This window comes from Rhodanobacter denitrificans, assembly GCF_000230695.2.
GTDB lineage: Bacteria > Pseudomonadota > Gammaproteobacteria > Xanthomonadales > Rhodanobacteraceae > Rhodanobacter > Rhodanobacter denitrificans.
Map to the genome: position 1 here is coordinate 2,869,613 of NC_020541.1, position 104,283 is coordinate 2,973,895.

Annotated in this window: 130 protein-coding genes, 1 tRNA gene and 1 riboswitch (2 of these 132 only partly in view); of the genes, 96 read left to right on the forward strand and 35 right to left on the reverse strand. The window is 69.0% G+C overall.

The features are described from left to right. From R2APBS1_RS13160 to R2APBS1_RS13170, 3 genes are all read right to left on the reverse strand, one after another. Nucleotides 1–62 carry the 5' portion of a hypothetical protein gene (locus R2APBS1_RS13160; protein WP_007507858.1) on the reverse strand. It extends 364 nt beyond the left edge of the window, so the window shows 62 of its 426 coding nt (coding positions 1–62); its start codon is at nucleotides 60–62; its stop codon lies off the left edge, out of view. A gap of 62 nt (nucleotides 63–124) precedes the next feature. Next, nucleotides 125–2,311 carry a bifunctional 23S rRNA (guanine(2069)-N(7))-methyltransferase RlmK/23S rRNA (guanine(2445)-N(2))-methyltransferase RlmL gene (rlmKL, locus tag R2APBS1_RS13165; protein ID WP_015448287.1) on the reverse strand — a complete coding sequence of 729 codons (2,187 nt, stop codon included), beginning with the start codon at nucleotides 2,309–2,311 and terminating at the stop codon, nucleotides 125–127. Continuing rightward, complete coding sequence (locus R2APBS1_RS13170) at nucleotides 2,308–2,835, reverse strand: alpha/beta family hydrolase (RefSeq protein WP_007507799.1); 528 nt, start codon at nucleotides 2,833–2,835, stop codon at nucleotides 2,308–2,310. Before R2APBS1_RS13170 ends, rlmKL begins: the two co-directional genes overlap by 4 nt. A 90-nt stretch (nucleotides 2,836–2,925) precedes the next feature. On the opposite strand from R2APBS1_RS13170, the gene R2APBS1_RS13175 reads away from it, so the two are divergent. From R2APBS1_RS13175 to R2APBS1_RS13205, 8 genes are all read left to right on the forward strand, one after another. After that, the gene (locus R2APBS1_RS13175) at nucleotides 2,926–3,480 is read left to right on the forward strand and encodes an N-acetylmuramoyl-L-alanine amidase (RefSeq protein ID WP_015448288.1); all 555 of its coding nucleotides are present in this window, start codon (nucleotides 2,926–2,928) and stop codon (nucleotides 3,478–3,480) included. A 30-nt stretch (nucleotides 3,481–3,510) separates the two neighbouring features. Next, nucleotides 3,511–4,347: a helix-turn-helix transcriptional regulator gene (locus R2APBS1_RS13180; protein WP_007507794.1), complete on the forward strand. Its 837-nt coding sequence runs from the start codon at nucleotides 3,511–3,513 to the stop codon at nucleotides 4,345–4,347. A 236-nt stretch (nucleotides 4,348–4,583) separates the two neighbouring features. Then, nucleotides 4,584–4,721 (forward strand): hypothetical protein, encoded by a 138-nt coding sequence (locus R2APBS1_RS20400; protein WP_007507792.1) that lies wholly within the window; start codon nucleotides 4,584–4,586, stop codon nucleotides 4,719–4,721. A 44-nt stretch (nucleotides 4,722–4,765) separates the two neighbouring features. Further along, nucleotides 4,766–5,758, forward strand: coding sequence for an alpha/beta fold hydrolase (locus tag R2APBS1_RS13185; protein ID WP_015448289.1), 993 nt, complete (start codon nucleotides 4,766–4,768; stop codon nucleotides 5,756–5,758). Continuing rightward, nucleotides 5,755–6,798 carry a saccharopine dehydrogenase family protein gene (locus R2APBS1_RS13190; protein ID WP_015448290.1) on the forward strand — a complete coding sequence of 348 codons (1,044 nt, stop codon included), beginning with the start codon at nucleotides 5,755–5,757 and terminating at the stop codon, nucleotides 6,796–6,798. Before R2APBS1_RS13185 ends, R2APBS1_RS13190 begins: the two co-directional genes overlap by 4 nt. A 56-nt stretch (nucleotides 6,799–6,854) precedes the next feature. Then, a complete protein-coding gene (locus tag R2APBS1_RS13195; RefSeq protein WP_015448291.1) occupies nucleotides 6,855–7,721 on the forward strand; it encodes an acyl-CoA thioesterase in 867 nt (288 codons plus the stop codon). A 35-nt stretch (nucleotides 7,722–7,756) separates the two neighbouring features. After that, nucleotides 7,757–8,149 (forward strand): hypothetical protein, encoded by a 393-nt coding sequence (locus R2APBS1_RS13200; RefSeq protein WP_015448292.1) that lies wholly within the window; start codon nucleotides 7,757–7,759, stop codon nucleotides 8,147–8,149. Nucleotides 8,150–8,193: 44 nt separating this feature from the next. Beyond that, entirely contained in the window at nucleotides 8,194–8,901 is a 708-nt protein-coding gene (locus R2APBS1_RS13205; RefSeq protein ID WP_007507780.1) for an arginyltransferase, read from the forward strand. A 64-nt stretch (nucleotides 8,902–8,965) separates the two neighbouring features. Here R2APBS1_RS13205 and R2APBS1_RS13210 read toward each other — a convergent pair whose 3' ends face one another. Continuing rightward, on the reverse strand, nucleotides 8,966–10,486 hold the full coding sequence (locus R2APBS1_RS13210) for an FMN-binding glutamate synthase family protein (protein ID WP_015448293.1): 1,521 nt from the start codon (nucleotides 10,484–10,486) through the stop codon (nucleotides 8,966–8,968). An 81-nt stretch (nucleotides 10,487–10,567) separates the two neighbouring features. After that, complete coding sequence (gene purT / locus R2APBS1_RS13215) at nucleotides 10,568–11,749, reverse strand: formate-dependent phosphoribosylglycinamide formyltransferase (protein WP_015448294.1); 1,182 nt, start codon at nucleotides 11,747–11,749, stop codon at nucleotides 10,568–10,570. Nucleotides 11,750–11,875: 126 nt separating this feature from the next. Here purT and R2APBS1_RS13220 point away from each other — a divergent pair, with 126 nt between their 5' ends. Genes R2APBS1_RS13220 through R2APBS1_RS13230 form a run of 3 tightly spaced genes read left to right on the forward strand, consistent with a single transcriptional unit; the run spans nucleotide 11,876 to nucleotide 13,752 of the window. Next, a complete protein-coding gene (locus tag R2APBS1_RS13220) occupies nucleotides 11,876–12,751 on the forward strand; it encodes an SPFH domain-containing protein (RefSeq protein WP_015448295.1) in 876 nt (291 codons plus the stop codon). A 9-nt stretch (nucleotides 12,752–12,760) separates the two neighbouring features. Beyond that, complete coding sequence (locus R2APBS1_RS13225) at nucleotides 12,761–12,955, forward strand: type II toxin-antitoxin system antitoxin (protein WP_007507770.1); 195 nt, start codon at nucleotides 12,761–12,763, stop codon at nucleotides 12,953–12,955. A gap of 26 nt (nucleotides 12,956–12,981) precedes the next feature. Next, nucleotides 12,982–13,752, forward strand: coding sequence for a CPBP family glutamic-type intramembrane protease (locus R2APBS1_RS13230; protein WP_015448296.1), 771 nt, complete (start codon nucleotides 12,982–12,984; stop codon nucleotides 13,750–13,752). Here the strand turns inward: R2APBS1_RS13230 and R2APBS1_RS13235 are convergent. Together R2APBS1_RS13235 and R2APBS1_RS13240 are read right to left on the reverse strand one after the other, a co-directional pair. Next, a complete protein-coding gene (locus R2APBS1_RS13235; protein ID WP_007507765.1) occupies nucleotides 13,749–14,105 on the reverse strand; it encodes a hypothetical protein in 357 nt (118 codons plus the stop codon). The two genes, R2APBS1_RS13230 and R2APBS1_RS13235, sit on opposite strands and share 4 nt — an antisense overlap. Before the next feature lie 106 nt (nucleotides 14,106–14,211). Then, nucleotides 14,212–14,589 carry a DUF423 domain-containing protein gene (locus R2APBS1_RS13240; protein ID WP_015448297.1) on the reverse strand — a complete coding sequence of 126 codons (378 nt, stop codon included), beginning with the start codon at nucleotides 14,587–14,589 and terminating at the stop codon, nucleotides 14,212–14,214. Between the two features lie 83 nt (nucleotides 14,590–14,672). Between R2APBS1_RS13240 and R2APBS1_RS13245 the strand changes: the two genes are divergently transcribed. Then, on the forward strand, nucleotides 14,673–15,290 hold the full coding sequence (locus R2APBS1_RS13245) for an SCO family protein (protein WP_007507760.1): 618 nt from the start codon (nucleotides 14,673–14,675) through the stop codon (nucleotides 15,288–15,290). A 26-nt stretch (nucleotides 15,291–15,316) separates the two neighbouring features. Then, on the forward strand, nucleotides 15,317–15,811 hold the full coding sequence (locus tag R2APBS1_RS13250) for a copper chaperone PCu(A)C (RefSeq protein WP_041676782.1): 495 nt from the start codon (nucleotides 15,317–15,319) through the stop codon (nucleotides 15,809–15,811). A gap of 15 nt (nucleotides 15,812–15,826) precedes the next feature. Here the strand turns inward: R2APBS1_RS13250 and R2APBS1_RS13255 are convergent, their stop codons facing one another. The 7 genes from R2APBS1_RS13255 to R2APBS1_RS13285 form a co-directional block, all read right to left on the reverse strand. Continuing rightward, nucleotides 15,827–16,708 (reverse strand): cytochrome c oxidase assembly protein, encoded by an 882-nt coding sequence (locus tag R2APBS1_RS13255; protein WP_015448299.1) that lies wholly within the window; start codon nucleotides 16,706–16,708, stop codon nucleotides 15,827–15,829. 154 nt (nucleotides 16,709–16,862) lie between these two features. Next, the gene (locus tag R2APBS1_RS13260) at nucleotides 16,863–18,779 is read right to left on the reverse strand and encodes a GldG family protein (RefSeq protein WP_015448300.1); all 1,917 of its coding nucleotides are present in this window, start codon (nucleotides 18,777–18,779) and stop codon (nucleotides 16,863–16,865) included. A gap of 4 nt (nucleotides 18,780–18,783) precedes the next feature. After that, nucleotides 18,784–19,518 (reverse strand): ABC transporter permease subunit, encoded by a 735-nt coding sequence (locus R2APBS1_RS13265; RefSeq protein WP_007507751.1) that lies wholly within the window; start codon nucleotides 19,516–19,518, stop codon nucleotides 18,784–18,786. Next, nucleotides 19,515–20,459, reverse strand: coding sequence for an ABC transporter ATP-binding protein (locus tag R2APBS1_RS13270; RefSeq protein ID WP_015448301.1), 945 nt, complete (start codon nucleotides 20,457–20,459; stop codon nucleotides 19,515–19,517). The genes R2APBS1_RS13265 and R2APBS1_RS13270 overlap by 4 nt, the downstream gene beginning before the upstream one ends. Before the next feature lie 162 nt (nucleotides 20,460–20,621). Continuing rightward, nucleotides 20,622–21,989: an SRPBCC family protein gene (locus R2APBS1_RS13275; RefSeq protein WP_007507747.1), complete on the reverse strand. Its 1,368-nt coding sequence runs from the start codon at nucleotides 21,987–21,989 to the stop codon at nucleotides 20,622–20,624. A gap of 225 nt (nucleotides 21,990–22,214) precedes the next feature. Beyond that, complete coding sequence (locus tag R2APBS1_RS13280) at nucleotides 22,215–22,856, reverse strand: response regulator (RefSeq protein ID WP_015448302.1); 642 nt, start codon at nucleotides 22,854–22,856, stop codon at nucleotides 22,215–22,217. Nucleotides 22,857–22,964: 108 nt separating this feature from the next. After that, nucleotides 22,965–24,188: a sensor histidine kinase gene (locus R2APBS1_RS13285; RefSeq protein ID WP_007507739.1), complete on the reverse strand. Its 1,224-nt coding sequence runs from the start codon at nucleotides 24,186–24,188 to the stop codon at nucleotides 22,965–22,967. A gap of 197 nt (nucleotides 24,189–24,385) precedes the next feature. Here R2APBS1_RS13285 and R2APBS1_RS13290 point away from each other — a divergent pair, with 197 nt between their 5' ends. The 5 genes from R2APBS1_RS13290 to R2APBS1_RS13310 all read left to right on the forward strand — a co-directional run bounded on the left by R2APBS1_RS13290 (nucleotide 24,386) and on the right by R2APBS1_RS13310 (nucleotide 27,528). Continuing rightward, on the forward strand, nucleotides 24,386–25,006 hold the full coding sequence (locus R2APBS1_RS13290) for a GNAT family N-acetyltransferase (protein WP_015448303.1): 621 nt from the start codon (nucleotides 24,386–24,388) through the stop codon (nucleotides 25,004–25,006). After that, nucleotides 25,003–25,773, forward strand: coding sequence for a septum site-determining protein MinC (gene minC / locus R2APBS1_RS13295; RefSeq protein WP_007507737.1), 771 nt, complete (start codon nucleotides 25,003–25,005; stop codon nucleotides 25,771–25,773). Before R2APBS1_RS13290 ends, minC begins: the two co-directional genes overlap by 4 nt. A 37-nt stretch (nucleotides 25,774–25,810) precedes the next feature. Continuing rightward, nucleotides 25,811–26,626, forward strand: a complete 816-nt coding sequence (gene minD / locus R2APBS1_RS13300; RefSeq protein WP_015448304.1) for a septum site-determining protein MinD — start codon at nucleotides 25,811–25,813, stop codon at nucleotides 26,624–26,626. A gap of 5 nt (nucleotides 26,627–26,631) precedes the next feature. Continuing rightward, on the forward strand, nucleotides 26,632–26,928 hold the full coding sequence (gene minE, locus R2APBS1_RS13305; protein WP_007507735.1) for a cell division topological specificity factor MinE: 297 nt from the start codon (nucleotides 26,632–26,634) through the stop codon (nucleotides 26,926–26,928). Between the two features lie 99 nt (nucleotides 26,929–27,027). Beyond that, complete coding sequence (locus R2APBS1_RS13310; RefSeq protein WP_007507734.1) at nucleotides 27,028–27,528, forward strand: hypothetical protein; 501 nt, start codon at nucleotides 27,028–27,030, stop codon at nucleotides 27,526–27,528. Between the two features lie 41 nt (nucleotides 27,529–27,569). Here R2APBS1_RS13310 and chaB read toward each other — a convergent pair whose 3' ends face one another. The 4 genes from chaB to R2APBS1_RS13330 form a co-directional block, all read right to left on the reverse strand. Further along, the gene (gene chaB, locus R2APBS1_RS13315) at nucleotides 27,570–27,797 is read right to left on the reverse strand and encodes a putative cation transport regulator ChaB (protein ID WP_015448305.1); all 228 of its coding nucleotides are present in this window, start codon (nucleotides 27,795–27,797) and stop codon (nucleotides 27,570–27,572) included. Between the two features lie 106 nt (nucleotides 27,798–27,903). After that, on the reverse strand, nucleotides 27,904–28,494 hold the full coding sequence (locus R2APBS1_RS13320; RefSeq protein ID WP_236100482.1) for a DNA-3-methyladenine glycosylase: 591 nt from the start codon (nucleotides 28,492–28,494) through the stop codon (nucleotides 27,904–27,906). A gap of 63 nt (nucleotides 28,495–28,557) precedes the next feature. Next, a complete protein-coding gene (locus R2APBS1_RS13325) occupies nucleotides 28,558–29,019 on the reverse strand; it encodes a carboxymuconolactone decarboxylase family protein (RefSeq protein WP_007507729.1) in 462 nt (153 codons plus the stop codon). Between the two features lie 38 nt (nucleotides 29,020–29,057). Beyond that, nucleotides 29,058–29,894 carry an isocitrate lyase/PEP mutase family protein gene (locus tag R2APBS1_RS13330; protein ID WP_007507727.1) on the reverse strand — a complete coding sequence of 279 codons (837 nt, stop codon included), beginning with the start codon at nucleotides 29,892–29,894 and terminating at the stop codon, nucleotides 29,058–29,060. Nucleotides 29,895–30,027: 133 nt separating this feature from the next. Here R2APBS1_RS13330 and R2APBS1_RS13335 point away from each other — a divergent pair, with 133 nt between their 5' ends. Continuing rightward, complete coding sequence (locus R2APBS1_RS13335; RefSeq protein ID WP_007507725.1) at nucleotides 30,028–31,170, forward strand: DUF2235 domain-containing protein; 1,143 nt, start codon at nucleotides 30,028–30,030, stop codon at nucleotides 31,168–31,170. Between the two features lie 35 nt (nucleotides 31,171–31,205). Here R2APBS1_RS13335 and R2APBS1_RS13340 read toward each other — a convergent pair whose 3' ends face one another. Next, nucleotides 31,206–32,471, reverse strand: a complete 1,266-nt coding sequence (locus R2APBS1_RS13340; protein ID WP_015448306.1) for a multidrug effflux MFS transporter — start codon at nucleotides 32,469–32,471, stop codon at nucleotides 31,206–31,208. 75 nt (nucleotides 32,472–32,546) lie between these two features. Then, nucleotides 32,547–32,650, forward strand: a riboswitch (Fluoride riboswitch). A 68-nt stretch (nucleotides 32,651–32,718) separates the two neighbouring features. Between R2APBS1_RS13340 and crcB the strand changes: the two genes are divergently transcribed. The 8 genes from crcB (at nucleotide 32,719) to R2APBS1_RS13380 (ending at nucleotide 38,541) form a co-directional block, all read left to right on the forward strand. Continuing rightward, on the forward strand, nucleotides 32,719–33,105 hold the full coding sequence (crcB, locus tag R2APBS1_RS13345; protein WP_007507721.1) for a fluoride efflux transporter CrcB: 387 nt from the start codon (nucleotides 32,719–32,721) through the stop codon (nucleotides 33,103–33,105). A 14-nt stretch (nucleotides 33,106–33,119) separates the two neighbouring features. Next, nucleotides 33,120–33,458, forward strand: coding sequence for a DUF190 domain-containing protein (locus tag R2APBS1_RS13350; RefSeq protein WP_015448307.1), 339 nt, complete (start codon nucleotides 33,120–33,122; stop codon nucleotides 33,456–33,458). A gap of 32 nt (nucleotides 33,459–33,490) precedes the next feature. Next, nucleotides 33,491–34,609 carry a cyclopropane fatty acyl phospholipid synthase gene (gene cfa / locus R2APBS1_RS13355; RefSeq protein WP_015448308.1) on the forward strand — a complete coding sequence of 373 codons (1,119 nt, stop codon included), beginning with the start codon at nucleotides 33,491–33,493 and terminating at the stop codon, nucleotides 34,607–34,609. A gap of 144 nt (nucleotides 34,610–34,753) precedes the next feature. Then, nucleotides 34,754–35,110, forward strand: a complete 357-nt coding sequence (locus R2APBS1_RS13360) for a transposase (RefSeq protein ID WP_007514494.1) — start codon at nucleotides 34,754–34,756, stop codon at nucleotides 35,108–35,110. Then, nucleotides 35,080–35,916, forward strand: coding sequence for an IS3 family transposase (locus R2APBS1_RS13365; RefSeq protein WP_231381838.1), 837 nt, complete (start codon nucleotides 35,080–35,082; stop codon nucleotides 35,914–35,916). The genes R2APBS1_RS13360 and R2APBS1_RS13365 overlap by 31 nt, the downstream gene beginning before the upstream one ends. A gap of 436 nt (nucleotides 35,917–36,352) precedes the next feature. After that, a complete protein-coding gene (locus R2APBS1_RS13370) occupies nucleotides 36,353–36,763 on the forward strand; it encodes an MAPEG family protein (protein WP_015448311.1) in 411 nt (136 codons plus the stop codon). 90 nt (nucleotides 36,764–36,853) lie between these two features. Further along, complete coding sequence (locus tag R2APBS1_RS13375; RefSeq protein ID WP_015448312.1) at nucleotides 36,854–37,240, forward strand: YciI family protein; 387 nt, start codon at nucleotides 36,854–36,856, stop codon at nucleotides 37,238–37,240. A gap of 263 nt (nucleotides 37,241–37,503) precedes the next feature. Continuing rightward, entirely contained in the window at nucleotides 37,504–38,541 is a 1,038-nt protein-coding gene (locus tag R2APBS1_RS13380) for a TraB/GumN family protein (RefSeq protein ID WP_015448313.1), read from the forward strand. Here the strand turns inward: R2APBS1_RS13380 and R2APBS1_RS13385 are convergent, their stop codons facing one another. Together R2APBS1_RS13385 and R2APBS1_RS13390 are read right to left on the reverse strand one after the other, a co-directional pair. Next, nucleotides 38,542–39,528: an aldo/keto reductase gene (locus R2APBS1_RS13385; protein WP_015448314.1), complete on the reverse strand. Its 987-nt coding sequence runs from the start codon at nucleotides 39,526–39,528 to the stop codon at nucleotides 38,542–38,544. A gap of 37 nt (nucleotides 39,529–39,565) precedes the next feature. Further along, complete coding sequence (locus R2APBS1_RS13390) at nucleotides 39,566–40,462, reverse strand: EamA family transporter (RefSeq protein ID WP_015448315.1); 897 nt, start codon at nucleotides 40,460–40,462, stop codon at nucleotides 39,566–39,568. A 93-nt stretch (nucleotides 40,463–40,555) separates the two neighbouring features. On the opposite strand from R2APBS1_RS13390, the gene R2APBS1_RS13395 reads away from it, so the two are divergent. The 3 genes from R2APBS1_RS13395 (at nucleotide 40,556) to R2APBS1_RS13405 (ending at nucleotide 43,918) form a co-directional block, all read left to right on the forward strand. Next, on the forward strand, nucleotides 40,556–41,026 hold the full coding sequence (locus R2APBS1_RS13395) for an Lrp/AsnC family transcriptional regulator (protein ID WP_015448316.1): 471 nt from the start codon (nucleotides 40,556–40,558) through the stop codon (nucleotides 41,024–41,026). A 99-nt stretch (nucleotides 41,027–41,125) separates the two neighbouring features. Next, nucleotides 41,126–43,363, forward strand: a complete 2,238-nt coding sequence (gene parC / locus R2APBS1_RS13400) for a DNA topoisomerase IV subunit A (protein WP_015448317.1) — start codon at nucleotides 41,126–41,128, stop codon at nucleotides 43,361–43,363. Between the two features lie 120 nt (nucleotides 43,364–43,483). Then, the gene (locus tag R2APBS1_RS13405) at nucleotides 43,484–43,918 is read left to right on the forward strand and encodes a hypothetical protein (protein ID WP_015448318.1); all 435 of its coding nucleotides are present in this window, start codon (nucleotides 43,484–43,486) and stop codon (nucleotides 43,916–43,918) included. Between the two features lie 270 nt (nucleotides 43,919–44,188). Here R2APBS1_RS13405 and R2APBS1_RS13410 read toward each other — a convergent pair whose 3' ends face one another. Next, nucleotides 44,189–45,079, reverse strand: a complete 891-nt coding sequence (locus R2APBS1_RS13410) for a LysR family transcriptional regulator (RefSeq protein WP_007507696.1) — start codon at nucleotides 45,077–45,079, stop codon at nucleotides 44,189–44,191. 135 nt (nucleotides 45,080–45,214) lie between these two features. Here R2APBS1_RS13410 and R2APBS1_RS13415 point away from each other — a divergent pair, with 135 nt between their 5' ends. The 4 genes from R2APBS1_RS13415 (at nucleotide 45,215) to R2APBS1_RS13430 (ending at nucleotide 47,889) form a co-directional block, all read left to right on the forward strand. Further along, entirely contained in the window at nucleotides 45,215–45,823 is a 609-nt protein-coding gene (locus tag R2APBS1_RS13415) for an NADPH-dependent F420 reductase (protein WP_007507694.1), read from the forward strand. 37 nt (nucleotides 45,824–45,860) lie between these two features. Then, complete coding sequence (locus R2APBS1_RS13420) at nucleotides 45,861–46,595, forward strand: SDR family NAD(P)-dependent oxidoreductase (protein ID WP_007507692.1); 735 nt, start codon at nucleotides 45,861–45,863, stop codon at nucleotides 46,593–46,595. Between the two features lie 230 nt (nucleotides 46,596–46,825). Further along, the gene (lplB, locus tag R2APBS1_RS13425) at nucleotides 46,826–47,116 is read left to right on the forward strand and encodes a lipoate-protein ligase small subunit (protein WP_007507689.1); all 291 of its coding nucleotides are present in this window, start codon (nucleotides 46,826–46,828) and stop codon (nucleotides 47,114–47,116) included. Continuing rightward, nucleotides 47,113–47,889 carry a lipoate--protein ligase family protein gene (locus R2APBS1_RS13430; RefSeq protein ID WP_007507687.1) on the forward strand — a complete coding sequence of 259 codons (777 nt, stop codon included), beginning with the start codon at nucleotides 47,113–47,115 and terminating at the stop codon, nucleotides 47,887–47,889. Before lplB ends, R2APBS1_RS13430 begins: the two co-directional genes overlap by 4 nt. 40 nt (nucleotides 47,890–47,929) lie before the next feature. Here the strand turns inward: R2APBS1_RS13430 and R2APBS1_RS13435 are convergent, their stop codons facing one another. Further along, complete coding sequence (locus R2APBS1_RS13435) at nucleotides 47,930–48,418, reverse strand: NUDIX hydrolase (protein ID WP_015448319.1); 489 nt, start codon at nucleotides 48,416–48,418, stop codon at nucleotides 47,930–47,932. A gap of 150 nt (nucleotides 48,419–48,568) precedes the next feature. Here R2APBS1_RS13435 and R2APBS1_RS13440 point away from each other — a divergent pair, with 150 nt between their 5' ends. The 11 genes from R2APBS1_RS13440 to tatA all read left to right on the forward strand — a co-directional run bounded on the left by R2APBS1_RS13440 (nucleotide 48,569) and on the right by tatA (nucleotide 62,214). After that, nucleotides 48,569–49,339, forward strand: coding sequence for a phosphodiester glycosidase family protein (locus tag R2APBS1_RS13440; RefSeq protein WP_015448320.1), 771 nt, complete (start codon nucleotides 48,569–48,571; stop codon nucleotides 49,337–49,339). Next, the gene (locus tag R2APBS1_RS13445; RefSeq protein ID WP_015448321.1) at nucleotides 49,336–51,750 is read left to right on the forward strand and encodes a penicillin acylase family protein; all 2,415 of its coding nucleotides are present in this window, start codon (nucleotides 49,336–49,338) and stop codon (nucleotides 51,748–51,750) included. Before R2APBS1_RS13440 ends, R2APBS1_RS13445 begins: the two co-directional genes overlap by 4 nt. Nucleotides 51,751–51,868: 118 nt before the next feature. Then, nucleotides 51,869–52,948, forward strand: coding sequence for an NAD(P)/FAD-dependent oxidoreductase (locus R2APBS1_RS13450; RefSeq protein ID WP_015448322.1), 1,080 nt, complete (start codon nucleotides 51,869–51,871; stop codon nucleotides 52,946–52,948). A gap of 52 nt (nucleotides 52,949–53,000) precedes the next feature. After that, complete coding sequence (locus R2APBS1_RS13455; RefSeq protein WP_015448323.1) at nucleotides 53,001–54,068, forward strand: FAD:protein FMN transferase; 1,068 nt, start codon at nucleotides 53,001–53,003, stop codon at nucleotides 54,066–54,068. Then, nucleotides 54,068–56,260: a NosR/NirI family protein gene (locus tag R2APBS1_RS13460; protein WP_015448324.1), complete on the forward strand. Its 2,193-nt coding sequence runs from the start codon at nucleotides 54,068–54,070 to the stop codon at nucleotides 56,258–56,260. The genes R2APBS1_RS13455 and R2APBS1_RS13460 overlap by 1 nt, the downstream gene beginning before the upstream one ends. A gap of 31 nt (nucleotides 56,261–56,291) precedes the next feature. After that, entirely contained in the window at nucleotides 56,292–58,241 is a 1,950-nt protein-coding gene (gene nosZ / locus R2APBS1_RS13465; protein ID WP_015448325.1) for a TAT-dependent nitrous-oxide reductase, read from the forward strand. A gap of 52 nt (nucleotides 58,242–58,293) precedes the next feature. Further along, on the forward strand, nucleotides 58,294–59,559 hold the full coding sequence (locus tag R2APBS1_RS13470; RefSeq protein WP_015448326.1) for a nitrous oxide reductase family maturation protein NosD: 1,266 nt from the start codon (nucleotides 58,294–58,296) through the stop codon (nucleotides 59,557–59,559). Then, on the forward strand, nucleotides 59,556–60,497 hold the full coding sequence (locus R2APBS1_RS13475; protein WP_015448327.1) for an ABC transporter ATP-binding protein: 942 nt from the start codon (nucleotides 59,556–59,558) through the stop codon (nucleotides 60,495–60,497). The genes R2APBS1_RS13470 and R2APBS1_RS13475 overlap by 4 nt, the downstream gene beginning before the upstream one ends. Continuing rightward, nucleotides 60,494–61,327 carry an ABC transporter permease gene (locus tag R2APBS1_RS13480; RefSeq protein ID WP_015448328.1) on the forward strand — a complete coding sequence of 278 codons (834 nt, stop codon included), beginning with the start codon at nucleotides 60,494–60,496 and terminating at the stop codon, nucleotides 61,325–61,327. The genes R2APBS1_RS13475 and R2APBS1_RS13480 overlap by 4 nt, the downstream gene beginning before the upstream one ends. A 12-nt stretch (nucleotides 61,328–61,339) precedes the next feature. Continuing rightward, the gene (locus R2APBS1_RS13485) at nucleotides 61,340–61,999 is read left to right on the forward strand and encodes a nitrous oxide reductase accessory protein NosL (RefSeq protein WP_015448329.1); all 660 of its coding nucleotides are present in this window, start codon (nucleotides 61,340–61,342) and stop codon (nucleotides 61,997–61,999) included. A 14-nt stretch (nucleotides 62,000–62,013) separates the two neighbouring features. Continuing rightward, nucleotides 62,014–62,214, forward strand: coding sequence for a twin-arginine translocase TatA/TatE family subunit (tatA, locus tag R2APBS1_RS13490; protein ID WP_015448330.1), 201 nt, complete (start codon nucleotides 62,014–62,016; stop codon nucleotides 62,212–62,214). 37 nt (nucleotides 62,215–62,251) lie between these two features. Here the strand turns inward: tatA and dapE are convergent, their stop codons facing one another. The 4 genes from dapE to dapD all read right to left on the reverse strand — a co-directional run bounded on the left by dapE (nucleotide 62,252) and on the right by dapD (nucleotide 65,150). Further along, the gene (gene dapE, locus R2APBS1_RS13495) at nucleotides 62,252–63,400 is read right to left on the reverse strand and encodes a succinyl-diaminopimelate desuccinylase (protein ID WP_015448331.1); all 1,149 of its coding nucleotides are present in this window, start codon (nucleotides 63,398–63,400) and stop codon (nucleotides 62,252–62,254) included. 70 nt (nucleotides 63,401–63,470) lie between these two features. After that, complete coding sequence (locus R2APBS1_RS13500) at nucleotides 63,471–63,968, reverse strand: DUF2165 family protein (protein WP_007507655.1); 498 nt, start codon at nucleotides 63,966–63,968, stop codon at nucleotides 63,471–63,473. A 1-nt stretch (nucleotide 63,969) separates the two neighbouring features. After that, entirely contained in the window at nucleotides 63,970–64,326 is a 357-nt protein-coding gene (locus R2APBS1_RS13505) for a Spx/MgsR family RNA polymerase-binding regulatory protein (RefSeq protein ID WP_015448332.1), read from the reverse strand. Then, complete coding sequence (gene dapD, locus R2APBS1_RS13510; protein ID WP_007507650.1) at nucleotides 64,323–65,150, reverse strand: 2,3,4,5-tetrahydropyridine-2,6-dicarboxylate N-succinyltransferase; 828 nt, start codon at nucleotides 65,148–65,150, stop codon at nucleotides 64,323–64,325. Before dapD ends, R2APBS1_RS13505 begins: the two co-directional genes overlap by 4 nt. 234 nt (nucleotides 65,151–65,384) lie before the next feature. Here dapD and R2APBS1_RS13515 point away from each other — a divergent pair, with 234 nt between their 5' ends. Both R2APBS1_RS13515 and R2APBS1_RS13520 read left to right on the forward strand, forming a co-directional pair. After that, the gene (locus R2APBS1_RS13515) at nucleotides 65,385–65,663 is read left to right on the forward strand and encodes a hypothetical protein (RefSeq protein ID WP_015448333.1); all 279 of its coding nucleotides are present in this window, start codon (nucleotides 65,385–65,387) and stop codon (nucleotides 65,661–65,663) included. An 86-nt stretch (nucleotides 65,664–65,749) separates the two neighbouring features. Next, nucleotides 65,750–66,073 (forward strand): hypothetical protein, encoded by a 324-nt coding sequence (locus tag R2APBS1_RS13520; RefSeq protein WP_015448334.1) that lies wholly within the window; start codon nucleotides 65,750–65,752, stop codon nucleotides 66,071–66,073. Nucleotides 66,074–66,172: 99 nt separating this feature from the next. Here R2APBS1_RS13520 and R2APBS1_RS13525 read toward each other — a convergent pair. Both R2APBS1_RS13525 and uvrB read right to left on the reverse strand, forming a co-directional pair. Then, nucleotides 66,173–66,247, reverse strand: a tRNA-Val gene (locus R2APBS1_RS13525). Between the two features lie 88 nt (nucleotides 66,248–66,335). Further along, nucleotides 66,336–68,360, reverse strand: a complete 2,025-nt coding sequence (gene uvrB, locus R2APBS1_RS13530) for an excinuclease ABC subunit UvrB (protein WP_015448335.1) — start codon at nucleotides 68,358–68,360, stop codon at nucleotides 66,336–66,338. A 198-nt stretch (nucleotides 68,361–68,558) separates the two neighbouring features. Here uvrB and R2APBS1_RS13535 point away from each other — a divergent pair, with 198 nt between their 5' ends. The 15 genes from R2APBS1_RS13535 (at nucleotide 68,559) to R2APBS1_RS13605 (ending at nucleotide 84,364) form a co-directional block, all read left to right on the forward strand. Next, a complete protein-coding gene (locus R2APBS1_RS13535) occupies nucleotides 68,559–69,074 on the forward strand; it encodes a GspH/FimT family pseudopilin (RefSeq protein WP_027484405.1) in 516 nt (171 codons plus the stop codon). Between the two features lie 110 nt (nucleotides 69,075–69,184). Continuing rightward, entirely contained in the window at nucleotides 69,185–69,946 is a 762-nt protein-coding gene (locus R2APBS1_RS13540; RefSeq protein ID WP_007507639.1) for a glucose 1-dehydrogenase, read from the forward strand. A 25-nt stretch (nucleotides 69,947–69,971) separates the two neighbouring features. Then, nucleotides 69,972–70,409: a universal stress protein gene (locus R2APBS1_RS13545; protein ID WP_007507635.1), complete on the forward strand. Its 438-nt coding sequence runs from the start codon at nucleotides 69,972–69,974 to the stop codon at nucleotides 70,407–70,409. 37 nt (nucleotides 70,410–70,446) lie between these two features. Further along, nucleotides 70,447–72,975, forward strand: a complete 2,529-nt coding sequence (locus R2APBS1_RS13550; protein WP_015448337.1) for a cation-translocating P-type ATPase — start codon at nucleotides 70,447–70,449, stop codon at nucleotides 72,973–72,975. A 207-nt stretch (nucleotides 72,976–73,182) separates the two neighbouring features. Then, nucleotides 73,183–73,812, forward strand: a complete 630-nt coding sequence (locus R2APBS1_RS13555) for a TetR/AcrR family transcriptional regulator (RefSeq protein ID WP_015448338.1) — start codon at nucleotides 73,183–73,185, stop codon at nucleotides 73,810–73,812. 41 nt (nucleotides 73,813–73,853) lie between these two features. Further along, nucleotides 73,854–74,234: a hypothetical protein gene (locus R2APBS1_RS13560; protein ID WP_425476979.1), complete on the forward strand. Its 381-nt coding sequence runs from the start codon at nucleotides 73,854–73,856 to the stop codon at nucleotides 74,232–74,234. Between the two features lie 31 nt (nucleotides 74,235–74,265). Further along, nucleotides 74,266–75,300, forward strand: coding sequence for a secretion protein HlyD (gene hlyD / locus R2APBS1_RS13565; protein ID WP_015448340.1), 1,035 nt, complete (start codon nucleotides 74,266–74,268; stop codon nucleotides 75,298–75,300). Between the two features lies 1 nt (nucleotide 75,301). Next, nucleotides 75,302–77,068: an ATP-binding cassette domain-containing protein gene (locus R2APBS1_RS13570; RefSeq protein ID WP_015448341.1), complete on the forward strand. Its 1,767-nt coding sequence runs from the start codon at nucleotides 75,302–75,304 to the stop codon at nucleotides 77,066–77,068. Further along, nucleotides 77,065–78,231, forward strand: coding sequence for an ABC transporter permease (locus tag R2APBS1_RS13575; protein WP_015448342.1), 1,167 nt, complete (start codon nucleotides 77,065–77,067; stop codon nucleotides 78,229–78,231). Before R2APBS1_RS13570 ends, R2APBS1_RS13575 begins: the two co-directional genes overlap by 4 nt. Nucleotides 78,232–78,235: 4 nt before the next feature. After that, entirely contained in the window at nucleotides 78,236–79,354 is a 1,119-nt protein-coding gene (locus tag R2APBS1_RS13580; RefSeq protein WP_015448343.1) for an ABC transporter permease, read from the forward strand. 32 nt (nucleotides 79,355–79,386) lie between these two features. Continuing rightward, nucleotides 79,387–80,904, forward strand: a complete 1,518-nt coding sequence (locus tag R2APBS1_RS13585) for an efflux transporter outer membrane subunit (RefSeq protein ID WP_015448344.1) — start codon at nucleotides 79,387–79,389, stop codon at nucleotides 80,902–80,904. Between the two features lie 85 nt (nucleotides 80,905–80,989). Then, nucleotides 80,990–81,472: a hypothetical protein gene (locus R2APBS1_RS13590; RefSeq protein WP_231378399.1), complete on the forward strand. Its 483-nt coding sequence runs from the start codon at nucleotides 80,990–80,992 to the stop codon at nucleotides 81,470–81,472. A gap of 72 nt (nucleotides 81,473–81,544) precedes the next feature. After that, nucleotides 81,545–82,960 (forward strand): MBL fold metallo-hydrolase RNA specificity domain-containing protein, encoded by a 1,416-nt coding sequence (locus R2APBS1_RS13595; protein ID WP_015448345.1) that lies wholly within the window; start codon nucleotides 81,545–81,547, stop codon nucleotides 82,958–82,960. Continuing rightward, nucleotides 82,957–83,811 (forward strand): LOG family protein, encoded by an 855-nt coding sequence (locus R2APBS1_RS13600; protein WP_015448346.1) that lies wholly within the window; start codon nucleotides 82,957–82,959, stop codon nucleotides 83,809–83,811. The genes R2APBS1_RS13595 and R2APBS1_RS13600 overlap by 4 nt, the downstream gene beginning before the upstream one ends. 82 nt (nucleotides 83,812–83,893) lie before the next feature. Continuing rightward, a complete protein-coding gene (locus tag R2APBS1_RS13605; RefSeq protein ID WP_015448347.1) occupies nucleotides 83,894–84,364 on the forward strand; it encodes a cytochrome c in 471 nt (156 codons plus the stop codon). 120 nt (nucleotides 84,365–84,484) lie between these two features. Here the strand turns inward: R2APBS1_RS13605 and R2APBS1_RS13610 are convergent, their stop codons facing one another. The 4 genes from R2APBS1_RS13610 to R2APBS1_RS13625 are packed head-to-tail and all read right to left on the reverse strand — an operon-like array spanning nucleotide 84,485 to nucleotide 87,423. Next, entirely contained in the window at nucleotides 84,485–84,907 is a 423-nt protein-coding gene (locus R2APBS1_RS13610; protein ID WP_015448348.1) for an OsmC family protein, read from the reverse strand. 38 nt (nucleotides 84,908–84,945) lie between these two features. After that, a complete protein-coding gene (locus tag R2APBS1_RS13615; RefSeq protein WP_015448349.1) occupies nucleotides 84,946–86,325 on the reverse strand; it encodes an ATP-binding protein in 1,380 nt (459 codons plus the stop codon). Beyond that, nucleotides 86,322–86,996, reverse strand: a complete 675-nt coding sequence (locus tag R2APBS1_RS13620; RefSeq protein WP_015448350.1) for a response regulator transcription factor — start codon at nucleotides 86,994–86,996, stop codon at nucleotides 86,322–86,324. The genes R2APBS1_RS13615 and R2APBS1_RS13620 overlap by 4 nt, the downstream gene beginning before the upstream one ends. A gap of 4 nt (nucleotides 86,997–87,000) precedes the next feature. Next, nucleotides 87,001–87,423 carry a cytochrome b/b6 domain-containing protein gene (locus tag R2APBS1_RS13625; protein ID WP_015448351.1) on the reverse strand — a complete coding sequence of 141 codons (423 nt, stop codon included), beginning with the start codon at nucleotides 87,421–87,423 and terminating at the stop codon, nucleotides 87,001–87,003. Nucleotides 87,424–87,571: 148 nt separating this feature from the next. Here R2APBS1_RS13625 and R2APBS1_RS13630 point away from each other — a divergent pair, with 148 nt between their 5' ends. After that, a complete protein-coding gene (locus R2APBS1_RS13630) occupies nucleotides 87,572–87,919 on the forward strand; it encodes a phage protein Gp27 family protein (protein WP_041676783.1) in 348 nt (115 codons plus the stop codon). A 105-nt stretch (nucleotides 87,920–88,024) separates the two neighbouring features. Here R2APBS1_RS13630 and R2APBS1_RS13635 read toward each other — a convergent pair whose 3' ends face one another. Together R2APBS1_RS13635 and R2APBS1_RS13640 are read right to left on the reverse strand one after the other, a co-directional pair. Next, nucleotides 88,025–88,333: a hypothetical protein gene (locus R2APBS1_RS13635; RefSeq protein ID WP_015448353.1), complete on the reverse strand. Its 309-nt coding sequence runs from the start codon at nucleotides 88,331–88,333 to the stop codon at nucleotides 88,025–88,027. An 18-nt stretch (nucleotides 88,334–88,351) separates the two neighbouring features. Continuing rightward, nucleotides 88,352–88,852 carry a hypothetical protein gene (locus R2APBS1_RS13640; protein ID WP_015448354.1) on the reverse strand — a complete coding sequence of 167 codons (501 nt, stop codon included), beginning with the start codon at nucleotides 88,850–88,852 and terminating at the stop codon, nucleotides 88,352–88,354. Between the two features lie 112 nt (nucleotides 88,853–88,964). On the opposite strand from R2APBS1_RS13640, the gene R2APBS1_RS13645 reads away from it, so the two are divergent. From R2APBS1_RS13645 to R2APBS1_RS13795, 33 genes are all read left to right on the forward strand, one after another. Next, a complete protein-coding gene (locus tag R2APBS1_RS13645; protein WP_015448355.1) occupies nucleotides 88,965–89,321 on the forward strand; it encodes a helix-turn-helix domain-containing protein in 357 nt (118 codons plus the stop codon). A 92-nt stretch (nucleotides 89,322–89,413) separates the two neighbouring features. After that, nucleotides 89,414–89,698, forward strand: coding sequence for a hypothetical protein (locus R2APBS1_RS20200; protein WP_157769751.1), 285 nt, complete (start codon nucleotides 89,414–89,416; stop codon nucleotides 89,696–89,698). A gap of 35 nt (nucleotides 89,699–89,733) precedes the next feature. Beyond that, nucleotides 89,734–90,147: a hypothetical protein gene (locus R2APBS1_RS13650; RefSeq protein ID WP_041676786.1), complete on the forward strand. Its 414-nt coding sequence runs from the start codon at nucleotides 89,734–89,736 to the stop codon at nucleotides 90,145–90,147. After that, complete coding sequence (locus tag R2APBS1_RS13655) at nucleotides 90,147–92,099, forward strand: transposase domain-containing protein (protein WP_015448358.1); 1,953 nt, start codon at nucleotides 90,147–90,149, stop codon at nucleotides 92,097–92,099. The genes R2APBS1_RS13650 and R2APBS1_RS13655 overlap by 1 nt, the downstream gene beginning before the upstream one ends. A gap of 73 nt (nucleotides 92,100–92,172) precedes the next feature. Continuing rightward, a complete protein-coding gene (locus tag R2APBS1_RS13660) occupies nucleotides 92,173–93,138 on the forward strand; it encodes an AAA family ATPase (RefSeq protein WP_015448359.1) in 966 nt (321 codons plus the stop codon). Next, nucleotides 93,135–93,431: a hypothetical protein gene (locus R2APBS1_RS13665; protein ID WP_157769752.1), complete on the forward strand. Its 297-nt coding sequence runs from the start codon at nucleotides 93,135–93,137 to the stop codon at nucleotides 93,429–93,431. Before R2APBS1_RS13660 ends, R2APBS1_RS13665 begins: the two co-directional genes overlap by 4 nt. 10 nt (nucleotides 93,432–93,441) lie before the next feature. After that, nucleotides 93,442–93,825, forward strand: coding sequence for a hypothetical protein (locus R2APBS1_RS13670; RefSeq protein ID WP_015448361.1), 384 nt, complete (start codon nucleotides 93,442–93,444; stop codon nucleotides 93,823–93,825). Beyond that, complete coding sequence (locus R2APBS1_RS13675; RefSeq protein ID WP_041676788.1) at nucleotides 93,818–94,096, forward strand: hypothetical protein; 279 nt, start codon at nucleotides 93,818–93,820, stop codon at nucleotides 94,094–94,096. Before R2APBS1_RS13670 ends, R2APBS1_RS13675 begins: the two co-directional genes overlap by 8 nt. Further along, nucleotides 94,096–94,806, forward strand: a complete 711-nt coding sequence (locus R2APBS1_RS13680; protein ID WP_015448363.1) for a hypothetical protein — start codon at nucleotides 94,096–94,098, stop codon at nucleotides 94,804–94,806. Before R2APBS1_RS13675 ends, R2APBS1_RS13680 begins: the two co-directional genes overlap by 1 nt. Then, nucleotides 94,803–95,420: a DUF3164 family protein gene (locus R2APBS1_RS13685; RefSeq protein ID WP_015448364.1), complete on the forward strand. Its 618-nt coding sequence runs from the start codon at nucleotides 94,803–94,805 to the stop codon at nucleotides 95,418–95,420. The genes R2APBS1_RS13680 and R2APBS1_RS13685 overlap by 4 nt, the downstream gene beginning before the upstream one ends. A 1-nt stretch (nucleotide 95,421) precedes the next feature. Then, nucleotides 95,422–95,865 carry a hypothetical protein gene (locus tag R2APBS1_RS13690; RefSeq protein WP_041676789.1) on the forward strand — a complete coding sequence of 148 codons (444 nt, stop codon included), beginning with the start codon at nucleotides 95,422–95,424 and terminating at the stop codon, nucleotides 95,863–95,865. After that, nucleotides 95,862–96,284, forward strand: a complete 423-nt coding sequence (locus R2APBS1_RS13695; protein WP_015448365.1) for a hypothetical protein — start codon at nucleotides 95,862–95,864, stop codon at nucleotides 96,282–96,284. The genes R2APBS1_RS13690 and R2APBS1_RS13695 overlap by 4 nt, the downstream gene beginning before the upstream one ends. A 25-nt stretch (nucleotides 96,285–96,309) precedes the next feature. Next, nucleotides 96,310–96,600 (forward strand): hypothetical protein, encoded by a 291-nt coding sequence (locus R2APBS1_RS20205; RefSeq protein WP_157769753.1) that lies wholly within the window; start codon nucleotides 96,310–96,312, stop codon nucleotides 96,598–96,600. Beyond that, nucleotides 96,597–96,806, forward strand: a complete 210-nt coding sequence (locus R2APBS1_RS13700; protein WP_015448368.1) for a hypothetical protein — start codon at nucleotides 96,597–96,599, stop codon at nucleotides 96,804–96,806. Before R2APBS1_RS20205 ends, R2APBS1_RS13700 begins: the two co-directional genes overlap by 4 nt. Beyond that, nucleotides 96,803–97,195 (forward strand): hypothetical protein, encoded by a 393-nt coding sequence (locus tag R2APBS1_RS13705; protein ID WP_015448369.1) that lies wholly within the window; start codon nucleotides 96,803–96,805, stop codon nucleotides 97,193–97,195. Before R2APBS1_RS13700 ends, R2APBS1_RS13705 begins: the two co-directional genes overlap by 4 nt. Beyond that, nucleotides 97,195–97,401, forward strand: coding sequence for a hypothetical protein (locus R2APBS1_RS13710; RefSeq protein ID WP_015448370.1), 207 nt, complete (start codon nucleotides 97,195–97,197; stop codon nucleotides 97,399–97,401). Before R2APBS1_RS13705 ends, R2APBS1_RS13710 begins: the two co-directional genes overlap by 1 nt. Continuing rightward, a complete protein-coding gene (locus tag R2APBS1_RS13715; RefSeq protein WP_015448371.1) occupies nucleotides 97,385–97,840 on the forward strand; it encodes a gp16 family protein in 456 nt (151 codons plus the stop codon). Before R2APBS1_RS13710 ends, R2APBS1_RS13715 begins: the two co-directional genes overlap by 17 nt. Nucleotide 97,841: 1 nt before the next feature. Then, nucleotides 97,842–98,084: a C2H2-type zinc finger protein gene (locus R2APBS1_RS13720; protein WP_015448372.1), complete on the forward strand. Its 243-nt coding sequence runs from the start codon at nucleotides 97,842–97,844 to the stop codon at nucleotides 98,082–98,084. Continuing rightward, entirely contained in the window at nucleotides 98,084–98,344 is a 261-nt protein-coding gene (locus R2APBS1_RS13725; RefSeq protein ID WP_015448373.1) for a hypothetical protein, read from the forward strand. Before R2APBS1_RS13720 ends, R2APBS1_RS13725 begins: the two co-directional genes overlap by 1 nt. Next, the gene (locus R2APBS1_RS13730; protein ID WP_015448374.1) at nucleotides 98,337–98,606 is read left to right on the forward strand and encodes a hypothetical protein; all 270 of its coding nucleotides are present in this window, start codon (nucleotides 98,337–98,339) and stop codon (nucleotides 98,604–98,606) included. Before R2APBS1_RS13725 ends, R2APBS1_RS13730 begins: the two co-directional genes overlap by 8 nt. Continuing rightward, complete coding sequence (locus tag R2APBS1_RS13735; RefSeq protein ID WP_015448375.1) at nucleotides 98,606–99,196, forward strand: hypothetical protein; 591 nt, start codon at nucleotides 98,606–98,608, stop codon at nucleotides 99,194–99,196. The genes R2APBS1_RS13730 and R2APBS1_RS13735 overlap by 1 nt, the downstream gene beginning before the upstream one ends. Then, nucleotides 99,193–99,606 (forward strand): hypothetical protein, encoded by a 414-nt coding sequence (locus R2APBS1_RS19385; protein ID WP_015448376.1) that lies wholly within the window; start codon nucleotides 99,193–99,195, stop codon nucleotides 99,604–99,606. Before R2APBS1_RS13735 ends, R2APBS1_RS19385 begins: the two co-directional genes overlap by 4 nt. Before the next feature lie 131 nt (nucleotides 99,607–99,737). After that, a complete protein-coding gene (locus R2APBS1_RS13745; RefSeq protein WP_015448377.1) occupies nucleotides 99,738–100,061 on the forward strand; it encodes a putative holin in 324 nt (107 codons plus the stop codon). Then, nucleotides 100,058–100,252 (forward strand): hypothetical protein, encoded by a 195-nt coding sequence (locus R2APBS1_RS13750; RefSeq protein ID WP_015448378.1) that lies wholly within the window; start codon nucleotides 100,058–100,060, stop codon nucleotides 100,250–100,252. The genes R2APBS1_RS13745 and R2APBS1_RS13750 overlap by 4 nt, the downstream gene beginning before the upstream one ends. Continuing rightward, entirely contained in the window at nucleotides 100,249–101,001 is a 753-nt protein-coding gene (locus R2APBS1_RS13755; RefSeq protein WP_015448379.1) for a transglycosylase SLT domain-containing protein, read from the forward strand. The genes R2APBS1_RS13750 and R2APBS1_RS13755 overlap by 4 nt, the downstream gene beginning before the upstream one ends. Further along, on the forward strand, nucleotides 100,998–101,441 hold the full coding sequence (locus tag R2APBS1_RS13760) for a hypothetical protein (RefSeq protein WP_015448380.1): 444 nt from the start codon (nucleotides 100,998–101,000) through the stop codon (nucleotides 101,439–101,441). Before R2APBS1_RS13755 ends, R2APBS1_RS13760 begins: the two co-directional genes overlap by 4 nt. A gap of 7 nt (nucleotides 101,442–101,448) precedes the next feature. Then, nucleotides 101,449–101,655, forward strand: a complete 207-nt coding sequence (locus tag R2APBS1_RS19390; protein WP_051061184.1) for a hypothetical protein — start codon at nucleotides 101,449–101,451, stop codon at nucleotides 101,653–101,655. After that, nucleotides 101,652–101,867, forward strand: coding sequence for a hypothetical protein (locus tag R2APBS1_RS20210; protein ID WP_015448381.1), 216 nt, complete (start codon nucleotides 101,652–101,654; stop codon nucleotides 101,865–101,867). Before R2APBS1_RS19390 ends, R2APBS1_RS20210 begins: the two co-directional genes overlap by 4 nt. Further along, nucleotides 101,864–102,106 (forward strand): TraR/DksA family transcriptional regulator, encoded by a 243-nt coding sequence (locus R2APBS1_RS20215; protein WP_015448382.1) that lies wholly within the window; start codon nucleotides 101,864–101,866, stop codon nucleotides 102,104–102,106. Before R2APBS1_RS20210 ends, R2APBS1_RS20215 begins: the two co-directional genes overlap by 4 nt. After that, nucleotides 102,103–102,396, forward strand: coding sequence for a DUF2730 domain-containing protein (locus R2APBS1_RS13780; protein ID WP_015448383.1), 294 nt, complete (start codon nucleotides 102,103–102,105; stop codon nucleotides 102,394–102,396). Before R2APBS1_RS20215 ends, R2APBS1_RS13780 begins: the two co-directional genes overlap by 4 nt. Next, entirely contained in the window at nucleotides 102,393–102,701 is a 309-nt protein-coding gene (locus tag R2APBS1_RS13785) for a VpaChn25_0724 family phage protein (protein ID WP_015448384.1), read from the forward strand. The genes R2APBS1_RS13780 and R2APBS1_RS13785 overlap by 4 nt, the downstream gene beginning before the upstream one ends. 2 nt (nucleotides 102,702–102,703) lie before the next feature. Beyond that, entirely contained in the window at nucleotides 102,704–103,255 is a 552-nt protein-coding gene (locus R2APBS1_RS13790) for a phage protein Gp27 family protein (protein WP_015448385.1), read from the forward strand. After that, nucleotides 103,252–104,283 carry the 5' portion of a hypothetical protein gene (locus R2APBS1_RS13795; RefSeq protein ID WP_015448386.1) on the forward strand. It continues 573 nt past the right edge of the window, so 1,032 of the gene's 1,605 nt are visible here — the first part of the coding sequence; the start codon lies at nucleotides 103,252–103,254; the stop codon falls past the right edge of the window. The genes R2APBS1_RS13790 and R2APBS1_RS13795 overlap by 4 nt, the downstream gene beginning before the upstream one ends.

Consider the following 104,283-nt stretch of genomic DNA (forward strand, 5'->3'; position numbering starts at 1 on the left):
GCTGCCGCGACCGCCAAACCGATGACTGCCAGCTTGCCTGCATTACCGAAGCGTTTGGTCATGATCGTTCTCCGTTGTACGGGATGGATGCTCGTCCGATCACGCTTAATATGCACTGAAGGGTTCATTTTTTAATGTGCGCCGTATCCCAGGGATTGACCCCCGTCACAGCCTGGCGCCTGCGCAGCAGCCAGCAGCCATGGATGTCGGCGCGGCGGGCGAAGTCGAACGGGATGCTGGGGGCGCTCCAGTCCTCGATGTCGAAGTGCGCTTCCAGCGCTTCGCGATCCAGCTTGAAGCGGCGGAAATTGTTGGAAAACACGATCACGCCGTCGCGGGTCAGCCGCCCGTTGCAGGCTTCCAGCAGCGCCACGTGGTCGCGCTGCACGTCGAAATCGTCGGCGCGCTTGGAGTTGGAGAACGTCGGCGGGTCGACGAAGATCAGGCCGTAGTGGCCGCGGTCGCGCTGCAGGAACTCCAGCGCGTCGAACTGCATCAGCCGGTGGCGCACGCCGCTGAAGCCGTTCAGCGCGAGATTGCGCGAGGCCCATTCCAGATAAGTCGCCGACAAGTCCACGCTGGTGGTTTCCAGCGCGCCGCCGGCGGCGGCGTACACGCTGGCGGTGGCGGTGTAGGAGAACAGATTGAGGAAGCAGCGGCCCTCGGCCAGCTCGCGCACTTTCGCGCGCACCAACCGATGGTCGAGGAACAGGCCAGTGTCGAGATAGTCGGTAAGGTTGACCAGGAACTTCAGGCCGCCCTCCTCCACCTCGATGAACTCGCCGCGCTGGTCGAGCTGGCCGTACTTGGAGCCGCCCTTGCCGCGCTCGCGGGTCTTGATCGCGATGCGCTCGCGCGGCACGCCGAGCACCTCGCCGGCGACCCGGGCGATCTCGCGCAGGCGCAGCCGCGCCACGTCGGCGGGAATGTCGGCCGGTGCGCGGTATTCCTGGATGTGCAGGTGGTCGTCGCCGTGCACATCGCCATAGACGTCGATCGCGGCAGCGTACTCGGGCAGGTCCTGGTCGTAGGCGCGCCAGCAGTGGATATCCTCGCGCAGCAGCCGCTTGCGCAGGTGCCTGACGTTCTTTTCCAGCCGGTTCTTCAGCATCTGCGCGCCGGCCGACAGCGGCTTCAGCTCGCGTGGTATCTCGTCGCGCGGCTTCAGGTCGAAGGTCAGCAGCACCGTTTCCAGCGCGCCGTTGTACAGCGCGTAGCGCTTGTCCGCATGCAGCTGCATCGCGCGGCCCAGTTCCACGTCACCGGCCAGCACGGCGGCGCGCCAGCCGATGAAGTGCTGGCGCAGGGTGTCGCCCAAGGCGCGGTACAGCTTCGGCATCTCGGCACGATCGCCGAGCCGCTCGCCGTACGGCGGGTTGGTGATGACCAGGCCGTGGTCGACGCCGGGCGGCGGCACGGCGTGCACCACGTCCTGCCGATCCAGCGTGAAGAAGCCGGCCACGCCCGCCGCCTGCGCGTTGCGTTTGGCCGTCTGCACCATGCGCGGGTCGGCGTCGCTGCCGAAGAACACGCTGCGCAGGCCGCGCAGGCCGGTTTCGGCGCGCTGCTTCGCTTCGTCCAGCAGACCGCGCCACAGTGCAATGTCGTGCTGCTGCCAGCCGAGGAAACCGAAATATTCGCGGCGCAGGCCAGGGGCGACGTCGGCCGCCATCAGCGCGCCTTCGATCAGCAGCGTGCCCGAACCGCACATCGGGTCGAGCAAGGCACCGCCGGCGGCGTATACCTCCGGCCAGCGCGCGCGCAGCAGCATCGCGCACGCGAGGTTTTCCTTCAGCGGCGCCTCGCCCTGCTCCTCGCGCCAGCCGCGCCGGTGCAGCGGCGAGCCGGCCAGATCCAGCGACACGGTGGCGCGGTCGCGACGCACGCGGACGTTGATGCGGATGTCCGGCTCGTCGGTGTCGATGCCAGGACGCGAGCCGTCGCGCTGACGGAACTGGTCGACCACCGCGTCCTTGGTGCGCAGGCCGATGAACTGGCTGTGGGTCAGCTTGCTCAGCGCGGTGCCGGCGTCCACGGCGAAGGTGGCGTGTGCGGCCAGGTGCTCGCTCCAGTCGATCGTCTGCACGCCGCGATACAACGCATCGTCGTCGGCCGCGTCGAACTCGGCCAGCGGCAGCAGGATGCGGCTGGCCAGGCGCGACCACAGGCAGGCCTTGTAGGCCGTCTCCAGCGTGCCGGAAAAATGCGCGCCGGCCAGCGCCTCCCGCACGTCGGGCGCGCCGAGCGCGACCAGCTCGTCACGCAGCAGGTATTCCATGCCCTTCGGGCAGGTAGCGAAATAGTGGCTCATGCGGCAACGGCCAGCTGGTCGAGCAGGTGGCGGAACTGTGCGTCGATCATGGCCATGCTGGAACCCAGCCGATGGTCGTCATCCAGCACCAGCAACGGCAGCCGGCGCTTCGCGGCGAACGCGTGCACGCCCGCCAGCGGGCAGACCTCGTCGCGCCAGCCGTGGATCAGCAGCGTGGGCACCTCCGGGCGCAAGTCGAACTTGCGCGCATAACCGGGAATCTCGCTGGGCGTGGCCAGCAACAGCAGGCCGGCCACCGGCACGTCCAGCGAGACCAGGCCGGAGACGAACGCGCCCATGCTGGAACCGACCAGCAACGGCGGCGCCTCCAGCGCCTCGATGGTGGCGCGCAGGCGGGCAACCCGCGGCGCCACCGAGCCTGCGTGACCGCGTGCATCGTCGGTGCGGTAATCCGGCCGCTGCGTACGCCAGCCCAGCGATTCGGCCAGCGCGGCCAGCGCGCTGACCTTGGTGGCCTGCGGACTGGAGTCCGAGCCGTGCGAAAGAATGATCTGGCCGCGCATGGCGCGTCTCCGTGAGACTGCTGGAAGCAAGGCGCGCATGGTAACAGGCGGCGTTTCCGCGGGCCCTTGCCGCATGCGAAACTGCGGCGCATGAGCCTGAGCATCCACGAGCAGCCGCTGCCTTATGTCGACCTCCTGCCCGAACGCCCGGCCGACGCGGTCGAGCTGGTGGTGATCCATTGCACCGAACTGCCGGACCTGGCCATGGCGCGCGAGTACGGCGAACGCGTGCTGCACGCCAGCGGCACCGGCAACAGCGGCCATTACTACGTCGACCGCGATGGCGCGGTGTATCGCTACGTGCCCGGCACCCGCGTGGCCAACCACGTGCGCGGGCACAACCCGAACTCGATCGGCATCGAGCTGGTCAACCGGGGCCGTTATCCGCACTGGTGGGATTCGCGCCATCAGCAGATGGATGAGCCCTATCCCGACGCACAGATCGCCGCGCTGAGCGCCCTGCTGGCGCAGTTGCGCGCGGCGTTCCCCACGCTGCGCCAGATCGCCGGGCATGAGGACCTGGACACCGACCTGATGCCGGCCAGCGACGATCCCACGCGGCAGGTCCGTCGCAAGCTGGACCCCGGCGTGTGCTTCCCGTGGGATGTCGTCGTGCCGGCCTGCGGCCTGCAACGACTGCGTTAGACTCCGGCCCTGCCTCCCCCGGCCTGCGCCATGTCGGAGTTCACTGTCCAGCCGCTGCTGCAAACGCCGCTCGTCGCGGCGCACGACGTGCACTGCCGTGGCGCCTGCCGTCATCGCAGCACGGAGGAATGCGCGGTCGCCACTCACCTGGTCTTTCCGTACCGCGGCCTGTTCCTGCGCCACGTGGGCAGCACGCAGTCGGTGGCCGATGCCAACCACGTGCTGCTGTTCAACGCCGACCAGGGCTATCAGGTGAGCCATCCGGCGGCGGGTGGCGATGCCTGTTTGTCGCTGTCGATCGCGCAACCGCTGCTGCGCGAGCTGGCGCCGGCCGGACTGCTGCAGGATCGCCACAAACCCGTGTTCCGCGGCCAATCGCTGCGCATCGACGAGCGCACCCAGGTACTGGTGGCCTTGCTGCGGCACAGCCTGCACCACGGCAGCATCGAGCCGCTGGAAGCCGAGAGCCTGGCGCTGACCCTGGTCTGTCGCAGCCTCGGCCCGCGCACCGCCCACGCGCCCGGCGCCAGCCATGCGCGGCAGCGGCTGGTGGACCGGGCCAAGCTGCTGCTGGCCAGCGACCTCACCCGGCGCTGGACGCTGGCGGAGATCGCGGCGGACATCGGCGGCTCGCCGGTCTACCTCACCCAGGCCTTCCAGCAGGTCGAAGGCATGCCGTTGTATCGCTATCACCTGCGCCTGCGCCTGGCCCATGCGCTGGATCGGATCGCCGATTGCGCGGACGTCGCCGCGCTGGCGCAGGATCTGGGCTTCTCCAGCCACAGCCATTTCAGCGCAGCATTCCGCCGGGCCTACGGCCACACGCCCACGGCGTTCCGCCAGGCCGCGCTGGCACAGAAGCTGTAAAGAAAACCACATCCTGTGGTTTTCTTTTATCGCGAGTCCGGTACATGCCCGGACTCGCTCACGCGAATCAGGCACTGGCGTGCCCGATCCGCAGCCGGCCATCCATGGCCGGCCTGAGAGGTTGATAGTCTCAACCTCTCAGGTCGTCGTGAATCGCTAAAGATCCTGACAGCCGCCGGCGGCGGCCGGTGGTCTCCTGTGCCTGCCCGATCGCGGGCATCACCCGGAGACCCAGCATGAACGAAACCACCTGCGCCGCCTGCGACTATCCGCTCGACGGCAACGCCATCAAGGTCACCATCGGCGGCCGCACCGTCGAGGTCTGCTGCGAGGAATGCGCACAGAAGCTGCGCGAGGCGGCAGCGAAGTCGTGAGCGACCAAGCTTCCTCGCTTGCCGCTCGACGGGCGGCGCCGGGCATGCCCCGGCGCCGCTTCCTCGCCCTGTCCGCCGGCACGCTGGCCGGTGTGTGCGTGGGTAGCCTCGCCGGCTGTGTTCGCTGGCCGCGCACCGGCGCCGTGTCGGCACCGATGGACGCGGCGGGCTTCCACGCCGCGCGCCGCCATACCCGCACCATGTTCGGTCGCATCGCCTACGTCGAGCGCGGCAGCGGGCCGGCGGCGCTGTTCCTGCACGGCTTCCCGCTCAACGGCTTCCAGTGGCGCGGTGCGCTCGACCGGCTGGCAGCGTACCGGCGCTGCATCGCGCCCGACTTTCTCGGCATGGGCTACACCGAGGTCGCCGATGGGCAATCCTGCGCACCCGAGGCGCAGGTCGCCATGCTGGTCGCCCTGCTCGACACCCTTCAGGTCGAGCGCGCCGACGTGGTCGCCAACGACAGCGGTGGCGCCGTGGCGCAGCTGCTGGTCGCACGCCGCCCCGACCGCGTGCGCAGCCTGCTGCTGACCAATGGCGACACCGAGGAGAACTGCCCGCCGCCGGCGCTCCTTCCGGTGATCGACTTGGCGCAGCAGGGCCGCTTCGTCGACGAATGGCTGGGCACATGGCGCGACAACCACGCCCTCGCGCGTTCGACTGACGGCATCGGCGGCATGTGCTACACCGATCCCGCGCACCCCACCGACGAAGCCATCGAAACCTATTTCACGCCGTTGCTGGCCTCACGGCGCAGCCGCGACTTCGCGCACGCTTATGCCATCGCGCTGGAGCGCAACGCGCTGGCCGGCATCGGCCCCTCGCTCGCGCGATCGCGTGTGCCGGTGCGCATCGTCTGGGGCAGCGCCGATACGATCTTTTCCGCCGCCAACCCGGGCTTCCTCGACCGCGCCTTCGGCCGCTCGCTCGGCGTGCGCCGGCTCGCAGGCAGCAAGCTGTTCTGGCCGGAGGAGCGCCCCGACGTGATCGCCGACGAAGCACGGCGGCTGTGGGCCGCGCAGGGGGACCAGGCATGACGGCGCATTCCTCCCACCGCATCGCGGTGTATGGCGCCTACGGCCATACCGGCCGCTTCGTCGTGGCCGAACTGCGCCGCCGTGGCTTCGTGCCGGTGGCCTGCGGCCGCGACGCGGCCAGGCTGCATGACCTGGCCACGGTCGCCGGCGTCGAGGTCCGCGTCGCCTCCACCGATGACCCCGCTGCGCTGGATGCCGCCTTCGCCGGCACCGCCGCCGTGCTGCATTGCGCCGGACCTTTTCTCGACACCGCCGCGCCGGTGCTGGACGCGGCGCTGCGCGCACGCATCCACTATCTCGACGTGGCGGCGGAACAGCATGCCGTGACCGACACCCTGGCGCGCGATGCCGAGGCGAAAGCCGCGGGCGTGACGGTGGTGCCGGCGATGGCTTTCTACGGCGGCCTCGCCGATCTGCTGGCCAGCGCCGCGCTCGACGGCGCCACCGACGCGGACACGGTGGACATCGCCGTCGCGCTCGACGGCTGGCATCCGACGCGCGGCACCCGCCTCACCGGCGAGCGCAACCATTACCCGCGCACGTACGTCGAGCAGGGCCGCACCTGCACCGTGCCCGACCCCGCGCCCGTGCGCGAGACCGACTTCCCGGCACCGTTCGGGCGGCTGGAAACGGTGCTGCTGCCGCTGTCCGAGGCCATCGTGGTGCCGCACCACATCGCCTGCCGCAACCTGCACTCGTGGATGAACCTGGCACCGCTGCGCGACTTGCGCGATCCGGCCACGCCAGCGCCGCTCGCCGCCGACGCCAGCGGCCGCTCCGCACAGCGTTTCGTCGTCGACGTGCATGTGCGGCGCGGCAACCGCGCGTGCCGCGCGATCGCCCGCGGACGCGACATCTACGCCGTCACCGCGCCACTGCTGGTCGAGGCGCTGCAACGCATCCTCGACGGCCGTGCCCGCAGGCACGGTGCGCTCGCCGCGGGCCAGGCGTTCGACGCGCGCGACTTCCTGGCCGCGCTCGCACCCACGGCGCTCGCGGTCACGTTCGAGGCTGCCCCGGGGCTGGCCGTCGCCCGCTGAGTGCGGATTCGGGCGACCGCCACCGCTATACTGGCGAACCCCCGCAAGGACCCGCCATGAGCGAAGACCACGTCGCCGAACTCGTCGAACTGCTGCAGCTGGAACGGTTGGAGGACAACCTGTTCCGCGGCCAGAGCCGCGACATCGGCACCCGTTTCGTGTTCGGCGGCCAGGTACTGGGGCAGGCGCTGGCGGCGGCGCAGCAAACGGTCGACCCGTCGCGCGAGGCGCATTCGCTGCACGCCTATTTCCTGCGCGCCGGCGACATCGAGGCGCCGATCGTGTACAGCGTGGAGCGCACCCGCGACGGCGGCACGTTTTCCTCGCGGCGGGTGGTGGCGATCCAGCACGGTCAGCCGATCCTGAACGGATCGATCTCGTTCCAGGCGCCCGAGCCCGGCGTGGAGCACCAGACCAGCATGCCGGAAGTGCCGGCGCCGGAAGACATCGAGCCGCTGCACCCGCTGCCCGCCGGCGAGCTGGAGCGGCTGCCGGTGAAGCTGCAGCGCTGGCTCGGCATCGACGGCCCGTTCGAGTTCCGCCAGGTGTGGCCGCGCGACGAACTGCACCCGGTCAAGCGCCCGCCGATCCAGCACATCTGGTTCCGGCTGACTTCGCCGATCGACGACTCGGCGATCCTGCACCGCGCGCTGCTGGCCTACGCCTCCGATTTCCACCTGATCGGCACCGCCACCCTGCCGCACGGCATCTCGTACATGACCCACAACGTGCAGATGGCCAGCCTCGACCACGCGCTGTGGTTCCACCGGCCGTTCCGTGTCGACGAATGGCTGCTGTACTCGTTCGACAGCCCCACCGCGCAGGGTGGACGGGGCCTGGCGCGGGGGCAGATCTTCAGCCGCGACGGCCGCCTGGTGGCGTCCACCGCGCAGGAAGGGTTGATCCGCGTGCGCGGCGACTGAGCGCCGACGCCGGGTCGTTCGCGTAAACTCCCTGCATGCGCCAGATCTACACCTCGCCCCGCCAGGAAAACATCGATACCGTGGTCGCCCTGATGGCCGAACACGGCATCGAGGCGACCGTGGCCAACCGTTCCAACTACAACCGCCCGACCTGGCAGCGCTTCAGCTACGCGCAGCGGCAGAACGATCGCGGCAGCTGGGCGCAGGTGTGGATCACTCGCGCCGACGACTACACCCGGGCGCGCAAACTGCTGCTCGACCTGGGCATCGAGCCGACGATCCGCTACGGCGAGGAACTGGCCGCCGCGCGCAACCCCACCCCGGCCGACCGGCGCGCCCGCACGGTGATCCGCGTGCGCCGCATCGTGCTGCTGGCGGTGCTGACGGTACTCGCCGTGGCGATGCTGCGCTTCCTGCGCGTGGCCTGAGCCGGCAGGGTGCACCGCCGCCATGGGCGGCATAGAATCGGCGAATGCGCCGTTCCGACCAAGTCCGCCTGTTCCAGACGCTGCCCCACGCATGCGGCTACTACGCCGACCGCACGGCGCAGAACCTGGTGCTGGATCCGGCCGCGCCGAACCTCGACAAGCTGTACGGGCCAGCGCTCGAACGCGGCTTCCGCCGCGCCGGCGGCCACCTGTATTTCCCGCACTGCGCGCAATGCCACGCCTGCACGCCGTGCCGCATCGACGTGGCGAACTTCCGGCCCGACCGCGCCCAGCGCCGCTGCCTGAAGCGCAACGCCGATCTCGTGGTCAGCGAGTCGATCCCCGGCTACAACCGCGAGCGCCACGCGCTGTACGAACGCTACCTGCAGAGCCGCCACGCCGGCGGCGGCATGGACGACGCGGAAGCCAGCGATTTCCGCCGCTTCCTCACCGCGCCATGGAGCCCCACGCTGTTCATGGAACTGCGCCTGGGCGAGCGCCTGCTCGCGGTGGCGGTCACCGACGTCTGCCCCAACGGCGCCTCGGCCGTGTACACCTTCTACGACCCCGACGAGACCGCACGCAGCCTCGGCACCTGCGCCATCCTGCAACAGGTCGCGCTGTGCCGCCGCCGCAGCCTGTCGTGGCTGTACCTGGGCTTCTGGATCGACGGCCACCCGAAGATGGATTACAAGCGGCACTTCAAGCCGCTGCAGATCCGCACCGTCGAAGGCTGGCAGGCGATGCCGTAGGAGGCCGCTGGCGAGCAATGCCTTTCTTGCGGGAATCGGAAGAGCACCGCCCGCGAGCAGGCTCTTACGGGTGTTCAGCCGGGGGAGCTGCCTGCGGGTACGGAAACAGCTTCTCCAACGGGATCGACAAGCCGTCGTCGCCGACCACGCGGCAGTGGCTGCGCTTGAGCTGGCGCGGTTCGCTGACCCCGCAGCTGTGCGCGATGATGCCGACCTCGTGCATCAGGTTCTTCGCGTAGTGGTACACCCGCTCGCTCTTGTCGCTGACCACCAGGCCGCGCTGCAGTTTCGGGTTCTGCGTGGTGATGCCGGTGGGACAGGTGTTGCGGTTGCACTGCAATGACTGGATGCAGCCCAGCGCCAGCATGAAGCCGCGCGCGGAGTTGACGAAGTCCGCGCCGATCGACAGCGCCCACGCCACGTCGTAGGCGGTGATGCACTTGCCCGAGCAGACCACCTTGATGCGCTGGCGCAGGCCCTTGACGATCAGCATGTCGAGCAGCGCCGGCAGCGCCTCGTGCAGTGGCAGGCCGACGCCTTCCATCAGGGTCTGCGGCGCCGCGCCGGTACCGCCCTCGGAACCGTCGACGATGATGAAGTCCGGCGCGCTCTCGATGCCGCGCCGGTACACTTCATCGCACAGCTCGCCGATCCACTCGACGCCGCCAAGCACCGCCTTGAAGCCGACCGGTTTGCCGGTGAGCTCGCGAATGTGCCCGATGCTGTCCATCAGCTGCGACACGTTGCCGATGTCGAGATGGCGGTTCGGGCTCTGCGAATCCTGGCCGACCGGGATGCCGCGGATCGCGGCGATCTCGGCGGTGACCTTGGCGCCGGGCAGCAGGCCGCCCATGCCGGGCTTGGCGCCCTGGCCGAGCTTGATGCTGACCATCTTCACCTGCGGGTGTGCGCAGATCGCCAGCAGCTTGTCGTCGTCGAGCCTGCCCTCGGGCGTGCGCACGCCGTACTTGGCGGTGCCGATCTCGAAGACGATGTCGCAGCCGCCTTCCAGGTGGTACGGCGCCAGCCCGCCTTCGCCGGTATCCATCCAGATGCCCGCCTTGGCCGCGCCGCGCGACAGCGCGCGCACCGCCGGTGCCGACAAGGCGCCGAAGCTCATCGCCGAGATGTTGAAGAACGCCGCGTGGCTGTACGGCTCGCGCGCGTACGGGCCGATCGTCACCGGCACCGGCTCGACGTGGTCCATGCCCAGGTCCGGGAACGGCGCGTTGACGAAGAACGGCACGCCCTCCGCGCGCAGGTCGCGACTGGAGCCGAACGCGTTGGTGTTGTCCACGTTCTTCGCCGCGCGGTAGACCCAGGTGCGCTGGGCGCGGTTGAACGGCATCTCCTCGCGGTCGCTGGAATACAGGTACTGGCGGAAGAACTCGCCCAGGTGCAGGAACCAGTAGCGGAAGTGGCCGACCACCGGAAAGTTGCGCAGCACCGCATTGCCGGTCTGGTTGCGGTCGACCACCCAGGTCACCGCCAGCACCACCGCCGCCAATGCCAGCAGCAGCAGGGCGAACGTCGTGACCAGTTCGACCAGCACAACCAGCCAGTGCGCAAAGCCGGTGGATTCCATCCTGCCTCTCCTTCGGTCAATCAAATGCCGGTGACGGCCACCGCCGTCACCGCCAAGCCTAGCGCATCAGGTCGTGCGCGCTCACAGCTCCACGCGCAGGTGGCCCGCCGCGCGCACCGCCTTGCCCACTGCCGCTTCCAGCGTGCCGGCGCGCGCCAGCGTCACCGCCATGCGGCGGCGGCCCTTCACTTCGGGCTTGCCGAAGATGCGCAGTTGCGTGTCCGGCTCGGCCAGCGCCGCGGCTACGCCATGGTAGCGCGGCCCCGCGCCGTCGCCTTCGACCAGCACCGCGCACGAGGCCGACGGCCCGTACTGGTGGATCACCGGGATCGGCAGGCCGAGGATCGCCCGCGCGTGCAGCGCGAACTCGGAGAGCTCCTGCGAGATCAGCGTGACCAGGCCGGTGTCGTGCGGCCGCGGGCTGACCTCGGAGAAGATCACCGTATCGCCCTTGACGAAGAACTCCACGCCGAACACGCCCCAGCCGCCCAGCGCACCGGTGACCGCGGCGGCCTGCCGCTGCGCCTCCGCCAATGCGGCATCGCTCATCGGCTGCGGCTGCCACGATTCGCGGTAGTCGCCCTCCTCCTGGCGATGGCCGATCGGTGCGCAGAAGCTCACGCCATCGACGTGCCGCACGGTGAGCAGGGTGATCTCGTAGTCGAAGTCCACGAAGCCCTCGACGATCACCCGCCCCCTGCCGGCGCGCCCGCCGGACTGCGCGTAATCCCACGCGTGCTGCAATCCGCCGGCGCCGCGCACCACGCTCTGGCCCTTGCCGGAGGAGCTCATCACCGGCTTGATCACGAACGGGTAGCCGATCGCGGCCACCGCCTCGCGGTACTGTGTTTCGTCGTCGCAGAAGCGATACGGCGACGTCGGCAATTTCAGTTCCTCGGCGGCCAGCTTGCGGATGCCTTCGCGGTCCATGGTCAGCCACGCCGCGCGGGCAGTCGGGATCACCCGCTGCCCTTCCTTTTCCAGCGCGATCAGGGTCGGCGTGTGGATCGCCTCGATCTCCGGCACCACCAGGTCGGGCTTTTCCAGTTCGATCACCGCACGCAACGCCTTGCCGTCGAGCATGTCGACGACGTGGCTGCGATGGGCGATCTGCATGGCCGGCGCATTCGCATAGCGATCCACCGCGATCACCTCCACCGCGTAGCGCTGCAGTTCGATCGCCACCTCCTTGCCCAGCTCACCGGCCCCGAGCAGCAGGACGCGCAGGGCGTAGTCGGAATGGGGTGTGCCAAAGGGCTTCATCGGGTTCTCCGGGGCGGCAAACCCGCATTGTAAGCGGCCATCCGGCATCGCCCGCGCCGGCAGGGCAGCCTCCTTGTATTAGATATCATTTTGATATCTAATCATCACACCCCAGGGAGACCACTCATGAACGAACGCAATGGCTTTTCCGTCGCCGGCATTCCCTTCGTCGGCTTCTGCCTGATCCTGGCCGGCATCGGCGGGTGGATGGTGGTCGGTGCCATCCACGGCCAACCGGATGCGCCGCCGCTCACGCTGCTGCTGGGCGGCGCGCTGCTGCTGGCTCTCGACGCCTTCCTGCTCAAGGGCTTCTTCCAGGTCGCCCCGAACGAGGGCCAGGTGCTGCAGCTGTTCGGCAAGTACGCCGGCACGGTGCGCCAGGAAGGCCTGCGCAGGACCAACCCGTTCTACAGCCGCCAGCGCATCTCGTTGCGCGTGCGCAACTTCGAGAGCGGCAAGCTGAAGGTCAACGACAACGACGGCAACCCGATCGAGATCGGCGCCGTGGTGGTATGGCAGGTGCTGGATACGGCCGAAGCGGTGTTCTGCGTGGACGACTACGAGAACTACGTGCACATCCAGAGCGAATCGGCGCTGCGGCAGATGGCGCAGAGCTATCCGTACGACGCCCACGACGACGGCAAGCCGTCGCTGCGCAGCCACGGCGACGTGATCAACTCGCACCTGCGCGACGAAATCCAGACCCGTCTCGGCAAGGCCGGCGTGCAGGTGGTCGAGGCGCGCATCAGCCACCTCGCCTATGCCCAGGAAATCGCCCAGGCGATGCTGCAGCGGCAGCAGGCCGGCGCGATCATCGCCGCCCGCACCAAGATCGTCGAGGGCGCGGTGAGCATGGTCGAGATGGCGCTGGACCAGCTCAGCCAGCGCGGCGTGGTGAACCTAGACGAGGAGCGCAAGGCCGCGATGGTCAGCAACCTGCTGGTGGTGCTGTGCGGCGAGCGCGGCACCCAGCCGGTGCTGAATACCGGCACGTTGTACTGACACGTCACGATGGCCGGCGAGAAGAAAGCCTACCCACTGCGCATCAGCGCCACCGTGCTGGACGCGATGCAGCGCTGGTCGGACGACGAGTTGCGTAGCGTCAACGCGCAGATCGAATACGTGCTGCGCGAGGCGCTGCGCAAGGCTGGCCGGCTGAAAGCCGGCCCGGCCAGACCGGCAGCCGACGACAACGACACGGATTGAACGGCTCAACCAAGGAGTCCGCACGCATGCCTGTCCAGCCGCCCACCCTGCCGGTCAGCGGCCCGCACCTGAAACTCGCCGCGCTGTTCGGCATCGCCGGCGCGCTGGCCACGCTGGCGCTGATGCCGTACGCGATGGCGCTGACGCCGCAGAAATTCACCGCACTGCCGTTGCCCTTGCCGGCCATCGTGCTGGCCGCAGCGGCGCAGACCGGCGTGCTGTGCTGGCTGCTGGGCTGGCTTGGCCTGTACCTGGGTGCGCCGTACGGCCTCGATGCGCCCTGGCTGCGCGCCTGGGTGTACCGGCGGCCACGCGATCCGGCACGACACCCACGCTGGTGGCTGGCCGTCCTGCTCGGCGGTCTGGCGGGGTTGCTGGTGGTCGGCTTGTCGGCGCTCGGCCCGAAGCATGCGGAGAACATCATTCAGGCGTGGCGCGGCGCGCTGGCTTCGTTCTACGGCGGCATCGTGGAGGAAGTGCTGTGCCGGCTGCTGCTGGTCAGCGCGCTGGTGTGGCTGCTGGCACGCTGCAACCGGCGCGTGGCGCGGCCGTGGATGTTCGTGCTGGCGATCGTGCTGGCCGCGCTGCTGTTTGGCGCCGGTCATCTGCCCGCCGCACATGCCGCCGGCCTGCTCGGCACCCCGCTGCTCGTTGCGCGCATCGTGCTGTTGAATGCCGTTGTCGCCGTCGTGTTCGGCGGCCTGTTCTGGAAGTACGGGCTGGAGCACGCGATGCTGGCGCACTTCTGCGCCGATCTGGTGCTGCACGTGGCGCTGCCGCTGGCCGGCGGTTTCTAGCGGCCGCCCACGGCCACCGCCCGCAGCTCCGGCAACTTCAGCAGGTGCACCTTCGGGTGCTGCCGGCCCGTCACGAACAACCACGACCCCTGCTGTGCGATCGACTGCACGTCCGGCAAGCCGTCGTCCGCGCCGAGCCGCTCCAGCGGACGGCCGTCGGTGGCGTCGTAGACCACCAGCTCGCGGGTCGCCGGGTCGACCACCAGCAGCCAGTCGTGATCCGCGTCCTGCCAGTGCACGAGTGGCTGGATCGAAGGCTGTTCCGCCGCACGATCGGCTGCCGGCCAGCACCACCACAGCAGGCATGCCGACAACAGCGCGAGCAGCAGGATGACCGGCAGGCTGCGCGGCATGCGGCCGGGTGACCACGCCGCAAGCGATCGATGGTGAAGGGCGAGCTGCGCGTTCATGCCGGCACCATCGCAACCGGCCATGACCACGGGATGACACCCGCAAGAACTATTCGTTACGCGTGCGCAACGCCCACCCGAGCGCGAGCCAGCCGGCAGCGAAGGCGAGCCCGCCGAACGGCGTGATGATCCCGACCCAGCGCGGCGCCCCCAGCGCCAATGCGTACAGGCTGCCGCTGAACAGCACGATGCCGACGACGAACGCCGCCACCGCGACGCGCCCGCTGCGGCCGCGCCCCAGCCCGGCCGCCACGGCCAGCGCCAGCGCATGCCATGCGTGGTAGGTCACCGCCGTATGCCACAACTCGGCGCCACGGGCGTCGAGCACGCCGCGCAGCGCATGCGCGCCGAACGCGCCCAGCAGCACTGCGCTGGCGCCGGCGATGCCGATCAGCACGGCGATACGGGTACTGGCAGGTTGTCGCATCGTGCGTGTCTTCCCTGGGCTGGCAAACCCGGCCATGCGGTCGGTGTCGTATGCTTGAACGGGTGAAGACCCAGGATTCTCGCATGAAGCCCCGCCACTGGCTGCGCCCCGCCCTGCCGCTCCTGCTGCTTGCCACCGGCCTGCTGCTGGGCGGCTGCCACCGCGGCGAACCGCTGCCGTTCCGGCTGACCAACATCAGCGGGCACATGCCCGACCTCGACTTCAAGCTCACCGACGACAGCGGCAAGGCGGTCACCGGCGCCGACTACCGCGGCAAGGTGGCGGTGCTGTACTTCGGTTACACCCATTGCCCCGACGTCTGCCCGCTGACCCTGGCGCAGCTGCACGTGGTGATGCAGCGGCTGGGGCCGCTGGCCGACGGCGCGCGGATCCTGTTCGTCAGCGTCGACCCGGCGCGCGACACGCCGGCGATCATGCACGGCTACGTCAGCGCGTTCGACAAGCGGGCGGTGGGCCTGGTCGGCGATGCGCGCAGCGTAGAGGCGCTGAGCAAGCGCTACCGCTCCGCCTTCACCCGCGAGCCCAGTTCCGCCGACGGCGCCTACGAAGTCAGCCACAGCTCGGCGATCTACATCTTCGACCGCGACGGTCGCGCCCGCGTGCTGGCTACGCCGTCCGCCTCGCAGGACGACCTGGTGCACGACCTGCACCTGCTGCTCGACACCGGAGCCACCCCATGAAGTCATCCCGCATGAAGTCATCCCATATGAAGTCAGCCACCCTGCTGCTGGCCGGCCTGCTGCTGGCCGGCGGCGCCCACGCCACCGACGCCGACCACATCCGCGCCAGCCACGCCTGGATCCGCGTGCTGCCCGGCGCGCTGCCGGCCGGCGCCTATGTCACGCTGGAAAACGATGGCGAGAAGCCGGTCGCGCTGCGCGGCGCCGGCAGCACGGTGTACGCCGAGGTGATGCTGCACCAGAGTTCGCGCGCGGGCGGCATGAGCCGCATGGCGATGGTCGACGCGCTGGACGTGCCCGCGCACGGCAAGGCGGAACTGGCGCCGGGCGGCTATCACCTGATGCTGATGCAGCCGAATGCGCCGGTGAAACCCGGCGACACCGTCACCCTGACCCTGCAGTTCGGCGACGGCAGCACGCTGGCCACCGACTTCATCGCACGCCCGGCGAACGCCATGGACGCAGGCGGCGAGCACGCCGTGCCGGCGACGGACCACGGCGCGATGCCGCACGGCCACTGAACCGCGAGGAAGGCTTCAGTCCGGCACGACCGCATCGACCGCGGCCGCACGACGGGCCACGGGCCGACGCAGCGGCTTGCGCGGCAAGCGGCCGTGGCGCGACAGCCGCAGCCACATGCGCAGGGCCATCAGGCCGCCGATCGACTCCACCAGCGCCGACGGCACCCAGATGATCACGCCGCCGATCAGCTGCCCAGTCAGCACGTTGAAGGTGAACGCGCGGCCGCAGATCTCGAAGATCGGGTACAGGTCGGTCTTGGAGAAGGTGACGATCGCGCCGGCCACGATCTGCGGCGTCATGGTGATCGCCGGCGACAGCACGCGCAGTCCGGCGGTCATCCGCCCCGGCGGATGCGGCCGGTGGTCGAGTACCAGCGACCAGTAGGCGAAGCCGCTGACCAGCATGCTCCAGTTCATGAAGCGGTAGATGCGCCAGTCCAGCATCGCCAGCGTCTGCATGGACGGGATCAGCCAGATCAGGATGAAGGCGATGAACAGCAGCGTCGCCACGGTGGGGTTCAGCAGCACGCCGCCGAGCAGCCGCCACGGCCACGAACGCTGCAGCGGCCGCAGCAGACGCCGCCGCCAGGCCAGCGGCAGGCCGGCGCGCAGCACTGTGGCCGGGTAGGCGGTGACGATCAGCAGCGGCGCGATGTGGTGCAGCAGCAACTGCTGGATGCGGTGCATGAAGAACTCATGCTCGGCGTAGTAATCCAGGTAGGTGTGCAGCGACAGGTAGATGATCGCCATGCCGCACCAGAACGCCAGCCGGCGGCCGAAGCTCACCGGCAGCCGACGGCTGCCGCGCAGGTACAGCACGGCGGCCGTCACGAAGCACGCGAGCAGCACCCACGAGAACTCCCACGGCACGATCCATTTCAGCAAGGTTGCGGTCACTGCAGCGGCACTTCGGTCTGCGCCGGCAACGGCCGGCGACCGCCCAGCATAATGCCGCACGCCGGCGGAGTCAGCCGCAGCGGCGCCGCGGGCTTGCGGCAGTTCGCCGCCTTGGAGCCTGCGGACGCCCTGCTCCGTGGCTTCGTGCAGATTCTCAACGCCGCCGGCGGCTGTAGCGGGTACGCCGCCAGCCATACAGCAGGCCGAGCAAGACCACCAGCGCCGGCACCAGCACGATGTTGATGAACTTCAGGCGCAGGCCGAGCGCGTCGATCTCGGCGTTGAGCTGGTGCTGCACGTCGCGCAGTTCCTTGTTGATCGCCAGCTGGCGCTGGCGGAACTGCTCGATCTCGCGGCGCTGCTCGGCGCTGGCGGCGCTGCCGTGGCTGCCCTTGGCCGGCTGCAGCTCGTCCAGCCGGCGACGGGTATCGGCCAGCTCCTGCTCCAGCTCGTGTTCCTTCTGCAGGAACTTCTGGTCGGCCACGTTGCGCAGCGCCTGCACCCGCGTGAACGGCCGTTGCGAGGTGGAGCGGCCGCGGATCGACAGCAGCGCCGAGGAACCGCTGAGGTTGTCCACCAGGTTGGTGACGAAATCCCCGTTGTTGGCGAACACCCGCATCATGGTCTGGCCCAGGATGGTCTGCGGCTCCACCCACAGCCGGTCGCTGAGCAGGTCGGTGTCGGCGACCAGGATCACCTCGGCATCCGGCGCCGAGCGGACCCGGTGGCCGGCCACGCCGGCCCGCTCGGGAAACGCGCTGTCGAAGGTGCCGCGTAGGCGCGCGGCGAGCACGTAGTGCGCGTTGTCCGGCCGGTAATCCTGCAGCAGCGCGGTGGGGTCGCTGCTTGCATCCAGCACCCGCTGGGTCGGCACCACCTCGGCCTCGGCACTGCTCTGCAGCAGCGGCACCAGCCGCGTGCGTGCATCGGCGGCCAGGTCGAAGTAACCGGTGGTGGACACGTTGATCCGCTGCAGGCTGGCGGTGACCACGTCGTTGCGGTTCAGCTCCTGCGCGCCCAGGTCGAGCATCGCCGGGTGGTTGAGGCTGCTGCCGGCCAGTTCGATCTGCAGCGCGCGGGCCCGGTCCAGCACCACCTTGTGCGGGTCGTAGCTCACGCCCCAGGCCTTGAACAGCCGCGGCAGGTCCGAACCGTGGTCGGGGAAGGTGATGCTGTCGGGTCCGTACGGCGAGGCGTCGAGTTCCGCGTCGGGGTCGACGAACACCACCAGGTGGCCACCGCGCAGCACGTACTGGTCGATCGCATACTGCGCATCGACCGGCAGCCGCTTGGGGTGGATCAGCAGCAGCACCCTGATGCCGTCGTCGACCTTCTGCAGCGTCGACGCATCCAGCGCCTTCACGTCGAACAGCTGGCCGAGCTGCTGCAGCACCGCCCACGGCTGCTCGCCGAGCACCGGATTGCCCTGCACGGGCAGCGAACTGATCACCCCGATCGGCGGCTTGCTGGCCTGGTTCAACTCGTACAGCAGCTTGGCGATGTCGTATTCCAGAAAGGCCTCGCGGGCCGGGTCGAAGAACGCGATCGCCAGCGTCTTCTCCGGCACGCGATCATCCGCGCCTTCGCTCTCCGGGCCGCCGGAAAGGGTGCTGCCGGCCAGGCCGAAGAACACCCGCTCGCCGTTGCTGCCGCCGTTCGCCGCGGTCAGGCCGTTGCCTTCGGCACTGGCCTCGTCGTCCGAGTACGGCACCGGGTCGATGATCTGCAGGCGGATGCGGCCATGCGAGCGCGCCACCATCTCCTGCAGCATCTCGCGCACGCGCTGTTCGTAGCTGCGCAGCTGCGGCAGATCGCGGGTGGCATGCTCGGAGAAGTACAAGGTCAGCCGCAGCGGGCGCTGCAGCGTATCGACGATGTGCAACGTGCCCGGGGTCAGCGTGTACAACTTGTCGGTGGTGAGGTCGATCCGCGAGGCGTGCAACCCGCGGCTGCTGGCCACGATCAGCGGCACGAACAGCAGCACCAGCAGTACCAGCGCGGCATACAGCGCGCCGCGCCGGGTCGGTTGCAGCGGGGTGGTGAACAGGCGATGCAGGCGTGAGCGGGGCATCGCGTCAGCGCGTCCGTTTCAGGTCGAGCAGCAGCACGCCGGCGACCAGCCAGCCGATCGTGCTAAGCAGGAAATACACCAGGTCGCGGATGTCCAGCACGCCGCGCGCGATCGCCTCGAAATGCCGCAGCATGGACAGGTGCGCCACCGCGTTGATCAGCTTGCGCGGCAGCGTGCCCGAGAAGAAATCCAGCACCTGCGGCTGACCGGCCAGGATCAGCAGCACGCACACCAGTGCGGTGAGGATGAATGCCACCACTTGGCTGCGGGTCAGCGCGGACAGGCAGGCGCCGATCGCGATGAAGCTGCCGGCCATCAGCCAACTGCCCAGGTAGCCGGCCAGGATCACGCCATTGTCCGGCGAGCCCAGGTAGTTGACGGTGATCCAGATCGGGAAGGTCAGCACCAGTGCCAGCCCGATGAACAGCCACGCCGCGAAGAACTTCCCCAGCATCGCCTGCCACAGCGTCAGCGGCAGGGTCAGCAGCAGCTCCAGCGTGCCGCCCTTGGCCTCCTCCGCCCACATGCGCATGGTGATCGCCGGCACCAGGATCAGGTACAACCACGGGTGCATCGTGAAGAACGGCTGCAGGTCGGCCTGGCCGCGCTCGTAGAAATCGCCAGCGTAGAAGGTGAGGATGCCGGCCAGCACCAGGAAGATCACCAGGAACACGTACGCCACCGGCGTCACGAAATAGCTGCGCAGTTCGCGCCGCAGCACGGCGTTGACCGGGTTCACGCGCGGCCTCCGACGCCATCGCCGTCACCCGTGGTGATCTGGCGGAACACCTCGTCCAGCCGGCCGCGCTCGAGCTGGATCTCCGACACCTCCAGCCCCTGCTCGCGCAGCAGCGTCTCGACCGGCTCCAGGATCCGCGCGCCCGGCTTCGGGAACACCGTGATGCGGCCGTCCAGCGGGTCCACCTCGATCGCCGCCACCTGCGGCAGGCGGCCCAGCATCTCCTGCGACATGCCGCTGCCCGGCGCGCTGAACGACACCGCGCCGTGGTAGCGCGAACGCGCCTCCAGCTCGGCCGGCGTGGCATCGGCCAGCAGCTTGCCGCGCGCGATGATCACCACCCGGTTGCACAGCGCATGCACCTCCTCCAGCAGGTGGGTGGAGACCAGGATGGTGCGGTCGCGCGCCATCGCGTCGATCAGCTGGCGCACCGCGTGCTTCTGGTTCGGATCGAGGCCGTCGGTGGGCTCGTCCAGCATCAGCACCGGCGGGTCGTGCAGGATCGCCTGGGCCAGTCCGACGCGCCGGCGCAGGCCCTTCGACAGCGTGTCGATGCACAGGCCCAGGACTTCCTCCAGTTGCAGCTGCTGCACCACCGCGTCGAACCGCCGGTAAGCGGCCTCGGCCTTGAGCCCGCGCATGCGCACGATGAACTGCAGGAACTCGCGCACGGTCATCTCGCCGTAGCTCGGAGCACCCTCGGGCAGGTAGCCAAGCGCGCGCTTGGCCTGCAGCGGCTCGCGGACGACGTCATGGCCGCACACCCGCGCGGTACCCGAAGTGGGCACCAGGAACCCGGCGATCATGCGCATCGCGGTGGACTTGCCCGCGCCATTGGGGCCGAGCAGGCCGAGCACCTGGCCCGGCTCGACACGGATGCTCAGCGCATCCACTGCGGTCAGGTTGCCATAGCGTCGGGTGAGCTGGTCGGTCTCGATCATGTCCGGGGTGGGTTGTGGCGGTGTACCGCGCCTGGCACGGGCGAACCCGCCGACCGTCGCTGCGGATCGCCCCGCAATGTACCGCAAGACGCCGGCCGGCGGCCCGAAAAGAAAAGGCCCCTCCGAGCGGAGGGGCCTTTCGAGGCGCTGCGGCGATCCGGCTTACTTACCGGCGCTGGCCGCTGCGGCCGGTGCGGCGGCGCTGGCGGCCGGTGCCGGGGCGGAGCCGGACGCGGCCGGCGCCGCTTCGTCGAGCGTCGGCGGCTGCAGGCCGGCTTCCTGCTCCGGAGTCTGCTCCGGCGCGCTGCTGATCGGCAGGAACACGTTGTACTTCGCGTAGGTGGTGATGTTGCCGCCGGCATCCTTCACTTCCGGCGTCGCGATCACGTCGTAGGCGCGGTTGATCACGTCGTCATACTTGTAGCCGTGGGTCTGCGCATAGGCCTTGAGCATGTCGCGGGTCTGCGGCACGCCGGCGAAAGTGCCGTTCCACACGCCCTTCAGCGCTGCACCGCCGAAGGCCAGCATGGCGCGCACGTTGCCGTCCACCACCAGGCGGCCGTAACGGTCGCGGCTGCCGGCGGCAACGCTGGCATCCGCGGCGGCGGCGGCACTGCTGGCCTCGGCCGGCGCACCGGAGGCGTCGAGCGACGGCGGAGTCGCCGCCGTCAGCTGCTCGCTCTGGCCGTTGATGGTCAGCGTGCTGGAGTCGATCGGGAATGCCACGTCGAAGCTGTAGGTCTGGTCGCCGTAGTTGGTGGTGATCAGGATGCGCGAGCCGGTGACGTTCACGCCGAGCTTCTTGGCGGCTGCCTGGACCTCGGTGTTGGCCTTGGCGATGGCGTCTTCCACCGCCTCCATGCCGTCCTTGCGCTGGATCGAGGTGGACACCAGCAGCACCGGGGTCGGCTGGGTCTGTTCGATGTGCGGAATCAGCTGGCTGTAGTCGATGTTCGGCACGCCGGCCAGCACGTTCTGCAGGTTGTTCAGGCTGAACTGGATAAACGAATCGGGATCGCCATGGATGTACAGGTTGGCGAAGCGGTTGATCAGGTTCCAGCCGTAGGAGACGTCATACGACCAGGTGACCTGGGTCAGCTGCCCGCGGCTGCCCTGGCGTTCCAGATCCAGCGTGAAATGCTTGTCCAGGCCGCGCCAGCTGTTGTCCAGGTTCCAGACGATGCTGGCGGTCTTGGTGTTGCTGTCGATCTTGTCGAACTCGGGCGTGGCGCTGGCGATGGTCAGGCCGCCGTTGCCGACCTTCGGGTCGGTGCTGGTCCAGCTGACCTCGGCACCCGGGCCGTACGCCTTGCCGGAGAAGTTGAACTGGATGTTCGGGTCGAACGAGCGCAGCACCGAGTAGTCGGGCAGCCGGCGGTAGTTGTCGAGCACGTCGTAGACCTGCCGCATGTCCTTGCCGATGACCAGTTGGCGTTCCACGTGGCCACTGCCGGGCATGATCACGGCCGCCAGGACACCGATGACCGCCACGATGACCAGGGCAGCAAGAAATTCAAAGACACGCATCATTCCAGAGTTCTCCGAAGCGTCTTTACGCCATACCTAGATAGTGTTGTCCCAGCCGTCCGCGCGGGCCCGCCCGAGGGTTCATCCCGAGGGCCATGGCAGGGGGTCGGCAAACGCCGAAGCAACGGATGTTACTTGCTCACGGGCCGGAACGCTATCGCCGGCATCGCCCGTTCCGGAAGGCCAAAAGCGGGCTGCGGCGGGGCCACCGGCGCCGCCAGGAGTGCTTCAGACGATGCCCATTTCCAGCGCCTTCAGCACCGCGCGGGTGCGGTCGCGCACGCCAAGCTTGGACAGGATATTGGAAACGTGGTTCTTCACGGTGCCCTCGGCCACCTTCAGCGAGTTGGCGATTTCCTTGTTGCTGTAGCCGCCGGACAGCAGCCGCAGGATCTCGGTCTCGCGCTCGGTCAGCGGGTCGGGCTGCTCCAGGCTGGTGAACTGGTTCTGCATCCGTGCCACCCCGGCCATCAGGCGCTGGGTGACCATCGGCGCCACCAGCGAGCCGCCGCCGGCCACGGTGCGCACCGCCTCGACCAGTTGCTCCAGCGAGACGTCCTTCAGCAGGTAGCCGCGCGCGCCGGCCTTGAGGCCCTGCAGCACCAGCTGGTCGTCGTCGAAGGTGGTCAGGATGATGGTCGGCGGCAGCTCGTTGCGGGCGGACAGCGCCTGCAGCACTTCCAGCCCGCTCATGTTCGGCATGCGCAGATCCAGCAGCACCACGTCCGGCTTGACCCGCGGGATGTCCTGCACGGCCTGGGCGCCGTCGGCACACTCGGCCACCACGCGGATGTCCTCAGCCAGGTCCAGCAGCGAGCGGACTCCCTGGCGCACCAGATTCTGGTCGTCGACGAGACAAACGGAAATCATCGCGGATCCTCGGGCAGACACGGCTTAAGGGTAAGTGATGTTGACAGCCGGCGGGCCGGGCCACTGCCGACACCGGCGCATTTTCGCACGCCGCGCGAGCTGCCAAGGTTACGACACATGCAGCGCCGGCGGCTCGAGGCGCGTCGGCGCGTGCGCCAGCGCGGTGTGCTCGCCCAGCGGCAGCCGCACGGTCAGCGCGAAGCCCTGGCTGAGGCCGGTATCCAGCGTCACGCTGCCGCCGAATTCGGCCAGCCGCTCGCGCATGCCGGACAGGCCGTTGCCCGGCTCGACGTTCTCGGCACCGCGGCCGTCGTCGCGCGCGTGCAGGCCGAGCAGGTTGTCCCCCGCATAGGCGAAATTCAGCCACAGGTTGCGCGCACCGGCGTGCTTGGCGGTATTGGTGATGATCTCCTGGGCGCAGCGCAGCAGCACCTGCGCGCGGCGCGGATCCTCCACGCTGAAGCGCGGCGGCATGATCACGTGCACGCTCAGGCCGGGCACGCCCTCGGTGAGGCTGCGCAGCGCCTGGGTCAGGTCGATCGCATCGTCCTGGCGCAACTCGCTGACCACCTCGCGCACGTCGGCCAGCAGCAGCTTGGCCGTGCTTTGCGCCTTGCGCACGTGCGCGCCGGCGGACTCGTTGGAGAGGTGGCTGGCCACCTCCAGGTTCAGGCTCAGCGCGGTCAGGTGATGGCCGATCAGGTCATGCAGGTCGCGCGCGATGCGCATGCGCTCGGCGATCCGGCTGGACTCGGCCAGCAGGGCGCGGGTGGCGCGCAGTTCGGAATTCAGCCGGCGCTGCACCTCGCGCTGTTCGGCCTGCTGGCTGGCCACTGTCGAAGTCACGAACACCAGCACCGAGATGCCCAGGTAGATGCTGGCCTGGATGAAGCCCACCGCGATGCTGTGGTCGTATTCGGGCCAGCCCGCGAAAACCGCGACCAGGCTCAGGTGCTGCAACACCAGCCAGAACGCGGCGAGCCAGAACGGCAGCAGCCACGGCAGCACCAGCGAGGCGACCACCATCAGCATCGCCGACAGGCCGCTGTGGCTGTACCAACCCACCGCCACTGCCGCCGCCGTCATCGAGGCCAGCCCGAGCAGCTTCAGCACCGGATAGCGGCGCGAGCCGAGGTTGCTGGTCAGCAGCCAGTACATCAGGCCGAAGATCAGATAGCACAGCGTCCACAGCAGCAGCGAGAAATTCGGACGGTGCAGTTGGTCCAGACGCTCGGCAGCCCAGTTCGTGACCAGCGGCGTGCCGGCCGACAGATAGGTGAAGAAGCCCGCATAGCGGAGCAGGCGGATATGGTTGAAGAAGGGCCAGCGCATCCCTGCATCATTGGGCGTACGGGGGGTTCGCGCAATGCGCGGGAAGTCATGGCCGGGCACGCGCCCCGGCCACGGCTTTACGAAGCTTTTACATGTGCCCTTGCGAGATGTAAGGGTCACAGCCGCATGTCATAATAGGCCATTGCGCGAGGCTGCTGCCCGACCTCGTCCCCGATTCCATCATTGCGGAGCAACGAATGGCCCTTGCCATCCGCGACGTGCGCGAGCACGACCTGGATGCCGTACTGGCGCTCAACAATGCCGCCGGTCGCTCCATCCTCGCCCTCGATGCAACCCAGCTGCGCTACTTCTACGAGCACGCCGAGTATTTCCGCGTGGCCGAGATCGACGGCCACCTGGCCGGGTTCCTGATCGCGCTGCGCGAAGGCGGCGACTACGCCAGCCCGAACTACCGCTGGTTCGCCGACCACTACCCGCAGTTCGTCTACATCGACCGCATCGTGATCGCGAACGCCTACCGCCGCCACGGCCTGGGCCGCATCTTCTACTGCGACGTGCACAGCTACGCCGAGGTGCGCGTGCCGCTGCTTACCTGCGAGGTGTTCCTGGAGCCGCGCGACGACGTGGTGGTGCTGTTCCACGGCACCTACGGCTTCCAGGAAGTCGGCCAGCAGCGCATGGGCGAGCACGGCCCGCAGGTCAGCCTGCTGGCGCGCGACCTGCCCAGCTACGCCTACGTGCGCGATACCTGGCTCGAACACGGCGGCCTGCCCGACGTGCCGTGGCTGGCCGAACGCGAGCACCCGGCCCGGCACGACGCCGCCCCGCGCCGCCTCGCCGGGGAGCGGCGCCCGTGAGTGTAAGAACAGAGACCAACGATGCCTGCGACCTGCGCTTCGGCCAGGTCGGCATCGCCTGCGTGCGCGTGCGCCGGGTCGACGCCGCCGCGCTGTGCGACGAACTCGAACGCCGCGTGCGCGCCGCGCCGCAGATGTTTGCCCGCGCCGCCGTGGTACTGGACCTGAGCCACCTGCTCGACCTGCCCGACGACGGCGCCGTCGATGCCCTGCTCGAAGCGGTGCGCAGCGCCGGCATGCTGCCGGTGGGCCTGGCCTACGGCACCAGTGAAACCGAGGCGCTGGCCAGGCGCATGGGACTGCCGCTGATCGCCAAGTTCCGCGCCGCCTACGAGCCGGCCCCGGGCAGCGCGCCCGTCGCCGAGCCGGCGGCACGCGCCGAACCGGCACCGGCGGTGCAGCGCGAGCCGATCCTGTCTGCGCCGGCGCCCGGCAGCATGCAGGGTGCGCAGCACCATGCCGGTTCGGTGCGCTCCGGCCAGCAGATCTACGCGCGCGAGCGCGATCTGATCGTCACCGGCGCCGTGGCCAACGGCGCCGAAGTGATCGCCGACGGCAACATCCACATCTACGGCGGCCTGCGCGGCCGCGCCATGGCCGGCGCGCAGGGCGACGCGAAGGCGCGCATCTTCGTCTCCGACTTTCGTGCCGAACTGGTGGCGATCGCCGGGCAATATCGCGTGTTCGAGCAGATTCCCGGCGACCTCGAGGGCCAGTCCGTGCAATGCTGGCTCGACGGCGACAAGCTGCTGATCGCCAGGCTGTAACCCCTTACAACAAGAACAATCATGCGGAGATGGGCCCTTGACTGCTGAGATTATCGTTGTCACTTCCGGCAAAGGCGGCGTCGGCAAGACGACGACCAGCGCCTCGCTGGCCACCGGTCTGGCCATGGCCGGCAAGAAAACCGCGGTGATCGACTTCGACGTCGGCCTGCGCAACCTCGACCTGATCATGGGCTGCGAGCGGCGCGTGGTGTACGACTTCGTCAACGTCGTGCACGGCGAGGCGACGCTGAAGCAGTCGCTGATCAAGGACAAGCGCTACGAGAACCTGTACGTGCTGGCCGCCAGCCAGACCCGCGACAAGGACGCGCTGACCCAGGAAGGTGTCGAAAAGGTGCTCGACGGCCTGTCCGAAATGGATTTCGATTACGTCGTGTGCGACTCCCCGGCCGGCATCGAGAAGGGTGCCCACCTGGCGATGTACTTCGCCGACCACGCGGTGGTGGTGGTCAACCCGGAAGTGTCTTCGGTGCGCGATTCGGACCGCATCCTCGGCCTGCTCGCCAGCAAGACCCGGCGCGCCGAGAAGGGCGAAAGCCCGGTCACCCAGCACCTGCTGCTGACCCGCTACAACCCCGCGCGCGTGGCGATCGGCGAGATGCTCAGCGTGAAGGACGTCGAGGAAATCCTCGGTATCGAGGTGGTCGGCGTGATCCCCGAGTCGGAAAACGTGCTGACCGCCTCCAACAACGGCATCCCGGTGATCGTCGACGCCGCCTCGCAGGCCGGCCAGGCCTACGGCGACACGGTGGCCCGCATCCTCGGCGAAGAGCGCCCGCTGCGCTTCATCGACGTACCGAAGAAAGGCTTTCTCCAGCGCGTGTTCGGAGGTTGATCACGATGGGCATTCTCGATTTCCTGAAGCGCAAGCCCGAAGCCACCGCCAGCGTGGCGCGCGAGCGCCTGCGCATCATCGTGGCACAGGAGCGCTCCACCCGCGGCGCGCCGGACTACCTGCCGATGATGCGCAACGAGCTGCTCGAGGTGATCAAGAAATACGTCCACGTCGACCTCGAGGCGATCAACATCAACTTCGAGCGCGACAGCGGCCACGAGATCCTCGAACTCTCGGTCACCCTGCCGGAAGGCAAGCCGGCCGCGAAGAGCGAAACCAAGGGCGAAGCCAAGACCGGCTGACAACCGGCCCAGCCGCTGCCGCGCTTCTCCGGGCCTGGCGACGCCGTGTCGCCAGGCCCGGCCCCACCCTCGAAGCCATCGCGCCCGCCGCGCACGTCCATGCACTCCGACACTCATTCCGCCTCCGGCGACGACCCGGCCAGCCGCGTACTGCGCCTGGACCAGATCGGCTTCGATGCGCCGGCGGCGCTGCTCGGCCGCTTCGGCCTGCAGCTGCGGCGCGTGGCGCCGGGCGCGCCGATCCCCGGCAGCTTCTGGGGCGAGCGCGAGGCCGGCATCATCGGCAGCACCGTCTACGCCCGCGGCGACACCCCGGTGCATTCGCTGCTGCATGAAGCCGGCCACCTGATCGTGCTGCCGCCGGAAAGACGTCCAGACGTCCATACCGACGCCACTGACTCGATCGAGGAGGAAGACGCCACCTGCTGCCTGCAGATCGTGCTGGCCGACGAACTGCCCGGCGTGGGGCGCGAACGCCTGATGGCCGACATGGACGCCTGGGGCTACACGTTCCGGCTCGGCTCAGCGCGCGCCTGGTTCGAGCACGATGCCGGCAACGCCCGCGACTTCCTCAAGGCACGCGGCCTGCCGCATGCCTGACGCGCGAACCCTGAACCCGAATCCCGAACCACGGCACCAGGCTACTTCGCGTGCCAGTCGCCGTCGGCACCCTTGCGGTATTTCTTCTTCACCGCTGCCCAGGCGACCTTGTGCGCCGCCTCCTCGCGCGACTCGCTGCCGCGACGATCGTCCTTGTCGGCGTATTCCTCCCAGGCGCCGTTGAACGCCTCCTTGTAGATTTCCTGCGCGTGCTTCGGCACGTGCTCGCGCACGCTGTCGGGCAGTTCGCTGATGGATGAATAAGGCATGGCGCGGACCCCGCAATGGACGAGTGACGCCTGGCTACCGTGTGCCCCGCATCATCAAGCCTCCGTCAACTCCACGTGGCCGCCGCGACAACCGCGACGCTCCCGTTCAGCGCCGCGAGACGTGCGCATCGCCCGGCACGTACCAGCGCCAGGGTTGCCCGATCGCGCGCGTGATGCCGATGCGCGTCGTGACCACGGGTGCAACCGGTGGCGGCACGCCATCGTCGACGATGCTGAAGCCGCCGGCACCGCCGACCAGGTCGATGCCGTCCTGCGCGCGACCGATGCCCATCGCCTGGCACAAGCGCGCCGGCCCGCGGCACAGGTCGCGGTCGCGGCGGCAACCCGGCCGCGCCGCGCGCATCGCGGCCAGCCCGCCCAGCGGCGCCAGCGCGCGCAGCAACACCGCGACGCCTTCGCCCTCCTCGCCGCAGACCGGGTTGCAGCACCAGTGCATGCCATAGGTGAAGTACACGTAGAGCAGCCCCGGTGCGCCGAACATCGTCGCATTGCGCGCCGTGCGGCCGCGCCAGGAATGCGCGGCCGGATCCGTCGGCCCGCAGTAGGCCTCGGTTTCCACGATGCGACCGCAGCGACCGTCCGCATGCAGCAGCACCTTGTTCAGCAGGTCGGGCGCGACCGCGCGCGGATCGCGCCGGTAGAACGCGCGATCCAGCGCCATGGGCCGCTCAGCCATGCCCGCGCATCCGCGGCGCGGACGCCGCTGCCGGCCTGCGACGGGACGGTAGCGGCGCCACGTTCAGCCCGCCGACTTCGGCTGGTAGCTGCCCACGTCCGCGCGAAAACCGATCGCCAGGCGGTTCCAGCCGTTGATGGCGATGATCGCCAGGGTGAGGTCGACCATCGACTTGTCGTCGAACTGCGCGTGCACCTCCTCGTACAGGGCGTCGGGCAATTCGTTCGTCGACAGCAGGGTGACCGCCTCGGCCCAGGCCAGCGCGGCACGCTCGCGTGCCGAGTAGAACGGCGCCTCGCGCCACGCCGCCAGCACGTGCAGGCGCTGCTCGGTCTCGCCGGCGGCGCGCGCGTCCTTGCTGTGCATGTCCAGGCAGTACGCGCAGCCGTTGATCTGCGACACGCGCATCTTCACCAGCTCGATCAGCGAGTGCTCCAGGCCCGAGCCATGCACATACATTTCCAGGCCCAGCATGGCCTTCAGACCCGCCGGCGCCGCCTTGCCGTACTCGATACGCTTGTTCATTGCAGACTCCTCGATGAAAGAACTGTTTCCTGCGCCGCTCAGGCCGGCTCGAACAGCCGCTGCGCGTCCGCATAGGTGAAAGTCGCCCCCAGGCCGTCGAAGCGGCCGCTCTCCAGCAACGCCGCGGCGGCGCGATCCACCGCCGCCAGCGCCAGCGTGGCGAAACGCGTGGCCGTGCTGACGCGGGCCACGCCGAGCCGGGCCAGCTCGGCCAGGTCCGGCATGCCGGAACCGGCAGCCACGTTGACCGGGGCGTCGATGGCCTGCACCAGCGCGGCCAGCACGGCTGGCTCGCCCAGCCCGATCGGATAGATGCCGTCGGCGCCCGCCGCCAGATAGGCCTGCGCGCGCTGCACGGCATCGGCGAGCGGCGCGGCCGGGTCGGCCACCTGCTGCATCCAGTGGTCCACCCGCGCGTTGATCACGAGCGGCACGCCGCTCGCCTCGGCCGCTTCGCGTGCGGCGCGGATGCGTGCCGCGGCTTCCTCGACCGGGCGCAGCGGACCGTGGCCGGGGCGGCCGTCCTCCAGGTTGATGCCGACCGCGCCGGCGGCGATCACCGCGTGCACGGTGGCGGCCACCGCCTCCGGCGTCTCGCCATAGCCGGTCTCGACGTCTGCCGTCACCGGCAGCTCGACCACCCGCGTGATCCGCGCGATCGCCGCCAGTACCTCGGCCAGCGGCGCCCGTTCGCCGTCGGCGTAGCCGAGCGACCAGGCCACGCCGGCACTGGTGGTGGCGACCGCCGCGAAGCCGCGCCGCGCGAACAGCCGTGCGCTGCCCGCATCCCAGGCGTTCGGCAGCAGCAGGATCGCGCGGCGATCGTGCATCTGGCGGAACGCCCGTGCCTTGTCGACCTGGCTCTGCCTGTCCATGCTCGTGCTGTCCACCCGCGGCGATGTCGAAACGCACAGGGTACGCCTGCGCGCCTCTCCCGGCACTGGCCCGACGCACCGGCGCGGCCTAGAGTGGCTTGCGCCAACCCCGAACGCATCGCTGGAGGGCACCATGGCCGCACGCCGGCTGGTATTGCTGTTCGATGGCACCTGGAACAAGCCCGAGTCGAACACCAACGTGGAACGCCTGCGCCGGCTGATCGCGGCACGCGATGCCGCCGGCGCCCGACAGTTGGTCAACTACATCCCGGGCGTGGGCGTGAAGCGCGGCATCGCCCATCTGCTCGGCGGCGCGTTCGGCTACGGCCTGTCCGACCACGTGCTCGATGGCTATCGCTGGTTGTGCGAGACCTGGCAGCCCGGCGACCTCCTCTACCTGTTCGGCTTCAGCCGCGGCGCCTATACCGCGCGCAGCCTCGGCGGGCTGATCCGCAAGTGCGGCCTGCTCCGCTGCGACGCCCACGCCAGCGTGGCCAGGCCCGACGCTGCGGCTGCCTACGCGTTCTATCGCGACACCGGCAGCAAGCCCGACGACCCGATCGCGGTGGAATTTCGCGCCAGCCATTCGATCGTGATCGACATCCACTTCATCGGCGTGTGGGACACCGTCGGTTCGCTCGGCATCCCCGGTACCGCCTCGTGGTTTCCCTACGCGCGCAAGCGCTATCAGTTCCACGACACCGAACTCAGCAAGATCGTGAAGTACGCCTACCAGGCGCTGGCGCTGGATGAGCACCGCGCCGACTTCGCGCCCACGGTATGGACGCGCAACCCGTACACGGTGAAGCCCGGCGAGACGCTGACCTCGAAGAAGCGCGAGCAGATCGAGATCGAACAGCGCTGGTTCATCGGCGCGCACGCCGACGTCGGCGGCGGCAACGCGCGCGACGGTGCCGGCCGCCGGCCCGACCCGCTGCCCGACCTGCCGCTGGCGTGGCTGCAGCGCAAGGCGATCGATACCGGCCTTGCCTGCAGCGAACGGCTGCTGCCGCCGGTCGATGCCGACCGTGGCGTGCCGCGCAATTCGTACCGGGAGTTCATGGACGGCATCTACAAGGAGTTCAAGCCGCCGTTCGACCGCCGGCTCGGTGCCGGCGTCAACGAGAAGGTGGACGACTCGGTATGGCAGCGCTGGCTCGCCGACGCCAGCTACCGCCCGCCGTCGCTGGTGCGGGCGCTGGCCGAGGCCAGCGTGTTGATGTCGGCGGATTCGGTGGTGCGCGCCGCCACGCCCGCGCCGGCCCCGCCCGCCTGACGCCCCGTCCGGCCCGGCTCGATCCGGCCGCCGTGTCAGCGCGGCTCGGCGATCTCCGCCTGCATCGCCGCCGTGCCGGCATCGGCCAGCGGCAGTTCCAGCGGCCGGCGCGTGAGGCGGTGATACCACCACCACGCCAGTACGCCGGCCACGGTCAGCGCCGAGGCGCCCAGCGCCAGTGGCAGCATGCCCCTGGACAGCAGCGGCGACATCACCCCGGCCACGAAACTGCACAGCAGCAGGCTGGCGAACGCCTGCACCGAGGAAATCCCGCCGCGATGATGCGGGAAGCGGTCCAGCAGCAGCAGGGTGAGGGTCGGGAACGCCAGCTGCACGCCGATGCCGTGCAGGATCAGCGGCAGCATCGACCAAGGCAGCCGCGGCGCGGGGAGCAGCAGCGCGAGCAGCAAATGCGCCGCGCACGCCAGCAACATCACCGCATAGCCCAGGCTCACCGTGGAGTTCGCGCTGTGCCGCCCGGCCATCCGCCCGGACAGCCAGGCGCCACCGATCAGGCCGCTGACCACCGGCAGGAACAGCCACGGAAAACCCTGCGCCGACAATTGCAGCAGCTCGCGCACGATGCGCGGTGCCGAGGCGATGTACAGGAACAGCCCGGCGAAGTTCACCGAGCTGGAAACCAGCAGCGGCCAGAACAGCCGGTCGCGGCCGAACGACCGGTAGCCCGCCAGCAGCGGCCGTGGCGCAAACCGCGTGCGCCGCGCCGGCGGGTGGGTCTCGTCCAGGAACAGCTGCAGCGCCAGCGCCAGCAGCACGGTGAACCCGGCCAGCAGCCAGAAGATGCCATGCCAGCCGCCCAGCGGCAGCAGCAGCGCGCCGACCATCGGCGCGATCACCGGCGCCACCCCGAAGATCATCATCACCTGCGACATCAGCCGTTGCGCGGCCGGCCCTTCCAGGCTGTCGCGGACCACCGCCCGGCCCACCACCAACCCGGCGCCGGCGCACATGCCCTGCAGGCCGCGGCAGGCCAGCAGCATCGCGAACGAGGTGGACATCGCCGCACCCACCGACGCCAGCGCATACACCAGCAGGCCGGCGACGACCACCGGCTTGCGCCCGACCGCATCGGAAATCGCGCCGTGGAACAGGCTCATCGCGGCATAGGTGACCAGGTACACGCTGATCAGCTGCTGCAGCGGCGCGGCATCCACGCCGAAGTGCGCGCCGACCAGCGGGAACGCCGGAAACACCGCATCGATCGAGAACGGCCCGATCATCGACAGCGCGGCCAGCAGCCACGGCAGGCTGCGGCGCACGGGACGGTGGGCTGGGTTCATGGCAACACGGGCATCGACGGGTCGCGCAGTATAGACGTCCGCGCTTGACGACGGGGCCGCCGGATCGACTAGGATGCCCCACCGGGAGATGGCATGCCTCCCGTTCCGGAGCCCTCGGGCACCTCGGGACAAACCGCTTCCCGCGATCCCGCGTCGAAGCTGATGATGCCTGCACCCCGGTTTCCGGCGGCGCAGGCGTGCCTGCCGCCGCGACAACCGGACACATTCACTGTCAGGAGGCGCGCACGTGGGCTTGAACGGATTTGTGGCAATCGGCATCGGTGGCGCCCTGGGCTGCTGGCTGCGCTGGGGACTGGGCGTGCTGCTCAACCCCGTCTTCCCCACCTTGCCGCTGGGCACGCTGGCGGCGAACCTCGTCGGCGGCCTGCTGATGGGCTGCGTGATGGGCCTGTTCGACCACTTCCAGGCGCTGTCGCCGGCGCTGCGGCTGTTCGTGTTCACCGGCTTCCTCGGCGGGCTGACCACGTTCTCCACCTTCTCGGCCGAGTCCGCCACGCTGCTGCTGCGCCAGCAATACCTGTGGTTCAGCGGCCACGTGGCCGTGCACGTGGCCGGCTCGCTGGCGATGACCGTGCTCGGCATCGCCCTCACCCGCAGCCTGTTGCGCCACTGAACCGGGAGCACCGCATGAACCAGGAGACCCTGCAGCACGGCGTGCACCTGTACTTCTACTGCCACTCGCGCACGAAGCACGACGGCATGCTGCTGTCCGAGTGGCTGCTGGAACAGGCCAGGGCGCATGGCCTGGGCGGCGGCTCCGTGTTCCGCGCGATCGCCGGCTTCGGCCGGCATGGCGTGCTGCACGAGGAGCAGTTCTTCGAGCTGGCCGACGACCTGCCGGTCAGGGTCGAGTTCCTGCTGCGCGAGGAACAGGCCGAGTTGCTGCTGCAGCTGGTGCGCGGCGCCGGCGTCGACGCGACGTATGCGCTTTCGCCGGCAAACTTTGCCCTGCTCGGCGGTGGTTGACCGCCACGATTCCACAAACCGCGAGACGACGCATGAGCCAGGACGACCTGAAGAATCGTGCCAGCGAACTGCTCGAACAGGCCGGCATCCGCATCGACGGCGATGCCCCGACCGACCTGCGCGTGCACGACGAACGCCTGTACGCACGCGTGTTCGCGCACGGCTCGCTGGGCCTGGGCGAGGCCTACATGGACGGCTGGTGGGACGCCGACGACCTGCCCGCGCTGTTCACCCGCCTGCTCACCGCCGGACTGGACCAGGAACTGCGCACGCTCGACACCCTGCTCGCCCACCTCAAGGCGCGCTTCGTCAACCTGCAGCGCGGCGAGCGCGCGTTCGAGATCGGCAAGGCGCACTACGACCTCGGCAACGACCTGTTCCACGCCATGCTGGGCAAGCGCCTGGTGTACTCCTGCGGCTACTGGGCCAAGGCCGACAACCTCGACGACGCGCAGGCAGCCAAGCTCGACCTGGTCTGCCGCAAGCTGCAGCTGAAGACCGGCCAGCGCGTGCTCGACATCGGCTGCGGCTGGGGCGAGGCGCTCAAGTACGCGGCCGAGCGCTACGGCGTGGAGGGCGTCGGCATCACCGTGTCGCAGCAGCAGGCCGACTACGCGCGCGAGCTGTGCGCCGGATTGCCGATCGAGATCCGCCTGCAGGACTACCACGAGGTCAACGAACGGTTCGACGCGGTGTTCTCGATCGGCATGTTCGAGCACGTCGGCGGCAGGAACTACCGCGCCTACTTCGAGACCGTGCGCCGCTGCCTGAAGAATGAAGGCCTCTCGCTGCTGCACTGCATCGGCAGCAACGGCGCGCCGGCGCAACCGGACCCGTGGATCGAGAAATACATCTTCCCCAATTCGATGATCCCCGCCGCCAGCCAGGTCACCGCCGCCCTGGAGGACCTGTTCGTGGTCGAGGACTGGCACAACTTCGGCGCCGACTACGACCGCACGCTCACCGCCTGGCGCGCCAACATCGAAGCCGCCTGGCCCAGCCTGCCGGCCAGCTACGACGAACGCTTCCGGCGCATGTGGCGCTACTACCTCGCCGCCTCCGCCGCCGTATTCCGCTGCCGCCGCGACCAGCTGTGGCAACTGGTGCTTAGCCCGCGCGGCGTGCCGGGTGGCTATCGCGTGCCGCGCTGATCGGCACGCACGGTTGCCCGTGGGTGCGCTATGACGAAGAAACCCTCACGCGGCCGGATCCCGGTCCTATCCGAACGGCGGCCGCATGGGAGAGTTCCTACGCTTTAGTGGACACCCTGAACTACCACTTCAGGAGTCCTCACTATGCCCAAACCAGGTCCGCGAACCACCTACCGATATACCGATGATTTCAAGGCGACAGCCGTCCGTTTGAGCCAGTTGCCCGGGGTCGCGGTGCAGGATGTTGCCGAGTCGCTTTACATCCATCCGTTCATGTTGTCTCGTTGGCGCAAACAGGCGCGCGAGGGTGTGATCATGACGAAGGGTGTCGCGGTGGATAAGGCGGTGGCAGCCGAGCTCAAGGAGCTGCGCCGCGTGAAGAAGGCCTACGAGCAGTTGAAGGTCGAGCATGACCTTTTAAAAAAAGCGATCGCGTTCACTTCCGGTCAAAAGGCGAGATCTTCGCGTTCATCCAACAGCAGCAGGAGTTCCACTCCGTGAGGTTGTTGTGTCGACTGTATGGCGTCAGCGCGAGCGGGTTCTATGCGTGGCGCGATCGTCCGGCCAGTTCACGGAGCCAGGAGGACGCGCGTCTGCTCGGGAAGATTCGCCAGATCCATGACGACAGCCGACAAACCTATGGCAGCCCCCGCGTGCATACGGGACTGCAAGGCGAGGGCGAGTCGGTCGGACGCCGCCGGGTCGAGCGTTTGATGCGGGACAACGCGGTGCGGGGGTGCTCGGCCGACCTGTATCGACGCTGCCCGGGCGTGGATCGTTTCTTCTCCAGTGTCGACAACCAGGTTCATGAGTTGACCGTGGATCGAACCGATCAGGTGTGGGTGACGGACGTGACCTACCTGAAAGTGTCGGGCACGTGGCGCTACCTGGCCACGGTCATGGACCGCTACTCGCGGCGACTGCTGGGGTGGTCGCTGGGCTCGGACCGAACTGCTCGCCTCACGCGTCGGGCGCTGGCCGCCGCCCTGCGCCAACGCAAGCCCCCAGCCGGCACGCTGCTGCACAGTGATCGCGGCGTGGAGTTTCTGGCCAGCGATTTCAAGCAGGCGCTGGCCAGCGCCGGGTTGGTGCAGAGCGTGAACCGCCCGCATCGCATGACCGACAACGCGCACATGGAATCGTGGAACAAATCCATGAAGTCCGACATGTACCACCGCCAGAACTTCACCAGCGAACACACGCTCCGAGCTGCCGTGCGCAGCTACATCGATTTCTACAACAGCAAGCGCTTACACTCGGCACTTGGCTATCGCTCTCCCATCGAGTTCGAAGCCTTGGCTGCCTAACCAAAGAGTGTCCACTTTTGCGTAGGAACTCTCCGGCTTCGCCGCCGCTCAACTCAGGCGTTAGGCCTCATGAAAAACTTCGCTCGTACATTGGCCTTGTTGTATGCGGCGATCGTTGGCTTGGCGGCCACTTGGGCTTGGTACGCCGATGTGACGCTCCTTCGCTCAGCGCGGGAGCACATGCTTCCCGACATTCTACTGGCCACTGTGTCTGCGCCGACATCTTTGACACTCGGTCCTCTCTACGAGCTTTCGCCAACTTTCTTTTCACTGCCTTTCATGCAGCTCATATGGATGACTGTTTGCGGCGTGTTTCAAGCATCGGTGTTCTACTTCCTCCTCACGCACTCACCGAGACGACTCGCGCCGCCTAACCACCTATCCAAAAGGCGAAATTCTTAAATCGCGTCCTCCAGATAAGCGGAACCAAAAGGCAATGCCTAATATTTCAGTCCTGGTACTCACCCTGTTCCTCGCCTGGACGCTGCTCCTGCTGGTCGTCATGGAGCTGCTGCGCAGCTACCTCGTCGTCACCGGCCGCGTGCGCTCGAACGAGTTCAAGCCCGACAACTCGAATGTCTCGCCGTTCATGCAGCGGCTCGCCCGCGCGCACGCGAACTGCGTCGAGAGCCTGCCGGTGTTCGGCGGGCTGCTATTGGTCGCCATCGCGACGGGTCGGGCGGAAGTGACCGATGCGCTCGCGCCCTGGCTGCTGGGTGCCCGCGTCGTGCAGTCTGGCATCCACCTGGCCTCGACCAGCGTCATCGCCGTCAATGCCCGCTTCACCGCCTTTGCCGTACAGATGGGCATCGGCGCCTACTGGACGTGGCGGCTGCTTGGCCTGTAGCTCGCACACGGGCTCCAGGGACGAGGGCGGCTCGCGAACTCCCTGGCCGTTGCGCCTCCCTCGTCAATCATGCTCCGACGGAGACGAACCATGAACCAACCTGCCCCACTGTCCGAATACCTCGTCCTCTCCCGCGGCCAGTGGGATCTGGACGCCGCGCGCGAGGACATCCAGGCGGCGATCGACCGCTTCTACGCCTGGCATGACCGGCTGGTGGCCGAGGGCCGCATGCGCGCCGGGCAGCGGCTGGCGCGCGAGGGCAAGCTGGTGTCGCGGCAGGCGATCACCGATGGTCCGTTCACCGAGGCCAGGGAGATCGTGGGCGGCTACTGGACGATCCTCGCCCGCAGCCTCGACGAGGCGGCGGCGATCGCGGCGGAGAATCCCTGCCTGGCTTACGGCCTGGCGTTCGAAGTGCGTCCGATCGAGCCGGTGCGCGCCAGCGCCTACGCGCTGACCAACGAGACGCCACGCTGACGCCACGCCGGGCGCCCGGCGCGGAGTCCTTGCCGACGCCAGCGACGGGACGTCCGGCCGCCCCGCTCAGGCGGTCGCGAACGTCAACACCGGGCTGGCGAAGCCCGGCCGGGACGTGCAGAACCTCGACATGGAGCATCCGTAGGTCGCCTGGGACACCCGGCAGGCCGACGCCAAGGTGGCGCACCTCGGCCGGGACGTACGTAGCCCCCGGCGCCAACGTTCCAGACCCCGACGAGGACGTATGCCACCCCGACGCCGGGATGGCCAAGGTCGACAGGGACGTGGCGAACCTCGACGACGGGGTTCCACACATCCACGGGGACGCGCGTAGGCCCGGCATCGAGGTCGCGCGGCTCGATGGCCCGCATCGTCACCACCTCGCCGGGATTGAACCGGCCGCGGCCAGCCGCGACACTCCCGGCATGAAACCCTCGATCGCGCTGCGCCTGCTCGCCTGCCTCGCCCTGCTGCTCGCCTGCGCCCCGGCGCTGGCGAAACCCGCCTTGTGGGTGGTGAAGGATGCCGACACCACGATCTACCTGTTCGGCACGGTGCACCTGATGCCGCGCGATGCCGGTTGGCATTCTGCCGAGCTGGACCGGGCACTGGCGGACAGCCGCACGCTGTACATCGAGCTGACCGACGACGATCCGGCGAACATGGCGGCGCTGGTATTGCGCTACGGGATGGATGCGGCGCACCCCTTGTCTAGCCAGCTCAGTCCAGCGGAGGCACACCGGCTGGACCTGCTGGCGAACAGGCTCGACGTGCCCGGCGGCCTGCAGACATTGAACGTGATGCGCCCGTGGCTGGCCGCGCTGACCCTGGCGCTGACACCGCTGCGCCAGGCCGGGCTCGACCCGGAACACGGGGTGGACAAGCAACTGAAGGCGCAGATGAGCGCCGCCGGCAAGCCGGTGCTGGGGCTGGAAACCGCCGAACAGCAGATCCGCTTTCTCGCCGACATGCCGCGCGCGATCGAACTGGCCCTGCTGCGCTCGACCATGCGCGACGCGGACAAGGGCGCATTCCAGCTCACCGAGCTGATCGACGCCTGGAAGGCCGGCGACGTGGACAGCATCGCCCGCATCGGCAACGAGGACATGCGTCGGCGCGAGCCGAAGCTCTACCAACTGCTGCTGGTGCAGCGCAACCAGGTCTGGGCGACGAAGATCGCCGCGGTGCTGCAGCAGCCCGGCACCGTCTTCATCGCCGTCGGCGCCGCGCACCTGGCCGGGCCGGACAGCGTGCAGGCGCAACTGGAATGGCTGGGCGTCCCGGTCGAGCGCCTGCCCTGATCAGTCGATGCCGGCGACGGCGTGCGGTGCGTACGGCGCCTCCAGCGCGGCGATTTCCGCCGGCGGCAAGCTGACCGACAGCGCCGCCACCGCCTCTTCCAGATGCTGCGGCCTGGTCGCGCCCACGATCGGCGCGGTGACCACCGGCTGGTGCAGCAGCCAGGCCAGCGCCACCTGCGCGCGCGGCACGCCGAGCCGCACGGCGACCTCGCCGACGCGATCCACCACGGCCTTGTCCGCCGCCTTGCTGGCGGCATACACGCCGTCGCCCCACGGATCGGAGCCGCCGCGCACGGTGCTCGGTTCGTCCTGCCACGCCCGCGCCAGCCGACCGCGCGCCAGCGGGCTCCACGGCACCACGCCGACGCCCTGGTCCGCGCACAGCGCCAGCATCTCGCGCTCCTCCTCGCGGTACAGCAGGTTGTAGTGCGGCTGCATCGACACGAAGCGCGTCCAGCCATGCAGGTCGGCGGTGTACAGCGCCTTGGCGAACTGCCAGGCCATCATTGACGAGGCTCCGAGGTAGCGCGCCTTGCCCGCCTTCACCACATCGTGCAGCGCCTTCAGCGTCTCCTCGATCGGCGTGGCGTGATCCCAGCGGTGGATCTGGTAGAGGTCGACGTAGTCGGTGCCGAGGCGGCGCAGGCTGGCGTCGATCTCGGTCATGATCGCCTTGCGCGAGAGGCCGCCGCCGTTCGCGTCGCCGCGCATCGGATAGAACACCTTGGTGGCGATCACCACCTCCTCGCGCCGCGCGAAATCGCGCAGCGCGCGTCCCAGCACCAGCTCGCTGCCGCCGCGCGAATACATGTTCGCCGTGTCGAAATAGTTGATGCCCAGCTCGAGCGCGCGCCGGATGAACGGCCGGCCGTGCTCCTCGTCCAGCGTCCATGGCCTCTCCTTGGCGGGCGTTACCGAATAGCTCATGCAGCCCAGGCAGATGCGCGAGACCCTGAGGCCGGATTTGCCGAGATTGATGTAATCCATAGCGGTTCTCCTTCAGTGTTCGGATGTCGATGCAGGTTCAGCGCGGCGCCGCCCGGTGCAGGTTGATGCCCGCGATGACCAGGGCGATGCCGGTCAGCTCGGCCGGACCCGGCAACTGGTGCAGCACCACGATGCCGATCGCGCAGGCGGTGGCCGGCAGCAGCGCCAGCATCAGCGCGAACGTGGCGCGCGGCAGCCGCGCCATCGCCAGCTGGTCGCACACGTACGGGATCACTGACGACGACACGCTCACGCCGATGCCGGCGGCCAGCAGGCCGGGATGGATGAAGGCCACCGCCGCCTCGCGCCAGCCCGGCGGCATCACGACCAGCAGCGCCACCAGCATCGCCGCGGCCAGCCGGTCGATGCCGTTGCCGCCGCCGTCCCTGGCGATGCGATGGCCGAGCACGATATACAGCATGAACAGCGCGCAGTTCGCGAAAGCGAAGGCAAAGCTGATGGCCGTGCCGGCGAGACGCACGTGGGTCAGCATGGCCACGCCGGCCGCCGCCACCGCGAGCGCCACCCCGTTGCGGCGGCTGTGCAGGCCGGCCCAGGCCAGCGCGATCGGGCCGAGGAACTCGATCGCGCCCACCGTGGCCAGCGGCAGCCGGTCGATCGCCAGGTAGAAGCAGACGTTCATGCCGCCAAGCACCGCGCCCAGCGCCACGATGTTCCAGCGCACCGCGGCGTTCTGCTGCGCGAAATAGCGCCAGGGCCGTCGCCACAGCGCGAAGATCAGCGCCGCGCTGGCGATCCGCAGCCAGGCCACGCCGAGCGGCGCGACGTGGGCGAACAGCAGCACCGCGAACGCCGGCCCCAGGTAATGGAAGATCGCGCTGACCACGAAATACAGCGAGGGCGGCACGCGTTCGCCGGCCGCGAAGGGCGGCGACGGCGGCTCGATCGTGGTGGCATCGGATTCATGGTCCATGCCTCTACTTTTGCAAACGATCGGCGCATGATCCATCTCGAAAAGAAGGAATCAGCGACCCATATTTTCTGACTTGAAAGCCGGTGACGCCTCATGCCTCAGATTTCCAATTTGCTGTCCGACCCTCGCAATATCGCCCTGCTGCAGGCGCTGCAGGACGATCCGCGCCAGCCCGTCACGCGGCTCGCCAGCCGTGTCGGCATGTCGGCACCGGCGGTGAAGGAACGCCTGAACCGGCTGGAGGAAACCGGGGTGATCCGCGGCTACCGGCTCGACCTCGACCCCAAGGCGATGGGCTGGCCGGTCACCGCCTACGTGCGCGTGCGCCCGGTGCCCGGGCAACTGCCGAAGATCGCCGAGCTCGCGCAGAAGATCCCGCAGGTGGTCGAGTGCCACCGCGTCACCGGCGAGGACTGCTTCATCATCAAGGTCCACCTTGACGCGCTGGAACATCTGGACCTGATCCTCGACCGCTTCCTGCGCTACGGCCAGACCACCACCTCGATCGTGCAGTCCACCCCGGTGCCGCTGCGCGCGCCGCCGCTGCCGACCCGCAGGCCCTAGCAGATCGCGGCCGAAACCGCGCCTACAAGAGCCTGTCGCTTTCTGGCACCATCGACCGGTTATCCCGCGCGCCGCGCGCCACTTCCCTGATGCAACCGCATGAACCTGCAAGCCAATTACGAACAGATCCCGCTGAAGGAATACGCCGAGCGGGCCTATCTGGACTACTCGATGTACGTGGTGCTGGACCGCGCGCTGCCCTTCGTCGGCGACGGCCTGAAGCCGGTGCAGCGGCGCATCATCTACGCGATGAGCGAGCTGGGCCTGGCCGCCACCGCGAAGCCGAAGAAATCGGCGCGCACCATCGGTGACGTGATCGGCAAGTTCCATCCGCACGGCGATTCATCGTGCTACGAGGCGATGGTGCTGATGGCGCAGCCGTTCTCGTACCGCTACCCGCTGGTCGACGGCCAGGGCAACTTCGGCTCGCCGGACGACCCGAAGAGCTTCGCCGCGATGCGCTACACCGAATCCAAGCTCAGCCCGATCGCCGAGGCGCTGCTCGGCGAGCTGGCCCAGGGCACGGTGGACTGGGTGCCGAACTTCGACGGCACCATGGACGAGCCGAGCTGGCTGCCGGCGCGCGTGCCGCACGTGCTGCTGAACGGCTCGATGGGCATTGCCGTCGGCATGGCCACCGACATCCCGCCGCACAACCTGCGCGAGCTGGCCACCGCCTGCATCCGGTTGCTGGACGAGCCGGACGCCAGCGTCGCCCAGCTGTGCGAGCACGTGCTGGGTCCGGACTACCCGACCGAGGCGGAGATCATCACCCCGCGCGCCGACCTGCTGACGATCTACCAGACCGGCGGCGGCTCGGTGCGCGCCCGCGCGGTGTACCGGCGCGAGGAAGGCAACATCGTGATCACCGCGCTGCCGCACCAGGTCAGCCCGTCGAAGATCCTGGAGCAGATCGCCGCGCAGATGCGCGCGAAGAAGCTGCCGATGATCGAGGATCTGCGCGACGAGTCGGACCACGAGAACCCGATCCGGCTGGTGATCGTGCCGCGCTCGAACCGCGTCGACGCCGACGAGACCATGCAGCACCTGTTCGCCACGACGGACATGGAGAAGAGCTTCCGCGTCAACCTCAACATGATCGGGCTGGACGGCCGGCCGCAGGTGAAGGACCTCAAGCGCATCCTCACCGAGTGGTTGAGCTTCCGCACCAGCACCGTCACCCGGCGCCTGGAACATCGCTTGGCCAAGGTCGACCGCCGCCTGCACCTGCTCGAAGGCCTGCACACCGCCTACCTCAACCTCGACGAAGTCATCCGCATCGTGCGCAGCGAGGACGAGCCCAAGCCGGTGCTGATGGCGCGCTTCAGGCTCAGCGAGGAACAGACCGACTACATCCTCGAAACCCGCCTGCGCCAGCTGGCGCGGCTGGAGGAGATGAAGATCAACGCCGAGCGTGACCAGCTCGAAGAGGAGCGCGCGCGCATCAACGTGCTGCTGAAATCGCCGGCCAAGCTGAAGAGTCTGATCAAGGACGAACTGCGCGCCGATGCCGAGAAATTCGGCGACGCACGCCGCTCGCCGCTGGTCGAGCGCGAAGTGGCGCATGCGCTGGACGAGAGCGCGCTGGTGGCCAGCGAACCGGTCACCGTGGTGCTCTCGCAGAAGGGCTGGGCGCGCGCCGCCAAGGGCCACGACATCGACGCCGAGGCCCTGAACTACCGCGAAGGTGACGGCCTGCTCGCCGCGGTGAAGGCGCGCACGACACAGCAGGTCGCGTTCATCGACTCCACCGGCCGTGCCTACTCCACGCCGGCGCACACCCTGCCCTCGGCGCGCGGCAACGGCGAGCCGCTGACCGGCCGCTTCAGCCCGGCCGCGGGCGCCAGCTTCGACGCGGTGATCGCCGGCGACAACGACACCCGGCTGATCCTCGCCACCGACTTCGGCTACGGCTTCGTCACCCGTTTCGAGGCGCTCACCGGCCGCAACAAGGCCGGCAAGCAGATCATCTCGCTCAGCGACGGCGCGAAGGTGCTGGCGCCGCAAATCAGCACCGACCCGGCGCGCGACCGCATCGTGGTGGTCAGCAGCGAAGGGCATCTGCTGATGTTCTCGGTGGCCGAGCTGCCGGAACTGGACAAGGGCAAGGGCAACAAGCTGATCGAGATCCCGAAGAAGCAGCTGGCCGAGGGCGAGCGCGTGGCCGGCGTGGCGGTGGTCAGCGAGGGCAAGGGCGAGGTCACGATGTACGCCGGCGCACGCAAGCTGACCCTGAAGTGGGCCGACCTGGTCGAGTACGGCGGCAACCGCGCCACCCGCGGCGGCCTGCTGCCGCGCGGCCTGCGCCGAGTGGAGCGAATCGAGACCACCGGCTGACCACGACTTGCGGGAGCAGGAACCCGGTCGGAGGAACTTGTCGACGTCCGGCCTTTCCAACAGGGACGTACACGCCGATGCGCCATCATGCGTTGACTACGTGACAACCCCGGAGTGTGCATGAACATCCCACGGCATTTCGTCGCCCTCGCCGCCAGCCTGCTGGCCACCACGGCGTGGGCGCAGACGGCCGGCAAGCCGTTGAACCTCAAGCTGCTGCCCAGCGACACCCCCGCCGCCAGCAGCACGGCCGCCAAGCCCGCTGCCAGCGCACCCGGCGTGTATTACGGCGACACCAGCGGACGCATGGGCAACAACGACACCACAGCCGCCGCGACGCCCACCGACGACTGCGACGACTACAGCTACAACCAGCCGCAGATGCACGGCAGCGTCGGGATGGGCGTGGTCGGCGGCAACCATGTCAGCGGCAACTACCAGACCGGCACGGTCAACCTCAGCAAGGCCTTCGGCAGCTGCGACCATCCCAGCGGCGGCGTCAGCATTTCGATTGGTGGCGGCACCGGCCATTTCAACGGCCGCCGCGACCACTGAAGCAGGAACCGCGTCCACTCGGACTTGGGGCCGGCCATGGCGCAGACGCGAACCTGGCGGCGCGCGTAACGCACGGCGTTTTCCAGTACCGCGCCGAAAATCCCGGAGAGGTCGTGCGGGCCACGGCCAGGTCATGCTTGCGCGTCGTTGATCGCAATGGTATCTGACAGCACCGCCAAGCCGCCCGCTCAACTCCAGCGTTGACCGTCTGCTTCAGGCTGCGAGCGGCCATGAGCGGCAACGCATGCGCGCCTCTGCGACCGCATGCAGCTAAGGTCCCCCAAGCAGCGCGACCAGCCGCGACTCGCATGCTGAAAGATCGTACCTCCGACGCTGCGAGAGCATGAACGTGAGCGTCCCCATGTGCCAGGCGCGACGCTCGAGTTCGACGAGCTCTCCGCTGGCCAGATCCTCGCTGACGAGGTGCCGCGGCAAGTGTCCCCAGCCGAGGCCGGCCTTGAGCAGGTCGCGCTTGGCGCCGAGGTCGTTGACCAGCCACTGGCGCTTGCCGGCAACGCCCTGCTGGGTCTTTTCTGCGCCGGGCTGGTTGTCGGTGACGACGATCTGGGTGTGTCGACCGAACTCGTCCACGGGGATGGGTTTGGGGGTCGAAGCGAGCGGATAGGATGGCGCGCATACCGTCACCATTTCCTCCTCGCGCAACCAGTGGCGTTCGATGGCGTCCGGATTCACCTCCGGCACGTTCTCGATCGTGACGGCCAGGGCGCACAGCTTTTCGAGCACCAGGTGCTCGCCGCCCTGCATGGTGGTGATGCGCAGGTTGATCGCGGCGGTCGGAAACTCCTGCTGCAGCGTGCGCAAGCAGTCGATCAGGTGGGTGCGTGGAAAGTAGGCATCCACCGCCACCGATACCTGCGGCACCCCCACCTTGGCGATCGCGCCGGCGCGGTTCTTCATTTCCTCGGTGCGTGAGATCACCGCACGCGCGTCCGGCAGGAGGCTGCGGCCCGCGGCGGTGAGCTTCGCCTTGCGTGTATTGCGCTCGAACAACTCGACATCGAACGCGCTTTCCAGCGCCTTGATCGCGTGGCTGATGGCCGACTGCGCGCGTGCCAGTTTCCGCGCCGCACCCGAGAAGCTCCCCTGGTCGCACACCGCAACGAACGCACGCAGCTGGTTGATGGTGACGTTGTCGAGCACGGGCTATCCAGAAAATAGATCGTATTAAGCGATGTTTCGTCAATTGTGTTGATACGTCAAGCGACCCAGATTGATGGGGCAACCGGCCCGAGCGGGCCGGCCCACTCCATCCCCGTACTGAAAAGGATCATCTCCATGAGCTACGCCATCATCGGTTTCGGCGCCATCGGTCAGGCCCTCGCCCGCGCTTTCGCCCGCAACAACATCGAAGTCTCCGTCGCCAGCCGGCGCGCGCCCGAAGCGCTGCTGCCGCAGGCGCAGGCGATCGGATCCACGGTCGTTCCCCGGACGCTGCAAGAAGCGCTCAAGGCGGACGTGATTTTCCTGGCCGTTCTCTTCGAGGGGCATCGCGAGGTCGCCAAGATGCTGCCGAGCTGGCAGGGCAAGACGATCGTGGATGCGATGAACGGTTTCGAGGGCCTGTCTTCTGCCGACGTCGCCAAGGCCTTCCCCGGCGCCCGCTTCGTGAAGGGCTTCAACCATCTGCCCGCGAGGACGCTGGCCGCCGATCCGAACGTCAACGGCAGCCACCGCGTGGTGTTCCTGTCGAGCGACGACCAGGCCGCCGCGGCGCAGGTGGCGGACCTGTCCGAACAACTGGGTTTCGCACCCGTCAATCTCGGGAAGCTTGCAGAAGGCGGCGCGCTGGTACAGGTGCGGGACAAGCGCTGGGCGCCGCTGATCTTCCAGGACCTGTTCAAGAACGAACCCGAGCGACCGGCGACCGCCGGCGCCGCATCGTAATCACCTATCTGTGCCATCCCGACCAAGGATCAAAGACGTGACCAGACTGAATGGAAAAACCGCCGTGATCACCGGTGGCGCCACCGGCATCGGCCGCGCGGCGGCAAAGCGTTTCATCGATGAAGGCGCGTTCGTCTTCATCTTCGGCCGCCGGCAGGAAGCGCTCGACGCTGCCGTGGCTGACCTCGGGCCCAACGCCCGCGCGGTGCAGGGCTCGGTGTCCGACGAGGCCGATCTCGACCGCCTTTACGCGGCAGTGAAGGCCGAGCGCGGCACCCTCGACATCGTCTTCGCCAATGCCGGGACGGGAAGCCTGCTTGCGCTCGGCGAGATCACCGCCGAACACATCGACGAAACGTTCGACACCAACGTGAAGGGCACGATTTTCACGGTGCAGAAAGCACTGCCGCTGATGGGCACGGACGGTTCGATCATCCTGACCGGATCGAGCGCCGGCACCACTGGTGCCCCGGCATTCGGCGCCTACAGTGCGAGCAAGGCGGCCGTGCGCAACCTCGCCAAGACCTGGGCGGAGGACCTGAAAGGCACCGGCATCCGCGTCAACGTGCTGTCGCCCGGTCCGACGGCGACCGAACTGGCGAAGGCCGCGGTGGGCGAGGAGGGCCTGAACGCCTTCGCCTCGATGAACCCACTCCAGCGCATGGCCGATCCGGCGGAGATCGGCGCGGTCGCCGCGTTTCTCGCGTCGTCGGACAGCAGCTTCATGACCGCCAGCGAAGTCGCCGTCGACGGCGGCCTGGCGCAAATCTGACGCGGCAGGCCCGGCCGGCATCCGCCACGAGCTTTTCAGAAGTCATGCCTGACGTGCTGCCCACGCAAAGCCAGAATTGCAAACATGTGCCGTGGGAATCGATCGCCAGGGTATTGACGCCGGAGATGCGCTGAACCCGCCCAAAAGCGGCGGCATGATGTCGCCGCCTTTGGCATGGCGGGCGCCACGAGGCACACTTACACAGATTCGAGGACATTCGGGACGCGTACATGCACGGCGAATACAAGATGCCCGGCGGCAAGCTGGTGGTGATCGACCTCACCGTGCGCGAGGGCCGTCTCGCCGACGTGCAGCTGAGCGGCGACTTCTTCCTCGAGCCGGACAGTGCATTGGAGGCAATCAACCGCGCGCTGGAAGGCCAGCCGGCGCTCGCCGACGAAGCGGCACTCGCCGCCGCCGTGAAGCAGGAGCTCTCGCCGGACGTGATGATGTATGGTCTGTCGCCGGAAGCGATCGCGGTAGCCGTGCGCCGCGCCTTGCACAGGGAAGCCGAAGCATGATACGCACCGACTGGCGCGACCACGACTGGCAGCTGATCCACACCGCGCCGCAATCGCCCACCCTGCACATGGCGCTGGACGACGTGCTGACCCACGAGGTCGGCGCCGGCCGCCGCGCGCCGACCCTGCGCATCTGGGAATGGGCGTCGCCGGCGGTGGTGATCGGCCGCTTCCAGTCGCTGCGCAACGAAGTGGACGGCGAGGCGGCCCGGCGCCACGGCATCGAGGTGGTGCGCCGGGTTTCCGGCGGCGGCGCGATGTTCATCGAGCCGGGCAACACGATCACCTATTCGATCTATGCGCCGCAGTCGCTGGTCAAGGGGCTGTCGTTCCAGGAAGGCTACGCCTTCTTCGACGCCTGGGTGCTCGAAGCGCTCGGCGAACTGGGCATCAAGGCGTGGTACCAGCCGCTCAACGACATCACCTCCGAAGGCGGCAAGATCGCCGGCGCCGCCCAGGTGCACCGCGGCGGCGCGGTGCTGCATCACGTCACCATGGCCTACGACATCGACGCGGCGAAGATGCTGGACGTGCTGCGCATCGGCCGCGAGAAACTGTCCGACAAGGGCACCGTCAGCGCGGCCAAGCGGGTCGATCCGCTGCGCAGCCAGACCGGCCTGCCGCGCGAGGCGGTGATCGAGCGCATGATCGCCACCTTCCGCCGCCTGCACGGACTCACCGACCACCGCCTGCGCACGGACGAACTGGCCCAGGCCGAAGCGCTGGCGCAGACCAAGTTCGGCAGCCCGGCGTGGCTCGCCGACGTGGCGTGAACCTCCACTCCCGTTCCCGGCCGGAGCAACGGGATGAACGCTACAGCCGCGTATACGACCACGATTGCATGCGGCCGTCCCGGTACGGCATCACGCCGTGGAACGGGCGCGGGTCGGCGTCGAACACCAGCGGCAGGAAATGGCGGTCGCCTTCCCACATCGGCAACTCCAGCAGGCGCGTGCGCGCCACCCATTCCAGCGTGCCCTCGTGGTTGGCCGTCTGCGGCGTGCCGCTGTAGCGGTCGATCACGAAGATGAAACCCAGCCAGTCTTCGCCATGCTTGCCGAAGCCTGGCCAGTTCAACGTGCCGCGCAATTGCATCGACTCGCACTCGATGCCGGCCTCCTCGCGGATCTCCCGGCGCATGCACACGGCGATGTCCTCGCCCGGCTCCATCTTGCCGCCGAGGCCGTTGTACTTGCCCAGGTGCAGGTCGTCCGGCCGCGCGTTGCGGTGGATCATCAGCACCTCGCTGCGGTCGGGCGACAGCACGTAACCGAGCGTCGCCACTATCGGGGTATAGGGCATGGGCGGGCACCGCGCAAAGAACCCAGTTTAGCGGCAGCGGCCGCATGGCGCAGGTGCGGACTTGCACCGGCGCGGCCGGGCGGCGACCATCGACGGATGCGCGTACCCGCTTCCCTGCCCCGTCCCTTTCCGGTTTCGCCGCTGCGACGCATGCTGCCGCGCGTGCTGCCGCTGCTGCTGCTTGCCGGCGTGTACGGCTGCGCGCCGGGCGCACGAGCACTGGACAGCCGCGAGCTGGCGTTCGAGGGCCAGAACTACCGCGTGGTGCACGTGAACCTGAAACGCGAGCAGCTCAGCCTGCACTGGCGCGAACCCGCCAGCGGCCAGCCGTTCGGCAGCATCGAGGCGCTGCGCCAGTGGGGCGAGGCGCGTGGCCAGCGGCTGCTGTTCGCGGCGAATGCGGGCATCTACGACCACAAGTTCGCGCCGCTGGGCCTGCATGTTGAGAACGGCAGGACCGTGGTGCCGCTGAACCTGGCGCACGGCAACCCGGCTTCGGGCAATTTCTCGCTGCTGCCGAACGGCGTATTCGCCGTGTACCCGGACGGCCACGCCGCGGTGCGCACCAGCGCCGCGTTCAAGGCCGACGGCAAGAGCGCGCAGTGGGCCACCCAGTCCGGGCCGATGCTGCTGATCGACGGCAAGCTCAACGAGAAGTTCCTCGACGACTCGTCCAGCCTGAAATGGCGCAGCGGGGTCTGCGCGAAGACGCCCACCGAGGTGGTGTTCGCGGTGAGCGAGACGCCGGTGAACTTCCACGCGTTCGGACGGCTGTTCCGCGACAAGCTGGGCTGCCGCGACGCGCTGTACCTGGACGGCAGCATCTCGCAGCTGTACGTCGACGGCGAAGGCTACGCCGGCGCCCCGGCGTTCATGGTCAAGCCGTACGCGGGCATCTTCGCGGTGTTTTCCCGGCCATGACGGTGCGCCGCCGGCAGCTCCTGCGCGTCCTGCTGCTCGCCCTGCCGGCGCTGCTGCTGGCCGCCTTCGTCACCGGCTGGTATCTGCTCGCCGGCAGTCGCGCCCGGCTGGATGGAGTGCGTCCCGCCGCCAGCCTGGCTGCCGCGGTCAGCATCACCCGCGATGCGCTGGGCACGGTCACCATCGAGGGGAAGAACCGCGCCGACATCAGCTATGCGCTGGGCTACGTGCACGCGCAGGAGCGCTTCTTCGCGATGGACCTGATGCGCCGCCTGAGCGCCGGCGAACTGTCCGCGCTGGTCGGGCCGGCGGCGCTGAAGGTCGATCTCGACCATCGCCGCCATCGGCTGCGCGCGATAGCCGCGGCCGCGTACGCGCACTTGCCGCCCGCGGAGCGGCACCAACTCGACCGTTACCGCGACGGCGTCAACGCCGGCCTTGCCGACCTGCGCGTGCGGCCGTGGGAATACCTGCTGCTGGGCAGCCGGCCGCAACCGTGGCGCGCGGAAGACAGCATGCTGGTGATCGCCGCGATGTACCTGGACTTGAACGGCGACGCCCGCAACGAGCGCGAACTGCGCATGGCGCAGATGCGCGCGGTGCTGCCCGGCCCGCTGGTGGATTTCCTGCTGGCGCCCGACCCCGACTGGGAGGCACCGTTGCGCGGCCGGCTGTCGCGCTCGCCGGTGCTTCCCGCCGCCGACGTGTTCGACCTGCGTCGACTCGCACCGGCGACCGGATCGTCGACGGCGCTGGCCGCCGCACTGGTGCCGGCGCTGGATGCGCCGCGCCCCGGCAGCAACAACTTCGCCGTCGCCGGCACGCTCACCGGCAGCGGCGCGGCGCTGCTGGCGAATGACATGCACCTGGGCCTGCGCGTACCGAACATCTGGTTCCGCACGCGCCTGCGCTACCCCGACCCCACCGCGCCGGGCGGCCGGCGCGACGTCAACGGCGTCAGCCTGCCCGGCACGCCGGCGATCATCGTCGGCTCCAACGGCCAGATCGCCTGGGGTTTCACCAACAGCTACGGCGACTGGCAGGACTGGGTGCGCGTGCGGCGCGACCCGGCCGATGCTTCCCGCTACCGCGTGCCGGACGGCTGGGCGGCCATCGAAACCCACGACGAGCACATCCAGGTCAGGGGTCGCCCCGACACCATCCTCAAGATCGAGGACACCCGCTGGGGTCCGATCATGGGCACCGACACCGACGGCACGCCGCTGGCGCTGGCCTGGATCGGCGGCCGTCCGCACGGCTACAACCTCGACCTGATGCAGCTGGAGCATGCGCCCGACGTGGCCGCGGCGCTCGATCTGGCGCCGCATCTCGGCATGCCGCCGCAGAACCTGCTGGTCGCCGACAGCCGCGGCGAGATCGGCTGGACCCTCGCCGGCAACAGCGTCCCGTTGCGCGCCGGCATCGACCCGCTGCTGCCGTCGGATTGGTCCAGGCCCGGCAGCGGCTGGCAGGGCTGGGCTGCGCCCGCCAGCTACCCGCGTATCGAGAACCCCGCCGACGGCCGTCTGTGGACGGCAAACAACCGCACCGTCGACGGCGACGCGCTGACCCTGCTCGGCAACGGCGGCCACGACCTCGGTGCCCGCGCCCAGCAGATCCGCGACGACCTGCACGCCCGCCCCAGCTTCACTCCCGGCGACATGCTCGACATCCAACTGGACGACCGCGCCGTGTTCCTCTCCCGCTGGCAGCGCCTGCTGCAGGACACCCTGGCCGACAACACCGATCCATCGCTGCAGCCGCTGCGTCGGCTCACCGCCGCCTGGCGCGGACGCGCCGCCGTCGACAGCGTCGATTACCAGCTGGTACGCGCCTTCCGCCGCCAGGTCAGCGCGGCCGTGCTGGCACCGTTTGCCGCCCGCGTGAAACAGCGCTACGCGGATTTCGGCTGGCCCGGCGAGAACAGCGCCGAAGCCGCGGTGTGGACGCTGCTCCAGCAGCAACCCGCGCAACTGCTCGATCCGGCCTACCCGGATTGGCACAGCCTGCTCATCGACGCGGCGAAGCAGGTGACGGACGAACTCGGCCAACAACCCGGCGGCCTCGCTGCCCGCCGCTGGGGCAAGCACAACCGCACCGGCATCCGCCACCCGCTGTCCGCCGCCCTGCCGTCTTGGCTGGCCCGCTTCATCGACATGCCCGACCAGCCGATCTCCGGCGACAACAACATGCCGCACGTCGCCGCCCCCGGCTTCGGCGCCTCCGAACACCTCGATGTCGCCCCCGGCCACGAGGCCGAAGGCATCCTCAACATGCCTGGCGGCCAGAGCGACCACCCGCTGTCGCCGTATTTCGGCGCGGGTCACGCGGACTGGCTCCAGGGACGACCGACGCCGCTGCTGCCGGGCGCGACGCGGCACACGCTGGTGCTGCAGCCGGCCTCGCGCTGACGCAGCGCCCGCGTGCGGCATTGGACCGCACGAATCGCCCGGCCATATCTGATCGAAGTCAAAAGTACCGCCTTCGTGTGCGCGCATGATCCGCACCGTCCACACGGCGGATTCATCCATGATCAGCTGCGACACCGTCATCATCGGAGCGGGCCCGGTCGGCCTGTTCCAGGTTTTCGAGCTGGGCCTGCTGGGGCAGGATGCGCACGTGATCGATGCCGTGCCGCATGCCGGCGGCCAGTGCACGGAGCTGTATCCGGACAAGCCGATCTACGACATCCCGGCGTTGCCGGTGTGCAGCGGACGCGAACTGATCGAGCGGCTGCAGCAGCAGATCCGCCCGTTCGCGCCGAAGTTCCACCTGGGCCACACCGTCACCGCGCTGCAGCGCATGGACAACGGCCGCTTTCACCTGCGCACCAGTGGCGGCCTGGCGTTCAACGCCGGCGTGGTGATCATTGCCGGCGGCCTGGGCGCGTTCGCGCCACGCACGCTCGACCTGCCGGAAGCCGCGCCGCTGGTGGATCGCACGCTGCACTACAAGGTGACGCAGCCGGCGCTGTTCGACGACCAGGACATCGTGATCGCCGGCGGCGGCGACGTGGCGCTGGATTGGGCGCTGGCCCTGGTCGAGCGGGTACGCAGCATGGTGCTGGTGCATCGCTCGTCCAGCTTCCGCGCGGCGCCGGCCAGCGTGGCGCGCATGCAGACGCTGTGCGACGAGGGCCGCATGCAGTTCTGCGAAGGCGACATCGTCGGGCTGGAAACCAGCGATGAAACGCTGGCGCAGGTCCGCGTGCGCACGCGCAGCGGCATGGTCCGGCGTATCGAGGCGTCGCAGCTGCTGGTGTTCTGGGGCCTGCATCCGGCGCTGGGGCCGATCGCCGACTGGGGACTGGCGCTGGAGCGCCAACAGCTGGTGGTGGATCCGTCGACGTTGCAGACCTCGGTGCCTGGCGTGTTCGCGGTGGGCGACATCAATACCTATCCCGGCAAGAAGAAGCTGATCCTCTGCGGCTTCCACGAAACGGCACTGTGCGCCTTTGCCGCACATGCGCACCGGCATCCCGGCGACAAGGCGAACCTGCAGTACACGACCACCAGCCCGGCACTGCAACGGCGCCTGGGTGTGCGCGATACCGCAGGCGCCGACGTCGTGGCGCAACCGCCGCCACGGGTCGAAGCCAGCGCGGCCTGACGCTCCCCACCCTTTCGCATTCGCACCAAGACGCACGCCGGGAGGCCCTTCCATGCACGGCTCCATCGAACCCACCGAACCGCGCTCGCCCGAGCGCCGGCGACTGCTCCGGCAGGCCGGCCAGCTCGCCATCGCCGGCGGCCTGCTGGCCGGCGGCGGCTGGGCCGTGCTCAGGCGCAAGCAGAACCTGTGGCAGGTGCGCCGCGAGCGCACGCTGATGCAGACCTCGGTGGCGGTGACCTGCCTGGCCGACGACGTGCAGGCGGCCGGCGCGGCGATCGAGGCGGCGTTCGCGCGCATGGCCGCGACCGCCGCGCAGCTGACCCGCTTCGACCCGGCCAGCCCGCTGGCGCGGCTGAACCGCGACGGCCAGCTGGCGCAGGTGCCCGCGCAGCTGGACGCGGTGCTGCGCCAGGCGCTGTCGCTCTCGCGACTGACCGACGGCGCGTTCGACCCGACCGTGCTGCCGGTGCTGCGCTACTTCGAAACGCTGCGCGGTACGGCGACAACCAACGCGCACGAGCAGCGCGTGGCCGAAAGTCGCGACGCGCTGGTCGGCTACCGCGACCTCGCGCTGGACGCACGCGGCGCGCGGCTGCTGCGTCCGGGCATGGCGATCACCCTGGACGGCATCGCCAAGGGCCACGTGGTCGACCAGGGCATCGCCGCGCTGCGCGGCGCGGGCATCGAGTACGCCCTGATCGACGCCGGCGGCGACATCCACGCGATCTGCGGCAACGACCCCGAGCGGCACTGGAACGTCGGCATCGTCGACCCGCTCGACGTCAGCCGCGTGGCGGCGGTGCTGCAGCTGCGCAACGCGGCGCTGTCGACCTCGGGCAACTACCGGGTGTTCTTCTCCGCCGACCGGCGGCTGTTCCACATCGTCAACCCGCGCACCGGCTGGTCGCCGCAAAGCTACTCGAGCGTCACCGTGATGGCGCGGCGTTCGGTGCTGGCCGACGGCATGAGCACCGCAGCGTTTTCACTGGAGCTACCGCGGCTGTCGTCGTTGATGAACGCGCAGGACCACCAGTGGCTGGCCTTCTCGCGCAGCGGCGAGCAGCGCTGGCGCTCGCGCGAACTGCCGCTGATCGCCGGCACGGCGGAGCTGGCCTGATGCGCGACGCACGCTCCCGCTCCTTCATGGCCAGGCTGCTGCTCGCGCTGCTGTTGCTGCTGCCCGCCTCCGCGGCGCTGGCCGGCATCGACGCCCGCTTCCCGCAGCTGCACCAGGTGTTCCCCGACGCCGACCGCTTCGGCGACGTCGAGGGCACCCCGCCCGCGGCGGCCGTGTACCGCGGCGGCAAGGTGGTCGGCTACGTGTTCGAGACGGTGATGGTGGCGCCGGTGCCGGCCTACTCCGGCGCGCCGATCAACGTGCTGGTGTCGATCGGCACCGACGGCACCATTCGTGACGCCCGCGTACTGGAGCAGCACGAGCCGATCCTGCTGGTCGGCATCCCGGTGCAGAAGCTGTACGACTTCGTCGCCCGCTACGTCGGCCACCGCGTGGACGACCAGATCGTGGTCGGCGGCGGCGCCAGCGGCAGCGTGCGCATCGACGCGATCAGCAGCGCCACGGTGACCTCGATGGTCGCCAACGAGACGATCATGAACTCGGCGCTGAAGGTGGCCGCCTCGCGCCAGCTGATCGCCGGCGCGGCCGACACCGGCGCGGCCGCCGCGCAGGTGCGCGCCGACCACTTCGTGCCGGCCGACTGGCAGGCGCTGACCGGCAACGGCGCGATCGGCCACCTGCAGCTGGCGCGGCAGGCGGTCACCGACGCCTTCAAGGGCCAGCCGGAAAGCGGCCTGGTCGACGACCCCACCGCGCCCGCGCCCGGCCACGGCGCAGACACCTTCATCGACCTGTACTTCACCGACGTCACCCCGCCCACGGTGGGCCGCAACCTGCTCGGCGCCGCGGCCCACGCCGACCTGATGAAGCTGCTCAAGCCCGGCGACTCGGCGATCGCGGTGATGGCCAACGGCATCTACTCGTTCAAGGGCGTGGGCTACGTGCGCGGCGGCATCTTCGACCGCGTGCACCTGCTGCAGGACGGCAAGCTGGTGCTGTTCAAGGACGCCGACCTGGTGCAGCTGAACGACACCCCGCTGCGAGGCAAGCCCGACTTCGCCGAACAGGCGATCTTCATCGTGCGCCACGGCGGCAGCGGCTTCGACGCGACCCGGCCGTGGACGCTGCAGCTGATGGTGAACCGCCAGGTCGGCCCGCTGCAAAGCATCTACCACACCTTCACCCGCGACTACCGCATGCCGGCGGTCTACACCACGCGGCCGGACGCCGCCGAAGCGCAGGCAGACGCGCTGCCGGCCGATGCGCCGCTGTGGCAGAAGGTCTGGTACGGCCGCCGGGTCGACATCGCGCTGCTGCTGGCCGGACTCACCGTGCTCACCCTGATCCTGATGTTCCAGGACTGGATCGTGACGCGCCCGCACCTGCTCGAACGCCTGCGCGTGGGCTTCCTGATCTACACGCTGGTGTTCATCGGCTGGTACGGGCTGGCGCAGCTGTCGGTGGTGAACATCCTCACCTTCATCCAGGCGGTGCTGCACGACTTCCGCTGGTCCACCTTCCTGATGGATCCGCTGGTGTTCATCCTGTGGGTGTTCGTGGCCGCCACGCTGCTGCTGCTCGGGCGCGGCATCTACTGCGGCTGGCTGTGCCCGTTCGGCGCGCTGCAGGTGCTGGTGAACAAGCTGGCGCGCCGGCTGCACGTGCCGCAGTTCGAGGTGCCGCAGTACCTGCACGAGCGGCTGTGGGCGATCAAGTACATCCTGCTGCTGGTGCTGTTCGGGATGTCGCTGCAGTCGCTCAACCTGGCCGAGCACTACGCCGAGATCGAGCCGTTCAAGACCGCGATCACCCTGCACTTCGCCCGCTCCTGGGGCTACGTGCTCTACGCGCTGGCGCTGGTGGCGGTGGCGGCGTTCAACAACAAGTTCTACTGCCGCTACGTGTGCCCGCTGGGCGCCGGGCTGGCGGTGTCCGGCCGCTTCCACCTGTTCGAGTGGCTGCGCCGGCGCAAGGAGTGCGGCCGCCCCTGCCAGATCTGCGCGAACGAATGCGAAGTGAAGGCGATCAACGCGATCGGCCAGATCAACTTCAACGAATGCCATTACTGCCTGGACTGCCAGGTCACCTACGCCAACGACCAGAAATGCCCGCCGCTGGTGGAGCGCCGCAAGAAGCGCGAACGCGCCGCGCGGCCGCTGCCCACCCCGGTGCTGACGATCATCCCGGCGGCGACGCCGGCAACCCCCGAGCCGGCGAAGGCCGCCGACTGACCCACCCACCTATCCAGAGGGATGGAGCGCCATGCACGACGAATCGAGCAACCAACCCGGCCAGTCCGGACAAGCTGCGGAACCGGGCAACCCTGCACGCCGCAACTTCATGAAGACCAGCGCGCTGGCCAGCCTCGCCGGCGCGGCGGGACTGGCGCTGGCGGCCTGCGGCCGCAACGGCGAGCACGCCGGCGTGGACGGCGACGAGCATGAGGACAAGCGCCGACACGAAAAAGGTGAGCACGCAGCGGCTTCCGACCACGTGCCGCCCGGCCAGCTCGACGAGTACTACGGTTTCTGGAGCGGCGGCCAGTCCGGCGAGGTGCGCCTGGTCGGCGTGCCCTCGATGCGCGAGCTGATGCGCATCCCGGTGTTCAATCCCGACTTCACCATCGGCTGGGGTGTCACCAACGAGAGCAAGCGCGTGCTCGGGCCGAACTTCCCGCCCGGCGGCGACTGCCACCACCCGCACATGAGCCAGACCGACGGCCACTACGACGGCCGCTACATCTTCATCAACGACAAGGCGCACACCCGCGTGGCGCGCATCCGCTGCGACGTGATGCGCACCGACCGCATCACCGAGGTACCCAACGTGCAGGCGATCCACGGCCTGCGCGTGCAGCGCGCGCCGCGCACCGGCTACGTGTTCGCTAACGGCGAGTTCCTGGTTCCGGCGCCGAACGACGGCCGCGACCTGGAGGACCCGAAGAAATACCAGACCATGTTCAGCGCGCTCGACGGCGACACCATGGAGGTCGCCTGGCAGGTGCTGGTGGACGGCAACCTGGACAACACCGAGGCCGACTACGCCGGCAAGTACGCGATCTCCACCTGCTACAACAGCGAGGGCGGCATGGACCTGCCCAGCACGATGCAGGCCGAGCGCGACTGGGCGGTGGTGTTCGACATCGCGCGCATCGAGGCGGCGGTGAAGAAGGGCGACTTCAAGACCATCGGCGATTCGAAGGTGCCGGTGCTGGACGGCCGCCACGGCTCCTCGTTCACGCTATACATCCCGATCCCGAAGAACCCGCACGGGATCAACGCCAGCCCCGACGGCAAGTACGTGGTGGCCAACGGCAAGCTCTCGCCCACTGTCACCGTGATGGAGTGGAGCCGCATCGACGACTGGTTCGCCGGCAAGCTCAAGGACCCGCGCGACACCGTGGTGGCCGAGCCCGAACTGGGCCTGGGCCCGTTGCACACCGCCTACGACGGGCGCGGCAACGGCTACACCACGCTATTCATCGACAGCCAGATCGCCAAGTGGAACATCGCCGACGCGATCGCCGCCCACGACGGCAAGAAGGTCAACTACCTGCGCCAGAAGATCGACGTGGCCTACCAGCCCGGCCACTGCCATACCTCGATGGGCGAGACGCGCGACGCCGACGGCAAGTGGCTGGTGTCGCTGAACAAGTTCTCCAAGGACCGCTTCCTGCCCACCGGCCCGCTGCATCCGGACAACGACCAGCTGATCGACATCTCCGGCGAGACCATGAAGCTGGTCGCCGACGGCCCGGTCTACGCCGAGCCGCACGACGTGATCCTGCTGCACCGCCGGCTGCTGATCGACAAGGTCAAGAAGAGCTGGGAGCGCGACGACCCGTTCTTCGCCGAGACGGTGGCGATGGCCAAGCGCCACGGCGTCAACGTGCTGTCCGACAGCAAGGTCATCCGCGAGGGCCGCAAGGTGTTCGTGTACATGACCTCGGCCGCGCCGATCTTCGGCCTGGGCAGCTTCAAGGTGAAGAAAGGCGATGAGGTGACCGTGGTGGTGACCAACATCGACGCGGTGGAGGACGTGAGCCACGGCTTCTGCATCGTCAACTACGGCATCAACATGGAGATCAGCCCCGGCGCCACCGCCTCGGCCACCTTCACCGCCGACAAGGCGGGCGTGTTCTGGTACTACTGCACGTTCTTCTGCCATGCGATGCACATGGAGATGAGCGGGCGGATGCTGGTCGAGGCCTGAACCGCGCCGTGCCGCCGCACCGCGCGGCGGCACGGCCGGATCTTCGCTCGCCATGAATACGCTTCGCTCCCTCGCGGCCCTGCTGCTGGCGCTGTCGCCGGTGCTGCCGGCGCATGCGCACGAGCCGCTGGAACAGGCCGTGGCCGCGGCGGCGCCGGGCGCCACGGTCAGCGTGCCGGCGGGCGTGCACACGGTGCACCTCAAGCTGGACAAACCCGTCACGCTGATCGGCCAGCCCGGCGCGATCCTCGATGGCGGCGGCAGCGGCGACGCCGTGCGCATCGGCGCGTCCGGCGTCACCGTGCGCGGCCTGACCCTGCGCCGCAGCGGCAGCGACCTCACCGCGATGAACGCCGGCATCTTCGTCGAGCGCCAGGCGCGCGACGTCACCATCAGCGGCAACCGCATCGAGGACAGCCTGTTCGGCGTCTACCTCGACGGCGCCGCCGACGTGCGGGTCGAGCGCAACACGATCCGCGGCATGCGCACGTTGCGCGTGGCCGACCGCGGCGACGGCATCCACCTGTGGAACGACACCGGCTGCACCATCGATGGCAACGACATCGCCGGCACGCGCGACGGCATCTACGTCTACGTCAGCCCGCACAACACCATCGCGCGCAACGTGGTGCACGACGTGCGCTACGGCATTCACTACATGTATTCGCAGCACAACCTGCTGCTGGACAACGTCAGCCGCGGCAATCTGGCCGGCTACGCGCTGATGTCGTCCGACCACCTCAAGGTGATCGGCAACACCGCCGAGGACGAGGATTCCTACGGCTTCCTGCTCAACTACATCTCGCACAGCGAGATCGCCGGCAACCAGATACGCCGCATCAACGGCCTGCGCGACACCCAGGGCGGCCTGATCGACGGCACCGAAGGCAAGGGGCTGTTCGTCTACCTGTCGCAGTTCAACACCATCCACGACAACCTCGCCGCCGACTCGCAGATCGGCATCCACGTGACCGCCGGCTCGGAGAACAACCGCCTGTGGGGCAACCGCTTCGTGGACAACCGCATCCAGGTGAAGTACGTGCAGAACCTCGCGCAGGAATGGTCGGCGAACAGCCGCGGCAATTTCTGGAGCGACTACCTCGGCTGGGACCTCGATGCCGACGGCATCGGCGACATTCCGTTCCGTCCCAACGACGGCGTCGACGTGCTGCTGTGGAAATACCCTTCCGCGCGCAACCTGATGTCCAGCCCCGCGGTGCTGCTGCTGCGCTACGTGCAGCGCGCGTTCCCGGTGTTCACGCCACCCTCGGTGCAGGACAGCCACCCGCTGATGAAAGCCCCCCGGTCAAGCCCATGAACCACGCGATCGAATGCGAGGCACTCGCCAAGCGCTACAGCGCACTCGCCGCGCTGGACGGCATCAGCGCCCGCGTGCCGTGCGGCCAGGTGATCGGCCTGCTCGGCCACAACGGCGCCGGCAAGTCCACCCTGATCAAGCTGATCCTCGGCCTGATCGCGCCCAGCGGCGGCCGGCTGCAGGTGCTCGGCCAGTCGCCGTGGCGCGCGCACGCGCTGCGCCGGCGCATCGGCTACCTGCCCGAGAGCGCCACGTTCTACGGCAACCTCAGCGGCCGCGAACTGCTCCACTACCTGGCGCGCCTGAAGCAGGCGCCACGCGAGCAGGTATCCGCCCTGCTCGAACGCGTCGGCCTAGCGCCCGCCGCCGACCGGCGCATCGGCACCTATTCGAAGGGCATGCGCCAGCGTCTGGGCCTGGCGCAGGCGCTGCTCGGTTCGCCCGAGCTGGTGCTGCTGGACGAACCGACCACCGGCCTCGACCCGCAGGCCACCCGCGAGCTGTATCGCATCGTCGGCGAGCTGCGCGCGGACGGCCGCTGCGTGCTGGTCTCCTCGCACCTGCTGGCCGAGCTGGAGCCGCACATCGACGGCGCGCTGATCCTGCGCCAGGGCAAGTTGCTGGCCGCCGGCAGCCTGCACGCGCTGGGCGAACAGGCCGCGTTGCCGGCGCAGGTGCTGCTGCGGCCACGCGAGCAGGCGATGCCCGAGCTGATCGCGCGTCTCGAAAGCGGTGGCCTGTCGGCGCAGCCGCGCCCCGACGGCCGGCTGGAGCTGCAAGTCCCCCGCGCCGGCAAACTGCGCACGTTGCGCGAGCTGCTGGACGACCCGGCGGTCGTCGACGTGGACGTGCGCGAACCCACGCTGGCGCAGCTCTACGACTGGCTCGGCGCCGGCCCGCCGTCACCCGTGCCATCCGCCGTGCAGGTGAACGCATGAACCCGATCCTCACCGTCGCCGCCAAGGAATTCCGCGACGACTTCCGCAACCGCTGGACGGTCGCGCTGACCGTGCTGTTCGCGCTGCTGGCGCTGGGCATCGCCTGGTTCGGCAGCGCCGCCGCCGGCCGGGTCGGCTTCACCTCGTTCGACGCCACGCTGGCCAGCCTGACCACGCTGGGCGCGTTCGTGATCCCGCTGATCGGCCTGCTGATCGCCTACGACACCATCGTCGGCGAGCGCGACGACGGCACCTTGCTGCTGATGCTCAGCTATCCGCTGGCACGCGGCCAGCTGGTGGCCGGCAAGTTCCTTGGCCACTGCGGCGCGTTGGCCGCAGCCACCCTGGCCGGCTTCGGCCTGGCGGTGGCGATCATGCAGTGGATGCAGCCGCCCACGCAGGCACTGCAGGCGTGGCTGCAGATCGGCCGCTTCATCGCGAGTGCCTCGCTGCTGGGCGCCTGCTTCGTCGGGCTGGCCTGCCTGATCAGCGTGCAGACCGCCGACAAGTCGCGCGCCGCCGGCCTGGCGTTGATCGGCTGGCTGGCCAGCGTGGTGCTGTTCGATCTCGCGCTGCTGGCGCTGCTGGTGATCAGCGGCGGCAACCCGGTCGAGCGCGCGGTGTACCCGTACCTGCTGCTGCTCAACCCGGTCGACGTGTTCCGCCTGGTCAACCTCACCGCCTTGGGCGACGGCGCCGGCAACGACCTGCTGACCGGCATGACCGCCCACCACACCTATTCGCCGCTGCTGCTGAGCCTGGTGCTGCTGGGCTGGGCGGCGGCGCCGTTTGCGTGGGCGATGCTTGCGTTCCGGCGCAAGGAAATCTGAAGGAGCCCGCGCATGCACCCGTTGCCGTTGACCGTCATCCGCCGAGCCGGCTTCATGCTCGCGCTGGTCCTGCTCGCCGGCTGCAGCGGCCGCCCGTCGCCCGCCAAGCCCGCGGTCGATACCCACGCGGACGACGCCTGCACCGTCTGCGGCATGTACCTGGACGGCTCGCCCGGCCCGCGTGCGGAAGCCTGGGTCAGTGGCCGCGCCAAGCCGCTGGTGTTCGATTCCACCCGCGACTTTTTCGCCTACGTGCTGCAACCGGAGAACCAGTCCGCGCTGCAGGAACTGTACGTGCAGGACAGCGCACGCATCGACTGGCAGCAGCCCAGCCACGCCGCGGTCAGTTTCATCGACGCGCGCCGTGCCCACTACGTGGCCTGGCAGCCGCTGCCCGGCTCGATGGGACCGACCCTGGCGCCGTTCGCCAGTCACGCGGCGGCGGAAACCTTCGTGCGTGAACATGGCGGCGCCGTACTCGCTTTCGACGAAGTCACGCCCGCGCTGGTGGCCACGCTGGACTACCGCTGCCCCGCCCAGGCCGCCGGCCGTCACGGCGCGCCGCAATGCCTGGCTCCGGCCGCGCCGTCCCTCGGCCTGTCGGCCCATCCGCAACCCGCGTTTCCGCCGGCGTCGCCACCGCCGCCGGCTCACCCACACCCACATCCGTAACGGGAATCCGGAACATGCTCGGACTGAACAGTTTTTCGCACTGGATCGTGCTGCTCGTACTGGTACTGCTGGTGTTCGGCACCGGCAAGCTGCGCCATGCCGGCCGCGACCTCGGCAGTGCCATCGCCGATTTCCGCAAGGGGCTCAAGGGCGGCCCACCGGGCGACACGTTGCCAGCGGCACGGTCGGATGCCGGCGACGAGCCGAGGCCCTGATGCGCTGACCCTTCCTGCGCGAAGCCCGACACAGGGGCTAGCCGGATCGGGTCCCGGTCAGTAGCCGCTCGCACACGGCACGGTACAGCCGCGGCAGCAGTTCCAGCTCATCCAGCGCCACGCACTCGTCCACCTTGTGGATGCTGGCGTTGACCGGGCCAAGCTCCACCACCTCGGCGCCGAGCGGCGCGATGAAGCGGCCATCCGAGGTGCCGCCGCCGGTGCTTTGCTCGGGATCGATGCCGCACAGCTCGCGGCATACCGCCACCACGACTTCGCGCAGCACGCCGCCGGGCGGAGTGAGGAACGGTTCGCCGGACAGGTTCCAGTCCAGCGCGAAGTCCACGCCGTGCCGCTGCAGGATCGCCTCGGTGCGCGCGCGCAGGTCGTCGGCGCGGCTGGCGGTGCCGTAGCGGAAGTTGATCAGCGCGGTGAGTTCGCCGGGAATCACGTTGTTCGCGCCGGTGCCGGCGTTGAGGTTGGAGACCTGGAACGAAGTGGGCGGGAAGTCGGCGTTGCCTTCGTCCCAGCGCGTGGCCGCGAGTTCGGCCAGCGCGGGGGCGAACGCGTGGATCGGATTCGACGCCTTCTCCGGATAGGCCACGTGCCCCTGCACGCCGCGCACGACGAGCGTGCCGGAGAGCGAGCCGCGGCGTCCCACGCGGATCAGGTCGCCCAGTGTTTCCTTCGCCGACGGCTCGCCCACCACGCACCAGTCGATGCGCTCGCCGGTGGCGCGGAAGCGTTCGGCCACCTTGCGCACGCCGTCGAGGTTGGTCGGACCTTCCTCGTCGCTGGTCAGCAGCAGGCCGACCCGGCCGCGATGGTCGGGATGCGCCGCCGCGAACTGCTCCAGCGCCACCACCATCGCCGCCACCGAGCCCTTCATGTCGGCGGTGCCGCGGCCGTATAGACGGCCATCACGCACGGTCGGCTCGAACGGCGGACTCTGCCACGCCGCTTCCGGGCCGCTGGGTACCACGTCGGTATGACCGAGGAAGATCAGCGTGGGACTGCTCGCGCCGTGGGTGGCCCACAAGTTGTCTACCTCGCCGTGGCGCAGGTATTCGATGGCAAAGCCGGCACGCGCCAGCCGCCCACCGACCAGCGGCAGGCAGCCGGCGTCCTCCGGCGTCACCGAACGGCGGCGGATCAGGTCACGGGCGAGTTCGAGCACGTCGGACATGGGATTCACGGAACGGGCGGCAGGCGGCAGGCGCCGGCGCAGCATAGCAAGCGCGGCGGAACGTGCGCCCTCAATCGTCGCACTCCCCATCGTGCTGGCCCAGGAAGAGCAGCGCGGCCAGCAGCACCACCACGAAGCGGAACGCACTGGCCAGGCCGTTCCATTGCGTGGACATCCACATGCCGAACCATTCGCCGCCGATCGCCATGAAGCCGCCCAGCCACAGCAGCACGCCGAGCGTGAGTCCGGCTACGGCGGGCCGCATGGCACGCCGGAACGTCGCCGCGGGCGTGCGGCGCGTGTGCCACAGGCGCCAGGCGCCAGCGCCGCACAACGCGGCGGCCAGCGTTTCGGCGGCAATGATCAGCACGTAGGCGGCGTGCTGCAGCAGCGGCGCGTGGATCGCGCGGTAGTGGATGGCGGCGTCGGGGAAGATCGAATCCATCGCCAGCACGTGCTGCACGAAGGCGAGGTTGCTGCCGTAGTCGGTAAGGTTGCCGAACGCGACCAGCCCCAGCCACAGCGCGATCGTCGCCACCAGCGCGATCTTCGAGAGGCGCAGCGTCATGTCAACGCCCGAACAGCTTCTTGAAGCCGTTGTCGCTGAAGCCCACGCTTACCGTGCCGTCCGGCAGCAGCACCACCGGACGGCGGATCAGCGCGGGATATTCCTTCAGCAGCAAGGTCCACTCCGGGTCGCTGCCGGGGTTCTTGCGTTGCGGCAGCAGGTTGCGCCAGGTGGTGGAGGACCTGTTGACCAGCTGCTCCCAGCCGCCGAGCTGCGCCGCCCAGTGTTTCAGCGTCGCCGCCGGCACCGGGGTGGCGCGGTAGTCGACGAAATCGTGCGCCACGTCGAAGCGGGCCAGCCAGTTGCGCGCCTTGCGGCAGGTGTCGCAGGTCGGCAATCCGTACAGGGAGGGTTTCATTCGCCGCTCCTGAGCAAGTCGTTGATGCTGGTCTTGCCGCGGGTCTTCGCGTCCACCTGCTTGACGATGACCGCCGCGTACAGGCTGTGACTGCCGTCCTTCGCCGGCAGGCTGCCGGCGACCACCACACTGCCGGCCGGCACCCGGCCGTAGCTGACCTCGCCGGTCATGCGGTTGTAGATGCGGGTGGACTGGCCGAGGAACACGCCCATGCCGATCACGCTGCCCTTCTCCACCACCACGCCCTCGACCACTTCCGAGCGCGCGCCGATGAAGCAGCCATCCTCGATGATGGTGGGGTTGGCCTGCAGCGGCTCCAGCACGCCGCCGATGCCGACGCCGCCGGACAGGTGCACGCCGGCGCCGATCTGCGCGCAGGAGCCGACCGTGGCCCAGGTGTCGACCATGCTGCCAGCGCCGACGTAGGCGCCGATGTTGACGTAGCTGGGCATCAGCACCGCGTCCTTCGCGATGTGCGCGCCGCGGCGCACCAGCGCGCCGGGCACCACGCGCGCACCGAGCTGCTGCAGTTCGGCGTCGTTGCCGTGGGCGAAGCGCAGCGGCACCTTGTCGAAGGCCTGCGCCGGGCCGCCGTCGACCACGCGGTTGTCGTTGATGCGGAAGTACAGCAGCACCGCCTTCTTGAGCCACTGGTTTACCGTCCAGTCGCCGTGGCCGTCCGGCTCGGCGACGCGGCGCTCGCCCGATTCGAGCAGGTCCAGCACCTGGCCGATGGCCGGCCGCAGGTGGGTCTCGATTTCGGCCTGGGTGAGCGCATGGCGACGCTCGAAGGCGTCGTCGATCAGGGTTTCGATGGCTTGCATGGGACTCGTTCGCTTGGGGCCGGGACGGCGGCCACGGCAGGGTTCGGCCATCCGCGATGGCGGGTGCGCCATTCTTCCACAGCCGGCCCGCACGCCGCGAATCGGAGCCCGGCCAGGCGGGGGCGCAAGATTCCATTTTCACCGTGCCAAGACGAGAGCCGTGCCCATCATGCGCCAAGGCCCGCGACCGCCCCGCGGCGCCCCTCCGCCAACCCGCCCCGGGGGGATCACGACATGCGCGAACAGATCAACGAGGGTTCCATGGTTTTCATCGCCGACGGCAGCGAAGGCATCGGCTCCGTCCGCGAGATCCGGCACGGGCTGCCCGAGCTGCTCGTCTACATCGAGAACGCCGGTGATTTCGTGGTGCCGATGTCGGCCGTCAAGGCGATCCACTCCGGCAAGATCGTTCTGGACTTCGACCACCTGGACCTGCGCCTGCGCAACGCCATCCGCCATGCGCGCGATTCGGAGGACCCGAACTACATCTCACCTTCGTCGGAGGATGAATAGGGAATGTACCCGTCGGCCCGTCGCCGGCGGCAAGCGCGGGTTTGCCGATACGATGGGGCTTTCCGTGGAAGGGTCGCTCGCGCCGCATGACCGACAAAGACGAGGACGGGCTCAACCGGCAACTCGACCGTTTCGAGCGGGAACTGCCGCCAGGCATCGGCCGCAGCCTGCGCTGGTTGCGCGAACCGTCGGCGCGCTGGGTACGCCTTCCAGTGGGGTTGCTGCTCATCGGCGGCGGCATCTTCAGCATCCTGCCGGTCCTGGGCCTGTGGATGCTGCCGCTCGGCCTGCTGCTGCTGACGCAGGATCTGCCCTTCCTGCGCCGCCCGATGCGACGCGCGCTGCTGTGGGCGGAACGGCGCTGGGTACGGTGGAAGCAGTCCCGCCGCCCGCCGCAAGGCAGGGACTGAAACCCGTTTCCCGATGGGTATATGGTTCGTTTGCGTGTTGGTTGCGTGCCAAAAAGCAAAAAGGCCACCCGGTAAAGATGGCCTAAGTGCTTGATATATTGGTGGGCGGTACAAGGATCGAACTTGTGACCCCTACCATGTCAAGGTAGTGCTCTACCGCTGAGCTAACCGCCCGTATCGCGCTTGACCAGCCACGCGAGCCGCGCAGTATACGGCAGCCGCCGGTGCTCGACAATATCCCGCCGGCCATGCCGCTGCCGGCTCAGCGCAAGGCCTGCTCGCGCAACTGGTGGATCTGGTCGCGCAGGCGAGCCGCATCCTCGAACTCGAGGTTCTGCGCGTGCTTGTACATCTGCGCCTCCAGCTTCTTCAGCAGGCCTGCCGCCTGCGGCGCGCTGAGTCCCGCGTAATCGGCCGCCTGTTCGGCCACGGCAGCGCGCCCGCGCGCGGATGACTTGCCGCCGCGGCGATTGCCGACCTCGCTGCGCGCGCCTTCCATGATGTCGGCGATGCGCCGCACGATGGTGGTCGGGGTGATGCCCTGCTGCAGATTCCACGCCACCTGTTTCTCGCGGCGGCGGGCGGTCTCGCCCATCGCCGCCTGCATCGAGCGGGTGACGTTGTCGGCGTACAGGATCGCCTTGCCGCGCACGTTGCGGGCAGCGCGGCCGATGGTCTGGATCAGCGAACCGGTGGAACGCAGGAAGCCTTCCTTGTCGGCGTCGAGCACCGCCACCAGCGACACCTCGGGCATGTCCAGCCCCTCGCGCAGCAGATTGATGCCGACCAGCACGTCGAATTCGCCCAGACGCAGGTCGCGGATGATCTCGCTGCGCTCGACCGTCTCGATGTCCGAATGCAGGTAACGCACCTTCACGTCGTGCTCGGCCAGATATTCGGTGAGATTCTCGGCCATGCGCTTGGTCAGCGTGGTGACCAGCACGCGGTCACCGATCGCCACGCGCTTGTGCACTTCGCTGAGCAGGTCGTCGACCTGGGTGCGCACCGGACGCACCTCGACTTCCGGGTCGACCAGGCCGGTCGGGCGCACCACCAGCTCGGTCACCGCGTCGCCGGATTTGTGCAGCTCGTAATCGCGCGGCGTAGCGGAGACGTAGATCGCGCGCGGCACGCGTGCCTCCCATTCCTCGAAGCGCAGCGGCCGGTTGTCCATCGCCGACGGCAGGCGGAAACCGAACTCCACCAGGGTTTCCTTGCGCGAGCGGTCGCCCTTGTACATCGCGCCCAGCTGCGGCACGGTGACGTGCGACTCGTCGACCACCAGCAGCCCGTCGGCCGGCAGGTAGTCGAACAGCGTGGGTGGCGGCTCGCCCGGCGCGCGCCGGGTCAGGTGGCGCGAGTAGTTTTCGATGCCCTGGCAGTAGCCCACCTCGGCCATCATCTCCAGGTCGAAGCGGGTGCGCTGTTCCAGCCGCTGTGCCTCGACCAGCTTGTTTTCGCGATACAGATATTCCAGCCGCTCCTTCAGCTCGACCTTGATCGTCTCGATCGCGTTCAGCACGCTCTCGCGCGTCGAGGCGTAATGCGTGCGCGGATAGACCGTGTAGCGCGGTATCTTGCGGATCGTCTCGCCGGTGAGCGGGTCGAACAGCGCCATGTCCTCCACTTCGCCGTCGAACAGTTCGATGCGCAGCGCCTCGGTTTCCGATTCGGCCGGGAACACATCGATGATCTCGCCGCGTACGCGGTAGGTACCACGGCGCAATTCCATCTCGTTGCGGGTGTACTGCAGCTCGGTCAGCTGGTGGATCAGCTTGCGCTGGTCGATCCGCTCGCCCTTGGCCAGGATCAGCCGCAGGCTCAGGTAGTCCTCCGGATTGCCCAGGCCATAGATCGCCGACACCGTGGCCACGATGATCGAATCCCGCCGCGATAGCAGCGCCTTGGTCGCCGACAGCCGCATCTGCTCGATGTGCTCGTTGATCGAGGCATCCTTCTCGATGAAGGTGTCCGACGCCACCACGTAGGCTTCCGGCTGGTAGTAGTCGTAGTAGCTGACGAAGTACTCCACCGCGTTGTGCGGGAAAAACTCGCGGAACTCGCCGTACAGCTGCGCGGCCAGCGTCTTGTTCGGCGCCATCACGATGGTCGGGCACTGCACCCGCTCGATCACGTTGGCGATGGTGTAGGTCTTGCCCGAACCGGTGACGCCCAGCAGGGTCTGCGCGGCCAGGCCGGCCTCGAAACCTTCGGTGAGGCGGGCGATCGCCTGCGGCTGGTCGCCGGAAGGCTGGTAGGGGGCGACGAGTTCGAAGCGGTCGGTCATCGGCTACAGATGTGGGTGGGATGGCGCATTTTAAATCGCCCCTGCTGACAGCACGCGTCAGCAGGCACCGACACCCGGATGGCGGGCGGACGGCTGCCCGGACGAAGGCCGCGCCCTAGCATGCCTCTCCGGGACCATGCAGGAGGCGATGCCGTGTCGATGTCAAGGAATCCCAGGCCGCTGCGCCGGCAACGCGGAGTGACCCTGATCGAGCAGATCATGGTGCTGGCCATCATCGCGGTGCTCATCGGCATCGCCGCGCCGCCCTTGCGGCAACTGCTGAGCCGCAACACGCTGCGGGTCGCCCAGACCGATTTCATCGCCGTCCTGCGGCACGCCCGCGAGACGGCAGTGATGAGCGGCAAACGCACGCTGCTGTGTCCCACCCGGGACGGCAGCCGCTGCAGCGATACCACCAGCTGGGAGAGTGGCTGGCTGCTCGGTCGTGACGGCGACGGCGACGACCAGCCCGACGGCAGCCCCTTGCGCGTCGGCAGCGGCTACGGGGGCAAGCTGCTCATTCGCAGCAGCAGCGGCCGGCATGTCGTGCGCTTCCGCCCCGACGGCAGCGCCAGCGGCAGCAATATCACCCTGCTGTTCTGCCAGCCGTCCCGCGCAGCCGACGCCCTGGCCGTGGCGGTTTCCAACGCCGGTCGTATCCGCGGCGCGCCCGCCAATACCGCCCAGGTCGCCAGCTGTGCCCAGCTGAACTGAGCCATGGCGGCGCCATCCGCATGACGGCATGGCATTCCCTTGACTCCGATCAACACCCGGGCGCGCCGCTGCGCACATGCTGTGCTCCGACTCCCCGAGCAGGCATGCCCATGGACAGACTGAGCGGCAAGGTGGCGCTGGTGACCGGCGCAGCCATGGGCATCGGTGCGGCCTGCGTGCGCCGCCTGCTGGAAGCGGGCGCGCGAGTGGCCCTGGTCGACCTGCACGACGGGCCGGGGCAACAGCTGGCGGCGGAGTTCGGCGACGCCGCACGCTACTTCCATGCCGACGTCTCGGTGGAAGCCGAGGTAGCCGCGGCGGTCGCCGCCACCGTAGCCGCGTTTGGACGGCTGGACGTCCTGGTCAACAACGCGGGCATCGCCGGCGCGAACAAGCCCACCCACGAGCTCAGCGAGGCCGAATGGGACCGGGTACAGGCGATCAACGTGAAGGGCGTATTCTTCTGCACCAAGCACGCGATCGCGCCGTTGCGCGCAGCCGGCGGCGGCAGCATCGTCAACCTGTCGTCGATCTACGGCCTGGTTGGCGCGGCCGACTCGCCGCCCTACCATGCGTCCAAGGGTGCGGTGCGGCTGATGAGCAAGACCGACGCGATGCTGTACGCCGCCGATCGCATACGGGTCAATTCGATCCACCCCGGCTTCATCTGGACGCCGATGGTGGAGCAGCACATCGCCTCGATGGGCGGCGACCCCGCACAGCATCGGCGCGAAACCGGCGCACTGCATCCGCTGGGCCACATGGGTGAGCCGGACGACATCGCCTGGGGCGTGGTCTACCTGGCTTCCGACGAATCGAAATTCGTGACCGGCAGCGAGCTGGTCATCGATGGCGGGTATACCTGCCGCTGATCTTCCCGAGCAAGAGGAGTTCACCATGTTCAAACACATCCTGCTGCCCACCGACGGTTCCGAGCTGTCCATGCGGGCGGTCGACACCGGCATCGAGCTGGCCGCCAAGCTCGGCGCCCGCGTGTATGCGTTCCACGTCATCGCCCCCTTCCCTGCCTCGGTCTACTTCGCCGAGTTCGTCGTGGCCAACGAGCCGAGCTATACCCGCGAAGCCATCGCCAACGGCGAACGCTACCTGGCCGACGTGCGCCAGCGTGCGCAGGCTGCCGGGGTTCCGTGCGAGGGCAGTTACGAGATCGACGCCCGCCCCTATTCGGCCATCGTCGGCGTCGCCCGCAAACAACAGTGCGACCTGATCGTGATGGCCTCGCACGGCTGGCGCGGCTTCGACCGCCTGCTGCTGGGCAGCGAGACGCACAAGGTGATCCTCAACGGCGATTTGCCGGTGCTGGTGTGCCGCTGAGCAGCGATACCGGCGGGGGCGGTCAGCGAGTCGACGCATGAGCGAAGCACCCCCCCGACTGGCCGGCCGTCCCGGCCTCGATCCGGCCGAGGCCGCGCGGCGGCTGGCCGAACATGGCCCCAACCTGCTGCCGGGCAGCACGCCGAAGAGCCTGTTCGGGATCGTCCGCGGCGTGCTGACCGAACCGATGTTCCTGATGCTGCTGGTCGCCGGCGGTCTGTACCTGGCACTGGGCGACCGGGCCGAAGCGGCGTTCCTGCTGTCGGCCGTATTCGTGGTCATCGGCATCACGCTGATGCAGGAACGCAAGACCCAGCGGGCGCTGGAGTCATTGCGTGAGCTGTCCGCGCCGCGTGCGCTGGTGCTCCGCGGCGGCGAGGAAATCCGCGTGCCCGGTCGCGATGTGGTGGTCGGCGACCTGCTGGTCTTGCACGAGGGCGACCGCATCGCCGCCGATGCGCTGCTGCTGGACGGTCACCTGGACGTCAACGAGTCGCTGCTCACCGGCGAGGCGGTGCCGGTGACCAAACTGCCGGGTGCGGAGGCCGGCCAGCTGTTCGCCAGCACCGTGGTGACCAAGGGTGTCGGCGTCGCCGAGGCCCATGCCGTCGCCGGATTCACCGCGGTCGGCCGCATCGGGCAGGCGCTCAGCACCACCGTCGAACCCGTCTCCGGCCTGCAGCTGGCTTCGCGCCGGCTGATCCGCCAGCTCGCCACCGGCGGACTGCTGCTGGCCACGGCGTATGCGCTGCTCGGCTGGCTGTGGGACGGCCACGGCCTGCTGCAGAGCGTGCTGGCCGGCATCGCGCTGACCATGGCGATCCTGCCCGAGGAGATCCCGGTGATCCTCACCGTGTTCCTCGCACTCGGCGCGTGGCGGATATCCCGGCACAAGGTGCTGACCCGCCGCATACCCGCGGTGGAAACGCTGGGCGCGATCTCGGTGCTGGCGGTGGACAAGACCGGCACGCTGACGCAGAACCGCATGCAGGTGGCCGAACTGGACCTGGTCGGCGACACCTTCCGCGACGCCGGCGCCGACGAGCTGCCCGAGCCGTTCCACGAGCTGGTCGAGTTCGCCATGCTGGCGACGCCGGCCGATCCGTTCGACCCGATGGAAAAGGCGATCCAGCAGTTCGGGCTGGGTTGGCTCACCGACACCGAACACGTGCACGCCGAGTGGGCGCCGGAATTCGAATACGCGCTGTCGCCGGACATCCTGGCAATGACCCGGGTGTTCCGCGGCGACGCGCGCGACGCGCACCTGCTGGCCACCAAGGGCGCGCCGGAGGCGGTGATCGACCTGTGCCACCTGGACGCCGGGCAGGCCGCCGCGATCCTGCAGCGGGTCGAGGCAATGGCCGAGCGCGGCCTGCGCGTGCTCGGCGTGGCGCGCGGCGAGTGGCAGGGTGCCGCTTGGCCGCGCGGCCAGCACGACTTCGACTTCCGCTTCCTCGGCCTGCTGGGCTTCGTCGACCCGCCGCGCCCGGAAGTGCCGGCGGCGATCGCCGAATGCCGCGGTGCCGGCGTGCGCGTCATCATGATGACCGGCGACCACCCGGCCACCGCGCGCGCCATCGCGCGCGAGGTGGGGCTGAGCGAACGCGCCGAGGTGATCACCGGCGCGGAGTTGGCCATGCTGGACGACGCCGCGCTGGGCGAGCGCCTGCGCCACGTCGACCTGTGCGCGCGGCTCCAGCCCGAACAGAAACTGCGTCTGGTGCAACTGCTGCGCGCAGACGGCGAGGTGGTGGCGATGACCGGCGACGGCGTCAACGACGCGCCCGCGCTGAAGGCCGCCGACGTCGGCATCGCGATGGGCGAGCGCGGCACCGACGTGGCGCGCGAGGCGGCGGCGCTGGTGCTGCTGGACGACAGCTTCGCCAGCATCGTCAGCGCGATCCGCCAGGGCCGGCGCATCTACGACAACATCACCAAGGCCACCCGCTTCGTGTTCGCCGTGCACATGCCGATCATCGCGCTGGCGCTGGTGCCGACCCTGCTGCACTGGCCGGTGCTGCTGATGCCGGTGCACATCGTGCTGCTGGAGCTGTTGATCGACCCGGCCTGCTCCGTGGTCTACGAGGCCGACCCGGCCGCGGACGACATCATGCAGCGGCCGCCGCGTGTGCCGTCGGACTCGCCGTTCGCCGCCGCCAACCTGCGCTACGCGGTGATCCAGGGGCTCGGCTTTGCCGGCCTGCTGCTGCTCGGCTACGGTCTGCTGCTCGGTCAGGGCCTGGACGCGGCGCAAAGCCGCAGCGCGGTGTTCATTGCGCTGGTCGCCGGACTGTTCCTGCTGACCCTGGCCAATCGTGACCTGTCCCGCCCCGCCTTCAGTCGCATGCCGGCGCGCAACCCCTGGCTGCCGCGGATGTTCGGCGCGGTGGCGCTGATGCTGGCGGCCGTGGTCGGGCTGCCGTTCCTGCGCGGCGTGATGGGCTTGGCGGTGCCGGGCGCACTCGCCCTGCTCGCCACCGCCGGCATGCTGGCCGCCGCCGTCGTCTGGCTGGAACTGCTGCGCCGCGCGGCACCCGGCGTGGCGCGAAAGGCCGCGGCGCGCTGAGACGGCCACGTCGCACCGCCGAGGGTGCGGGCTCCCGCGCGCCAGCGCCGCCCTGTCCGGGCCGCCCGGTTCGCCGCGGAGCACGAGCATGCCGCTCCCTGCGGCGGCGCGAGCCGGCACAACCTGCCCACTGAAAGCCACGTCACTCCCGTTGACAACCGCTCCAGTTTGCGTAAGATAGTAACTAATTACTCACTGAAACGAGCCATGGCCACGAACATCCCACGCAAACACCTGCCGGCGGACGAGCGCCGCGCGGTCACCGTCGAGGCGGTCGTCAAGCTGGCCGCCGAACAGAACCCCAGCGAGATCACCACCGCGGCGATCGCCACCTCGATGAAGCTGACCCAGGGCGCGCTGTTCCGCCACTTCCCGAACAAGGACGCGATCTGGCAGGCGGTGATGGAATGGGTCGCCGACCACCTGCTGGCGCGGGTGGAGCGCGCCGCGCGCGACGCCGCGGGCCCGCTGGCCGCGCTGGAGGCGATGTTCATGGCGCACATCGCCTTCGTCGCCGAACACCCGGGCGTACCGCGCATGCTGTTCGGCGAGCTGCAGCGGGCCGAGGACACGGCCACCAAGCGGATGGTGCAGACCATGATCCGCCGCTACGGCGAGCGCCTGCGCACGTTGATCGAGGAAGGCCAGGCCGCCGGCGAACTGGACCCGCAGCTGGACCCGGCCGCAGCGGCCACGCTGTTCATCGGCAGCATCCAGGGCTTGGTGATGCAGGCGCTGCTGGCCGGCGACACCCGCCACATGCGCAAGGAAGCGGCGGGTGCGTTCGCGATCTACCGCCGCGGCATCGCGCGCGCCGCCCGCCGGTCGAGGACATGAAGATGACGGCTCACCCGCAACACCGCGTCTGGATCCGGCTGATGTCGCTGATTGCCATCGGCTTCGGCCTGCTGACCCTCAGGGAAGGCGGCGCAGTCCTGTTCGTGGACGGCGCCGCGCGCCAGGCCGCCGGCCATTACGTGCCGTTCGTGCTCTGGTTCAATTTTCTGGCCGGGTTCGCCTACGTCGTCGCCGGCGTCGGACTGTGGCTGCGCCGTCGCTGGGCGGCGTGGCTGGCGCTCGCCATCGCGCTCGCAACGGCGCTGGTCTTCCTCGCCTTCGGCTTGCATGTGGCCTTGGGCGGTGCGTGGGCGCATCGCACGCCGGTCGCCATGACCCTGCGCACGCTGGTGTGGCTCGGCATCGCGGTCCTGGCCCGGCGTTCGTCGGCGAACGCAGTGCCGGTGGCGCACACGCGCTGAACACCTCTCCTCACGTGGAAAACCCGTCGCGATGAAAACCCCGAGCCTTCCCACTGGAAAAACCCGCTGGATCGCCATCGCCATCGCGGTGATCGCGCTGGGCGGCCTCCTGGTGTTCTGGCTGTTGCGCGACCGCGGCAACCCGGACGTGCTGCGCCTGTACGGCAACGTCGACATCCGCGAGGTGGAGCTGGCCTTTCGCCAGCCCGGCCGCCTGACGAACATAGCCTTCGACGAAGGCGACGCCGTCACCAAGGGCGCGGTGATGGCGCAGCTCGACGCCACGCCGTACCGCGAGAAGCTGGCCGCGGCCGAAGCCGAGCTGGCGGCGGCGCAGGCGCAGCTGGACAAGCTGCACAGCGGCAACCGCCCGCAGGAAATCGCCCAGGCCCGCGAGCAGGTCCGCCAGGCGCAAGCCAGCGCGGACGAGGCCGCGCGCAACTTCAGGCGCCAGGACACCTTGCTCAAGTCCGGCGCCAGCAGCCAGCGCGCCGCCGACGCCGCCCGCGCCGCGCGCGACCAGTCCGCCGCCAACCTGGCCGCGGCGCAGGCCTCGCTGTCGCTGGCCAGCGCGGGCTTCCGTCGCGAGGACATTGCCGCCGGCCAGGCGCGCGTGGCCGCCGCCGAAGCCGCCGTGACCCAGGCGCGCACCGCGGTGGCCGATGCCACGCTGGTTGCGCCCAGCAACGGCGTCGTGATCGCCCGCGTGCGCGAGCCGGGCAGCATGGTGGCGAGCAGCACGCCGGTCTACAGCCTGAGCCTGCGCGATCCGCTGTACCTGCGCGCGTACATCGGCGAGGCGGATCTGGGCCGCATTGCGCCGGGCACCAAGGTACGCATCCACACCGATTCCTCCACGACCGTCTATCACGGCCAGATCGGCTTCATCTCGCCGCGTGCGGAATTCACCCCGAAGACGGTGGAGACCGCCGACCTGCGCACCGATCTGGTCTACCGCCTGCGCGTGGTGGTGTCCGACGCCGACGAGGGCCTGCGCCAGGGCATGCCGGTGACGATCGATATCGACACCGCCGGCGCGGCCGGCCAACCCGCGCGAGGGCGTTGAGATGAGCCCGCAGCCGGCCAGCGCCACGCCGCACCAGCAGGGCGATGCCGCCGTGATGATCGAGCGCGTCGACAAGCGCTTCGGCGCGATCCGCGCGCTGCGCAAGCTCAGCGCCACGATCCGCTACGGCCGCCTCACCGGCCTGGTCGGCCCCGACGGCGCCGGCAAGACCACGCTGATGCGGATCATGACCGGGCTGCTGGTTCCCGACGCCGGCAGCGTCAGCCTGGCCGGCTTCGACGTGGTGAAGGACAACGATGCCATTCACGTCGCCAGCGGCTACATGCCGCAGCGCTTCGGCCTGTACGAAGACCTGTCGGTGATGGAGAACATGCGCCTGTACGCGCGGCTGCGCGGCATGGATGCGGACCGCCACGCCGACCTGTTCGCCGAGCTGCTCGAGTTCACCCGGCTCGGGCCCTTCACCAAGCGCCTCGCCGGCAAGCTCTCCGGCGGCATGAAGCAGAAGCTCGGCCTGGCCTGCGCGTTGATGGCGCGGCCCAAGGTGCTGCTGCTGGACGAGCCCGGCGTGGGCGTCGACCCGGTCAGCCGGCAGGACCTGTGGCGCATGGTGCAGGCGCTGACCGACGAAGGCATGGCGGTGGTCTGGTCCACCGCCTACCTCGATGAGGCCGAGCGCTGCGAGAGCGTGCTGCTGCTCAATCAGGGCAAGCTGCTGTTCGATGGCCCGCCGCAGACACTCACTGCGCAGCTCGAAGGCCGCAGTTTCCGCCTCGAGAACGTCGGCGCCGAGCGCCGGGCGGTGCTGACCCAAGCGCTCGACCTGCCCAGCGTGAGCGATGGCGTGATCCAGGGCGCCGGCGTGCGCGTGGTGCTGCGCGAGGGCGCCGACACCGAGCAGATCCAGTCACTGGCCGACCAGGCGCGGGTAGAGCTGGCGCCGGTACCGGCACGCTTCGAGGACGCCTTCATCGATCTGCTCGGCGGCGGCCCCGGCGGCACCTCGGCCCTGGCCGAGCACCTGCCGCCGGTCGAACTGGGCTCGGACATCGCCGTCTCCTGCCGCAACCTGACCAAGCGCTTCGGCCCCTTCACCGCCACCGACAGCGTCAGTTTCGAGGTGCACAAGGGCGAAATCTTCGGCCTGCTCGGCCCCAACGGCGCAGGCAAGTCCACCACCTTCAAGATGCTGTGCGGCCTGCTTAAACCCACGACGGGCGAGGCGCACGTGGTGGGCCTGGACCTGCGCCGCGCCACCGGCGCGGCCAAGAGTCGCCTGGGCTACATGGCGCAGAAGTTCTCACTGTACGGCCTGCTCTCGGTGCGGCAGAACCTGGAGTTTTCCGCCGGCGTCTACCAATTGGAAGGCCAAACGCGACGCGAGCGCATCGAAGAGATGATCGCCACCTTCGACCTCGGCGGCTGGCTGTCCGCCACGCCCGACTCGCTGCCGCTCGGGCACAAGCAGCGCCTGGCGCTGGCCTGTTCGCTGATGCACCGCCCGCCCGTGCTGTTCCTGGACGAGCCCACCTCGGGCGTGGACCCGATCACCCGGCGCGAGTTCTGGACCCACATCAACGGGCTGGCGCGCAAGGGCGTGACCATCATGGTCACCACCCACTTCATGGACGAGGCCGAATACTGCGACCGGGTGGCCATGCTCTCGCGTGCGCGCCTGATCGCGCTGGACACGCCCGACGCGCTCAAGCGCATGGCGATCACCCCGCAGCGGCCGGACCCGACCATGGAGGATGCCTTCATCCATCTGGTGCAATCCGCCGACCGCGACATCGAGGCTGCCGCATGAACGCCGCCGCACGCAAGCAGGGCGATGGCGCGCTGCCGACCGGCTCGCGGCGTTTCGACCGGCGGCGGCTGATGGCCCTGGTGGTCAAGGAAAGCCATCAGGCCCTGCGCGACCCCTCGACGCTGCTGATCGCGTTCGTGCTGCCGGTGGTGCTGCTGCTGCTGTTCGCCTATGCGGTGTCGCTGGACGCCAAGAACGTGCGCGTAGGCGTGGTGCTGGAATCGCCGGGCGCTTCGGCACAGTCCCTGGCAGCGGCCTTTTCGGGCACCCGCTTCCTCGACGTGCACTTCGCGCACGACCGGCGCGAAGTGGCCGACCAGCTGGTCTCCGGCGCGCTGCGCGGCTACGTGGTGATCCCGCAGGATTTCGAGCAGCGCTTGGCCCGGCGCGGCAGCGAGCCGCTGGTGCAGATCATCACCGATGGCTCCTACCCCAACACCGCCAACTATGTGGAGAACTACGCCCGCGGCGTGGTGCAGTCCTGGCGCGCCGGCCGCGGCGCCGCCGCGCCGCAGCAGACCGTGATGCTGGAGCCGCGCTACTGGTTCAACCCCGAGCTGGAGAGCCGTCGCGCGCTGATCCCCGGCGCCATCGCCATCGTCATGACCATCATCGGCACCATGCTCACCGCACTGGTGGTGGCGCGCGAATGGGAGCGCGGCACCATGGAGGCGGTGCTGTCCACGCCCGCCTCCGTGGCCGAGATCCTGATCGGCAAGCTCTTGCCTTACTTCGTGCTCGGCATGCTGTCCACGCTGGGTGCCGCGGCACTGGCGGTGTTCGTGTTCGGCGTGCCGCTGCACGGCTCGCTGGCGGCCTTGCTGCTGTTGTCGGCAGTGTTCATGGTGCCGGCGCTGGGCCAGGGCCTGCTGATCTCGTCGCTGGCGCGCAACCAGTTCCTGGCGGCACAGATCGCACTGTTCACCGGCTTCCTGCCGGCCTTCATGCTGTCGGGCTTTTTGTACGAGATCGACGCCATGCCGGCGCCGATCCGCGCCGTGACCCATCTGATCCCGGCGCGCTATTTCGTCGAATCGCTGAAGACGGTGTTCCTGGCCGGCGACATCTGGGCGGTGTTCGTGCCCAACCTGCTGGCGATGGCGGCGATCGGCGTGGTGTTCTTCGGGCTGGCCAAGCGCGCCACGCGCAAGAACCTGGAGTAGCGCCGTGTCCGGTTCCCTGCTCAGCTTCACCCGCCTGCGCGCGCAGTTCGTCAAGGAAATCCTGAGCATCCTGCGCGACCCGCGCAGCCGCATGGTGGTGTTCGTGCCGCCGATCCTGCAGCTGCTGGTGTTTGCCTTCGCCGCCACGCTGGAAGTGCGCAACGTCGATATCGCCGTCTACAACCAGGACGCCGGCCGCTGGTCGCACGAGCTGGTGCAGCGGATGGACAGCGCCCGCTTCATCACCCACGTCCGGCCCGTGGACAGCCAGCGGCAGCTGCACGAACTGATCGACCGCGGCCAGGTCATCGCCGCACTGGCCATCCCGGCGGATTTCTCGCGCACGATCGCCGCCGGCGGCAGCGGCCGCGCGCAGGTGCTGGTCGATGGCCGGCGCAGCAACTCCGGCCAGATCACCGTGGCCTATCTCTCGACCATAGCCGCCGAGGTCGGCGCCGCGGTCGTGCCGGGCACGCAGACGCCGAACCCGGTCGTCGTGCGCCACTGGTTCAACCCGAACCTGGTCTACCGCTGGTTCATCGTGCCGGGCCTGACCGGTATCCTGGCGCTGTTCAGCGCGCTCCTGATCACCTCGCTGTCGATCGCGCGCGAACGCGAGCTGGGCACCTTCGACCAGTTGCTGGTGTCGCCCACCTCGACGCCGGAAATCATCATCTCCAAATCGCTGCCGGCGCTGGCGATCGGCACCTTGCTCGGCCTGTTCATGATCAGCGCCGGCGTGTTCCTGTTCGGCATCCCCTTTACCGGTTCGTTCGGCCTGCTGCTGGCGAGCCTGGTGCTGTTCATCCTGTCGGTGGTCGGCATCGGTCTGATGATTTCCGCGGTCAGCGCGACGCAGCAGCAGGCTATCCTCGGCGCCTTCGCGATCGGCGTGCCGGCGGTACTGATGTCCGGCTTCGCCACACCGGTGGAAAACATGCCGGTGGCGCTGCAATGGCTGGCGCAGGCGATTCCGCTCACCCACTTCCTGGTCATCGTCGAAGGCACGTTCCTGAAGACGATGCCGGCGCTGGACATCCTCGCCAACCTCTGGCCACTGGCCGTGATCGCGCTGGTGACGCTGACCCTGGCCACGCTGCTGGTGCGCAGCCGCCTGCAGTGACCGCCACCCAAGCCATGCCTGAAGGAGTTGCCATGACCTGCTCATCCAATCGCCGCTGCCGAGCGCCCCGCGTGGCGGCCGTCGCGCTGGGCACGCTGTTGCTCGGCGCCTGCGCCGCCGGCCCCGACTACCGCGGGCCACCGAAGGTCGACACCGGCCATGGCTGGACGCAGCCGGACACCGCCGCGCCGGCGCCGGCCAGCCTGCCCACCTGGTGGACCACGCTGGGCGATCCGACGCTGGAGCGGCTGGTCGCCACGGCGTTGGCGGACAACCTCGACCTGCGCCAGGCGCAGGCGCGCATCGCCGAGGAGCGTGCCCTGCGCGATCGCACCGCCGGCGGCCATGCGCCAACCGTGGGCGCCGGTGCCAGCGTGACCCGGCGCCGGCAGAGCAAGAACGGTCCGCTGCCGATCGGCGCCATCCCCGGACTGGCACGGGACCAGACCATCCACGACGCCGGCTTCGACGCGGCTTGGGAAATCGACCTGTTCGGCGCCACCCGGCGCGCGGTGGAAGGCGCCGAGGCGCGCCTGCAGGCCGCGCAGGACGATGCCGCCGGCGTGCGCATCAGCATCGCCGCCGAAGTGGCGCGCAGCTACCTCAGCCTGCGCGGCGCGCAACGCGAGCTGGCCGCGCGCGAAGCTTCGGTGCAGGCGCTCGCGCAGACGGCGGACCTGGTCGGCCAACGCTTCCGTGCGGGCGACGCGGCGCAGGCCGATGTCGATGCCGCGCAGGCGCGGCTGGACGCCGCCTCGGCCGGCCTGCCTGCCATCCAGGCGCGCGCGCGTGCCGCGGCGCTGGGCCTGGGCGTGTTGCTGGGCGCGCCGCCCGAGCGCGAGCTGGCCCTGCTCGACACCGCCGCTGCACCGATCACGCTGGCGCCGATCCCGGTGGGCCAGCGCGCCGACATCCTGCGCCGCCGGCCGGATGTGCGCGCAGCCGAGCGACGCCTGGCCGCACGCACTGCCGACATCGGCGTGGCGACGGCGGAGCTGTTCCCGAAGCTGTCGATCGGCGCCAGCGGCGGCTTCCAGGCGCTCGATGCGAGCCAGCTGTTCGACTCCGCCAGCCAGCGCTTCTCGCTCATGCCGCTGATCTCCTGGCGCGTGTTCGACGGCGGCCGCGTGCGCGCGGAAATTCGCGCCAGCGAGGCACGCGAGCAGCAGGCCGCGCTCGCCTACGAGAAGGCCGTGCTGACCGCGCTGGGCGACGCGGAGCGCGCGCTTGGCGACTACCGGCTGGGCGTGGAGGCGGTACGGCTGCAGCGGACCGCCCTCGACGCCGCGCGGCGCAGCTACGCCCACGCGCAGGCACGCTACGCCGCCGGCGACATCGCACTGACCGACCTGCTGGCCGAAGAGCGCGTGCTGCGCGACGCCGAAGACGGTTACGCACGCACGCATACCGCCGCGGCGATCGACCTGGTAGCGCTGTTCAAAGCGCTGGGCGGCGGCTGGGATGCCGACGCTGGCGATGCCGATACCCGCGGCCAGGAAAAGGTCGGGGCGCGGTCGCCGGCACGGCAGGAGCAGCCACCCCATGGGTGACAGGCAACCGCAACGCCTGCGCAGGCACTGCCGGCGCCGCGACGGCGCGTGCCGGACGGACGGCTACTTGCGATGGATCCTGCGCGTGCCCTTGGTGATCACGGCGCTGGTCGGCGGGTCGCTGTCCTTCGCGCAGGCCATGGCCGCCGACGCACGTCCCCCGGATGCCGTCGCCCCACGCCAGCTCCAGCTCGACCACGGCCAGCGATGGCCCGCCGATCCCGCGTTGCGCGAAGGCATGCGGCGCATCCGCGCCGTCGCACTGTGGATGCAGCAGGCGCAGGCCGAGGGTTCGCTGTCGGCACGGCAATCCCGCGCCGCCACCGCATCGATCGAAGACAGCGTGGCCGCCATCGTCGATCATCCTCCCCGCGGCGGCGGCATGGACGTCAACCTGCGCCTCTTGCTCGGCCGCGTGCTCGCCGCCGACGGACTGCCGCAACTGCTCGACTCGCTCGAACTGTACCCGCGCTATTTCGACGACCCGGGCTGGCAGCCGCTGACAGCCAACCCAGCCGCCGACCGGGGATCACCCGACCAGGCATCCACCCAAGCCACACCACCCTGACCGCCCGATCGCCGGCTACCACCGGGCAGCCTTGCCGCCGGCGCGACTGAACGAATCCGGAGAACCGCTACGATGCAGATCACCTTTCTCGGCGCCGCCCGCGAAGTCACCGGCTCCTGCTTCCTGATCGAGACGACCACGACGAGGTTCCTGGTCGACTGCGGCATGTTCCAGGGCGGACGCGAAGCCGCCCAGCGCAACCGGCAAGCGTTCGGGTTCGATCCGTCGGCAATCGATTTCGTCCTGCTGACGCATGCGCACATCGACCACAGCGGCCTGCTACCCAAGCTGACGCGCGCCGGCTTCCGCGGCACGATCCATGCCACCGCCGCCACCGCCGACCTGCTGCAGGTGATGTTGCCGGACAGCGCCCACATCCAGGAAATGCAGGTGCTGCGCGCGCAGCGTGACGCCCGCGGCGTGCGCGATGCGCAGGCCATCGCCGCACCGCTGTACACCCTGCACGACGCCGACGCCTGCCTGCGCCAAGTGCAGCCCCACGGCTACGGGCGTGAGTTGCGGCCACACGCGGATGTCCGCTGCCGCTTCCGCGATGCCGGCCACATCCTGGGTTCGGCGATCCTCGAGGTCTGGGTCAGCGAAGGCGAGCGGACCACCAAGCTGGTGTTCAGCGGCGATCTCGGGCAACCGGGCCGGGTGATTCTGCGCGACCCGACGCCGATCGCCGAGGCGGACATCCTGTTCGTCGAATCGACCTACGGCAACCGCCTGCACAAGGACCTTGCCGCGACGCAGGAGGAGCTGATCGACGTGGTCGAACGCACCCTGCCCCGCGGCAACGTGATCGTGCCGGCCTTCGCGGTGGGCCGCACCCAGGAGGTGCTGTACCACCTGCACCACCTGAGCCGGGAAGGGTGGCTGCGCGACCTGCGCATCTTCGTCGATTCGCCGATGGCCGCCGAGGCCACCCGGATCACGCGGCAGCACCTGGAGCTGTTCGACGAGAACGCCGTGCGCCTCGCCGGCTGGCACGCGCTCGGCAAGGACCTGCCCTACCTCAACTTCACCGGCAGCGTGGAGGAGTCCATCGCGCTGAACCAGATCCGCTCCGGCGCCATCATCATCTCCGCCAGCGGCATGTGCACCGCCGGCCGCATCCGGCACCACCTGCGGCACAACCTCGGGCGGGCCGAATGCAGCGTGCTGATCACCGGCTTCCAGGCCCAGGGCACGCTGGGCCGGCGGCTGGCCGACGGCGCCGACCAGGTGCGGCTCTTCGGCGAGGATATTCCGGTGCGCGCCGCGATCCACACCGTCGACGGCTTGTCCGCGCACGCCGACCGGAACGCATTGCTGGCCTGGACCGCCGGCTTCGCGCGACCGCCGGCGCAGACCTTCGTGGTGCATGGCGAGGAGATGGCGGCGCAGGCGCTGGCCAGCGGGCTGCGTGTGCGCCCCGGCTGGAACGTGACCGTCCCTGCGGCGGGCCAGCAGGTGCACTGGCACGGCAGCGGAGTCCCGGCATGAACGGCAGCGACGACAGCAAGCGGCGGCAGGAGGCGATCGTGCACGGTGAGGCCTACCGGCTGGCGCAGGAAGACGTCGCGTTCCTCGCCAGCGACGAGCTGCGCGGCGTGCGCCTGCAACTGGAACTGCTCAAGCCGGAAATCGCGCTGCACGGACACGCCATCCGTTCCACCGTCGTGGTCCTCGGCAGCTCACGCACCTGTTCGCCCGAGCAGGCCCAGGCCGACGTGGTGCGGCTCGCGGCCCGCGCGCAGGCCCATCCGGACGAGCCGGAGCTGGCGCGCGAACTCGCCGCCGCACGGCGCCAGCTGGCCGGCGCCCGCTACTACGAGGAAGCCCGCCGCTTCGCGGAAATCGTCTCGAGCCGCTTCCAGCGTGAGGGTCGGCGCGATTTCGTGGTGGTGACCGGCGGCGGCCCGGGCATCATGGAAGCGGCCAATCGCGGCGCCTATGAGGCGGGCGCGCGCTCGATCGGGCTCAACATCACGCTGCCGCACGAACAGCAGCCCAACAGCTGGATCACCCCGGAGCTGGCCTTCCGCTTCCACTATTTCGCCGTGCGCAAGATGCACTTCATGATGCGTGCGAAGGCACTCGTCGCCTTTCCCGGCGGCTTCGGCACGCTGGACGAATTGTTCGAAGTGCTGACTCTGGTGCAGACCGGCAAGATGCCGCGCCTGCCGATCGTGCTGGTCGGCAGCACCTTCTGGCACCGCGCCTGCGACCTGGCGTTCCTGATCGAACAGGGCATGCTCGACCCCCGTGACGCCGAACTGCTCAGCGTGGTCGAGAACGCCGAACAAGCCGTGGCCGCCATGCATGCGTTCTACGACGGCGAGCCGCCGGCATGAGCGCGGCTTCCGGCAGCGCAACGCGCCAGGCCGGCCTACCCTCCGGACACCCATCGACACCCAGCCCACAGGAGTACCGCCCATGCCTCCCACGCCACGCACTCCCACACCGCGACGCGTCGCCGTCGCCTTGATGATAGTCGCCGGCAGCCTGCTGCCGGCGGCCGACGCGGCCGATGCGCCGGACCGGACCGCGCCGATGGCGTTGACGACGATCATGCGCGACCTTGGCCACGACATGCAGGGCGCCACCGACGGCATCGCGCGCGAGGACTGGCCCGCGGTGGCGACCGTGGCGGCGCGCATCGCCGACCACCCGCAACCGCCGCTGGCGGAGAAGCTGCGCATCCTCGCCTTCGTGGGCAAGGACACCGGCCACTTCCGCGGCTACGACCAGCAAGCCCACGACGCCGCGCAGCAGCTGGCGCAGGCTGCGCAACGGCAGGACGGCACCGCGGCGATCGCAGCGTTCGCCAACCTGCAGGGGGCCTGCCTGGGCTGCCACCAGCAATTCCGCAAACCGTTCCGCGAGCACTTCCACGGCGGACGCTGAGCGGCCCGCGAACCCTGCTCGCCGCCATGCTGGCGATGCTGCTGGCCTGACTGGGGCGGCGACGCCAGCCTGCTGCGCAACGGGTCGCCACGGACGGGCCGGCGCGGCAACGACCGCGCTTCAGCCGGCCCGCCGCAGCACGCCGGCGAGGCGGGTGCCCGGCGCCACCGTGTTGAACACCGTGCCGTACTTGCGCACGTTGTCGTGCAGCAGGGCCAGTCGTTGCTCGCTCTCGTCGCTGTCCACCAGAATCTCGTAGTCGATCGATTCCAGCCGCGGCGGCACGTCCTGGCGCACGCCATGCACGCGCACCTCGACCCCGCACAGCTGGAACTTCAGGATCGGCGCGACCCGTTCGATGCCCTTGATCATGCAGGCCGACAACGCAGCCAGCAGCAGCTCGGCGGGGTTGAACGCATCCATGCGGCCGGCCAGGTCGGTGTCCAGCCACAGTTCGGCATCCTTGCAGCGGGCGACGCTGCCGTGCGCGTCGGTTCGACGGGCGGTGACCTGGAAGCTCAGCCTGCGGGTGGTTTCGGTCATGGGTCTCTCCGCGAAGATGTGAGGAGTGTTTCGCCCGCTCAGGCGTAACCGGGTACATGCGGTGCGGCGCCCGCGATGCGTGGCAGGCTGAAGCTGACCCGCGCGCCGCCCAGCGCGGAGCGGCCGAAGGTCAGCTCGCCGTGGTGCAGGTGGGCGATCGCCTGCGCGATCGACAGGCCCAGCCCGCTGCCCTCGCCCACGCTGCCTTCGGGGCGGTGGAAGCGCTCGCCCAGCCGCGCCGTGTCGTCCGCCGCAAAGCCGGCCCCGCTGTCGCTGACCTCCAGGCTGACCCGCCCGTCGTGGCCACCGACGCGCACGTTCACCTGGCCGCGCTCGGGCGCGTGGCGCAGCGCGTTGTCCAGCAGGTTCTGCACCAGGATGCCGAGCAGGCTGCGGCTGCCCAGCACGAAGTCGTTGCCGTCGTGATCCAGCGACAACTCGATCGAGCGCGCCGCCGCGCGCTCGCTGACGTCGCGCAGGGCGGCTTCGGCCACGCCTGCCAGGCGCAGCGGACCGGCGTCGTCCAGTTCGGCCAGTTTCTCGACCCGCGCCAGCATCAAGAGCTGGGCCACCAGCCGCTGCATGCGGTCGAGCGCGTCCTGCGCGCGCTGCAGGTGCCGCGCACGGGCGGCCGCATCGTCACCGCTTCCGGCCAGGTCCAGTTCCAGCCGCAACGCCGCCAGCGGATGGCGCAGTTCGTGCGCCGCGTCGGCAGTGAAGCGGCGCTCGTGCTCCAGGCTGAGCCGGAGGCGATCGACCAGCTGATCGATCGCCTCGGTGAATGGCGCCAACTCGACCGGCACCCGATCGTCGGTGAGCGAGGCCGCCGCCGGATTGGCGCCGGCGGACAGGCTGCGGGTCAGCCGGTGCAGCGGCTTCAGCCCACTGCGCAGGCCGGCGAATACCGTCGGCGGCACCAGCACCAGCAGCGCCAGCAAGGCCAGCAGCGCCGGCGCCAGCAGCTTGCGCATCAGTTCGTCGCGTTCGTCCAACGGTGCGCCGACCTGGATCCAGTACTGGTGCTGCGCATCCCAGCGCTGGAATACCCGCCAGCGCCGCCCGTCGTGGCTGATCGAATGGAAATGCGCGTCGCCCGGATCGAAGCGCAATATCGGCAGCTCGGCACTCTCCACCAACAGCTCGCCGCGGGCATCGCGCAGCACGATCGCCGGCCGCTGGGCCGTGGCATCCGAGCCGACCAGTTTCCTGTCCGGCGGGCGCACCGCGCCGGCGCGGGCCGCGTCGTCAGGCATCACCGCGAACACGCTGGCGGCGGTGCGCACCAGCATCTGGTCGAAGATCTCGTCGACCTCATGCAGGCTGCGCCAGGCCAGCCAGCCGGCGGCGGCGCACCACACCAGCACGATGCCGGCCACCAGCCGCAGCACCAGCCGCCGGTTGAGCGAGGGGCGGATCACGCGACCGGGCCGCCGGGCCGGTTGATCGCGTAGCCGATGCCGCGCAAGGTACGGATCCAGCCCGGACCCAGCTTGTGGCGCAGGTGGTGGATGTGCACTTCGACCGCGTTGCTGGCCACTTCCTGGTCCCAGCCGTACAGGGCCTCCTCCAGCTGGTCGCGCGAATAGGCCCGCCCGGGATGGCGCACCAGGGTTTCCAGCAGCTGGTATTCGCGCGCGGTCAGCTCCAGCGCGGCACCCTCCAGCGTGGCGGCGCGGGCGACCGGGGTGACTTCGAGCCCACCCACGCGGATCGCCGGTTCGAGCTGGCCATCGGCGCGGCGCAGCAAGGCGCGCAGGCGCGCGGCCAGTTCGTCCAGGTGCACCGGCTTGACCACGTAATCGTCGGCGCCAGCGTCCAGCCCGGCGACCCGGTCGGCAAGCTCGTCGCGGGCGGTCAGCAGCAGCACCGGGGTGGCGTCGCGACGCCGGCGCATGCCAGCGATGATGGCCGGCCCACTGCTGCGCGGCAGGTTCCAGTCCAGCACGGCGGCGGCGTAGCTGGTGTCGGCCAGCGCGACGGCGGCCTGGTTGCCGTCCGTGATCCAGTCCACCGCATAGCCGAGCTGGCGCAGGCCTTCGGCCAGCGCCTGCCCCAGTGCCCGATCGTCTTCGGCTAGCAGGATGCGCATGGCCTCATTCTTGTCGCGTGACTGGACGGCTCACTTGACTTGCCGCAAGTCGCGGTGCTTTTCCGCCGGCTGCGGCATCCTGCCCCAGCGCGCGCTTGCGGCCGTGGATCATCGCGGCAACCAGGTTCTCGCGGTAGTGCACGCTCTCGCCTACTGCCGCCAGCACGTGCACCACGACCAGCCCCAGCACGCCGTAGGCCAGCAGCTCGTGCAGTTCCTCCAGCCAGGGCGTGCCGAAGAACGCGTCGGTGGTCTGCAGCCAGCCGGTGACGCCCACCAGCAGCACGCCGGCGAGCAGGGCCAGGATCATCATCGCCGCCGCCGGGTTGTGCCCCAACTGCCGTTGCGAGCGCCCGGCCAGTCGCGCACGCAGGTAATCGCGCACGCGGTGCGGGCCGGGCACCCAGTCGGCTGTGCGGGGACACATGGTTTGAGGAATCAGGATATCCCGGGATTGGGTGCGATCTCATGGGATGCCGACCGTTGACACATGCAAAAGGAAGAGGGATAAAACGGGACGAAAAATAAAGGGCGAAAAATGCATGGCACGGACCTCATCTATCTACTCACTGCCCATGAGCGTGCAGGACGCACTCGATGAAAGGCTGCGCACGACGGCATATGCCCAGCTCGATGAACATCGCGAGCATCTGACCTCTGAAGGGTACAACATCAGCCGTAGCGCGCTCGGAAGGCATGCTCAAGCGCTCAGGGCAGCAGATTCGAGCCTGGGAGACCGGCGAGCAAGGGTTGCTGAAATCAAGGCCAAGCCGAAGGGTAAACGAGACGACCTATTGATGGAGCTCGGACGGCTGCAACTGGCTCAGTCGCGCATCCTGATGCAACTGCACGCGCTGGAGGAAAGCGGGATAGACGCCGACGATGACGCCCTGGTCGAGGGCATGAACACCACTGCCGCTTAGGTTTGCAAAATCGGGCCGAAAACAAGGCGGCGGACACTAGGATTGCAAAATGAAGCCGGCCGCTGCGCCGGCTTCAAGCGTCTTTGAAGGGCGTTTAATCGAGGCTCAACGCGCGGGCGGCGAACCTGGTGGATCGCAGGCGGCGTCGAGCGCGGCGCCCAGGTGTTCGAGACGACCGACCAGCTGCTCCAACTGCTCCAAGTCGAGGCTGGTGATCGCTTCTGCGCCAGCGTTGTAGACGAACGCGTCGAGGTGCGCCTGGAGGCTGTAGCGCGCGGCGGTCAGCCGGGCGTGCTGCATCAGCGCCTTGCGTCTGGCCGTGCCCAGCGGCCCCTGGCGGCGGTGGATGCGTGGCGTGTCCGGCACCCTGGCGTCGGCCAGGAGCCTCCTGATGTGCGCGATACGGTCTGACATATCTACTCCCCTGTGAGATCAGGCCGCGAATGCGCGCGCGAAGCGCAACACCTTGGCCTCCGGCAGCCCCTCCACCAGCAACTCATAGATCAGGGCGACCAGCTCGGCGTGCTTGCCGGGGGGCAGTTCCTTCTCGCCGAGTGCTTCTGCGGCCAGCTGCAAGGCGATGGTCAGCTCCGCATGTCTCACCGCCTGCGAAGCGCTATCTGATGCGGGACTGGCGGGCGCCTCGTGCATGTCGCCCTCGCCCGTCGCCAGCCAGTCCAGCCGTGCACCAGCTGCCGCGCAAAGCCGCGCGAGAGCCGTAAACGGGGGTTCGTTCTCCTCCTTGATGTACCGCTGCAGGGCGGCGGAGGACACGCCCATCACCGTATACGCAGATGTGCGCGTTCCGACCAGGTCAGCCACCTCAGAAATGCGACGTCCGATTCCACGGGCGGGAATCGGACGCAGCGTCCGATTCGGCAGCGCTGCGTCCGATTCGTCGTAAATACCTGATTTATCTTTGACTTTTCCCATGAATCCTCAGATGTGCGAGTGCAGCGGAATCGGACGCTCGCAGATGTGTTGACTTGTACTCAGATATGCGTAATATCTACGTCGCAAATATCGCCAAGGGGAAACGCGCCACATGTCCACCGCCACGGCCCAAAAAAAGCCAGTCGTCATTGACTGGCACCCCGCCGACATCGTCGCCGCATTGCGCAAGAAAGGTTGGTCGCTGCAGCAGCTCGCGCTGTTCCACGGCTATGCGTCGCGCACCTCGCTCGCCAAAGCCCTCGCCCAGCCCTACCCGAAGGCGGAGCAGATCATCGCCGAAGCCCTGGGCATCGAAGCCCGCGAGATCTGGCCGACCCGCTACAACGCCGACGGCACCACCAACCGCGCGCGCGGTGCGAAGCCCATGCGCCCGGAGCATATCCGCATCGTGTCCAAGGCTACCACCACCGGACGCGGCGGCAATCCACAACACCGGCACGGCCAATAGACATGGCTGCCCTCTATGACAGCCTGGCCCGGGCGAATGGGCGGGGATCAGCCGGACAGTGCCCCGCGGCGGTAGACGCGAAAACCCCGGCAGTGCGTGAGCTGGTTTGCAGCGTGGCTGCGGGCGTGCAGGCGCGTGCAACCGCGCCGGCGCTGACTCATCTCCCCAGCGCGAGCGCACAATCCTTTCCCCTCGATGCCGTGCTGTACAACCGGCACGCCATCGGCCGCACGATTCGCGGCGCCACATGGCGCGTGTTCTGGGGCTTCGGCGACGAGCGCTACCTGGGCTGCGACGCCACCGGCGAGATTACGATCCGCACGGTCGCCGAGCTGGCCGACCGCAGCCAGTGGCAGCAGCTGGGAGAGCTGCTGTGAATCGCCGGGCCGTAGGGGCGGCCTATAGCGGCGACATGTTCGAGATCCCGCAGCCGGTGGTGCCGGTGGCAGGCTCCCTGGACTTCCGGTCGGTGGTCAGCGAGCTGGTCTCGGCCATGCTGGCCGATGCCCACAAGGCCGGCCTGGACCGCCACGAAGTGGCTGCGCGCGCCAGCCGGCTCACCGGCAAAGACGTCACGAAGAACATGCTCGACGGCTACACCGCGCCGGCGCGCGAAGAGTTCAACTGCCCTCTGTGGCTGTCGCCGGTGCTGGAAATCGTCTGCTGCAGCACGCCGCTGGCCAACTGGCACGTGGGCGTGCACGGCGGCCGCATGAGTGTCGGCGCCGAGACCCTGGATTCCGAGATCGGCCGTGTCATGCGCGAGCGCGAGCTGGCGGATGCGCGGCTGCGTGAGCTGAAAGACCTGCGCCGGAGGGTCAAGTGATGGCCGACGGCACGCAGCACGATCGCTGGTACACGGCCGCCGACCTGGCCGGTTTGCCGGGTCTGCCCAGCTCCGACCGCCGCATCCATTCGCGCGCCGAGCGAGAGAGCTGGCAGCGCCGGCAGCGCGAGCGCGGCAAGGGCTTCGAATACTCCTTTTCCAGCCTGCCACCGGTCACCCAAGCCGTGCTGCTGTTGCGCGATCGGCCGGCGCCGCTGGCCGCGCGTCGCCGCAACACCCTGGCGCCCAGCGAGGCGCACCTGCGCAGCGTATGGCAGCGTTACGAAGCCGCGAAGCAATCCATGAAAGACATGGCCGCGATGCGCCTGCAGACGCTGGACACAGTCGCCAGCCTGGTGCGCGGCGGCACGTCGCTGATGGATGCACGTCAGATCGTCGCCGACCAGCTGCAGCGCGAAGGCGTGCGCGGCGGCAGCGCCGCAAGCATCGCGCGCTGGATGCAGGATGTGGCGCAGGCCGATCGCAAGGACTGGCTGGCGCTTCTGCTGCCGCACTATTCCGGCCGCACCAGCACGGCCGAGATCGAGCCAGAGGCGTGGGAGCTGTTCAAGGCCGACTACCTGCGCCAGGAACAGCCCACCGCCAGCAGCTGCTACGACCGCCTGGAACGCATCGCCGCCGCGCGCGGCTGGGAGCTGCCCAGCCTCAAGACCTTCACCCGCCGGATCATCCGCGAGCTGCCGCGCGCCGTGCGCGTGTTGGCGCGCGAGGGCGAAGAGGCGCTGGCCAAAACCTACCCCGCGCAGGAGCGCGACCGCTCCATGCTGGAGGCGCTGGACGGCGTCAACGCCGACGGCCACCGCTGGGACATCAACGTGCGGTTCCCGGACGGCAGCATCGGCCGGCCGTGCATCCTAGGCTGGCAGGATCTGGGCACCGGCAAGCTGCTCGCCTGGCGCCTGGGCGACAACGAAAACAGCGACATGGTGCGGCTGAGCTTCGGCGACATGTTGCGCGCATACGGCGTGCCCGGCAGCGTGTACCTGGACAACGGCCGCGCGTTCGCCAGCAAGTGGATGACCGGCGGCACGCCGAATCGCTACCGCTTCAAGATCCGCGAGGAAGACCCCACCGGCCTGATCACCACACTGGTCGGCGCAGACAACGTGCACTGGGTCACCCCGTATCACGGCCAAGCCAAGCCGATCGAGCGCATGTGGCGCGACTTCTGCGACCGCATTGCCAAGCACCCGGCGTTCGCGGGCGCGTACGTCGGCAACAGTGTCGCCAACAAGCCCGAGAACTACGGCAGCCGCGTGGTCGAGTGGGCCGAGTTCGAGCGTGTGGTGACCAGCGAGATCCACGCGCACAACGCCCGCACCGGGCGGCAGCTGAAATCCTGCGCCGGCCGCAGCTTCGACGCGACATTCGCCGCGAGCTACGCCCGCATCATCGTGCGCAAGGTCAGCGACGAGCAGCTGCGCCTGCTGCTGCTTGCCGCCGAGGCGGTCAAAGCGGACCCGATCACCGGCAGTGTCCATCTGGCCGGCAACCGCTACTGGACCGAAGCGCTCAGCGAGCATGCCGGCCGCAAGCTGGTGCTGCGCATCGACCCCTGGCACCTGCAGGGCGTGGCGCACGTGTACGCGCTGGACGGTACGTACATCGCCGCCGCCGAGTGCACCGCCGCGGTCGGCTTCGCCGACGTCAACGCCGCCCGCGAACACGCGCGCGGGAAGAAGCAATACAAGCGTGCGGCCAAGGACATGCTCGCCGCCGAACGGCTGATGGACGCGGCCAGTGTCGCCGCGCAGCTGCCCGACATGACACCGCCCGACGCCGTCGCCGCCGGCGTGCTCGCGCCGGTGTTCGGCCTGCACGCGAAGAAACCCGAACCCGCACCCGCACGCGCCACCGGCAGCGAAGGGCCCAGCGCCCTCGACCTGCTGATGTTCGAGCGCGCGCAACGCATGAAGGAGAACCAGCTTTAGAAGGCGCTGCGGCGGTGCTCGAACACCGCCGCGGCTAGGCAGCAGCACCACTCACCACAAGGGGCAACACGCAATGAATGACACCGCAACCGTAACCGCAATCTATCAGGGCGACGCCGACCTGCGCGACCAGGTCAAGGGCGTGATGGCGCGCGAGAAGCGCCTCAGCCAGGTCATCGTGGCCAAGGAAGCCGGCATCAGCCCGGCCACGCTCAACCAGTGGCTGGCCGGGAAGTACGCTGGCGACAACGAAGGCATCGACGCCAAGCTGCGCATCTGGCTCGACGCCGACATGGCCCGCCGCGCCGCTGGCGGCGCGATGCCGGAAGCGCCGGCCTTCGTCGTCACGCCCACCGCCGCGCGCATCCTCGGCGCGCTGGGCTACGCGCAGATGGCCGGCGACATCGCGGTCAGCCACGGCAATGCCGGCGTCGGCAAGACCAGCAGCTGCGTGCACTACCGCGACAGCAGCCCGAACGTGTGGATCGTGACCATGACGCCCAGCACCGCCGGCGTCGTCACGGCGCTGGAGGAGATCTGCGACGCGCTGGGCCTGTCGCCGGGCGGCGGCGCCCGCAAGATGTCCAAGGCCATCTGCCGCCGCGTGCGCGACACCCACGGCCTGCTGATCGTCGACGAAGCGCAGCACCTGTCCGTGGCCGCGCTCGACGAGATCCGCGCCATCCACGACGCCACCACCATCGGCATCGCCCTGGTCGGCAACGACGGCGTGTTCGCGCGCATGGCCGGCGGCCGCAACGCCCAGCAGCTCGACCGCCTGTACTCGCGCGTCGGCAAGCGGCTGCGCCTGCAGCAAAGCACCGAGGCCGACATCGTCGCCCTCATCAAGGCGTGGGGCATCACCGACACCAAGTGCCACCCCACGCTGATCTCCATCGCGCGCGGTGCCGGCGCGCTGCGCACGCTGACCAAGACCCTGCGCCTGGCCAGCATGTACGCCGCCGCCGAAGGCCGCACCGTGTGCTGCGAGGACGTACGCGCCGCTGCCTCCGAACTGATGTCGGGCGGTGAGAAGTGAGCGGCCTGGCGTGGAAAGTCATGCACGGGGTTCCTGCGCTGCTTGCGGTGATGCATGCGAAGCCCCTCGGTGAGGTGCAGGGCAGGCACATCGTGGCAGGCCACGATACCGATGGCACCTTCGTGATCGGTGTCATCCGCTGCGAAAAGCCCGTGAGCCTGGTGCTCTTCGATGGTGCGTCGCTGGTCGCACTTGCGGCCGCCGAGCTGCTATCGGAAACACCGCCGGTGCCGGCAACAGATCCCGATGCCTATCTGTTACGGCAGGTCATCGACCCACCCAGTCGCCTCTGAGGTAGCCGCCATGCATGCCGACACGAACCACAGCAATCTCCTAACGCCCGACGCGGTGCTGGCAGTCCTGCAGGCCAGTGTCGGCGAAGCGTCCGGCGTTACCGCCGAGCAGCTGGTGCTGGCCCTGACCGGCCGGCGCAGCGAAGCGGACCAGCGCCGCCTGCGCACCGTCGTCGAGGCGCTGCGCACGGCGGGTCACCGCATCTGCGCCAACCCGACGCACGGCTACTACCTCGCCGCCAACGACAAAGAGCTGGACCGGTCCTGCAGCTTCCTGTTCGACCGGGCCATGACATCCCTCCGGCAGATCAGCGCGATGAAGCGCGTCTCGCTGCCGGACCTGCGCGGGCAGCTGGGGCTGCCCATTGGAGCGAACCATGAATCCCATGAATGAGATCCTCCGCGGCGCCGCCTGCAAGGCCCTGGGCGCACTGTTCTTCCTCGACGAGGCCGGCGCCACCGTGGTCTCCATCGAGGTGCGCGGCGGTCGGCCGCTGATCGTGCTGGATGGCGCACCGAGCCGCTTCATCAAGGGCGCCATCCGCAAGAGCCGCCCCACCGGCGGCCTGCGCGAGCACGTGATGGTGGCCGTGGTGCAGGGCTGCCAGGTGGAATGGCTGGTGCACACCGTGCGCGGCGACGTGGCCGCGCGGGCGGGTGTGTGATGGAAGCGCTGCGCCAGGATGTATTGATGTGCCTGCGCCGCGTGCGCCAGCCGCAGCCGCCGCAGCATATTGCCGCCACGGTCGGTGCCACGCTGGCGGACGTGTACGACGAGCTGGGCTACCTGGTCCGGCATGGCGCCGCCCGGCGCCACCACTGCGACGATGCGGTGATGCGCTATTCCGGCGTGCACGCGGTGCGCAAGCCGCCGGAGATTACGCCGCACACCCGCCGCGAGCGCGTGCGCCTGGTGCGCCCGGCGCCGATGGCTGATGCGGTGCTGGCCAGGATGGGCGCGGCGCCGATGCGCTCGCGGGAAATCATCGCCGTCTGCACGGGCGTAGCGACCGGCGCGCAGGTGCACGTCGCCCTGCAGGTGCTGCAGCGGCGCGGCGCGGTGAAGAAAGTCTCGGGCGCCACATCCAACGCCGCATGGCAGCGCGTCGCTGGCGGCGGCGACATCAACCATCTGGACATGAAGGGCGAAACCATGCCCGACAACACCCTGCCGCCATGCCTTAACGCGGCGCAGCGCCAGCCCATCGACACCGATGACGAACTTCCGCCGCTGCTGGCCCACAGCCAGCGCGCGCCGCTCGATGACGACGACGAGCTGCCGCCCTGGCTTGGCGAGCGCATGCGCAACGCCACCCACGACATTCACCGCGCCGCCTTTGAAGCGGCGCTCGATTCCAAGGACGCAACACCATGACAGCAGACAACACCATCCCCGCGGGCCACCGCCGCGACGCTCGCGGCGCCTTGTGGGCGGAGAGCCAGATCAAGCCCATCGACCGCACCCGCGACGAACTGGTGCGCGAGCTGTGGGCCAAGGCCGAGGCGGTCAACAAGGCCCTTCGGGAATTCAAGCTGGCCGCGTTCGCCGACATAGAGGCGTTCGTGGATCTGTCCGCCAACGAATACGGCGTCAGCCTCGGCGGCAACAAGGGCAACGTCCAGTTGCTCAGCTTCGACGGCGAGCTGCGGGTGCAACGCGCCATCGCCGAACGCATCGTGTTCGACGAGCGCCTGCAGGCGGCGAAGAAACTGATCGACGAGTGCCTCACCGAGTGGACGAAGGGCGCCCGGCCGGAGATCGCTCTGCTGGTACAGGACGCCTTCCGCGTCGACAGCGCCGGCAACATCCGCACCGGCAACGTGCTGGCTCTGAAGCGCCTGGCCATCGAGGACGAACGCTGGCTCCGCGCGATGGAAGCCATCGGCGACGCCGTGCAGGTCGTGGGCAGCAAGAGCTACATCCGCTTCTACCGCCGTCAACCGAACGGCCGCTACCAGGCGCTGAGCCTGGATCTATCGGGGGTGTGACATGGCCGAGATCCTGGAACAGCGCACCACGTGCATGCTGCAGGTCAACACCAGCGGCGCCTGGCGCAACGTGCTCACGTTCGACCCGGCGCAGCGCGCCGCGATCGTCGCCGGCCTCGCCGGCCTGGCCAACACCCTGGGCGACGACACCACCTGGTGCCTGCACCACCCGGACGGCAAGCGCGAGTGGCTGCATGCGGAGGACTTCGCGCTGGGCGGCTGGTTGCCGGTCACCGAGGAAGAGCCGGCACCGTTGGTCGACGTGATGGTCTCGGCCTATTGCGCATGCGATCGCACGCCCGACGTGTTCATGGCTTGGCGCAATGCGCAGGGCACCTGGCTGATCTCGGGCACCAACGAACCGCTGTCGCTGCTGGTCTATGCCTACCGCCCGGTCATCGCACCCGCGCCGGCGCCGGCGGCTGTGCAGGAGAAGGCGGCATGAAGAAGGTACATCAAACCCTCTTCGGCCGCCCGGATGGCCCGACCGCCGAAATCGGCAACTGCTACCCGGCATGCGTCGCCTCGCTGCTTGGCCTTGACCTCGCCAAGGTGCCGCACTTCCACCAATTGCACGACGATGCCGAGGGCGCGCTTGACGAGATCCTGGCATTCCTGCACGGACAGGGCTATTCGTGCCTGCGCTATGAGTGGGCGCCGTGGGTGAATCGGTATCTGCCCGGCGCGCTGGCCATCTTCGGCGGCAAATCGCCGCGCGGTGACTGGTTGCATGCGGTGGTCGGCCAAGTCACCGCCGATGGCTGGCGGCTGGTGCACGACCCGCATCCGAGCGGCGCCGGCATTCTCGGCGAGCCTGTCGACGTGGAGCTGCTGTTCCCGCTGATGCGCGCGGAGGCAGCATGAATCGCCGGCTCTTAATCATTGGCCCGTGGCGCGGCATGTTTTCACTGGCAATGCGGCGCAAGGGCATCAACAGCCCGTCAGAGGCCATCGCGCCGCCGGTGAATCCGCAGGCGAAGCCGACGTGTTACATGCCGCGACCGAACAACCCGGCCGGTGGCAAGCGACGGAGGCAATGGCGATGAAAAAAGGCCTCCTGTTCCGCCCAGGCAGCCTCTGGATCGGCGTGCACTGGTCGCGCCACAACCGGCGCTTCTGCATCAACCTGATTCCGTGCGTGACGATCTGGATCACGCTCGCGGGAGGCAATACGCCATGAACGAACGCAACCCCTGCATCGACCCGCAGCACGGCGACACGGTCACTGTCGGCAACGAAACCCGCGAAGTGGAGAGCGTCAACGGCGATCGCGTGATCTACAGCTGGCCCGGCAAGGTGGCCGTGCGCACGATGTACCTCGACGCCTGGCGCGCCTGGGCGGCGGACGCCAGCGGTTACCACGTGGCCGAGGCGCAGGCGGCATGACCCGCGACGAATGCCTGGAGGTCGAGCGGCGCTTGGTGTTCCCCGGTGCGTCGGTGAAGCTGCAGTGCGACCAGTTCTGCGTCGCGCTGGAAGTGCAGCGCGACAAGATGCGCATGGTGGTCATGGTCTACGTCGACGGCCGTTTCAAGGGGAAGTGGATCCTCGAAGACTGCGAGGAGCGCCGGCGCTTCCTACGTCCTGTGATCCACCGGCCGAAGCCCTACACGATCAAGCAGGTGAAGCTGCTCGGCAAGAAGTGGTGCGACGCGCAGCGCGAGAAGCACACGCACACCTATTACCTGCCGACCTGGCCGTCGACGCGCGCGCTGCTGCGCCACCTGCACAAGCACAACAGCTCGGTCGAGCTGGCGTGCGCGGAGCCAGCGTAATGACACGCCCGCGCGGCCGCCCGCCGCTCGCACGCCAGCGCGCCATGCGCTTCGCGCTGTGGGCGCGTGCGCAGCCGAGCGTACCGACGCCGGTGCAGATCGCCGACTTCCTGGCCATCACCCTGCCGGAGGCGCGCACGTGGCGCGCTGCCTGGCTGGAAGTCATCAGCCCGACGGCCGGAGCCGCTCATGTCGCTCACCGCTAAAGCCAAGACTCAACGCAACCGCGAGCTGGCCGCCATCCACGTGCTGGCCAGCAAGCGGCTGCACCTGGACCGCGACACCTACGTGGCGCTGCTGCAGCGCGTGGGCAACGTGCGCAGCAGCGCCGACCTGGACCAGCGCGGCCGCGCCCAGGTGCTGGACGAGCTGCGCCGCCTGGCCGGCGAAGGCCAGCAGCAGATGCGCAACGCCGTGAACCTGCCCGATGCGCCGCAGAACGTACGCGACGAGATCGCCGGCATGGTGAGCAAGGTCGGCGCGCTGCTGGCCGAGGCCGGCAAAAGCTGGAACTACGCGCACGGCACGGCCCAGCGGATGTTCAAGGTGCACCGGGTCGAATGGCTGCGCGCCGACCAGCTGCACAAGCTGGTGGCGGCACTGAGCTACGCGCAGAAACGGCAACGTAAAACCAAGGGGGAATGACATGGCGACGATGCACACCAAATACCGCTGCGACACGTGCGGCCGCGTTTTCGAAGACGACGACAACGCGCGCGAATGCTGCCAACCGAGAATCAGCGAGGTCTACCAATGTTCGGTTTGCCACGCGGTGTTCGAGGATGAAGGCGTGGCGGACGAACACTGCTGGACGCATGACGAGGACGAGCCCGACGTTCCCACGCCCGCAGAGCTGGAAGCGCACGGCCAGCAGAGGTTGCCCATCTAATGTCGATCATCAATCCGCTTTCGCCGCAAGAGATCCGCGCGGACTTCACCCATTACGGCTGGCTCGCGTTCTGTCCCGTGTACCTGGCCGAGGACGGGCCGGATGGCGTCAAGGTATGTGAGCGCAACGGCATCCCGGCGTGGGTGTTCGGCGCCGCCGAGGCGGTCATGGCATTGGCGATCTTCCTGCTCAGCGCCGTCGATCATTACTACAAGCCGCAGTGGGGCTTCATCGTTACAGGGGAGATTGAGCATGCGTGACGAGAACAACTACGCACTTCAGCGCGGCATGTCGCGCGGCGCGGCGGCATCGACCGCGATCATCAAGGACATGAAAGGGCAATCCGACATGGGTGCCGATTACTGCTACGGCTACCTGGCCAACCACATCAGCGGGTTGCTTGGCTATGCCGCGGCGATCATCGGCCATGACTCGGTGCGCGAGCTGGTGAAACAGATCAGCGCCACCGTGGATATGGGTCTGGCTTCTATTGAGTCCGGCGCCAGCACGCGGGTGAACTGATGCACGTCACGTGTCCCACCTGCAGCGAATCCTTCCCCATCGTCGCCGGCTTCCTGGAGCCGGACGGCAAGCGCTTCGGCATGCTGCTGGCCGGCATGGATCCGGTGTTGGGTCGCGCGGTGGTGGAGTACCTGGCGCTGTTCACGCCGGGCAAGCAGAAGCTGCGTCTGGTGCGCGCGGTGAAGCTGGTCACCCTGCTCGACGCCCTGGTGCGCGAGGGCACCGTGTGCCGCGACGAGCGCGGCGGCGTGCGCCGCCCGGCCACGCCGGTGCAGTGGGCGGCCGGCATCGAGCAGATGCTTGAGCAGCGCGGCAAGCTCACGCTGCCGCTGGCCAACCACCACTACCTGCGCGCGATCGTGTTCGGCATCGCCGACCAGGCCGGCGCCGCCGCCGAGCAGGCGCGCGAAACCGCGGCCCGATCCGGCCGGCGCGCTGTAGGGCCGAGCCCGCCGACGGCGGCAGCGGATCCGTTGACCGAGCAGCTCGCCTACCTCGACAAGATGCACGACTACGGCAAGCTGACCGATGCGGAATGGGACGCGGAGCGCGCGAAGGCGTTCGCGAAGTACGGGAAGGCGCCGGCGTGACGGATCTGCACGCCGCCATCGATGCCGGCGACCTGCCGCCGCGCCTTGCGGCGCTGGCCGAGCTGATCGGTCTGCCCGCCATGCTGCGCCTTGTCGAGGCGCGCGGCGGCACGCGCGTGTACGTGCCGGACGTGGCCAGCGCGGACCACTGGCTGGCCCGCCTGATCGGCTTGCCGGCAATGGAACAGCTGGTGGCGGAACACTCACGCGACTACATCGAGCTCGACCGCGCGGCAGCCGCGCTGCGCGCTGCGCGTGATCGCAAGATCGTCGCGGACAATGCCGCCGGCACGTCGACCGCCACGCTCGCGCTGGAAAATGGCTTGACGCAGCGACAAGTGTTCAACATCCTTGCACGTACCGGTGGCCCCGTCGCCGACCAGCGCGACCTGTTCCAGCAAAGCCGCTGAAGCGCTTCAGTCTGATTACCCCTCCCTTGCATCCGTAGCCTGACCGCTACAGCGCGCTCCCCCCTTGCGCGCTGTACGCCGGCGGGGCTGATCCCCTGCAGTCCCGCCGGCACCTATTCAGGAGCCGGTGCATGGACTTCAAATCCCGTTTGAGCGCGACTTACCAGGGCTTTGCCGCCGCCCTGGATGACTTCGGCCGCATGGCGCTGTGGGCGCTGCTGAGTCTGCTGCTGCTGGTGGTGATCGCCTGGTTCCTCAACCCGGCGAAGATCGGCAGCTATCTGTGGATCGTGAGCAAGCTGAGCCTGGCCGCGGTGCTGGGCTACGGCTTCGACCGCGCGGCTTCACCGTATGCCCGCCCGCACCAGCTCGACGGCATCGAGCGCGCGATGGCGCAGACCCGACGCGCCACGTTGATGGCCGCGGCGATCGTGGCGGCGGGGTTGATGCCATGAACTTCATCCATCTGGCATTCGCCGTGTTCTTCTGGCTGCTGGGCGGGTGGCTGATCCCGACCAAATTGGGTGCCGCGACCAGTCCGCTGGCGCCGTATCGCGCCATTCGCGGCGTGTTCTATCTGCTGATCGGCCTCGGCTTCTGGCTGGCTGCCATCGGCTTTCGAGTCGCCGTGGTGATCGCTCCATGATCGGCGCACTCCTGCTCCTGCTGCTCGGCGGCTCCTTCATCTACGACGCGACCACCCGGCGCATGTGGGGCTTCCTGCCGCCGCCGCGCTGGCAGACGCCCGTCGGCATCGGCATGTGCGTCGCCGGGCTGATCCTGCTGGCCACGGTGGCCAGCGCTGCACCGGCAAAGCCTGCGGCCGCCGCCCACGTGCGCGTGGCGGTGCCCGAGGTCAACACCATGTATCGACGCTACGTCGAGCAGGCCGTGGCCGAGGAATGGGGCGTGGAAGGCTCGCCCGCGCGGTTGGCCGCGCAGATCCACCAGGAGTCGAGCTGGAACGCGAAGGCGCGTAGCCCGGTGGGCGCCGAGGGCCTGGCGCAGTTCATGCCGTCGACCGGCGCGTGGATCGCCGAGGCGTTCCCCGACAAGCTGGGCCAGTTCGACCCGTGGGACCCGCAACAGGCTGCGCTGGCCGCGGCGGTGTACGACGCCTGGCTGGTCAAGCGCAACCCCGGCACTACCCAGTGCGATAGCTGGGCGTTCGGCCTCAGCGCCTACAACGGCGGCGAGAAGCGCCTGCACCAGGAGATGCAGTTGGCCGAGCGGAAGCGCCTTGATGCCGGCACCTGGTTCGGCAGTGTGAGCGACCAGCGCGCGCGCAGCGCGGCCGCCTGGCGCGAGAACCGCGGCTACGTGCGACGCATCCTGCTGGTGCTGGAACCCGCGTATCTCGATGCCGGTTGGTCGGGCAAAGAGGTGTGCGCATGAAGTACGTCTATGCCTTGCTGGCCCTGCTGGCGCTTGCTGTCGCGCTGGAATGGCACGGCCACTCCCGCGGCTACGACGACGGCGTGGCGGCAACGCAGAAGTCGGCACAGAAACAGGTGGACCAGGCGAACGGCGACCGCAACCTGGCCATCGCCGAGCGCGACGCCACCGCGCAGACCCTGGCGAACGTGCAGCGATTGCTGGACGCGAAGAAGCGCGAGCTGCAGATCGCCAACTATTTTGCCGATGCGGCGATGACCGAGCGCGCCGGCCTGCAACGCAAGCTGGCCGCCGCCCAGCAAGCCCGCGAAGACACACTCAGGAAAGCAGCCCATGAATCCCCGGATTGCGCTGACCTGGCTCGCCTGCCTGTTTGTCCTGCCGTCGCTGAGCGGCTGTGGGGCAAAACGGCAGGTGCCCCGGCCGACGCCCGTCATTGAAGTCCCCGTGCCCGCCTACCGGCCGCTCGATGCGACGTTGACGCAGCCGATCGCCGAGCCAGCACCGCCAGCGGCGCACTGCAGCTGGCGCGGCGCGCCGGCGGTATGCGTGCTGGACGGGCTGGCGTGGATCGAACAGTGGCGAGGGAAGTTGCAGGCGGCCAACGCCGACCGCGCCACCTCGGCCAAGGTCAGCGCGGGGCCGCAACCGTGAGCCTGACCGAATGGACGAAGGATGCGCAGGCGCTGATCCGCGAATGGCAGGGCGACGCCGCCGAGCAGGAGCGCATTGCGCAGCGGCTCACCGGCGCGGAACGCAGCGCCGCGATGGCGCACGGAAATACGAAGTCGGCCTGCGCCAATGCGCTGCAGCGGCTGATGTGGATGCACGGCTTCGCGCCTGTGCCGAAGGGAGTGAAGCCTTGAGCGATGACATCGACCGCGCGCAGGAAAGCGACGCACAGGACCGCGATCGCGCGATGGCCTCGACGCTGCAGCGCATCGCGGATGCGCACTCACCACGCAACACGTCGATCGATGGCATCTGCATCGACTGCGATGAACCGATCGAACCGGCGCGACTGGCCGCGCTGGATCACAAGACCAGCCGCTGCGCCAGCTGTGCGGCAGACCACGAACACCGCTTGAAAGGCTACCGCCGATGAACGAAACCGTTGCCGCCGTGATCATCGCGCTGCTGGTAATCGACCTGATCGGACTGCTGCTGGTCGGCATCCGCATCAGCGGGCAGTCGGCCGATAGCCGGCAGATGTGGGGGCGGCTGATCACGCTGGAGGGCCGAGTGGACAACTTGCCCACCCACCGCGATCTCACGGAGCTGCGCAGCGGCATCAGCGAAGTCGTGGAGACCGTGGCCACGATCAGCGGCCAGACCCAAGCCATGACGCAGATGCTGCGAACCATCCAGGAGCACTTGCTGGAGAACGACCGATGAGCAAAACCTTCACCGACCGCCTGCGCGAAGATCGCCGCCTGGTGCTGCTGCGCCTGCTCAGCGAGCAGCCGGGCTACCGCGCCAACAGCAGCAACCTGCACGCCGGTCTGTACGCGCTGGGCATCGCCGCCACGCGCGACGACGTGACCACCGACCTGCACTGGTTGCGGGAGCAGTCCCTGGTGCGGCTGGAATCGCTGCCCGAGGTGCCGGACCTGACCATCGCCAGCATCACCTCGCGCGGCGACGACGTGGTGCGCGGCATCGCCATCGTGCCCGGCGTGCGCCGGCCGGGGCCGCGGTAACCATGCCGCGCGCCTCCACCATCAAGCGCCTGCCCGACGAGCAGCGCCGCTACCTGGAAAAGCTGATCCGCGAGGATCGCCACACCCTGGACGAAATCCTCGCCCAGGTGCGCGAGCGATTCCCCGCGGCCCAGGTGCCCAGCCGCAGCGCGGTTGGCCGCTACAGCCAGCAGGTGAACGAGCTGGCCGGCCGCATGCGCGACATCCAGGCCGCCAGCACCGCGCTGGTCACCGAGCTGGGCGAAGACCCGAACGACCGCGCCGGCCAGCTGCTGGTGCAGGCGGTGACCACGCTGGCCACCGACGCCGCGCTGAAAGCGCAGAACGCCGACGACGGCGTGTCGATCAAGCAGATCGGCGAGCTGGCCCGCGGCGCCCGCGCCGTGCTGCAAGCGCGCAAGATGAGCCTGGCCGAACGGCAGGAGATCGCGCGCCTGGCGCGCGAGCAGCTGCAGGCGGAGCAGGCCGAGGCGCTCAAGGGCGTGGTGCAGGCCGGCGGCATGACCGCCGCCACCGCCGAGACGATCCGCAAGCAGATCCTGGGCATGGCATGACCGAGCCGCTCGCCCTCGCCGATGCCGTCCGCCAGGCGCTGCCGAACACCGCCGATAGCGATGTGCCGGCGGTGCTGCTGCCGTACCAGCAGCGCTGGCTGGCCGACGACGCGGACCTGAAGGTGGCGGAGAAAAGCCGCCGCACGGGCCTCACCTGGGCCGAGGCCGCCGACGACGTGCTGATCGCCGGCCGTGCCGGCAGCGCCGGCGGCATGAACGTGTATTACATCGGCTACAACATGGACATGGCCATCGAATACATCGAGGCCTGTGCGATGTGGGCGCGCATTTTCGGCCAGGCGTGCGAGGCGATGGAGGAAGGCGAGGAGATCTTCGCCGACGGCAAGGACGAGAAGGCGATCAAGACGTACACCATCCGCTTCGCCAGCGGGTTCCGCATCGTGGCGCTCAGCAGTCGGCCGGCCAACCTGCGCGGCAAGCAGGGCGTGGTGGTGATCGACGAGGCCGCGTTCCACGGCCAGCTCGACGAGCTGCTCAAGGCCGCGATCGCGCTGCTGATGTGGGGCGGCAAGGTGCGCATCATCAGCACCCACAACGGCGTAGACAACCCGTTCAACCAGTTGATCGAGGACATCCGCGCCGACAAGCGGGCGGGCAGCGTCCACCGCATCACTTTCGAGGATGCCTGCGCCGAGGGCCTGTACCGTCACGTGTGCCTGCGCCAGCACAAAGTGTGGTCGGATGAAACGGAGGCCATGTGGAAGGCGGCTATCCGCAAGACGATGGGCGATGCGGCCAGCGAGGAGCTTGACGTGATCCCGTCGCAGGGCAGCGGCAGCTGGCTGTCGGGCGTGCTGGTGGAGGCGCGCATGGTGGCGGCGCCGGTGCTGCGTTACACCTGCCCGCCGGGGTTCGAGAAAGAACCCGATGTGTACCGCTACCAGGCCATCCAGGAATGGCTCGACTTCGAGGTGGCGCCGTTGCTGGCGGCGCTCGACCCGCAGCTGCAGAGCGTGCTCGGCGAGGACTTCGGCCGCAGCGGCGACCTCACCGTGATCACGCCGGCG

Excerpts from the sequence above, each read along its gene's own strand:
- rlmKL (WP_015448287.1), bottom strand. The coding sequence starts at position 2,311 with ATGAGCCACTATTTCGCTACCTGCCCGAAGGGCATGGAATACCTGCTG.
- R2APBS1_RS13170 (WP_007507799.1), bottom strand. The coding sequence starts at position 2,835 with ATGCGCGGCCAGATCATTCTTTCGCACGGCTCGGACTCCAGTCCGCAG.
- R2APBS1_RS13175 (WP_015448288.1), top strand. The coding sequence starts at position 2,926 with ATGAGCCTGAGCATCCACGAGCAGCCGCTGCCTTATGTCGACCTCCTG.
- R2APBS1_RS13180 (WP_007507794.1), top strand. The coding sequence starts at position 3,511 with ATGTCGGAGTTCACTGTCCAGCCGCTGCTGCAAACGCCGCTCGTCGCG.
- R2APBS1_RS20400 (WP_007507792.1), top strand. The coding sequence starts at position 4,584 with ATGAACGAAACCACCTGCGCCGCCTGCGACTATCCGCTCGACGGCAAC.
- R2APBS1_RS13185 (WP_015448289.1), top strand. The coding sequence starts at position 4,766 with ATGCCCCGGCGCCGCTTCCTCGCCCTGTCCGCCGGCACGCTGGCCGGT.
- R2APBS1_RS13190 (WP_015448290.1), top strand. The coding sequence starts at position 5,755 with ATGACGGCGCATTCCTCCCACCGCATCGCGGTGTATGGCGCCTACGGC.
- R2APBS1_RS13195 (WP_015448291.1), top strand. The coding sequence starts at position 6,855 with ATGAGCGAAGACCACGTCGCCGAACTCGTCGAACTGCTGCAGCTGGAA.
- R2APBS1_RS13200 (WP_015448292.1), top strand. The coding sequence starts at position 7,757 with ATGCGCCAGATCTACACCTCGCCCCGCCAGGAAAACATCGATACCGTG.
- R2APBS1_RS13205 (WP_007507780.1), top strand. The coding sequence starts at position 8,194 with ATGCGCCGTTCCGACCAAGTCCGCCTGTTCCAGACGCTGCCCCACGCA.
- R2APBS1_RS13210 (WP_015448293.1), bottom strand. The coding sequence starts at position 10,486 with ATGGAATCCACCGGCTTTGCGCACTGGCTGGTTGTGCTGGTCGAACTG.
- purT (WP_015448294.1), bottom strand. The coding sequence starts at position 11,749 with ATGAAGCCCTTTGGCACACCCCATTCCGACTACGCCCTGCGCGTCCTG.
- R2APBS1_RS13220 (WP_015448295.1), top strand. The coding sequence starts at position 11,876 with ATGAACGAACGCAATGGCTTTTCCGTCGCCGGCATTCCCTTCGTCGGC.
- R2APBS1_RS13225 (WP_007507770.1), top strand. The coding sequence starts at position 12,761 with ATGGCCGGCGAGAAGAAAGCCTACCCACTGCGCATCAGCGCCACCGTG.
- R2APBS1_RS13230 (WP_015448296.1), top strand. The coding sequence starts at position 12,982 with ATGCCTGTCCAGCCGCCCACCCTGCCGGTCAGCGGCCCGCACCTGAAA.
- R2APBS1_RS13235 (WP_007507765.1), bottom strand. The coding sequence starts at position 14,105 with ATGCCGCGCAGCCTGCCGGTCATCCTGCTGCTCGCGCTGTTGTCGGCA.
- R2APBS1_RS13240 (WP_015448297.1), bottom strand. The coding sequence starts at position 14,589 with ATGCGACAACCTGCCAGTACCCGTATCGCCGTGCTGATCGGCATCGCC.
- R2APBS1_RS13245 (WP_007507760.1), top strand. The coding sequence starts at position 14,673 with ATGAAGCCCCGCCACTGGCTGCGCCCCGCCCTGCCGCTCCTGCTGCTT.
- R2APBS1_RS13250 (WP_041676782.1), top strand. The coding sequence starts at position 15,317 with ATGAAGTCAGCCACCCTGCTGCTGGCCGGCCTGCTGCTGGCCGGCGGC.
- R2APBS1_RS13260 (WP_015448300.1), bottom strand. The coding sequence starts at position 18,779 with ATGCCCCGCTCACGCCTGCATCGCCTGTTCACCACCCCGCTGCAACCG.
- R2APBS1_RS13270 (WP_015448301.1), bottom strand. The coding sequence starts at position 20,459 with ATGATCGAGACCGACCAGCTCACCCGACGCTATGGCAACCTGACCGCA.
- R2APBS1_RS13275 (WP_007507747.1), bottom strand. The coding sequence starts at position 21,989 with ATGATGCGTGTCTTTGAATTTCTTGCTGCCCTGGTCATCGTGGCGGTC.
- R2APBS1_RS13280 (WP_015448302.1), bottom strand. The coding sequence starts at position 22,856 with ATGATTTCCGTTTGTCTCGTCGACGACCAGAATCTGGTGCGCCAGGGA.
- R2APBS1_RS13285 (WP_007507739.1), bottom strand. The coding sequence starts at position 24,188 with ATGCGCTGGCCCTTCTTCAACCATATCCGCCTGCTCCGCTATGCGGGC.
- R2APBS1_RS13290 (WP_015448303.1), top strand. The coding sequence starts at position 24,386 with ATGGCCCTTGCCATCCGCGACGTGCGCGAGCACGACCTGGATGCCGTA.
- minE (WP_007507735.1), top strand. The coding sequence starts at position 26,632 with ATGGGCATTCTCGATTTCCTGAAGCGCAAGCCCGAAGCCACCGCCAGC.
- R2APBS1_RS13310 (WP_007507734.1), top strand. The coding sequence starts at position 27,028 with ATGCACTCCGACACTCATTCCGCCTCCGGCGACGACCCGGCCAGCCGC.
- chaB (WP_015448305.1), bottom strand. The coding sequence starts at position 27,797 with ATGCCTTATTCATCCATCAGCGAACTGCCCGACAGCGTGCGCGAGCAC.
- R2APBS1_RS13320 (WP_236100482.1), bottom strand. The coding sequence starts at position 28,494 with ATGGCTGAGCGGCCCATGGCGCTGGATCGCGCGTTCTACCGGCGCGAT.
- R2APBS1_RS13325 (WP_007507729.1), bottom strand. The coding sequence starts at position 29,019 with ATGAACAAGCGTATCGAGTACGGCAAGGCGGCGCCGGCGGGTCTGAAG.
- R2APBS1_RS13330 (WP_007507727.1), bottom strand. The coding sequence starts at position 29,894 with ATGGACAGGCAGAGCCAGGTCGACAAGGCACGGGCGTTCCGCCAGATG.
- R2APBS1_RS13335 (WP_007507725.1), top strand. The coding sequence starts at position 30,028 with ATGGCCGCACGCCGGCTGGTATTGCTGTTCGATGGCACCTGGAACAAG.
- R2APBS1_RS13340 (WP_015448306.1), bottom strand. The coding sequence starts at position 32,471 with ATGAACCCAGCCCACCGTCCCGTGCGCCGCAGCCTGCCGTGGCTGCTG.
- R2APBS1_RS13350 (WP_015448307.1), top strand. The coding sequence starts at position 33,120 with ATGAACCAGGAGACCCTGCAGCACGGCGTGCACCTGTACTTCTACTGC.
- cfa (WP_015448308.1), top strand. The coding sequence starts at position 33,491 with ATGAGCCAGGACGACCTGAAGAATCGTGCCAGCGAACTGCTCGAACAG.
- R2APBS1_RS13360 (WP_007514494.1), top strand. The coding sequence starts at position 34,754 with ATGCCCAAACCAGGTCCGCGAACCACCTACCGATATACCGATGATTTC.
- R2APBS1_RS13370 (WP_015448311.1), top strand. The coding sequence starts at position 36,353 with ATGCCTAATATTTCAGTCCTGGTACTCACCCTGTTCCTCGCCTGGACG.
- R2APBS1_RS13375 (WP_015448312.1), top strand. The coding sequence starts at position 36,854 with ATGAACCAACCTGCCCCACTGTCCGAATACCTCGTCCTCTCCCGCGGC.
- R2APBS1_RS13380 (WP_015448313.1), top strand. The coding sequence starts at position 37,504 with ATGGCCAAGGTCGACAGGGACGTGGCGAACCTCGACGACGGGGTTCCA.
- R2APBS1_RS13385 (WP_015448314.1), bottom strand. The coding sequence starts at position 39,528 with ATGGATTACATCAATCTCGGCAAATCCGGCCTCAGGGTCTCGCGCATC.
- R2APBS1_RS13390 (WP_015448315.1), bottom strand. The coding sequence starts at position 40,462 with ATGGACCATGAATCCGATGCCACCACGATCGAGCCGCCGTCGCCGCCC.
- R2APBS1_RS13395 (WP_015448316.1), top strand. The coding sequence starts at position 40,556 with ATGCCTCAGATTTCCAATTTGCTGTCCGACCCTCGCAATATCGCCCTG.
- parC (WP_015448317.1), top strand. The coding sequence starts at position 41,126 with ATGAACCTGCAAGCCAATTACGAACAGATCCCGCTGAAGGAATACGCC.
- R2APBS1_RS13405 (WP_015448318.1), top strand. The coding sequence starts at position 43,484 with ATGAACATCCCACGGCATTTCGTCGCCCTCGCCGCCAGCCTGCTGGCC.
- R2APBS1_RS13415 (WP_007507694.1), top strand. The coding sequence starts at position 45,215 with ATGAGCTACGCCATCATCGGTTTCGGCGCCATCGGTCAGGCCCTCGCC.
- lplB (WP_007507689.1), top strand. The coding sequence starts at position 46,826 with ATGCACGGCGAATACAAGATGCCCGGCGGCAAGCTGGTGGTGATCGAC.
- R2APBS1_RS13430 (WP_007507687.1), top strand. The coding sequence starts at position 47,113 with ATGATACGCACCGACTGGCGCGACCACGACTGGCAGCTGATCCACACC.
- R2APBS1_RS13435 (WP_015448319.1), bottom strand. The coding sequence starts at position 48,418 with ATGCCCTATACCCCGATAGTGGCGACGCTCGGTTACGTGCTGTCGCCC.
- R2APBS1_RS13440 (WP_015448320.1), top strand. The coding sequence starts at position 48,569 with ATGCTGCCGCGCGTGCTGCCGCTGCTGCTGCTTGCCGGCGTGTACGGC.
- R2APBS1_RS13445 (WP_015448321.1), top strand. The coding sequence starts at position 49,336 with ATGACGGTGCGCCGCCGGCAGCTCCTGCGCGTCCTGCTGCTCGCCCTG.
- R2APBS1_RS13450 (WP_015448322.1), top strand. The coding sequence starts at position 51,869 with ATGATCAGCTGCGACACCGTCATCATCGGAGCGGGCCCGGTCGGCCTG.
- R2APBS1_RS13455 (WP_015448323.1), top strand. The coding sequence starts at position 53,001 with ATGCACGGCTCCATCGAACCCACCGAACCGCGCTCGCCCGAGCGCCGG.
- R2APBS1_RS13460 (WP_015448324.1), top strand. The coding sequence starts at position 54,068 with ATGCGCGACGCACGCTCCCGCTCCTTCATGGCCAGGCTGCTGCTCGCG.
- nosZ (WP_015448325.1), top strand. The coding sequence starts at position 56,292 with ATGCACGACGAATCGAGCAACCAACCCGGCCAGTCCGGACAAGCTGCG.
- R2APBS1_RS13470 (WP_015448326.1), top strand. The coding sequence starts at position 58,294 with ATGAATACGCTTCGCTCCCTCGCGGCCCTGCTGCTGGCGCTGTCGCCG.
- R2APBS1_RS13475 (WP_015448327.1), top strand. The coding sequence starts at position 59,556 with ATGAACCACGCGATCGAATGCGAGGCACTCGCCAAGCGCTACAGCGCA.
- R2APBS1_RS13480 (WP_015448328.1), top strand. The coding sequence starts at position 60,494 with ATGAACCCGATCCTCACCGTCGCCGCCAAGGAATTCCGCGACGACTTC.
- R2APBS1_RS13485 (WP_015448329.1), top strand. The coding sequence starts at position 61,340 with ATGCACCCGTTGCCGTTGACCGTCATCCGCCGAGCCGGCTTCATGCTC.
- tatA (WP_015448330.1), top strand. The coding sequence starts at position 62,014 with ATGCTCGGACTGAACAGTTTTTCGCACTGGATCGTGCTGCTCGTACTG.
- dapE (WP_015448331.1), bottom strand. The coding sequence starts at position 63,400 with ATGTCCGACGTGCTCGAACTCGCCCGTGACCTGATCCGCCGCCGTTCG.
- R2APBS1_RS13500 (WP_007507655.1), bottom strand. The coding sequence starts at position 63,968 with ATGACGCTGCGCCTCTCGAAGATCGCGCTGGTGGCGACGATCGCGCTG.
- R2APBS1_RS13505 (WP_015448332.1), bottom strand. The coding sequence starts at position 64,326 with ATGAAACCCTCCCTGTACGGATTGCCGACCTGCGACACCTGCCGCAAG.
- dapD (WP_007507650.1), bottom strand. The coding sequence starts at position 65,150 with ATGCAAGCCATCGAAACCCTGATCGACGACGCCTTCGAGCGTCGCCAT.
- R2APBS1_RS13515 (WP_015448333.1), top strand. The coding sequence starts at position 65,385 with ATGCGCGAACAGATCAACGAGGGTTCCATGGTTTTCATCGCCGACGGC.
- R2APBS1_RS13520 (WP_015448334.1), top strand. The coding sequence starts at position 65,750 with ATGACCGACAAAGACGAGGACGGGCTCAACCGGCAACTCGACCGTTTC.
- uvrB (WP_015448335.1), bottom strand. The coding sequence starts at position 68,360 with ATGACCGACCGCTTCGAACTCGTCGCCCCCTACCAGCCTTCCGGCGAC.
- R2APBS1_RS13540 (WP_007507639.1), top strand. The coding sequence starts at position 69,185 with ATGGACAGACTGAGCGGCAAGGTGGCGCTGGTGACCGGCGCAGCCATG.
- R2APBS1_RS13545 (WP_007507635.1), top strand. The coding sequence starts at position 69,972 with ATGTTCAAACACATCCTGCTGCCCACCGACGGTTCCGAGCTGTCCATG.
- R2APBS1_RS13550 (WP_015448337.1), top strand. The coding sequence starts at position 70,447 with ATGAGCGAAGCACCCCCCCGACTGGCCGGCCGTCCCGGCCTCGATCCG.
- R2APBS1_RS13555 (WP_015448338.1), top strand. The coding sequence starts at position 73,183 with ATGGCCACGAACATCCCACGCAAACACCTGCCGGCGGACGAGCGCCGC.
- R2APBS1_RS13560 (WP_425476979.1), top strand. The coding sequence starts at position 73,854 with ATGTCGCTGATTGCCATCGGCTTCGGCCTGCTGACCCTCAGGGAAGGC.
- hlyD (WP_015448340.1), top strand. The coding sequence starts at position 74,266 with ATGAAAACCCCGAGCCTTCCCACTGGAAAAACCCGCTGGATCGCCATC.
- R2APBS1_RS13570 (WP_015448341.1), top strand. The coding sequence starts at position 75,302 with ATGAGCCCGCAGCCGGCCAGCGCCACGCCGCACCAGCAGGGCGATGCC.
- R2APBS1_RS13575 (WP_015448342.1), top strand. The coding sequence starts at position 77,065 with ATGAACGCCGCCGCACGCAAGCAGGGCGATGGCGCGCTGCCGACCGGC.
- R2APBS1_RS13585 (WP_015448344.1), top strand. The coding sequence starts at position 79,387 with ATGACCTGCTCATCCAATCGCCGCTGCCGAGCGCCCCGCGTGGCGGCC.
- R2APBS1_RS13595 (WP_015448345.1), top strand. The coding sequence starts at position 81,545 with ATGCAGATCACCTTTCTCGGCGCCGCCCGCGAAGTCACCGGCTCCTGC.
- R2APBS1_RS13600 (WP_015448346.1), top strand. The coding sequence starts at position 82,957 with ATGAACGGCAGCGACGACAGCAAGCGGCGGCAGGAGGCGATCGTGCAC.
- R2APBS1_RS13605 (WP_015448347.1), top strand. The coding sequence starts at position 83,894 with ATGCCTCCCACGCCACGCACTCCCACACCGCGACGCGTCGCCGTCGCC.
- R2APBS1_RS13610 (WP_015448348.1), bottom strand. The coding sequence starts at position 84,907 with ATGACCGAAACCACCCGCAGGCTGAGCTTCCAGGTCACCGCCCGTCGA.
- R2APBS1_RS13620 (WP_015448350.1), bottom strand. The coding sequence starts at position 86,996 with ATGCGCATCCTGCTAGCCGAAGACGATCGGGCACTGGGGCAGGCGCTG.
- R2APBS1_RS13625 (WP_015448351.1), bottom strand. The coding sequence starts at position 87,423 with ATGTGTCCCCGCACAGCCGACTGGGTGCCCGGCCCGCACCGCGTGCGC.
- R2APBS1_RS13630 (WP_041676783.1), top strand. The coding sequence starts at position 87,572 with ATGAGCGTGCAGGACGCACTCGATGAAAGGCTGCGCACGACGGCATAT.
- R2APBS1_RS13635 (WP_015448353.1), bottom strand. The coding sequence starts at position 88,333 with ATGTCAGACCGTATCGCGCACATCAGGAGGCTCCTGGCCGACGCCAGG.
- R2APBS1_RS13640 (WP_015448354.1), bottom strand. The coding sequence starts at position 88,852 with ATGGGAAAAGTCAAAGATAAATCAGGTATTTACGACGAATCGGACGCA.
- R2APBS1_RS13645 (WP_015448355.1), top strand. The coding sequence starts at position 88,965 with ATGTCCACCGCCACGGCCCAAAAAAAGCCAGTCGTCATTGACTGGCAC.
- R2APBS1_RS13650 (WP_041676786.1), top strand. The coding sequence starts at position 89,734 with ATGTTCGAGATCCCGCAGCCGGTGGTGCCGGTGGCAGGCTCCCTGGAC.
- R2APBS1_RS13655 (WP_015448358.1), top strand. The coding sequence starts at position 90,147 with ATGGCCGACGGCACGCAGCACGATCGCTGGTACACGGCCGCCGACCTG.
- R2APBS1_RS13660 (WP_015448359.1), top strand. The coding sequence starts at position 92,173 with ATGAATGACACCGCAACCGTAACCGCAATCTATCAGGGCGACGCCGAC.
- R2APBS1_RS13670 (WP_015448361.1), top strand. The coding sequence starts at position 93,442 with ATGCATGCCGACACGAACCACAGCAATCTCCTAACGCCCGACGCGGTG.
- R2APBS1_RS13675 (WP_041676788.1), top strand. The coding sequence starts at position 93,818 with ATGAATGAGATCCTCCGCGGCGCCGCCTGCAAGGCCCTGGGCGCACTG.
- R2APBS1_RS13680 (WP_015448363.1), top strand. The coding sequence starts at position 94,096 with ATGGAAGCGCTGCGCCAGGATGTATTGATGTGCCTGCGCCGCGTGCGC.
- R2APBS1_RS13685 (WP_015448364.1), top strand. The coding sequence starts at position 94,803 with ATGACAGCAGACAACACCATCCCCGCGGGCCACCGCCGCGACGCTCGC.
- R2APBS1_RS13690 (WP_041676789.1), top strand. The coding sequence starts at position 95,422 with ATGGCCGAGATCCTGGAACAGCGCACCACGTGCATGCTGCAGGTCAAC.
- R2APBS1_RS13695 (WP_015448365.1), top strand. The coding sequence starts at position 95,862 with ATGAAGAAGGTACATCAAACCCTCTTCGGCCGCCCGGATGGCCCGACC.
- R2APBS1_RS13700 (WP_015448368.1), top strand. The coding sequence starts at position 96,597 with ATGAACGAACGCAACCCCTGCATCGACCCGCAGCACGGCGACACGGTC.
- R2APBS1_RS13705 (WP_015448369.1), top strand. The coding sequence starts at position 96,803 with ATGACCCGCGACGAATGCCTGGAGGTCGAGCGGCGCTTGGTGTTCCCC.
- R2APBS1_RS13710 (WP_015448370.1), top strand. The coding sequence starts at position 97,195 with ATGACACGCCCGCGCGGCCGCCCGCCGCTCGCACGCCAGCGCGCCATG.
- R2APBS1_RS13715 (WP_015448371.1), top strand. The coding sequence starts at position 97,385 with ATGTCGCTCACCGCTAAAGCCAAGACTCAACGCAACCGCGAGCTGGCC.
- R2APBS1_RS13720 (WP_015448372.1), top strand. The coding sequence starts at position 97,842 with ATGGCGACGATGCACACCAAATACCGCTGCGACACGTGCGGCCGCGTT.
- R2APBS1_RS13725 (WP_015448373.1), top strand. The coding sequence starts at position 98,084 with ATGTCGATCATCAATCCGCTTTCGCCGCAAGAGATCCGCGCGGACTTC.
- R2APBS1_RS13730 (WP_015448374.1), top strand. The coding sequence starts at position 98,337 with ATGCGTGACGAGAACAACTACGCACTTCAGCGCGGCATGTCGCGCGGC.
- R2APBS1_RS13735 (WP_015448375.1), top strand. The coding sequence starts at position 98,606 with ATGCACGTCACGTGTCCCACCTGCAGCGAATCCTTCCCCATCGTCGCC.
- R2APBS1_RS13745 (WP_015448377.1), top strand. The coding sequence starts at position 99,738 with ATGGACTTCAAATCCCGTTTGAGCGCGACTTACCAGGGCTTTGCCGCC.
- R2APBS1_RS13750 (WP_015448378.1), top strand. The coding sequence starts at position 100,058 with ATGAACTTCATCCATCTGGCATTCGCCGTGTTCTTCTGGCTGCTGGGC.
- R2APBS1_RS13755 (WP_015448379.1), top strand. The coding sequence starts at position 100,249 with ATGATCGGCGCACTCCTGCTCCTGCTGCTCGGCGGCTCCTTCATCTAC.
- R2APBS1_RS13760 (WP_015448380.1), top strand. The coding sequence starts at position 100,998 with ATGAAGTACGTCTATGCCTTGCTGGCCCTGCTGGCGCTTGCTGTCGCG.
- R2APBS1_RS13780 (WP_015448383.1), top strand. The coding sequence starts at position 102,103 with ATGAACGAAACCGTTGCCGCCGTGATCATCGCGCTGCTGGTAATCGAC.
- R2APBS1_RS13785 (WP_015448384.1), top strand. The coding sequence starts at position 102,393 with ATGAGCAAAACCTTCACCGACCGCCTGCGCGAAGATCGCCGCCTGGTG.
- R2APBS1_RS13790 (WP_015448385.1), top strand. The coding sequence starts at position 102,704 with ATGCCGCGCGCCTCCACCATCAAGCGCCTGCCCGACGAGCAGCGCCGC.